Annotated in this window: 100 protein-coding genes (2 of these 100 cut by a window edge); 47 read left to right on the forward strand and 53 right to left on the reverse strand. The window is 67.6% G+C overall.

Going from position 1 to position 113383, the window contains the following annotated elements; translation table 11 throughout:
* The 5 genes from AC1RCS_RS06080 to AC1RCS_RS06100 form a co-directional block, all read right to left on the reverse strand.
* A protein-coding gene (locus AC1RCS_RS06080) for an NAD-dependent succinate-semialdehyde dehydrogenase (RefSeq protein WP_492244056.1) crosses the window boundary here: on the reverse strand, positions 1-31 show its start. 1406 nt of this gene lie to the left of the window's left edge; 31 of the gene's 1437 nt are visible here — the first part of the coding sequence; the start codon lies at positions 29-31; its stop codon lies off the left edge, out of view.
* Positions 32-239: 208 nt separating this feature from the next.
* Complete coding sequence (locus AC1RCS_RS06085; RefSeq protein ID WP_492244057.1) at positions 240-1736, reverse strand: efflux transporter outer membrane subunit; 1497 nt, start codon at positions 1734-1736, stop codon at positions 240-242.
* Between the two features lie 91 nt (positions 1737-1827).
* Positions 1828-5061 carry an efflux RND transporter permease subunit gene (locus AC1RCS_RS06090; protein ID WP_492244058.1) on the reverse strand — a complete coding sequence of 1078 codons (3234 nt, stop codon included), beginning with the start codon at positions 5059-5061 and terminating at the stop codon, positions 1828-1830.
* A 28-nt stretch (positions 5062-5089) separates the two neighbouring features.
* Entirely contained in the window at positions 5090-6346 is a 1257-nt protein-coding gene (locus tag AC1RCS_RS06095) for an efflux RND transporter periplasmic adaptor subunit (RefSeq protein WP_218295425.1), read from the reverse strand.
* 447 nt (positions 6347-6793) lie between these two features.
* On the reverse strand, positions 6794-7696 hold the full coding sequence (locus AC1RCS_RS06100) for an alpha/beta hydrolase (RefSeq protein ID WP_492244059.1): 903 nt from the start codon (positions 7694-7696) through the stop codon (positions 6794-6796).
* A gap of 186 nt (positions 7697-7882) precedes the next feature.
* On the opposite strand from AC1RCS_RS06100, the gene AC1RCS_RS06105 reads away from it, so the two are divergent.
* Together AC1RCS_RS06105 and AC1RCS_RS06110 are read left to right on the forward strand one after the other, a co-directional pair.
* The gene (locus AC1RCS_RS06105) at positions 7883-8800 is read left to right on the forward strand and encodes a LysR family transcriptional regulator (protein WP_218295427.1); all 918 of its coding nucleotides are present in this window, start codon (positions 7883-7885) and stop codon (positions 8798-8800) included.
* Positions 8801-8831: 31 nt separating this feature from the next.
* On the forward strand, positions 8832-9167 hold the full coding sequence (locus AC1RCS_RS06110) for a VF530 family protein (protein ID WP_218295428.1): 336 nt from the start codon (positions 8832-8834) through the stop codon (positions 9165-9167).
* Positions 9168-9192: 25 nt separating this feature from the next.
* On the opposite strand, the gene AC1RCS_RS06115 is transcribed toward AC1RCS_RS06110, so the two are convergent.
* A complete protein-coding gene (locus tag AC1RCS_RS06115) occupies positions 9193-10392 on the reverse strand; it encodes a trans-sulfuration enzyme family protein (protein ID WP_492244060.1) in 1200 nt (399 codons plus the stop codon).
* Between the two features lie 49 nt (positions 10393-10441).
* Positions 10442-11365 (reverse strand): carbon-nitrogen hydrolase family protein, encoded by a 924-nt coding sequence (locus AC1RCS_RS06120; RefSeq protein WP_492244061.1) that lies wholly within the window; start codon positions 11363-11365, stop codon positions 10442-10444.
* Between the two features lie 82 nt (positions 11366-11447).
* Here AC1RCS_RS06120 and AC1RCS_RS06125 point away from each other — a divergent pair, with 82 nt between their 5' ends.
* The gene (locus AC1RCS_RS06125) at positions 11448-12410 is read left to right on the forward strand and encodes a LysR family transcriptional regulator (RefSeq protein WP_492244062.1); all 963 of its coding nucleotides are present in this window, start codon (positions 11448-11450) and stop codon (positions 12408-12410) included.
* 54 nt (positions 12411-12464) lie between these two features.
* Here the strand turns inward: AC1RCS_RS06125 and AC1RCS_RS06130 are convergent, their stop codons facing one another.
* From AC1RCS_RS06130 to AC1RCS_RS06140, 3 genes are all read right to left on the reverse strand, one after another.
* The gene (locus tag AC1RCS_RS06130; RefSeq protein ID WP_492244063.1) at positions 12465-13424 is read right to left on the reverse strand and encodes an alpha-E domain-containing protein; all 960 of its coding nucleotides are present in this window, start codon (positions 13422-13424) and stop codon (positions 12465-12467) included.
* 1 nt (position 13425) lies between these two features.
* Complete coding sequence (locus tag AC1RCS_RS06135; RefSeq protein ID WP_218295433.1) at positions 13426-14937, reverse strand: circularly permuted type 2 ATP-grasp protein; 1512 nt, start codon at positions 14935-14937, stop codon at positions 13426-13428.
* A 116-nt stretch (positions 14938-15053) separates the two neighbouring features.
* Positions 15054-17603, reverse strand: coding sequence for a DNA internalization-related competence protein ComEC/Rec2 (locus AC1RCS_RS06140; RefSeq protein WP_492244064.1), 2550 nt, complete (start codon positions 17601-17603; stop codon positions 15054-15056).
* A gap of 156 nt (positions 17604-17759) precedes the next feature.
* Here AC1RCS_RS06140 and AC1RCS_RS06145 point away from each other — a divergent pair, with 156 nt between their 5' ends.
* On the forward strand, positions 17760-18224 hold the full coding sequence (locus tag AC1RCS_RS06145) for a RidA family protein (protein ID WP_218295435.1): 465 nt from the start codon (positions 17760-17762) through the stop codon (positions 18222-18224).
* Positions 18225-18273: 49 nt separating this feature from the next.
* On the opposite strand, the gene eno (AC1RCS_RS06150) is transcribed toward AC1RCS_RS06145, so the two are convergent.
* From eno (AC1RCS_RS06150) to AC1RCS_RS06165, 4 genes are all read right to left on the reverse strand, one after another.
* A complete protein-coding gene (gene eno / locus AC1RCS_RS06150) occupies positions 18274-19566 on the reverse strand; it encodes a phosphopyruvate hydratase (protein WP_218340208.1) in 1293 nt (430 codons plus the stop codon).
* Between the two features lie 5 nt (positions 19567-19571).
* Complete coding sequence (gene pyk, locus AC1RCS_RS06155) at positions 19572-21029, reverse strand: pyruvate kinase (protein ID WP_492244065.1); 1458 nt, start codon at positions 21027-21029, stop codon at positions 19572-19574.
* 79 nt (positions 21030-21108) lie between these two features.
* Positions 21109-22071, reverse strand: a complete 963-nt coding sequence (locus AC1RCS_RS06160; RefSeq protein ID WP_369642911.1) for a porin — start codon at positions 22069-22071, stop codon at positions 21109-21111.
* A gap of 149 nt (positions 22072-22220) precedes the next feature.
* Positions 22221-22925 (reverse strand): acid phosphatase, encoded by a 705-nt coding sequence (locus AC1RCS_RS06165; RefSeq protein ID WP_218340205.1) that lies wholly within the window; start codon positions 22923-22925, stop codon positions 22221-22223.
* Between the two features lie 376 nt (positions 22926-23301).
* Between AC1RCS_RS06165 and AC1RCS_RS06170 the strand changes: the two genes are divergently transcribed.
* From AC1RCS_RS06170 to AC1RCS_RS06190, 5 genes are all read left to right on the forward strand, one after another.
* A complete protein-coding gene (locus AC1RCS_RS06170) occupies positions 23302-24621 on the forward strand; it encodes an ABC transporter substrate-binding protein (RefSeq protein WP_218295808.1) in 1320 nt (439 codons plus the stop codon).
* A 10-nt stretch (positions 24622-24631) separates the two neighbouring features.
* Positions 24632-26383, forward strand: a complete 1752-nt coding sequence (locus AC1RCS_RS06175) for an ABC transporter permease (RefSeq protein WP_218295440.1) — start codon at positions 24632-24634, stop codon at positions 26381-26383.
* A 34-nt stretch (positions 26384-26417) separates the two neighbouring features.
* The gene (locus AC1RCS_RS06180) at positions 26418-27503 is read left to right on the forward strand and encodes an ABC transporter ATP-binding protein (RefSeq protein ID WP_218295441.1); all 1086 of its coding nucleotides are present in this window, start codon (positions 26418-26420) and stop codon (positions 27501-27503) included.
* 131 nt (positions 27504-27634) lie between these two features.
* Complete coding sequence (locus AC1RCS_RS06185; RefSeq protein ID WP_218295442.1) at positions 27635-28720, forward strand: ABC transporter ATP-binding protein; 1086 nt, start codon at positions 27635-27637, stop codon at positions 28718-28720.
* A gap of 21 nt (positions 28721-28741) precedes the next feature.
* Positions 28742-29623 (forward strand): LysR family transcriptional regulator, encoded by an 882-nt coding sequence (locus tag AC1RCS_RS06190; protein WP_218295443.1) that lies wholly within the window; start codon positions 28742-28744, stop codon positions 29621-29623.
* A 120-nt stretch (positions 29624-29743) separates the two neighbouring features.
* Here AC1RCS_RS06190 and AC1RCS_RS06195 read toward each other — a convergent pair whose 3' ends face one another.
* Complete coding sequence (locus tag AC1RCS_RS06195; RefSeq protein ID WP_492244066.1) at positions 29744-31522, reverse strand: methyl-accepting chemotaxis protein; 1779 nt, start codon at positions 31520-31522, stop codon at positions 29744-29746.
* Positions 31523-31939: 417 nt separating this feature from the next.
* On the opposite strand from AC1RCS_RS06195, the gene AC1RCS_RS06200 reads away from it, so the two are divergent.
* Positions 31940-32323, forward strand: a complete 384-nt coding sequence (locus AC1RCS_RS06200; RefSeq protein ID WP_492244067.1) for a hypothetical protein — start codon at positions 31940-31942, stop codon at positions 32321-32323.
* A 29-nt stretch (positions 32324-32352) separates the two neighbouring features.
* On the opposite strand, the gene AC1RCS_RS06205 is transcribed toward AC1RCS_RS06200, so the two are convergent.
* The 4 genes from AC1RCS_RS06205 to AC1RCS_RS06220 all read right to left on the reverse strand — a co-directional run bounded on the left by AC1RCS_RS06205 (position 32353) and on the right by AC1RCS_RS06220 (position 38789).
* Positions 32353-33456, reverse strand: a complete 1104-nt coding sequence (locus AC1RCS_RS06205; RefSeq protein ID WP_492244251.1) for a DNA glycosylase AlkZ-like family protein — start codon at positions 33454-33456, stop codon at positions 32353-32355.
* Between the two features lie 117 nt (positions 33457-33573).
* A complete protein-coding gene (gene parC, locus AC1RCS_RS06210) occupies positions 33574-35931 on the reverse strand; it encodes a DNA topoisomerase IV subunit A (RefSeq protein WP_492244068.1) in 2358 nt (785 codons plus the stop codon).
* Positions 35928-36713 (reverse strand): lytic transglycosylase domain-containing protein, encoded by a 786-nt coding sequence (locus AC1RCS_RS06215; RefSeq protein WP_369642916.1) that lies wholly within the window; start codon positions 36711-36713, stop codon positions 35928-35930. The genes parC and AC1RCS_RS06215 overlap by 4 nt, the downstream gene beginning before the upstream one ends.
* 90 nt (positions 36714-36803) lie before the next feature.
* A complete protein-coding gene (locus tag AC1RCS_RS06220) occupies positions 36804-38789 on the reverse strand; it encodes a DNA topoisomerase IV subunit B (RefSeq protein ID WP_492244069.1) in 1986 nt (661 codons plus the stop codon).
* Between the two features lie 240 nt (positions 38790-39029).
* Here AC1RCS_RS06220 and AC1RCS_RS06225 point away from each other — a divergent pair, with 240 nt between their 5' ends.
* The 6 genes from AC1RCS_RS06225 (at position 39030) to AC1RCS_RS06250 (ending at position 44043) form a co-directional block, all read left to right on the forward strand.
* Positions 39030-40247, forward strand: a complete 1218-nt coding sequence (locus tag AC1RCS_RS06225) for an MFS transporter (RefSeq protein WP_492244070.1) — start codon at positions 39030-39032, stop codon at positions 40245-40247.
* A gap of 27 nt (positions 40248-40274) precedes the next feature.
* A complete protein-coding gene (locus AC1RCS_RS06230; protein ID WP_492244071.1) occupies positions 40275-40445 on the forward strand; it encodes a hypothetical protein in 171 nt (56 codons plus the stop codon).
* An 80-nt stretch (positions 40446-40525) separates the two neighbouring features.
* The gene (locus AC1RCS_RS06235; protein WP_218340198.1) at positions 40526-41080 is read left to right on the forward strand and encodes a class I SAM-dependent methyltransferase; all 555 of its coding nucleotides are present in this window, start codon (positions 40526-40528) and stop codon (positions 41078-41080) included.
* A 30-nt stretch (positions 41081-41110) separates the two neighbouring features.
* The gene (dapA, locus tag AC1RCS_RS06240; protein WP_218295451.1) at positions 41111-42007 is read left to right on the forward strand and encodes a 4-hydroxy-tetrahydrodipicolinate synthase; all 897 of its coding nucleotides are present in this window, start codon (positions 41111-41113) and stop codon (positions 42005-42007) included.
* A gap of 45 nt (positions 42008-42052) precedes the next feature.
* Complete coding sequence (gene bamC / locus AC1RCS_RS06245) at positions 42053-43147, forward strand: NlpB/DapX family lipoprotein (protein ID WP_218295452.1); 1095 nt, start codon at positions 42053-42055, stop codon at positions 43145-43147.
* A gap of 104 nt (positions 43148-43251) precedes the next feature.
* Entirely contained in the window at positions 43252-44043 is a 792-nt protein-coding gene (locus tag AC1RCS_RS06250) for an MBL fold metallo-hydrolase (protein WP_492244072.1), read from the forward strand.
* Between the two features lie 152 nt (positions 44044-44195).
* Here AC1RCS_RS06250 and AC1RCS_RS06255 read toward each other — a convergent pair whose 3' ends face one another.
* The 3 genes from AC1RCS_RS06255 to AC1RCS_RS06265 all read right to left on the reverse strand — a co-directional run bounded on the left by AC1RCS_RS06255 (position 44196) and on the right by AC1RCS_RS06265 (position 46344).
* Complete coding sequence (locus tag AC1RCS_RS06255) at positions 44196-44459, reverse strand: hypothetical protein (RefSeq protein WP_218295454.1); 264 nt, start codon at positions 44457-44459, stop codon at positions 44196-44198.
* A gap of 201 nt (positions 44460-44660) precedes the next feature.
* Positions 44661-45182 (reverse strand): hypothetical protein, encoded by a 522-nt coding sequence (locus AC1RCS_RS06260; protein ID WP_218340195.1) that lies wholly within the window; start codon positions 45180-45182, stop codon positions 44661-44663.
* Positions 45183-45213: 31 nt separating this feature from the next.
* Positions 45214-46344, reverse strand: a complete 1131-nt coding sequence (locus AC1RCS_RS06265) for a JmjC domain-containing protein (RefSeq protein WP_492244073.1) — start codon at positions 46342-46344, stop codon at positions 45214-45216.
* Between the two features lie 53 nt (positions 46345-46397).
* On the opposite strand from AC1RCS_RS06265, the gene AC1RCS_RS06270 reads away from it, so the two are divergent.
* Positions 46398-46922 carry an FKBP-type peptidyl-prolyl cis-trans isomerase gene (locus AC1RCS_RS06270; RefSeq protein WP_218295457.1) on the forward strand — a complete coding sequence of 175 codons (525 nt, stop codon included), beginning with the start codon at positions 46398-46400 and terminating at the stop codon, positions 46920-46922.
* Between the two features lie 72 nt (positions 46923-46994).
* On the opposite strand, the gene AC1RCS_RS06275 is transcribed toward AC1RCS_RS06270, so the two are convergent.
* The 4 genes from AC1RCS_RS06275 to coaBC form a co-directional block, all read right to left on the reverse strand.
* Positions 46995-47501, reverse strand: coding sequence for an outer membrane lipoprotein (locus AC1RCS_RS06275; protein WP_492244074.1), 507 nt, complete (start codon positions 47499-47501; stop codon positions 46995-46997).
* 192 nt (positions 47502-47693) lie between these two features.
* Positions 47694-48140, reverse strand: a complete 447-nt coding sequence (gene dut / locus AC1RCS_RS06280) for a dUTP diphosphatase (RefSeq protein WP_218295459.1) — start codon at positions 48138-48140, stop codon at positions 47694-47696.
* The gene (locus AC1RCS_RS06285; protein ID WP_255594724.1) at positions 48140-48604 is read right to left on the reverse strand and encodes a hypothetical protein; all 465 of its coding nucleotides are present in this window, start codon (positions 48602-48604) and stop codon (positions 48140-48142) included. The genes dut and AC1RCS_RS06285 overlap by 1 nt, the downstream gene beginning before the upstream one ends.
* Before the next feature lie 22 nt (positions 48605-48626).
* Positions 48627-49850, reverse strand: a complete 1224-nt coding sequence (gene coaBC / locus AC1RCS_RS06290) for a bifunctional phosphopantothenoylcysteine decarboxylase/phosphopantothenate--cysteine ligase CoaBC (RefSeq protein ID WP_218340192.1) — start codon at positions 49848-49850, stop codon at positions 48627-48629.
* 91 nt (positions 49851-49941) lie between these two features.
* Between coaBC and pyrG the strand changes: the two genes are divergently transcribed.
* From pyrG to AC1RCS_RS06320, 6 genes are all read left to right on the forward strand, one after another.
* Positions 49942-51597: a CTP synthase gene (gene pyrG, locus AC1RCS_RS06295; protein ID WP_492244075.1), complete on the forward strand. Its 1656-nt coding sequence runs from the start codon at positions 49942-49944 to the stop codon at positions 51595-51597.
* Between the two features lie 16 nt (positions 51598-51613).
* Entirely contained in the window at positions 51614-52471 is an 858-nt protein-coding gene (gene kdsA / locus AC1RCS_RS06300) for a 3-deoxy-8-phosphooctulonate synthase (protein WP_492244076.1), read from the forward strand.
* Between the two features lie 3 nt (positions 52472-52474).
* Positions 52475-52765, forward strand: a complete 291-nt coding sequence (locus tag AC1RCS_RS06305) for a DUF1330 domain-containing protein (protein WP_218295463.1) — start codon at positions 52475-52477, stop codon at positions 52763-52765.
* A 183-nt stretch (positions 52766-52948) separates the two neighbouring features.
* Positions 52949-54235 carry a phosphopyruvate hydratase gene (eno, locus tag AC1RCS_RS06310; protein WP_492244077.1) on the forward strand — a complete coding sequence of 429 codons (1287 nt, stop codon included), beginning with the start codon at positions 52949-52951 and terminating at the stop codon, positions 54233-54235.
* Positions 54236-54339: 104 nt separating this feature from the next.
* The gene (locus tag AC1RCS_RS06315; protein ID WP_218295465.1) at positions 54340-54618 is read left to right on the forward strand and encodes a septum formation initiator family protein; all 279 of its coding nucleotides are present in this window, start codon (positions 54340-54342) and stop codon (positions 54616-54618) included.
* 85 nt (positions 54619-54703) lie between these two features.
* A complete protein-coding gene (locus AC1RCS_RS06320; RefSeq protein ID WP_492244078.1) occupies positions 54704-55213 on the forward strand; it encodes a hypothetical protein in 510 nt (169 codons plus the stop codon).
* A gap of 20 nt (positions 55214-55233) precedes the next feature.
* Here the strand turns inward: AC1RCS_RS06320 and AC1RCS_RS06325 are convergent, their stop codons facing one another.
* The 3 genes from AC1RCS_RS06325 to AC1RCS_RS06335 form a co-directional block, all read right to left on the reverse strand.
* Positions 55234-55722, reverse strand: a complete 489-nt coding sequence (locus tag AC1RCS_RS06325) for a CZB domain-containing protein (protein WP_492244079.1) — start codon at positions 55720-55722, stop codon at positions 55234-55236.
* Positions 55723-55886: 164 nt separating this feature from the next.
* Positions 55887-56882, reverse strand: a complete 996-nt coding sequence (hslO, locus tag AC1RCS_RS06330; protein WP_218295468.1) for an Hsp33 family molecular chaperone HslO — start codon at positions 56880-56882, stop codon at positions 55887-55889.
* A gap of 26 nt (positions 56883-56908) precedes the next feature.
* Entirely contained in the window at positions 56909-57433 is a 525-nt protein-coding gene (locus AC1RCS_RS06335) for a gamma carbonic anhydrase family protein (RefSeq protein WP_218340187.1), read from the reverse strand.
* 95 nt (positions 57434-57528) lie between these two features.
* On the opposite strand from AC1RCS_RS06335, the gene AC1RCS_RS06340 reads away from it, so the two are divergent.
* The 3 genes from AC1RCS_RS06340 to AC1RCS_RS06350 all read left to right on the forward strand — a co-directional run bounded on the left by AC1RCS_RS06340 (position 57529) and on the right by AC1RCS_RS06350 (position 61136).
* Complete coding sequence (locus AC1RCS_RS06340) at positions 57529-58332, forward strand: ferritin-like domain-containing protein (RefSeq protein ID WP_218295470.1); 804 nt, start codon at positions 57529-57531, stop codon at positions 58330-58332.
* A 91-nt stretch (positions 58333-58423) separates the two neighbouring features.
* Entirely contained in the window at positions 58424-59689 is a 1266-nt protein-coding gene (locus tag AC1RCS_RS06345; RefSeq protein ID WP_218340185.1) for an EAL and HDOD domain-containing protein, read from the forward strand.
* Positions 59690-59855: 166 nt separating this feature from the next.
* Positions 59856-61136 (forward strand): EAL and HDOD domain-containing protein, encoded by a 1281-nt coding sequence (locus AC1RCS_RS06350; RefSeq protein WP_218295472.1) that lies wholly within the window; start codon positions 59856-59858, stop codon positions 61134-61136.
* 320 nt (positions 61137-61456) lie between these two features.
* Here the strand turns inward: AC1RCS_RS06350 and AC1RCS_RS06355 are convergent, their stop codons facing one another.
* The 3 genes from AC1RCS_RS06355 to AC1RCS_RS06365 all read right to left on the reverse strand — a co-directional run bounded on the left by AC1RCS_RS06355 (position 61457) and on the right by AC1RCS_RS06365 (position 64405).
* Entirely contained in the window at positions 61457-62419 is a 963-nt protein-coding gene (locus tag AC1RCS_RS06355; RefSeq protein ID WP_218295473.1) for a Bug family tripartite tricarboxylate transporter substrate binding protein, read from the reverse strand.
* Between the two features lie 57 nt (positions 62420-62476).
* Positions 62477-63376 carry a site-specific tyrosine recombinase XerD gene (xerD, locus tag AC1RCS_RS06360; protein ID WP_218295474.1) on the reverse strand — a complete coding sequence of 300 codons (900 nt, stop codon included), beginning with the start codon at positions 63374-63376 and terminating at the stop codon, positions 62477-62479.
* Between the two features lie 63 nt (positions 63377-63439).
* Positions 63440-64405: a tripartite tricarboxylate transporter substrate binding protein BugE gene (locus AC1RCS_RS06365; RefSeq protein ID WP_218295475.1), complete on the reverse strand. Its 966-nt coding sequence runs from the start codon at positions 64403-64405 to the stop codon at positions 63440-63442.
* A 123-nt stretch (positions 64406-64528) separates the two neighbouring features.
* On the opposite strand from AC1RCS_RS06365, the gene AC1RCS_RS06370 reads away from it, so the two are divergent.
* Positions 64529-65434, forward strand: coding sequence for an AEC family transporter (locus AC1RCS_RS06370; RefSeq protein ID WP_218295476.1), 906 nt, complete (start codon positions 64529-64531; stop codon positions 65432-65434).
* Positions 65431-66117, forward strand: coding sequence for a GDSL-type esterase/lipase family protein (locus AC1RCS_RS06375; RefSeq protein ID WP_492244080.1), 687 nt, complete (start codon positions 65431-65433; stop codon positions 66115-66117). Before AC1RCS_RS06370 ends, AC1RCS_RS06375 begins: the two co-directional genes overlap by 4 nt.
* Positions 66118-66195: 78 nt before the next feature.
* On the opposite strand, the gene queG is transcribed toward AC1RCS_RS06375, so the two are convergent.
* A complete protein-coding gene (gene queG / locus AC1RCS_RS06380; RefSeq protein WP_492244081.1) occupies positions 66196-67245 on the reverse strand; it encodes a tRNA epoxyqueuosine(34) reductase QueG in 1050 nt (349 codons plus the stop codon).
* A 12-nt stretch (positions 67246-67257) separates the two neighbouring features.
* Between queG and tsaE the strand changes: the two genes are divergently transcribed.
* From tsaE to AC1RCS_RS06395, 3 genes are all read left to right on the forward strand, one after another.
* Positions 67258-67785, forward strand: a complete 528-nt coding sequence (tsaE, locus tag AC1RCS_RS06385; protein WP_218340180.1) for a tRNA (adenosine(37)-N6)-threonylcarbamoyltransferase complex ATPase subunit type 1 TsaE — start codon at positions 67258-67260, stop codon at positions 67783-67785.
* Positions 67786-67846: 61 nt separating this feature from the next.
* Positions 67847-69274 carry an N-acetylmuramoyl-L-alanine amidase gene (locus AC1RCS_RS06390; RefSeq protein WP_492244082.1) on the forward strand — a complete coding sequence of 476 codons (1428 nt, stop codon included), beginning with the start codon at positions 67847-67849 and terminating at the stop codon, positions 69272-69274.
* Between the two features lie 115 nt (positions 69275-69389).
* On the forward strand, positions 69390-69728 hold the full coding sequence (locus tag AC1RCS_RS06395; RefSeq protein WP_218295481.1) for a cupin domain-containing protein: 339 nt from the start codon (positions 69390-69392) through the stop codon (positions 69726-69728).
* A gap of 235 nt (positions 69729-69963) precedes the next feature.
* Here AC1RCS_RS06395 and AC1RCS_RS06400 read toward each other — a convergent pair whose 3' ends face one another.
* Positions 69964-71529, reverse strand: a complete 1566-nt coding sequence (locus AC1RCS_RS06400) for a methyl-accepting chemotaxis protein (protein WP_492244083.1) — start codon at positions 71527-71529, stop codon at positions 69964-69966.
* Between the two features lie 304 nt (positions 71530-71833).
* On the opposite strand from AC1RCS_RS06400, the gene AC1RCS_RS06405 reads away from it, so the two are divergent.
* On the forward strand, positions 71834-72073 hold the full coding sequence (locus tag AC1RCS_RS06405; RefSeq protein WP_218295483.1) for a YMGG-like glycine zipper-containing protein: 240 nt from the start codon (positions 71834-71836) through the stop codon (positions 72071-72073).
* A gap of 132 nt (positions 72074-72205) precedes the next feature.
* Here AC1RCS_RS06405 and AC1RCS_RS06410 read toward each other — a convergent pair whose 3' ends face one another.
* Positions 72206-72856 carry a DedA family protein gene (locus AC1RCS_RS06410; RefSeq protein WP_218295484.1) on the reverse strand — a complete coding sequence of 217 codons (651 nt, stop codon included), beginning with the start codon at positions 72854-72856 and terminating at the stop codon, positions 72206-72208.
* Positions 72857-72964: 108 nt separating this feature from the next.
* Here AC1RCS_RS06410 and mutL point away from each other — a divergent pair, with 108 nt between their 5' ends.
* From mutL to AC1RCS_RS06425, 3 genes are all read left to right on the forward strand, one after another.
* The gene (gene mutL / locus AC1RCS_RS06415; protein WP_492244084.1) at positions 72965-75010 is read left to right on the forward strand and encodes a DNA mismatch repair endonuclease MutL; all 2046 of its coding nucleotides are present in this window, start codon (positions 72965-72967) and stop codon (positions 75008-75010) included.
* A gap of 80 nt (positions 75011-75090) precedes the next feature.
* Positions 75091-75756 carry a PA4824 family protein gene (locus tag AC1RCS_RS06420; protein ID WP_492244085.1) on the forward strand — a complete coding sequence of 222 codons (666 nt, stop codon included), beginning with the start codon at positions 75091-75093 and terminating at the stop codon, positions 75754-75756.
* 122 nt (positions 75757-75878) lie between these two features.
* Positions 75879-76955, forward strand: coding sequence for a phosphotransferase enzyme family protein (locus tag AC1RCS_RS06425; RefSeq protein ID WP_492244086.1), 1077 nt, complete (start codon positions 75879-75881; stop codon positions 76953-76955).
* Between the two features lie 115 nt (positions 76956-77070).
* Here the strand turns inward: AC1RCS_RS06425 and AC1RCS_RS06430 are convergent, their stop codons facing one another.
* A complete protein-coding gene (locus AC1RCS_RS06430) occupies positions 77071-78234 on the reverse strand; it encodes a glycerophosphodiester phosphodiesterase (RefSeq protein WP_218295488.1) in 1164 nt (387 codons plus the stop codon).
* A 244-nt stretch (positions 78235-78478) separates the two neighbouring features.
* Here AC1RCS_RS06430 and gdhA point away from each other — a divergent pair, with 244 nt between their 5' ends.
* Together gdhA and AC1RCS_RS06440 are read left to right on the forward strand one after the other, a co-directional pair.
* Positions 78479-79822 carry an NADP-specific glutamate dehydrogenase gene (gene gdhA / locus AC1RCS_RS06435; RefSeq protein ID WP_492244087.1) on the forward strand — a complete coding sequence of 448 codons (1344 nt, stop codon included), beginning with the start codon at positions 78479-78481 and terminating at the stop codon, positions 79820-79822.
* Between the two features lie 138 nt (positions 79823-79960).
* The gene (locus AC1RCS_RS06440) at positions 79961-80794 is read left to right on the forward strand and encodes an alpha/beta hydrolase (protein WP_369642940.1); all 834 of its coding nucleotides are present in this window, start codon (positions 79961-79963) and stop codon (positions 80792-80794) included.
* A 21-nt stretch (positions 80795-80815) separates the two neighbouring features.
* On the opposite strand, the gene AC1RCS_RS06445 is transcribed toward AC1RCS_RS06440, so the two are convergent.
* Positions 80816-82111, reverse strand: a complete 1296-nt coding sequence (locus AC1RCS_RS06445) for a serine hydrolase domain-containing protein (RefSeq protein WP_492244252.1) — start codon at positions 82109-82111, stop codon at positions 80816-80818.
* A gap of 244 nt (positions 82112-82355) precedes the next feature.
* Here AC1RCS_RS06445 and AC1RCS_RS06450 point away from each other — a divergent pair, with 244 nt between their 5' ends.
* Genes AC1RCS_RS06450 through AC1RCS_RS06460 form a run of 3 tightly spaced genes read left to right on the forward strand, consistent with a single transcriptional unit; the run spans position 82356 to position 85254 of the window.
* Entirely contained in the window at positions 82356-83588 is a 1233-nt protein-coding gene (locus AC1RCS_RS06450) for a multidrug effflux MFS transporter (protein WP_218295491.1), read from the forward strand.
* 2 nt (positions 83589-83590) lie between these two features.
* Complete coding sequence (miaA, locus tag AC1RCS_RS06455) at positions 83591-84598, forward strand: tRNA (adenosine(37)-N6)-dimethylallyltransferase MiaA (protein ID WP_492244253.1); 1008 nt, start codon at positions 83591-83593, stop codon at positions 84596-84598.
* Positions 84595-85254 carry an ABC transporter ATP-binding protein gene (locus AC1RCS_RS06460; protein ID WP_492244088.1) on the forward strand — a complete coding sequence of 220 codons (660 nt, stop codon included), beginning with the start codon at positions 84595-84597 and terminating at the stop codon, positions 85252-85254. The genes miaA and AC1RCS_RS06460 overlap by 4 nt, the downstream gene beginning before the upstream one ends.
* A 104-nt stretch (positions 85255-85358) precedes the next feature.
* Here the strand turns inward: AC1RCS_RS06460 and AC1RCS_RS06465 are convergent, their stop codons facing one another.
* On the reverse strand, positions 85359-87152 hold the full coding sequence (locus tag AC1RCS_RS06465; protein WP_492244089.1) for a hypothetical protein: 1794 nt from the start codon (positions 87150-87152) through the stop codon (positions 85359-85361).
* 112 nt (positions 87153-87264) lie between these two features.
* On the opposite strand from AC1RCS_RS06465, the gene AC1RCS_RS06470 reads away from it, so the two are divergent.
* The 6 genes from AC1RCS_RS06470 to AC1RCS_RS06495 all read left to right on the forward strand — a co-directional run bounded on the left by AC1RCS_RS06470 (position 87265) and on the right by AC1RCS_RS06495 (position 95564).
* On the forward strand, positions 87265-88239 hold the full coding sequence (locus tag AC1RCS_RS06470) for a helix-turn-helix transcriptional regulator (RefSeq protein WP_492244090.1): 975 nt from the start codon (positions 87265-87267) through the stop codon (positions 88237-88239).
* Between the two features lie 200 nt (positions 88240-88439).
* The gene (locus tag AC1RCS_RS06475) at positions 88440-91106 is read left to right on the forward strand and encodes an ABC transporter permease (protein ID WP_492244091.1); all 2667 of its coding nucleotides are present in this window, start codon (positions 88440-88442) and stop codon (positions 91104-91106) included.
* Positions 91107-91315: 209 nt separating this feature from the next.
* The gene (locus AC1RCS_RS06480; RefSeq protein ID WP_492244092.1) at positions 91316-92035 is read left to right on the forward strand and encodes an IPTL-CTERM sorting domain-containing protein; all 720 of its coding nucleotides are present in this window, start codon (positions 91316-91318) and stop codon (positions 92033-92035) included.
* 157 nt (positions 92036-92192) lie between these two features.
* A complete protein-coding gene (locus AC1RCS_RS06485; RefSeq protein ID WP_369642951.1) occupies positions 92193-93263 on the forward strand; it encodes a tetratricopeptide repeat-containing glycosyltransferase in 1071 nt (356 codons plus the stop codon).
* Between the two features lie 43 nt (positions 93264-93306).
* A complete protein-coding gene (locus tag AC1RCS_RS06490; protein WP_492244093.1) occupies positions 93307-94371 on the forward strand; it encodes a PLP-dependent cysteine synthase family protein in 1065 nt (354 codons plus the stop codon).
* Positions 94372-94391: 20 nt separating this feature from the next.
* Positions 94392-95564, forward strand: coding sequence for a lipocalin-like domain-containing protein (locus AC1RCS_RS06495; RefSeq protein ID WP_492244094.1), 1173 nt, complete (start codon positions 94392-94394; stop codon positions 95562-95564).
* A 50-nt stretch (positions 95565-95614) separates the two neighbouring features.
* Here AC1RCS_RS06495 and AC1RCS_RS06500 read toward each other — a convergent pair whose 3' ends face one another.
* The 5 genes from AC1RCS_RS06500 to AC1RCS_RS06520 all read right to left on the reverse strand — a co-directional run bounded on the left by AC1RCS_RS06500 (position 95615) and on the right by AC1RCS_RS06520 (position 100393).
* Complete coding sequence (locus AC1RCS_RS06500; protein ID WP_218295498.1) at positions 95615-96616, reverse strand: branched-chain amino acid ABC transporter permease; 1002 nt, start codon at positions 96614-96616, stop codon at positions 95615-95617.
* A 12-nt stretch (positions 96617-96628) separates the two neighbouring features.
* Positions 96629-97513, reverse strand: a complete 885-nt coding sequence (locus AC1RCS_RS06505) for a branched-chain amino acid ABC transporter permease (RefSeq protein WP_218295499.1) — start codon at positions 97511-97513, stop codon at positions 96629-96631.
* A gap of 129 nt (positions 97514-97642) precedes the next feature.
* Positions 97643-98839: an ABC transporter substrate-binding protein gene (locus tag AC1RCS_RS06510; protein WP_218295500.1), complete on the reverse strand. Its 1197-nt coding sequence runs from the start codon at positions 98837-98839 to the stop codon at positions 97643-97645.
* 56 nt (positions 98840-98895) lie between these two features.
* Positions 98896-99621, reverse strand: coding sequence for an ABC transporter ATP-binding protein (locus AC1RCS_RS06515; protein WP_218340166.1), 726 nt, complete (start codon positions 99619-99621; stop codon positions 98896-98898).
* Between the two features lies 1 nt (position 99622).
* Positions 99623-100393, reverse strand: a complete 771-nt coding sequence (locus AC1RCS_RS06520; RefSeq protein WP_218295502.1) for an ABC transporter ATP-binding protein — start codon at positions 100391-100393, stop codon at positions 99623-99625.
* A gap of 436 nt (positions 100394-100829) precedes the next feature.
* On the opposite strand from AC1RCS_RS06520, the gene AC1RCS_RS06525 reads away from it, so the two are divergent.
* A complete protein-coding gene (locus tag AC1RCS_RS06525; protein WP_492244095.1) occupies positions 100830-102644 on the forward strand; it encodes an ABC transporter transmembrane domain-containing protein in 1815 nt (604 codons plus the stop codon).
* Positions 102645-102784: 140 nt separating this feature from the next.
* Here AC1RCS_RS06525 and AC1RCS_RS06530 read toward each other — a convergent pair whose 3' ends face one another.
* The 10 genes in view from AC1RCS_RS06530 to nuoG are tightly spaced (at most 50 nt apart) and all read right to left on the reverse strand, a layout consistent with a single transcriptional unit that may run on beyond the window.
* Positions 102785-103270, reverse strand: coding sequence for a DUF1178 family protein (locus AC1RCS_RS06530; RefSeq protein WP_492244096.1), 486 nt, complete (start codon positions 103268-103270; stop codon positions 102785-102787).
* A gap of 24 nt (positions 103271-103294) precedes the next feature.
* Positions 103295-103600, reverse strand: a complete 306-nt coding sequence (locus tag AC1RCS_RS06535) for a DUF2818 family protein (RefSeq protein WP_218295505.1) — start codon at positions 103598-103600, stop codon at positions 103295-103297.
* A 26-nt stretch (positions 103601-103626) separates the two neighbouring features.
* Positions 103627-105120 (reverse strand): NADH-quinone oxidoreductase subunit NuoN, encoded by a 1494-nt coding sequence (gene nuoN, locus AC1RCS_RS06540; protein WP_218295506.1) that lies wholly within the window; start codon positions 105118-105120, stop codon positions 103627-103629.
* A gap of 24 nt (positions 105121-105144) precedes the next feature.
* Positions 105145-106620, reverse strand: coding sequence for an NADH-quinone oxidoreductase subunit M (locus AC1RCS_RS06545; protein ID WP_218295507.1), 1476 nt, complete (start codon positions 106618-106620; stop codon positions 105145-105147).
* Between the two features lie 12 nt (positions 106621-106632).
* Positions 106633-108669 (reverse strand): NADH-quinone oxidoreductase subunit L, encoded by a 2037-nt coding sequence (gene nuoL, locus AC1RCS_RS06550; RefSeq protein ID WP_369642956.1) that lies wholly within the window; start codon positions 108667-108669, stop codon positions 106633-106635.
* Positions 108670-108700: 31 nt separating this feature from the next.
* Positions 108701-109009, reverse strand: a complete 309-nt coding sequence (gene nuoK / locus AC1RCS_RS06555; RefSeq protein WP_005793248.1) for an NADH-quinone oxidoreductase subunit NuoK — start codon at positions 109007-109009, stop codon at positions 108701-108703.
* Entirely contained in the window at positions 109006-109674 is a 669-nt protein-coding gene (locus tag AC1RCS_RS06560; protein WP_218340160.1) for an NADH-quinone oxidoreductase subunit J, read from the reverse strand. Before AC1RCS_RS06560 ends, nuoK begins: the two co-directional genes overlap by 4 nt.
* A gap of 50 nt (positions 109675-109724) precedes the next feature.
* Positions 109725-110237: an NADH-quinone oxidoreductase subunit NuoI gene (gene nuoI / locus AC1RCS_RS06565; RefSeq protein WP_218295510.1), complete on the reverse strand. Its 513-nt coding sequence runs from the start codon at positions 110235-110237 to the stop codon at positions 109725-109727.
* 12 nt (positions 110238-110249) lie between these two features.
* On the reverse strand, positions 110250-111326 hold the full coding sequence (gene nuoH / locus AC1RCS_RS06570; RefSeq protein ID WP_218295511.1) for an NADH-quinone oxidoreductase subunit NuoH: 1077 nt from the start codon (positions 111324-111326) through the stop codon (positions 110250-110252).
* Positions 111323-113383 carry the 3' portion of an NADH-quinone oxidoreductase subunit NuoG gene (nuoG, locus tag AC1RCS_RS06575; protein ID WP_492244097.1) on the reverse strand. The gene runs 75 nt beyond the window's last position, so only the last 2061 of its 2136 coding nucleotides appear in the window; its start codon lies off the right edge, out of view; it ends in the stop codon at positions 111323-111325. The genes nuoH and nuoG overlap by 4 nt, the downstream gene beginning before the upstream one ends.

A 113383-nucleotide genomic window follows, 5' to 3' on the forward strand; every position in this document is an offset into this window, starting at 1 on the left:
CCATGAAAAGTTGGGTGCTGGGGTAGCTCATGCAAAGGCTCCTGATGACAAAACGGTGGTACGGACAACCTCGGGCCCGGCGCGGGCCGGACCAGACGGAAAACCGGACACTATAGGCGCCCGCGCTCCGCCCCGCAGACAAGGCCGTGCAACCCCGCCCCGCGGAGCTGGCTATTGGCGGCCGTGGGCCACCCGTGCGGTGGCCACGCGCAGGGCGCGCCGCCGCCCCCCGCTTGCACCTACTGCGCGGCCGCGGCGGCCACCTGGGCGGTTGCCTCCCCACCCCAGCCCCCCCCCAGCGCCCGGATGAGGCCCACCGTGGCCACGTATTGCGCCGTGCGCACCTGCAATGCCTGGCGGCGGTTGCGCAACTCGCTGCGGCGGGCGTCCAGCAGTTCGAGCTGGCTCACCAGGCCGTTGCGGTACCGCGCGTCCGACAGTTGCGTCGCACGGCGCGCGGCGGTCACCGCTCGCGCCTGGGCCTCGGCCTGGCCGGACAACAGGCGCAGTGAGGTCAACTGGTCCTCCACGTCGCGGAAGGCATTGAGCACCTGGCCCCGGTGGTCGGCCAGCGCGGCTTCGAGCCGGGCCTTCGCACCCTCGATCTGCGCATCGCGCTGGCCGCCGTCAAAGATCGGCAGCGACAGCAGCGCACCCACACCCCAGGCGCGGGCGGACCACTTGAACAAATCACCCAGCTCCGGCGATGCATGCCCCGCGTTGCCCGTGAGCGTGACGGCCGGGAACCACGCCTTCTGCGCCACGCCCACGCGGGCCTGCGCGGCCAGCACGGCGGTCTGGGCGGCCGACACATCGGGGCGGCGGGCCAGCACGGTGCCGGGCACGCCGGGCGGGATCACCGGCAGCGCCGCGTCGCCCGTGGCGGGGGCCAGCACAAAGCCGCTGGCCACCTCGCCCGCCAGCACGGCCAGGGCGTTGGTCAGCAGGGCCTGCTGGCGCTGCAGGGCCAGGGCGTCGGACTCCGTGGCGGCCACTTCGGTCTGCACGCGGGCCACGTCCAGTTCAGCCACGTCGCCCGCCTGCAGGCGGCGCTGCGTGAGGCGCAGCGTGCCTTCGTAGGCGGCCAGGCTCTCCTGCACCAGCACCTGCTCGGCCTGCACGGCGCGCAATTGCAGATAGGTTTGCGCCACATCGGCCTGCACCATGAGGCGCGTGCTTTGCAGCAGGGCTTCGCGCGTGTCGGCGTCCAGGCGCGCGGCGTCGCTGGTTTGCGAGAGGCGGCCGAACAGGTCCAGCTCGTAGGAGGCGTTGAGCCCCGCCGTGCCCAGCGTGGCGGGTGCCGCGCTGCCGGTGGTGGCAGCGCCTGCCTGGCGCGCCACGCCGGCCGAGGCGCCCACCTGCACCGAGCGGGCGGCGTCGGCAGAGCGCAGCAGCGAGCGCGCCTCGGCCAGCCGCGCGGCGGCCTGCTGGATGCTGGTATTGGCCGTGCCCGCACGCTGCACCAGGTCGGCCAGCACCGGGTCTTGAAAGCCCAGCCACCATTCGCCGCGCGGCTGCGCCTCGGCGGGGGCGGCGACCGTCCAGGGTGCCGTGGGCAGCGTGTCGCCGCCGGCGGTGAAGCGGGTGGGCACGGGCACGCCCGCATGCGGCGCGGGGGCCACGGGCTGCGTCATGCAGCCGGCCAGCACCAGGGCGGCGGCCAGGGGCGCCAGCAGGCTGCGCTTGCGCACCGCCGGGGCGACGTCAGGGGAGTTCTTCAATAACGAATCGGTCATGCTTGGTCTCCGGCCCCATCGAATACACCCGCTGCATCCTGCAGCGTGGCGCGAGCGTCCAGGGCCACAAAGGTCGTTGTGGTCGTGTGCATCATTCGTGCTCCTTGCGGGGCGCGGCCAGCACGGGGTGGGAGATGCCGCCGCTGCCCGGGGTGTGCGAGATGGGCGCCACATGCGCGCCATGCTCCACCAGCGGGCGGTTGCCTGCCAGCTTGCGCAGCAGCACGTAGAACACGGGCGTGAGGAACAGGCCGAAGGCCGTCACACCAATCATCCCGGCGAACACCGCCACGCCCATGGCGCTGCGCATCTCGGCGCCCGCACCGGTGGACAGCACCAGGGGCAGCACCCCCATCACGAAGGCCAGCGAGGTCATCAGGATGGGGCGCAGCCGCAGGCGGCTGGCCTCGATGGCGGCCTGCACCGGTGTGCGGCCCGCAAACTCCAGCTCGCGCGCAAACTCCACGATCAGGATCGCGTTCTTGGCCGACAGCCCCACCAGCACGATGAGCCCGATCTGCGTGAACACGTTGTTGTCGCCCTTGCTGAGCCACACGCCCGTCATCGCCGCCAGCAGGCCCATGGGCACGATCAGGATGATGGCAATGGGCAGCGTCAGGCTTTCGTACTGCGCGGCCAGCACCAGGAACACCAGCAGGATGGCCAGCGGGAACACCAGCACGGCGGAGTTGCCGGCCAGGATTTCCTGGTAAGTCAGCTCGGTCCACTCGAACGTGATGCCCTGGGGCAGCGTCTCCTTGGCGATGCGCTCGATGGCCGCCTGGGCCTGGCCCGACGAGTAACCGGGCGCGGGGCCGCCATTGATGTCCGCCGCCAGATAACCGTTGTAGCGCATGGCACGCTCGGGGCCGAAGCTGGGCTCCATCTTCATCAGCGCCGACAGCGGCACCATCTCGCCGGTGGCGGAGCGCACCTTGAGAAGGCCCACGTCCTCGGCTCGCGCGCGGTAGGCCGCATCGGCCTGCACGCGCACGCTGTAGGTGCGTCCGAACTGGTTGAAGTCGTTGGCGTACAGGCTGCCCAGGTAGATCTGCAGCGTGTCGAACACGTCCGTCACGGGCACGCCCAGCTGGCGCGCCTTGGTGCGGTCGATGTTGGCGTACAGCTGCGGCACGTTGACCTGCCAGCTGGTGAACAGGCCGGCCAGCTCGGGCGTCTGGTAGGCCTTGGCCATGAAGGCCTTCACGGCGCCATCCATGGCTTCGTAGCCCAGCGAGGCGCGGTCTTCGATCTGCAGCTTGAAGCCACCCGTGGTGCCCAGCCCCGCCACCGGGGGCGGCGGGAACATGGCGATGAACGCATCCTGGATGCCGCCGAACGCCTGGTTCAGCTGCCCTGCCACGGCGCCGCCGCTCTGGTCGGCGCGGGTGCGCTCGGCAAAGGGCTTGAGCGTGGCGAACACGATGCCCGAGTTCGAGCTGTTGGTGAAGCCGTTGATCGACAGGCCCGGGAAGGCGATCGCGTCTTCGACGTTCGGGTTCTCCTTCATGATCTCGCCCATGCGGCGGATCACGTTCTCGGTGCGGTCCAGCGTGGCGCCGTCGGGCAGCTGGGCAAAGCCGATCAGGTACTGCTTGTCCTGCGCGGGCACGAAGCCGCCGGGCACGATCTTGAACAGCCCCACCGTGGCACCCACCAGTGCCAGGTAGATCACGAACATCAGTGCCTTGCGGCCAATGACGCGCTTGACGCCGCCGCTGTAGGCCTCGGAGCCGCGATGGAACAGGCGGTTGAAGCCCCGGAACAGGCCACCGAACACCTTGTCCATGCCGCGCGTGAGCGCATCCTTGGGCTCGTTGTGGCCCTTGAGCAGCAATGCACTGAGTGCGGGCGACAGGGTCAGCGAGTTGATCGCCGAGATCACCGTGGAGATCGCGATCGTGACCGCGAACTGGCGGTAGAACTGGCCCGTGAGCCCGCTGATGAAGGCCAGCGGCACGAACACCGCCACCAGCACCAGCGCGATGGCGATGATGGGGCCGGACACTTCACGCATGGCGCGGTAGGTGGCCTCGCGCGGGGTCAGGCCCGCCTCGATGTTGCGTTCCACGTTCTCCACCACCACGATGGCGTCATCCACCACGATGCCGATGGCCAGCACCAGGCCGAAGAGCGACAGCGCATTGATCGAGAATCCCAGCAGGTGCAGCACCGCGAACGTGCCCACCACCGACACCGGCACGGCCAGCAGCGGGATGATGGAGGCGCGCCAGGTCTGCAGGAACAGGATCACTACCAGCACCACGAGGGCGATGGCTTCGAGCAGCGTGTGGATCACGGACTTGATCGAGGCACGCACGAACTGCGTGGGGTCGTAGGCAATGCGGTACTCCACGCCTTCGGGCATGTTCTTCTGGATCTCGTCCATGGTCTTGCGCACGTTGGCCGAGATGTCGAGCGCGTTGGAGCCCGGCGCCTGGAACACGCCCATGCCCACGGCCGGGTCGTTGTTGAGCAGCGAACGCAGCGAGTAGTCGGCCGCACCCAGCTCCAGGCGGGCAATGTCGCGCAGGCGCGTCACCGCGCCGTCGGCACCGGTCTTGACGATGATGTCGCCGAACTCTTCCTCGGTCTGCAGGCGGCCCTGCGCGTTGATGGACAGTTGCAGGTCCACGCCCGGCAGGCCGGGCGATGCGCCCACCACGCCGGCGGCGGCCTGCACGTTCTGGCCGCGGATGGCGGTCACCACGTCGCTGGCCGAGAGGCCGCGCTGCGCGACCTTCTGCGGGTCGAGCCACACACGCATGGAGTAGTCGCCGCCGCCGAAGATCTGCACCTGGCCCACGCCGCCAATGCGGGCGAGCCGGTCCTTCACATTGAGCACCGCGTAGTTGCGCAGGTAGTCGATGTCATAGCGGTTGTTGGGCGAGACCAGGTGGACCACCATGGTCAGGTCCGGCGCGCTCTTCACGGTGGTGACGCCCAGGCGGCGCACTTCCTCGGGCAGGCGCGGCTCGGCCTGCGAGACGCGGTTTTGCACCAGCTGCTGTGCCTTGTCGGGGTCGGTGCCCAGCTGGAACGTCACCGTGAGCGTCATCACGCCGTCGGTGGTGGCCTGGCTGCCCATGTAGAGCATGCCTTCCACGCCGTTGATGGATTCCTCCAGCGGCGTGGCCACGGTCTCGGCGATCACCTTGGGGTTGGCGCCGGGGTACTGTGCGCGCACCACCACGGAGGGCGGCGCGACTTCAGGGTATTCGGAGATGGGCAGACCGCGCAATGCGATGAGCCCTCCGAGGAAGATGAGCACCGACAGCACCCCCGCAAAGATGGGGCGGTCGATGAAGAAGCGGGATAGATTCATGGATGCAAATTCCTTGCGTCGCTCCCGCTCAGGCGGCGGGCGACTTGCTGTTGTTCTTGGCTTCCTTGCGATCACCCGCAATCTCGGCCTTCGCGGTCATGGGCACGGGCTGGGGTGCCACCACGGCACCGGGGCGCACGCGCTGCAGGCCGTTGACGACGATGTTCTCGCCCGCCTTGAGGCCCGAGGTGACCACGCGCAGGCCGTCAATCGGCGCGCCCAGGGTGACCTCGCGGTACTCGGCCTTGTTGCCCTCGCCCACCACCATCACGAACTTCTTGTTCTGGTCGGTGCCCACGGCACGCTCGTTGATGAGCAGTGCCTGCGTGTTGCGGGCCTGGCCCATGCGGATGCGCGCGAACTGGCCGGGCATCAAGGCGCCGTCTTCGTTGTCGAACACCGCGCGCACACGCACCGTGCCGCTCTTGGCATCGACCTGGTTGTCGATGAGCTGCAGGCGGCCGGCATGCGGCGTGCCGCCCGTGGTGCCGGTGCCCATCTGCACGGGAATGCGCTCGATGAGCTGGCGCGCGCTGTGGCCGCGCTGGCCGCTTTGCAGGTCGGCCAGGGCCTTCACCACGATCTGCTCGTCGGTATCAAAGCTCGCGTAGATGGGGCTCACGGACACCAGCGTGGTCAGCACGGGGGCGCCCGCACCGGCGGCCACCAGGTTGCCCACGGTGACTTCGATGCGGCCCACGCGGCCCGCCACCGGGGCGCGCACCTGGGTGTAGCCGAGGTTCAGCCTGGCGGTCTGCAGCGCGGCCTGGGCGGCGCGCAGGTTGGCATCGGCCTCGCGCTGCGCGTTCAGGCGTTCGTCGTGCTCGCGCTGGGCAATGGCGCGCTCTTCGAGCAGGCGCGTGGCCCGCTCCATTTCGCTGCGGGTGTACGACACGCGGGCCTGCGCGGCCACCACCTGCGCCTCGGCGCGGTCCACCTCGGCGGCGTAGGGTGCCGGGTCCACGGTCACGAGCAGATCACCCTGCTTCACCAGCGAGCCTTCACGGAAGTGCACGGCCTGCACGGCACCCGAGACGCGCGGCCGCACGTCCACACGCTGCACGGCTTCGAGCCGGCCGGAGAACTCGTCCCACAGGGCGATGTCCTTTTGCAGCACGGCAGCCACCGACACGGGCATGGCCGGTGGCGCCGCAGGGGTGCCATCGGCCTGCGCCACGGGCGCCTGGAAAACAAGGATAGCGGCGGCCACGGCGGCCGTCACGGCGGTGGCCAGGGTGGCCAAGCCCAGCGGGCGGCTCTTGTGGGAGAGAGGATTGGAGTTCATGGTCACTTTCGGTCATAAGGGCGGCCTTCGCGGGCACGCCATGGAAGGTTTTCTGCCGCAGCAGGTGTCAGTGCACTGGTGCAGGCAGGTGTCAGTGCTGCGGCGCAGGTGCGAATCTGGGCAATGACACGGTGAGAAGGTCAAGCCCGGAACGCAGCGCGCGGGCCCATGGGCGCTTGCACGTCAACAGACGCTTTGGCGCTGGGTGGTGTGACAGCCGCCGCAGCCGGCGGGCAAAAGGATGGGTGTGCTCATGGTGTTTTCTTTCCTCCGTGTCGTTCAAATCAGTGGCGTCGGGCACAGGGGGGAGGCATGTGCGGGCAAAGCCTCTCCCTCCGGCACGCCAGGCCGGAAAATCAGTGCAAAGAATGCAAATGGATTGTTGAGAGGCCGAAGTATCGAACCTCAACTTAAGTTGAGGTCAATGACTTTCTGCGGCCAGGGTCTTCAGGAGGGCACCGGACATCGGGTGGCCTCAAAGAACATCCGGAACTGGTCCTGGGCGCCCGCGGCGCACGGACATTCGTGCTGGCCGGTCTGCAGCAGCGCATCGGGCCACTGGGCGGTCTTGGAGAACACATGGCGCGTGACCTGCAGGCCCGCAGCCTCCAGCCGCGCGGCGTAGGCCAGTGCCTCGTCGTGCATGGGGTCGGTGTCCCCCACCAGCACGAGCGTGGGCGGCAGGCCGGAGAGCCGGTGCGCGGACGCCGGCACGGCATAGGGGTGCTCGGCATCGCGGGGGCAGCGCAGGAAATTGCGCCAGCCTTCCGTCCACTTGCAGCCCGTGGCGTTGCCCGTGGCTTCGCGCAACGAGGCCGTGCCCACACAAGGGTCGAGCATGGGGGACAGGAGAATCTGCCCGGCCAGCGGCGGGTGCGACTGGTCCCGCGCCATCAGGCCCACGGCGGCAGCCAGGTTGCCGCCCGCTTCTTCCCCGGCCAGATAGACCAGCGCGCCCTGCCCGCCGAGCTTGACCCGGTTGCGGTGCACCCACTTGAGCACGTCATAGCCCGTGTCCACGGGCTGCGGAAACGGAGTGAGCGGGTAGGCCACGGAAACCACCACGGCCCCCACACCCTCCAGCAGAGACGCCACGGTGCAGCCGTTGTCGAGATCCCCCGACACGAAGGCCCCGCCATGAAAATGCACCACCACGGGCGAGGCCTGTCCGGCCTTCTTGCGGCCGTACATGCGCACCGCCACGTCCTGCCCCTTGGTCACCTCGATGGTGGCGTCGGAGCACACGGACACCGCCGCCTTGGAAGCGGCCCCAGGCGCCCGGGCTGCCTTGGCGGGCGCTGCGGCAGGCTGCGGTGTGGAGAATGGCGAAGACGGTTGGTCGGGCTGCATGGCATGTACCCAGTGGGTGAAGGTAGGTGAACGATGGGTCAAATGTAGTAGCTTGTGCCTTCAGGATAAACAGGCCAAACACCACCGCACTGTTTCCATAAGCTCAACAATCACGGGGTGGCGCGCGTGTGAGAATTCCTCAGCACCCACTGGTGGGTGCTGTAGTTCCAGATTCAAGGAGAAGCCATGGACCAGATACAGGCCATGCGCATATTCGTGCGGGTGGTGGAGGCCGGCACGTTTACCCGGGCGGCGGATTCGCTCTCGCTGCCCAAAGCCACCGTGACCAAGCATGTGCAGGCGCTGGAGGAACGCCTGCGCGTGAAGCTGCTCAACCGCACCACCCGGCGTGTGACGGTGACGCCGGACGGCGCCGCCTACTACGACCGCACGGTGCGCCTGCTGACCGATCTGGACGACATCGAGGCCAGCATGACCAACGCGCGCGCGAATCCACGCGGGCGCCTGCGCATCGACGTCGGAACGTCCATGGCGCAATTGCTCATCATCCCGCACCTGGCGGAGTTCCATGCCCGCTACCCCGACATCCAGCTGGACCTGGGGGTGAGCGACCGCATCGTGGACCTGATCGGCGACAACGTGGACTGCGTGATCCGCGGGGGCGAGCTCAGCGACCAGTCGCTGGTGGCCCGGCGCATCGGCAACCTGGAATTCATCACGGTGGCCTCGCCCGACTACGTGTCGCGCAAGGGCTCGCCCGCCCACCCGCTGGAGATCGAGGAAAAGCACGCCAGCGTGATCTACTTTTCCCCCCAGACCGGCCGGCACTACCCGCTGGAGTTCCGCAAAGGCGACGAGTCCATCGACATCACGGGCCCCTACCAGCTGAGCGTCAACGAGAGCAATGCCTACGTGACCTCCATCGTGGCGGGCCTCGGGATCGGCCAGATCACGAGCTACCAGGCCGAGCGGCACCTGCAAGACGGTACGCTGGTGCGGCTGCTGCCGGAGTGGACCCAGCCGCTGCTGCCCGTGTATGTGGTGTACCCCCCCAACCGGCACCTGAGCGCGAAGGTGCGGGCCTTCGTGGACTGGGCAGCAGAGCTGTGCCAGCGTGAAACCGGACTCCAGCGGGTTGCTTGACCCCGCCGCCCGCGGCCTTATGCTTGGGTCCATGAACGCCACCGAGCCCCGCCCAGACCCCGCGACCCAGGAAGCCCCCGCGCCCACAGCAGCACCCGCCGGCGCGCCGGCGTCCACACCCCAAGCCCCCGCCAGGCAGCCGCGCAACCCCCTGCACGGCGTGACCCTGGAAGCCATGGTGGTCGGGCTGGCCGACTACTTTGGCTGGGATGAACTCGGCCGGCAAATCCCCATCCGCTGTTTCCAGAGCGACCCCAGCGTGGGCTCCAGCCTGAAGTTCCTGCGCAAGACGCCGTGGGCGCGCGAGAAGGTCGAAAGCCTGTACCTCTTCATGCTGCGCGACCAAAAGCGCAACGCCCAGGAGTAGTAGCAGCAGGCAGCAGCCGCCGGCGTCAGCCCAGCGCCTGCACCACGTCGGCCTGGAGGTCCTGCACATCCTCGATGCCGATGCTCATGCGCACCAGCGCATCCGACACCCCGTTGGCGCGCCGCACGGCCTCGGGCATGCCGCGGTGGGTGGTGGATGCGGGGTGGCAGGCCAGCGAATCGGCATCGCCCACGGACACGGCCTGGGTCACGATGCACAAGCGGTCGAGGAAGTGCCGCGCGGCCTCGCGCCCGCCCCGCAGGTCGAACGCCAGAATGCTGCCGAAGTGGCGCATCTGGCGCGCCGCCACCGCGTGCCCGGGATGATCGCCCAGGCCGGGGTAATACACGCGCTCCACCGCGGGATGGCGGTCAAGGCCGTGGGCCAGCGCATGCGCCGATGCGCAGGCGGCCTGCACGCGCAGCGGCAGCGTCTTGAGCCCGCGCAGCAGCATCGCCGCCTCGTGCGGGCTGAGGCACCCGCCCAGCTGGCCCATGCCCGCCGAACGAATCGCATTCATCAGCTCCACTGAGCCCACGGCCGCTCCGCCGGTGGCGTCGCCGTGGCCACTGATGAACTTGGTCGCCGAATGCACCACCACATCGATGCCCAGCGCCCGTGGCCGGGTGAGGTAAGGCGTGGCAAAGGTGTTGTCGGCGATGCTGATCGCGCCCGCCCGCCGGGCCACCTGCGCCACCTGCTCCAGGTCGGTCACTTCCAGCGTCGGGTTGCTGGGCGTCTCCACGTAGACGATGCGCGTGCCCGTGGGGAGGCCCTCCTGCAAACCCTCCACGGTGGCGAAATGCCGCACGCCGATGCCCAGGCGCGGCAGCAGCGTGCGCATCACGCCATCGGTGCCGCCATAGAGCGTGCCGACGCAGGCGACGGTATCGCCCGCCGAGAGCAGGCCGATCAGGCTCGCGCTGATGGCCGCCATGCCGCTGGCGAACCCGACGGCGGCGGGGGCACCTTCCAGCAGGGCCATCTTGCGCTCGAAGGCGGCGACGGTCGGGTTGGCGAATCGGCTGTAGACGTAGCCAGGCGCATCGCCATTGAAGCGGCTCACGCCCGCATCAAAATCGTCATAGGCAAAGGCCGAGGTTGCGACGATGGGTGTCGCGATGGCCCCCGTGCCGGGATCGGGTGCCTGGCCCGCATGGACCGCAAGGGTGCGGAAACCCCAGGCGTGTGATGGATCGGGGGTGGGGGGAATCTGTGTGGTCATGGCGTATGCGGCTTTCCTGGCACTCTCACTGCGGGCCTTGGCCGCGCGCTCAGTCGGTGAACGCCACGGTGTGCCTGGCGCGGCGGTCGACCTGCAGATTGAAGATATCCGGCCGTGCATAGTGGCCGACCACATCGAAGTCATAGCGCGCGCGCACCAGCTCCTCCACATCGATCTGCGCGGTGAGCAAGCCTGTCCGGCCCTGCAGCGGACCCGCCAGCACGTCGCCCAGCGGCCCGACGATCACGCTGTTGCCGCGGATGAGCGGCCGATCCGGCTCCCACCCCGGCGCCTCCACCCCCAGCTCGCGCGGCGACGGCTGCACCTGGCAGGCGCTGATCACGAAGCAGCGCCCCTCGTGCGCGATGTGGCGCATGGAGCACTGCCAGATGTCGCGTTCGTCCACCGTGGGCGCGCACCAGATCTGCACACCCTGCGCGTACATGGCGGTGCGCAGCAGCGGCATGTGGTTCTCCCAGCAGATCACGCCGCCCACGCGGCCCGCGGCCGATTCGACGACCGGCAGGGTGGAGCCATCTCCCATGCCCCATATCAGCCGCTCGGTGCCGGTGGGCATCAGCTTGCGGTGCCTGGCCACCAGCCCCTCCACCGGGTCGAAGTACAGGGCAGTGCAGTACAGCGTGCTGCCCGCGCGCTCGATCACGCCGAGCACGAGCGTGGCGCCGGTGCGTGCCGACAGGCCGGCCAGTGCCTGCGTCTCGGGCCCTGGCACGTCGATGGCGCTGGCGTGGTACCGGGCGAAGGCCTCACGCCCTTCCGGCAGGCGATAGCCCAGGCGCGTGCCAAAGATCTCGCCCTTGGGGTAGCCGCCCAGCAGGGCCTCGGGCATGACCACCAGCCGCACGCCCGATGCCTGGATATCGGCCTCGTGGGCGAGCACATCGGCCAGCGTCTGCGCGGTACCCGCGGGGGAAGAGCCGATCTGCAGGGCGGCAACGGTCGTGAGGGGCATGGTGGAAGTCCTTGGGAGAAAGAGGTCCCCCAGTGTTGCCAAAGCCCTAAGATGAATCAATCCGCCACCGTTGCTTAGTGATATGAATAATATTGATATCGGATTTGATCTCAACGGCCTGCGCGTCTTCGAGGCCTTGCACGAGGAAGGTGGGGCCACGCGCGCGGCGCTGCGGCTGGGCGTGACCCAGTCGGCCGTGAGCGCGGCGCTGGCACGGCTGCGCCATGTATATGGCGACCCGCTGTTCACCCGCACTGGCCGTGGCCTGGCGCCCACGCTGCGCGCGCAGGAGCTCAAGCCCGTGATCAGCGAAGCGCTGAACAAATGCAGGGAGAGCCTCGCCCTGGGCTCCACGCCCCAGACGCGCTATCAGGTGCGGTCCGTGGTGATCGGCATGTCGGATGATTTCGAGATCGCGATGGGCCAGGCGCTGGTGAGGGCCGTGGCGCAGCACGCGCCCGGCCTGCGCCTGGCCTTTCGGCAGACGCACAGCCAGATCGTGGCCGAGATGCTCATGGCGCGCGAGATCGACCTGGCGATCACGGCCGGCGGATTCGCCACACGCTGGCTCAGCCACCAGGCGCTGGGCGAAGGGGGGTACGCCTGCCTCATCGACGCAGTGGCGCCGGGCCCCGTCGCCAGGGCGGGCAAGCGGCGCGGCGGCGCAGCCCCGCCCGGCCTGAGCGTGGAGGACTACGTGCACCGCGAGCATGTGCTCATCTCGTCGGGCGGCTTCATCGGCGTGGTGGACGAGGTGCTGGCCGCCACGGGCCACAAGCGCCGTGTGATTGCATCCACCACGCATTTCGCCGCCCTGCCCTACCTGCTGGCGGGAACCCGCGCGGTCGCCACGCTGCCCGCGCATGCGGCCCAGGCGATCGCGCGGATGACCGGCCTGCAGGTTCTGCCCTGCCCGATCGCCATGCCGCGCTATGCCATCGAGCTCGGCTGGCGCACCGATGCGCTCCGCGATTCGGCGGTGGCGCATGTCCGCACCATCGTGGCGCAGCAGTGGCCCCAGGGATCTGCTGCCACGGGGGCCTGAGCCCCCAGCCTGCGCCCGCCTGCCGTGCGGGGTTTCTTTCGGTACCGCGCCGGCTCAGTCGCCCGTGGTCACCAGGAAGTCGCGGCTGATGCCCCCTCCCAGGTCGTTGACCCGGTCAAGGAACTGCGTGAGGAACGCGTGCAGCCCTGTCGACAGGATTTCGTCGATGCGGCCATATTGCAGGTCGGCCAGCAGGCGGCCCGCGCGGCGCTGCGTTTCAGCCGACTGCTGATTGGCCACGACGCCCAGGTTGTCCACCACTTCGCGCAGGCAGGCGTGCAGCGAGCGGGGCATGTCGCGGCGCAGGATCAGCAGGTCGGCCACGCGGCCGGGGGTGATCACGTCGCGGTAGACCTTGCGGTAGACCTCGAAGGCCGAGACGCTGCGCAGGATGGCGCTCCAATGGTAGAAGTCGTTCTCCTGGTTGCGCTCGCTGGCCCGGCCGAAGAAGTCGTTCTTCACCGCATGGAACTTCACGTCCAGCAGGCGCGCGGTGTTGTCCGCCCGCTCCAGGAAGGTGCCCATGCGCAGGAAATGAAAAGCCTCGTCCTGCAGCATGGTGCCCAGCACCACGCCGCGCGACAGGTGCGAGCGGTACTTCACCCATTCGAAGAACTGCCCCGGATCCCGTTCGAAGGCGCTGCCTTCGAGCTGGCGGTGCAGTTCCAGCCAGGTCTGGTTCTGCGTCTCCCACACCTCGGTGGTGAGGGCGCCACGCACGGCCCGCGCATTTTCGCGGGCGGCACGCAGGCACGAGAGGATGGACGAGGGGTTGTCGCCGTCGCGCACCATGAACTCGAGCACGCACTGCGGCGTGACCTTGCCATGCTTGGCGGCATAGGCCGGGATCAGCTCGCTGATGGACAGCAGCCCTTCCCAGCCTTCCTGCGCCACGTCGGCGGACTGGGGCAGCAGCGAGGTTTCGTAGCTCACGTTGAGCATGCGGGCGGTGTTTTCCGCCCTTTCGGTGTACCTGGACATCCAGAACAGATGGTCGGCGGTGCGGCTCAGCATTTCAGAATCCTCCCTGTGATTGCGTCATGCCGCCCATGGATTGCGACTGCAGCGCCGGCGCGGCGGTGTGCTCCCCCAGCACCCAGGTGTCCTTTGTCCCGCCGCCCTGCGAGGAATTCACCACCAGCGAACCCTCCTGCAGCGCGACGCGCGTGAGCCCCCCCGCCACCATCTGCACCTCGCGGCCGCTGAGCACGAAGGGGCGCAGGTCGATGTGGCGCGGCGCGATGCCGCTCTCCACGTAGGTGGGGCAGCTGGACAGGCTAAGCGTGGGCTGCGCGATGTAGCCTGCCGGGTTGGCCAGCAGCGCGCGGCGGAAGTCCTCGATCTCGGCCTGCGTGGCCGCCGGGCCGATGAGCATGCCGTAGCCGCCCGCGCCGTGCACTTCCTTGACCACCAGGTCCTTCAGGTTCGCCAGCACGTGCTGCAGGTCGTCCTGCTTGCGGCACATCCAGGTGGGCACATTCTTCAGGATGGGCTCCTGGCCCAGGTAGAAGCGGATCATCTCGGGCACGTAGGGGTAGACCGACTTGTCGTCGGCCACGCCCGTGCCCACCGCATTGCAGATGCCGACATTGCCGGCGCGGTACGCCTCCATGAGGCCGTGGCAGCCCAGCGTGGAGTTGCGGCGGAACACCTGCGGGTCGAGGAAGTCGTCGTCCACGCGGCGGTAGATCACGTCCACCCGCTGCAGGCCGCGCGTGGTGCGCATGTAGACGAACTTGTCCTTGACCACGAGGTCCTGTCCTTCGACCAGCTCCACCCCCATCTGCTGGGCCAGGAAGGCATGCTCGAAGTACGCGCTGTTGTGCATGCCGGGTGTCAGGACCACCACCGTGGGCTCGTCGGCCGTGGCGGGCGCGCTGGCGCGCAGGGTCTCCAGCAGCATGTCGGGGTAATGCGCCACCGGCGCCACCTTGTGCAGGCTGAACAGCTCGGGGAAGAGCCGCATCATCATCTTGCGGTTCTCGAGCATGTAGCTCACGCCGCTGGGCACGCGCAGGTTGTCCTCCAGCACGTAGTACTCGCCCTCGCCCTGTGCATTGGGGGCGCGCACGATATCGATGCCGGCGATGTGCGCGTAGATGTTCTTGGGCACCTGCACGCCGGCCATCTCCGGCCGGTACTGGGCATTGTTGAGGATGAGATCGGCGGGCACGATGCCGGCGCGGATGATGTCCTGGCCGTGGTACACGTCGTGGATGAAGCGGTTGAGGGCCGTGACCCGCTGCACCAGCCCCTGCTGCATGCTGCTCCACTCGTGGGCCGGGATGATGCGGGGAATCAGGTCGAACGGGATCAGCCGCTCGTTGCCCGCCCCGCCCTCATCCTTGGCGCCGTAGACGGCAAAGGTGATGCCCACGCGCCGGAAGATCATCTCGGCCTCGGCCCGGCGGGCCTGCATCACGTCAGGGGGCTGTTTGTTCAACCACTGCGCATAGCGCTTGTAGTGTTCCCGCACATCGCTGCCATCGAAAGGCAGCATGGCGTACATCTCGTCAAATTTCTGCATGAACTGGCCTCCTGCTGTCAGGATAGCAAGTTGTACGCCCGCACTCCCCGAACCAGCTCAAAATCTTTCCGGGGCCCCGTGCATCGGCAGGCCGGCGGGCCCGCCGCGCCCGCAGATCACTCCGGCCACGGTGCCATGCGATGCTGCCAGTACCGCGCGCCGACGTCGCGTTCACACGCCACCCGCGCGGGTTGCGCCGACGACCACGCGGCAGCCCCGCAGCGGGACGACTCCACCACGCGGATCCCCCGCTCCCGGTAGCGCTGCAGCACCTCGGCCGCAGGGTGGCCAAAGCGGTTGCGGTAGCCCGCCTGCACCAAAGCAGTGCGCGGTGCCACGGCCTCCAGAAACGCCGGCGAGGACGAGGTCTTGCTCCCGTGGTGGGGCACGAGCAGCACGTCGGCCTGCACCGCGGCGCCCCGCGCCAGCAGGGCCTGCTCCTGGGCGGCCTCGATGTCACCGGCCAGCAGCGCGACGGAGCCCGTTTCCCCTTTTTCTGCGGCGGCCGCGATGCGCAGCGTGCAACTGAGCGCGTTGGGCCGGGCGGTGGGCGCGGCGGCGTCTTGTGCCCCCGGGTGCAGCACCTCGAAAGACACGCCATCCCATGTCCACCGCTGGCCCGCCACGCAGGGCCTGACGGGGCGCAGTGCCTGCAGCGTGTGCTCAGCCTCGATCGAACCAGTGAGTTCGGCCCCCGGCTGCTGGGCCAGCACCGCCGCCGCGCCGCCCGTGTGGTCGGCATCGCGGTGGCTGAGCATGAGCACGTTCACGCGCTCGCCCAGCGCCCGCAGCAGCGGCACCAGCACGCGGTGGCCCGCGTCGCTTTCGCGGCTGAAACGCGGCCCTGCGTCGTACAGCAGGGTGTGGGTCGCGGTGCGCACCAGCACCGCATTGCCCTGGCCGATGTCCGCCGCCAGCAATTCGAACTGTCCCGCCGCCGGCCGCGCGGGCTGCCAGCACAGCGCGGGCCACAGCAGCGGAAGGGCCAGCCACCGCAGACGCCAGGGCAACCTCGCGGCCACAAGCGCACCCCCGGCCACGGCCAGCACGCCGGCCCACAGCGGCGCCGCGGGCATGTGGAGCACGGCCCAGGGCCACTGCGCCAGCCATTGCAGCAGTACCGCCAGCGGCTGCAGGCCGAAGGCGGCCAGGCTCCAGAGCGGCGGCCACAGCACCCCGCCCAGTGCCAGCGGAGTGACCACCAGGGTGACCCAGGGAATCGCCACCAAATTGGCGGCAAAGCCCACCACGGACACCTGGCCGAACAGCAGCAGGGTCAGGGGCGTGAGGGCCAGCGTCACCACCCACTGCTCGCGCACCAAGGCATGAAAACGCTGCCTGGCGCTGGATGGATAAGCGCCATCAGCTACTGAATTAGTAGCAAACAAGATACCCACGGCGACAAAGCTGAGCCAGAAGCCTGCCTGCGCGAGCGCCCAGGGGTCCGCCACCACCACGGCCGCGCACGCCAGCAGCCACACCTGCGGCCACGGCCAGCGGCGGCCGCACAGCTGCAGCAGGGCGATGGCGCCCAGCATGGTCACCGTGCGTTGCGCAGGCACGCCCCAGCCGCTGAAAACGGCGTACGCCGCGGCCAGCGCCACCCCGGCGGCCAGCGCGGCGGACGGCGCGGGCACCGCCAGGCACAGCCGCGTGGACCTTCGCCACAACGCCCCCACCGCCAGCGCGGCCAGCCATGCGAACAGCGTGATGTGAAGGCCCGAAATGCTCATGAGGTGCGCGACGCCCGTGGCGCGGAACACGTCCCAGTCGGCACGGTCGATGGCACGCTGGTCACCCGTCACCAAAGCCGCCACCACGCCCGCGATGCGTGCGCGGGCGGGGTCGTCGCCGTGCACGTCGCGGGCCAGGCGGTCCAGGATCGCGTCGCGCACGGATTGCCGCAGCCGCTCCACGGGATGCCGCCAGGTCGATTGCAGATGCACCGGAGGCTCATCCCTGGGGCCCGCGCGCACATATCCCGTGGCCTGCACCCCCTGCTCCCACATCCACAGTTCGTAGTCAAACCCGTGCGGGTTGCGCAGCCCGTGCGGAGCCTTCAGCCGCACCGTCAGCGCCCAGCGGTCACCCGCCTTCAAGGCGGGCGGCTGGCGCTGCAGGTCCACCGCTCCGCCGGGATCAAGGAACGGCCCCCCGTACCAGGCCACTTCGATGCGCGTGGGCAGGGCCACGGGGGAGCCGTTCAGGCGCGCGGCCTGCACGTCCATGCGCAGCCGGGTTCCGGCCTCGTTGGCCTGCGGCATGGCGGCCACCACGCCGGTGACACGGATGTCCTGCCCTTCCAGCGCGGGCGCCAGGCCTTCTTCCATGTAGTCCACGGCCCGCAGCCCGGCCCCCGCGAACATCGCCAGCGCGCCGGCGCACAGCGCGAGCACGGTGGCCGCCGCGCGGGCCCCGCGCCCCGCCGCCGCACGAGGGCGCCCGTGGACCACGCGCGCGCACCACCCCAGCGCGCATGCCACCACCAGCAGCGCCGCATAGGCGGCCGCGGGCCACAGCGCGGGCTGCTGCAACTGCAGCGCAGCACCCGATACCGCCCCCAGCAACAATGCGGGCACCAGCCAGGGCACGGGGGCCGCGGCGCCCGCGCCAACCGTGCCCGCAGGGGCTGGCGCAATCGCATTAGTGGTGCTTATGGCGGGCATGGGCTGATGCTAATGCGGCGCCAGGGCCGCTGCCGCTGGATTCCGCGCACCGGGCTGTGTAACACTCGCGGCCACCCCCGGTGCCGCCAGCATGGCCGGCAGCGCCGCACCGGCCGTCCCACCATCCCTTTCACTGACTTCATACCGAGGAAGACCATGAGCGTTTACGACAAGCTGAAGGAACTCAACATCACCCTGCCCCCCGTGTCGGTGCCCGCGGCCGCCTACGTGCCCTACGTGCAGACGGGCAATCTCGTGTTCCTGAGCGGCCACATCGCGCGCAAGGACGGCAAGCCCTGGGTGGCGCAGTTCGGCCGCGACATCGGCACCGACGAAGGCAAGCAGGCTGCCCGCGCGGTGGCCATCGACCTGCTGGGCACCCTGCAGGCGGCCTGCGGCGGCGACCTCACCCGCGTGCGGCGCATCGTCAAGCTGATGAGCCTGGTGAACTCCACGGGCGACTACACCGAACAGCATCTGGTGACCAACGGCGCCAGCGAGCTGCTGGGCCAGGTCTTTGGCGAAAACGGCGTCCATGCACGCAGCGCCTTCGGCGTGGCGCAGATCCCCATGGGTGCCTGCGTGGAAATCGAGTTGATCGCCGAACTGGGACAGGGCTGAGCCCCGGCGGACAGTGGGCGAAGCGCCCCTGCGTGCAGGCGCTTCGCGGTCAAGGCCGAACCGGCACGGGGAAAGCCCCGGCGCCCGCATAGACACCCGCGCTGCCCAGCTCTTCCTCGATCGCCAGCAGGCGGTTGTACTTGGCGACGCGGTCGGAACGGCACAGCGAGCCGGTCTTGATCTGGCGCGCGCGGGTGGCAACGGCCAGGTCTGCGATCGTGACGTCTTCGGTTTCTCCCGAGCGGTGCGACACGACGGCCGAGAACCCGGCGCGCGCCGCCATGTCGATGGCGGCCAGCGTCTCGCTGAGGGTGCCGATCTGGTTGGGCTTGATGAGGATGGCGTTGGCCGCGCCGTCGGAAATGCCGCGCTCCAGGATCGCGGTGTTGGTGACGAACAGGTCGTCGCCCACCAGCTGAACATGCTGGCCGAGCCTGCGCGTGAGCAGCGCCCAGCCCTCCCAGTCGCTCTCGGCCAGGCCATCCTCGATGGACAGGATGGGGTAGTGCGCGACCAGTTGCGCCAGGTAGTCGACGAACTCGGCCGGCGTGTAGGCCTTGTGCTCCCCAGCCAGCTCGTAGCGGCCCTCGTGCAAAAGCTCGGAACTGGCGACGTCCAGGCCGAGCCAGATGTCCTTGCCCGCGCGCAGCCCGGTCGTTTCGATGGCCGCCAGGATCATGTCCAGCGCGGCGGCGTTGGAGGGCAGGTCGGGCGCGAAGCCGCCCTCGTCGCCCACCGCGGTGGTCCTGCCCTGTGCCTTGAGCAGGCTCCTGAGCGCATGGAACACCTCGGCGCCCTGGCGCAAGGCCTCCTTGAAGCTGGGCGCCTGCACGGGCAGGATCATGAACTCCTGGATGTCCACGTTGTTGTCGGCATGCGCCCCGCCATTGATGATGTTCATCATCGGCACCGGCAGCTGGGGCGCCACGCCGCCAGTGGCGAGCGCGCGGTACAGCGGCTGCTTGCGCTGCGCGGCCCGGGCCTTGGCGGCCGCCAGCGAAACCGCCAGGATCGCATTGGCACCCAGGCGTGATTTGTCCGCACTGCCATCCAGCGCGATCATGTGCCGGTCCAGCGCCCCCTGGTCGCTGGCGTCCATGCCACGCAACGCCTGGCGCAGTTCGCCATTGACATGCGACACCGCCAGGGCGACACCCCTTCCGCCATAGCGCCGCATGTCCCTGTCGCGCAGCTCGACCGCCTCGCGCGACCCGGTGGAGGCCCCGGAAGGCACGGCCGCAAAGCCGCTGCTGCCGTCCTGGAGCACGACCGTGGCCGCCACCGTGGGGTGGCCCCGGGAGTCCAGGATCTCGATGCCGTGAATGTCCTTGATGGCTGTCATGGTGCTCAAGCCTTTGCGATGTGGATGAAGTTGGTGCTGCCCACGACGCCGAAGGGCGTACCGGCGGCGATGCACAGCTGGTCACCGTCCCGGGCAATGCCCTCCTGGCGCGCCACGCGGCGGGCCTGCTCGACGAGCTCGGGCACGCCGCTGACCGGCGCATCGGCATGGACCGAGTGGATGCCCCAGGCCAGCGCCAGGCGGCGGGCGATGTGCATGTCCGGGGTGATGCTCAGCACGGCAGCGGCCGGCCGCTCCCGCGCCGCACGCAGCGCCGTCGCCCCTGAGCGCGAGTAGGTCACGATGGCGGCCATGGGCAGCAGTGCCGCCGCCGTGCGCAGGCATTGGCAAATGACATCGGCCACGCTGTCGCCCAGCGCGCGCGACGAGGCTTCCACGATCTCGCGGTAGTGCGGATCGGACTCCACCTCGCGGATGATGCGGCCCATCATCGCGACCGCCTCGCGCGGGTAGCGGCCAGAGGCCGACTCGGCCGACAGCATGACGGCATCGCTGCCCTCGTAGACGGCCGTCGCCACATCGGAGGCCTCGGCGCGTGTCGGCACCGGCGCATGGACCATGGAATCCAGCATCTGCGTGGCGACGATGACCGGCTTGCCGGCGGCACGGCAGGCGCCGACGATGCGCTTCTGGATGCGCGGCACCTGCTCTGCCGGCAGCTCCACCCCCATGTCGCCGCGCGCGACCATGATCGCGTCGGCCCGCGCGATGATCGCGTCCAGGGCGTCGATCCCCGCCGGTTTCTCCAGCTTGGCCAGCACACCGGCGCGCCCTTGCACGATGGCATGGACTTCGTCCAGGTCCTCGGGGCGCTGGACGAAGGACAGCGCCACCCAATCCACCCCCAGCGACAGGCCAAACGCCAGGTCGGCCCGGTCCTTGGGCGTGAGCGCCGAGATCGGCAGCAGCACCGAGGGCACGTTGACCCCCTTGCGCTCGGACAGGGTCCCGCCCGCCATGACCACGGTGTCCGCGAACCCGGGGCCGCAGGCCGTCACGCGCAGCCGCAGCTTGCCGTCGTCGAGCAGCAGGTCCGTACCGGCGACCAGGGCCGCGAAGATCTCGGGGTGCGGCAGTGGCGCCCGGCTGGCGTCCCCGGGGCGGTCTTCCAGGTCGAGCCTGAAGCGCGCACCGGCCCGCAGCTCGACCGGACCATCGGCAAAAGTGCCGATGCGCAGCTTGGGGCCCTGCAGATCCTGCAGGATGGCGATCGGCCGGCCACGCTCCTGTTCGATCCGCCGGATCATCTCCAGGCTGGCGCGGTGCTGGGCATGGCTTCCGTGGCTGAAGTTCAGGCGGAACACATCGGCCCCGGCGTCGAACAGGGCCCGGATCGTGGCGGCGTCGGAACTGGAGGGGCCCAGGGTGGCGACGATCTTGGCGCGGCGGTCGCGGCGCGAGGCGGCGGCCCCGCTCAAGGGGTAGACGGCAAGCGTGGTCATGGGTGAAGCTTCCTGGAAGGGTTGCGGAATGCGGCGGCTGGCCGGCAGCGCCCTTGCGGGCAGTGCCGGCCCTTGACGCTCAGAAGTTGTGCTGGAGACCGACGTCGTAGCCGAGCTTCTCCGTGGCCGCCTTGCTGTCGCGGGCCACGTTGGTGTAAAGGAAGGTCCGCCTGGACAGGTGGTGGAAGTAGCCGATGCCGAACTTGCGGGCTTCCGAACGCAGCGAACCATCCGGCTTGCGCGTCTTGGCAGTGACGAAGCCGGCCTTGATTTCACCCACCCCCACCCCGTAGGTCACGCCCAGCAGCATGGACTTGAAGTCGTCATTGCGGGTGGTCACGCCCCGGGCCAGGCCGAGGGCCAGCCGGGCCTGGCCGACCTTGTAGGCCGCGCCCAGGCTCAGCAGGTGGTCGTCCGCATGGGCGGGGTCTTCCCAGCCGATGGCCAGCAGCACCGGGCCGACGTGGGTGTTGGCCCCGACCGAGAACGGACGGCGGGGCCCCGCGTTGGAAGCCTCCTGCTGGGCCTCGGCGGACGAGACCGCGATGTGCAGGTCCTTGCGCCGCAAGTCATAGCGCACGGAGTCGGAGACACGGGTCTTCGAGATGCCGCCACGCCATGCGGTGCGCAGCTGGGCCACGGTGTCGCCGCCCCAGGGATCGATCACGTTCTGCACCGTGGAGTAGGCGGCGGTGTACTGGCGGCCCAGGTTGACCGTGCCCCAGGCGGCGTGCCCGATGCCCAGGGTCGAGTAGCCCTGCCAGAAGATGTTCGGATTGGCGGGTTGGCCCGTGTCCGGCGAGAAACGGTGCTCCAGCCCGAAGGCGGCGTGCCAGCCCCCGCCCAGGTCCTCCTGGCCGCGAAAGGCCAGGCGGCTGCCCGCCCCGTCCAGCATTTCACTGGACGTGGCGCCGATGTTCTTGCCGATCCCGAGGTCCAGCTTGCCGGACAGCGTGAGGTTGGAGGACTGGGCCTGCGCGGGCACGGCGGTGGCACCGAGCGCGGCGGCGAGGAGGAGCGACTTGTGGATGTTGCTGTGCATGGTGGAAATCCTTGGGGTCTTGTGAAGCCACGCCGGGCGCGCTGCGCCACTGCATGCGGTGTGCATGCAGATCGACGGCGGTGGTGGCGCGGTGTGGCGGGGGGGGACGCTGCGGGGATCGCAGCGGCGGCGATGTGGGCGGCCGGCGCTCAGGGCAGTTCGAGCACCCGGCGCAGTTCAGCCTTCGCGGCCTCGAAGTCGGCGCGGTAGCTGGGGTTTTGCGGCGCCAATGCGGCGATCAGCACGGCCAGTTGCCTGCCGGCCTCCACGTCGCTGGGGTAGTGCACCCCGCCCAGCACCCGGTTGTCGCCAAACTCCCTGGCGCGCGCCAGGATCTGCGGACGCCACTCGGGCACCATGTCCGCCAGCGCCATGCCGGTCAGGAAACCGAAGGCGGCATGGCCGCTCGGATACGAGCCGCTGTGCGAGTACTTGGCCACCGGTTGCAGGCGCTTGTCCACCACGGGCGGACGTTCGCGCTTCCAGAGCTCCTTGCCTTGCTTGTTGAAGCCGCTCTCGGTCTTGTACAGCCGCTTGAAGAAGGCAGCGACCAGGGGCAGGCCCTGCTCCGTGAACTTGGGGCCCATGACATCGGCAAACCGGAACACGCTCTGCTCCAGATCGGCCACCGACCTGGCCGCCTGTTCGGGTGTCCGCAATCGCTGCAGTTCGAGCATCAGCTCGATCTCCTTGCCCGCCACCTCCGCGGGTGGGGGCGGCGCCATGAAGCGGGTGGAATCGAGTTGCGCGGCATCGAGGTAGACAGCAGGCGCCTCGCCCTTGGCCAGGGCAGCGTTGCCAGTCAGTGCCAGCAGCGAAAAGCAGACGCTGAGCAATAGCTTGTTCATCTTCATGGATGTCTCCAGTGGTAGGTATGGATACGCCGATGCGGTGGCAGGCCGTGGGGCCCGTGCCATATCGAGCCGGGCGAAGCCTACGGAATGCGCTGGCGGGAATCCAATCACCATTTCTGATGCCCAGGATCAGCGTGGCCTCGCGGGAGGCAACGCGCCTGTGGCGCCCCCCCCGGCAGGGCGCGCCGGCCTGGGACTTTCCCGGATATCCCCCGGCAGGCCCGCCGCCCGGCACCACCAGGCGCATGCACGGCTTGATGATGCGCATCACAAAGTCTGATTGGACGCACTTGCCGGTTTTGGCGGAGCATTCACCCGACCCAAGAAGACCTGTCGGCACCCGCCGCGCATAACGTTGAAGGAGACATCCGTGACAATCCGCCCCATTCTCAAAACTGCCGCGTTGGCGGCATTCCTGCTCGCCGCCGGGGCCCAGGCCGGCACCGTCTCGGTGGTGACCTCCTTTCCCAAGGAACTGACCCAGGCCTACAAGACCGCCTTCGAAAAGGCCCATCCCGACATCAAGCTGGAAATCCTCAACAAGAGCACCACCGCCGGCGTGGCCTATGTGCGCGAACTCAGCGCGGGGCAGCGCCCCGAAGTGTTCTGGGCGTCGGCGCCCGATGCGTTCGAGGTGCTGGGCAAGGGCAAGCTGCTCGAGCGCATTCCGGACCTCGCCAATCCCGCGGTGCCCAAGGACATCGCCGGCTATCCCATCAACGATCCGGACGGCTTCTACCTGGGCCAGGCCCTGGGGGGCTATGGGCTGATGTGGAACACCCGCTACCTCGCGGCCAAGAAGCTTCCCACGCCCGCCGAGTGGGCGGACCTGACCAAGCCGGTCTACCACAGCCACGTGGCCCTGAGCTCGCCCTCCCGCTCGGGCACGACGCACTTGACGATCGAGGCCATCCTGCAGGGCGAGGGCTGGGACAAGGGCTGGAACCAGGTGCTGCAGATTGCCGGCAACTCGGCCGCGATCACCGAACGCAGCTTCGGCGTGCCCGACGGCGTCAACAACGGACAGTTCGGCATCGGCCTGGTGATCGACTTCTTCGGCCTGAGCGGCAAGTATTCGGGCTTTCCGGTGGAGTTCGCCTACCCGTCGGTCACCGCGGTGGTGCCAGCCAACATTGCGCTCATCAGCGGGGGCAAGAACCCGGCCGAGGCGCGGCGCTTCATCAGCTTCGCACTGTCCAGGGAAGGACAGGAACTGCTCACGCTCCCGCAGCTGGCGCGCCTGCCGGTGCTGCCGCCGGACAAGATGAAAATGCCCGCCGGCTACCCCAACGCCTTCGAGGTCGCCAAGCGCGCCAAGGTGAAGTTCGATCCCGAGCTGTCCGCCGCGCGCTACTACGTGGTGACCGCCCTGTTCGACCAGGTGATCACCTTCCGCCACAAGGAACTGCAGGCGGCCACGCTGGCCATCCACCAGGCCGAGGCAGCCCTGGCCGGAAAACCCAACACCGAGGCCGCCAACCGCGTCAGGCGGGCGCGCGAACTGGCCTTCACGCCCCCCGTGACCGAGGCCATGGCCAAGGACCCGGCGTTCCTGAACCTGTTCACGTCCAACAAGAAGAACGCGGACACCAACAGGGAGGTGACGGCCACCGAAGGCGGCTGGAACAGCAAGGCGCTCGACAACTACCGGATGGCGCGCCAGCTCGCCGAAGAAGCCCGGGCCCTTGCCAAGTAAAGGACCACTCATGTCGCGCATCTTCCATCTGGCCCGGCCGGGCGCCTGGCTGGCGGCCGGCCTGGTGCTGGCCTTCCTGCTGCTGTTCCTGGTGCTGCCCGTCGCCTGGGTGTTCTTCTCGGCCTTCGTCAACGCCGACGGCAGCCTGACCCTGGGCCATTTCGCGGCCTTCTTCCACCAGCCGCTGATGACCGAGGCTTTCTGGAACAGCCTCTACGTCGCCACCATGGCCACGATCGCGGCGGCGCTGATCGCCGTGCCGCTGGCCTATTTCACGGTGCGCTTCGAGTTCCGCGGCGCGCTGCTGATCCAGACCCTGGGGGTGCTGCCGCTGATCATGCCGCCCTTCGTCGGCGCGGTGGCGATGCAGCTGATCTTCGGCCGCTCGGGCACGGTGAACCTGCTGCTCGAGCAGCACCTGGGTTTCACGGTTCCGATCATGGACGGCCTCAACGGCGTGATCTTCGTCGAGGCGCTGCATTACTTCCCCTTCATCCTCATGAACCTGACGCTGGCGCTGCGGAACATCGATGGCGCCATGGAGGAGGCGGCGTTGAACCTGGGCTGCCGCGGCTGGCGCCTGTTCCGCCGGGTCATCTTCCCGCTGGCGATGCCCGGCTTCGTGGCGGGGGCGTCGCTGGTGTTCGTCAAGGTGTTCGACGACCTGGGCACGCCGCTGGTGCTGGGCACCACCAACATGCTGGCGCCGCAGGCCTACCTGCGCATCACCCAGGTGGGCATCGACGACCCGCTGGGCTACGTCATCAGCGTGCTGATGATTGCCTTCTCGATCGCGGCCATGGCGCTGTCGGCCCGCGTGCTCAAGGGCAAGGACTATGCGACCACGCAAAAGGGCGGCGGCGCCATCCAGCGCCGCAGGCTTTCCCCGCTGGGCACGGTGCTGGCTTACGCGTGGATCGGCTTCATCCTGCTGCTGACGCTGTCCCCCCACATCGGCGTGCTGCTGCTGTCGTTCGCCTCCGTGTGGAGCTTCGCCCCGCTGCCCGACGGCTTCACGGCGGCCCACTACGCCACCGTGTTCCAGGACGCTGGCGGCATGATCTCCAACACCCTGCTGTACTGCGGCATGGCGGCCGGCATCGACGTGCTGCTGGGCACGACCATCGCCTATCTGATCATGCGCACCCGGTTGCCGGCCCGCCAGTGGCTGGACTGGATCGCCACGGCGGCTCTGGCCGTGCCGGGGCTGGTGCTGGCGATCGGCTACCTGCGTTTCTTCAAGGGTGTCCTGGTGCCAGGCACCGACGTGCTGCTCACCAGCACCTGGGTGGTGATCATGATTGCCTATGCCGTGCGCCGGCTGCCCTATGCCCTGCGCTCGTGCGTCGCCGCGCTGCAGCAGGTGCACATTTCGCTGGAGGAGGCCGCCGAAAGCCTCGGCGCGACCAAGATGCGCACCATCCGGCGCGTCGTCGTGCCGCTGATGGCGGGCGGGATCCTGGCTGGCTTCGTCACCAGTTTCATCACGGCGGCGGTCGAGCTGTCGGCCACCATCCTGCTGACCTCCTCGCAGTCGCAGGCGCCCATGAGCTATGGCATCTACCTGTACATGCAGAGCATCGCGGGCCGTGGCCCTGGCGCGGCACTGGGCGTTCTGGCGATCGCGGTCGTCGCGATCGGCACCTATGCCTCCCACGTGATCGTGGAGCGCACCGGCAGCCGCCTGAAGCAGCGGCCGGTCGATGAAGACCTGCCTCCCCTGCCCATCCTCCCCGCAGAAGTTGCTCCGGTACGCACCTGAGCCCTGCCCTTCCCCCCGATTGGAGACAAGCACCATGAAAAAAATCAGTGTCCAATGCCGCGGCATCCGCCTGGCCTATGGCAGCAACGAAGTCCTGAAGGACATCCACATGGAGATCAGGCCGGGCGAGTTCTTTGCGCTGCTGGGGCCGTCCGGTTCCGGCAAGTCGACCCTGCTGCGCCTGATCGCCGGCTTCAACCAGCACCAGCACGGAGAGCTGCTGATCGACGGGCGCGACGTCACCGGGATGGCGCCCTGGCAACGCAACGTGGGCATGGTGTTCCAGAGCTATGCGCTGTGGCCGCACCTGAGCGTCTGGGACAACGTGGCCTTCGGCCTGGTGGAGCGCCGGGTCTCCAAGGCCGAGCAGGTCCGCAAGGTCGAGGCCGCGCTGGCCACCGTGGGCCTGGAGCGCTTTGCCCGGCGCCGGCCGGGCCAGCTGTCCGGCGGGCAGCAGCAGCGCGTGGCGCTGGCGCGCACCATCGTGATCGAGCCGCAGGTGCTGCTGCTGGACGAGCCCCTGTCCAACCTGGACAAGTCGCTGCGCGTACAGATGCGCCAGGAACTGCTGCAGCTGCAGCGCCGCCTGGGCATCACCACCATCTTCGTCACGCACGACCAGGAAGAGGCCATGACCACGGCCGACCGCATGGCGGTGCTCGACAAGGGCGTGGTGCAGCAGGTGGGCACGCCCCAGGACCTGTACGACCTGCCTGCGAACGAGTTCGTGGCCGGCTTCGTCGGCACCATGAACCTGCTGCAGGGCACGGTGCAAGCCCGCGACGGGCATGACGTCACCCTCGACATCGAGGGTGTGGGACGGCTGCAGGTGCCCGCGCACGGCCATGCCCCGGCCAGCGGACGGGCGGTACTCAGCTTCCGGCCGCATGCGCTGCAGATCGATGCCGCGGCGGCGCGCAGTGACATGCGCTACGTCTGGATGAACGGCATCGTCGAATCCAGCGAATTCCTGGGCGAGGCCACGCGCTACCAGGTCCGGGTGGGGACGCAGTCCGTGGCCGTGGACCAGCCGCACCACCTGGGCGCATCCAAGTTCGTGGCCGGCAGCCCCGTGGGCATTGGCCTGGAGCCGGCGCAGACACGGCTGCTGCCCGCCTGAATCGAGCCCCCGGCTCAACCCCCGGGGCTTTTCCCTACCGGGCATTAGTCCCGATGCGTAGAAGCGGCCATCGCAACGACACTCGTGGCAATGGCGTGTGCAACCGCCAGACATCAGGAACAGCAGCGCGCATGAACAGGGTCAGTGTCAGATGTGAGCAACTGCAGCTCTCCTACGGCAGCGTCGTGGTGCTGGACGGCGTGACGCTGGAGATCGAGCCGGGCGAGTTCTTCGCCCTGCTGGGGCCCTCCGGCTCCGGCAAGTCCACCCTGCTGCGCGTCATCGCGGGCTTTCTCCAGCACCAGGCCGGGCGGCTTGTCATCGACGGGCGAGAACTCACCACCGAGCCCGCATGGGAGCGGCGCGTGGGCGTGGTGTTCCAGAACTACGCCTTGTGGCCCCACTTGAACGTGCGGGAGAACGTCGCCTTCGGGCTGGTGGAGCGAAGGCTTCCCGGCAAGGTGATCGAGCAGCGCGTGTCGGAGGTGCTCGACCAGGTGGAACTGGGCGCCTTCGCCCACCGCAACCCGAGCCAGCTGTCGGGCGGCCAGCAGCAGCGGGTCGCGCTGGCGCGCACGCTGGTAACCCAGCCCCAGGTGCTGCTGCTCGACGAGCCCCTGTCCAACCTCGACCGTTCACTGCGCGTGCAGATGCGCCAGGAACTGCTCAAGCTGCAGCGGCGGCTGGGCATCACCACGATTTTTGTGACACACGACCAGGAAGAAGCAATGACCAGCGCCGACCGGATTGCCGTCCTGAACAACGGGCGTGTGCAGCAGATCGGCACCCCGATCGCGCTCTACGACTACCCCGCCACCCCGTTCGTCGCCGGCTTTGTCGGCACCATGAACATGCTGGAGGGAACCGTCCGCTGCAGCCGCGGAAACGCCGTTTCCCTTGACGTCCCGGGCTGGGGCGAGATCGTGATCAGCTCCGATGCGGTGCCCGAGGATGGCCGCCGCGTCATCGTGGCCATCCGGCCGCAGACCATCCGGCTCGACGTGGCGGACGCGCGGCTCGACGCGCGCTTCGTGTGGCTGCCAGGCATGGTCGAGACGGTCGAGTTCCACGGTGCATTTGCGCGCTACCAGGTGCAGGTCGGCCCGCATGCCGTGGTCATCGACCAGCCACACCACGCAGGCCTGTCGAAATTTCCGGCCGGCGGTGCGGTGTCGGTCGGCATCGATCCCTCCCTGGTCCGCCTGTACAGCAGATGAGCCGTGCGCAGCGTGTGAGCGATGGAACTCTATCAAGTCCGGGCCTTTGTCACCGTCGCGCGCATCGGCAACGTCACCAAGGCGGCCGAAGCACTGCACGTCACCCAGCCGGCGGTCACCGGACAACTCAAGAGCCTGGAGCAGAGCCTGGGCGTGACCCTGTTCGACCGCAGCGCCGGCCGGCTCACGCTCACGCGCACCGGTGAACTGCTGCTGCCCAAGGCAGAGGCGTTGCTGGCCGCGGGCAGCGAACTGAGTTCGGTGGCCCGGCAGCTGCGCGGCGAGCTGACGGGACGCATTGACTTCGGCCTGCCCAGCGAGCCTGCCGACTTCCTGCGGCTGGGCGAGATGGCCGCCAGCGTGCACCAGGCACTGCCCCTGGTGGAGTTGCGCACGCGCAGCTACTCATCGCTGCAATTGCTGGACCTCATCCGCGCCGGCACACTTTCCGCGGGCTACTTCATCGACGCCAATCCGCCGCGCGACCTGCAATGGGTCGCCTTGCGTTCGGTGACCTACCGGGTGGCGGTGCCTGTGCGGATGAGCGAGTCCGTGCAGCGGGGCGGGTGGCGCACGCTGGCCGAACTGCCCTGGGTCGACGGCCTGGCCGACTCCCACATCCACCAGTTGATGCGGGCACTGTTCGAGCGCCAGGGCCTGGCGCCGCGCATTGTCATGCAGGCAGAGGAAACCAGCGGGCTGGACGCCTATGTGCGCGCTGGGAGCGGGTGCGCGCTGCTGCGCGAAGAGGTCGCAGTCCGGGGCAGCGAGCGCCAGGACTGGATGATCTGGGGGCCTGCGCAGCTTGATGCAAAACTCTATCTCGTCACCTCGGCGGAAGGGGCCAGCGATCCGCTCACGGTGGCGCTGACGTCGATGATCCGCGGGGTCTGGAATCAATAGGCAATAGGCGGGCGGGAACGCCGCGCTGCCGGTGCCCGCAATGCTGGACGGCCAGATCGAGTGGCCCGGCCGCGCGGCATGCCCCGCGGCGGCCCAATCACCGCACACAGGCAGCAGGGGTCAAAAAGACTCCCACTCCTCTTCAGACCCTTGGGCCACCGCCGGCTTGCGGCTGGAAGGCCCGGACACGGCAGGCGCCGCCTGCGCCTTGGCCGCCGCCGGCCGGTGGGCCGCTTTGGCCGCCGGGGCTGCGGAGGGAGGCCGCGGTGCCGTGGCGGAAGCCGCGGGCAGGGGCGCCCGCTGGGCGGCCGCGGCACGGGCGGCGCCAATGGCCGCCTGCGCCGGTCCATGGCTGGCGGCATTCACCTTGAACATCGACACCACCTGCGCCAGCTGGTCCGCCTGCTCCCGCAGGCTCTGCGCGGCGGCGGCGCTCTCCTCCACCAGCGCCGCGTTCTGCTGGGTCATCTGGTCCAGGTTGCCAATCGCCTGGTTGACCTGCGAGACCCCGGCGCTCTGCTCCGAGGAGGCGGCGGTGATCTCGCCAATCATGTCCGTCACCCGCTGCACCGACTGCACGATGTCGGTCATGGTGGTGCCGGCATCGGTCACCAGCCGCGAGCCCGCCTCCACTTTTTCCACCGATGCGCTGATGAGCTGCTTGATTTCCTTGGCGGCCTCGGCACTGCGCTGCGCCAGGCTGCGCACCTCGCTGGCCACCACGGCGAAGCCACGCCCCTGCTCGCCCGCGCGCGCCGCCTCCACCGCCGCGTTCAACGCCAGGATGTTGGTCTGGAACGCGATGCCGTCGATCACGCCGATGATGTCGGCGATCTTCTTGCTGCTGTGGTTGATGTCCTGCATGGTGACCACCACCTGGGTCACGACCTCGCCGCCACGGCGCGCCACGCCCGTGGCGCCCGCCGCGAGGCTGCTGGCCTGCTGCGCGCTGCCCGCGCTTTGCTGGATGGTGCTCGTGAACTGCTCCATGGCCGCGGCTGTTTGCTGCAGGTTGCTGGAGGTCTGCTCCGTGCGGGACGACAGGTCATGGTTGCCGGTGGCGATCTCGGCGCTGGCGATGGCGATGCTGTCGGTGCTCTGGCGCACCTGGTGCACCATCCGGCCCAGGGCGCTGCTCATGGTGTAAAGCGAGCGCAGCAGGTCACCGAACTCATCGCCCCGGGTCACGGATTCCTGCATGCTCAGATCGCCACCCGCGATGCGCTCGGCCAGCCCGCTGGCCTGCTCCAGCGGCCGCTGGATGCTGCCGATCAGGTAGTAGGCGCCCACGACGATGGCCAGCAGCAGCAGGCCCACGGCCACGGCGGCGATCTTCACGGTGAGCATGCGCGACGCGGCCATCTCCCGCTGCCGGACCTCGGCGGTCTGTTGCTGCTGCTGCACGAAGTCCCGCAGTGTCTGCAGGTAGGCCGCCACGGCCGGGTTGTACGACTGCTTGACCAGCACCACCGCCTGGTCCTGCTGGCCATCGCCCTTGAGCTTGCGGGCCTGGCCGCGCAGGTCCGTCATCGTCTTGCGGGCGGCGGCGATCTTGGCCATCTGCGCCTTGTCGGCTTCGGACAGCGCCATGGATTCGAGCGATTTCTGCACCTCGCTGATCTGCGCGGAAGTCGCCGCGATCAGGTCCTTGAACTCGGCCTCGACGGCGGTGTCGCTGCTCACGATCAGCGCCTGCGTGCGCGCCGCATTGGTCTCGGTGAGGCCGGACCAGCGCAGCGCCGCCTGCACACGCGCCTCCATGTCCTTGGTCATCATGTCCGCCTCGGCCTGCACCTTGGCCGAGCGATAGCCGGAAAACCCCACCACCGCCGCCAGCAGCACCACGATCAGCAAGACCGCCATCCAGAGTTTATGGGCCATCCGGAATCGCTTGGGCATGGTGTTCTCCTGCAGCCTTGTGTTGGCGCGCAGATATTTGCACGCTGTTACACCATTGCACAAACCCGGGCCTGATGCATGAGGGTCATCCCCAGGGCCCGCGCTGCACGGCAAGACCCCGCATTGCAGCCCGAACCACGCTGTGCAAGGGCTCAGGGCAGCAGGGGCGCCAGGGCCCCCGCCTGGCCCTGCCACCCGGCCCTTCCAGGGCGGCGAATCGGGCAGTCTGCGAGATAGCTGGCAATGGGCGAGGCCCACGCACTGGGCTGCACGCACGGGTCGCTTTGCCGCCAAGCCGGCGGCAGGATCAACACCGGTCTTTCACGGACCGGCATGGCAACCCTACCGTGGTCGGGTTCACGCGCGGCGGCGCAGCCGTCAAACTGGCCCGAATCCATCTCCCAAGGCCACCATCACATGACAACCTCCCGCACGTTCCGCCGCGCGCAACTCGGCGCCCCCTTCCTGATCGCACTGGGCCTGTCCGGATGCGCCGCCACCATCAGCCAGGAAGGCCTGGAACAGCGCACCTCGGCGGCCATTGGCCGCCAGGTGGGCGCCTTCACCATCACCCACAAGAGCGAAGAAACCGGCGGACGCATCAACTACACCGCCAAGACCACCGACGGCGCCACCTACCAGTGCTACATGTACTCCGCCACGGGGTTCCAGAAAGCCATGTCGTTCGGACAGACGCCGAATTCGGATGCCATCTGCACGCCGATGGCGGGCAAGGCGGCGACACCTGCAGCCGCCCCGGCCTCCTGCAACGCGCTCAGCAAAGCCGCGGGCAAATGCTGAAGCGCTGATCCAGGCACGGCAGCAGGCCGTCAGGCCCCGGCGCCCAGGAAGGTTTCGAAGCGCGCCAGCTCTTCGTCCAGCGCGCGCCGAAAAACCGCGCCGCGGGGCGGGCGGCCCGCCACAAAACCCAGCGCGTGCCGCAGTTGCCCGCGCTCCATGCGCAGGTTGGCCCAGCCCACCATCTGTTCGCCCCACAGCACGGGCAACGCATAGTGGCCCATGGTGCGCCTGGAGGCGGGCACATACGCCTCGAACCGGTACGCCCAGCCCCACAGCATCTCGAAGCGGCGGCGGTCCCAGACCACGGGATCAAACGGTGCCAGCAGCCGCACCCCCGCGTCCGGCTGGTGGCGGCGCGATGCCGGGTTCTCCTGCGCGGGCCAGAACCAGGCCGTGCCGTCGACCACCGCATGGCCGTAGCGCGACTGCGCGGCCTTGGCCACCGCGCGCGCTTCGGCCGCCAGTTGTGGGGCGCCGTACCGCAGCAAAGTGACGAGGTAGCCCAGGCTGGGCGCGGGCAGCGGCGCATACAGCGCCACGATGCGGTCAACCAGGGCTTCGGCACGCGCCATGCGGGCGGCGGGGCTGGCATCCTGCCCGGGGTGCTCCACCGGCGCATACACCCGGGTGCCCGATTCGCGGCGGCACACCCGCAGCCAGCCGTGGTGGTGCATGGCATCCAGCAGGCGGGTGCTCGCGTTGAGCTCTCCGCCCCAATAGCCCGCCACGCGGCCATGGTGCGCAAACGCCTCGCTGACCTCGCGCGGGTGCACCACGCCCCGCTCCTGCACGAAGGCCAGCACCTCGTGCGCGCGCCCGGTGGTGGCCACATCCCAGGGCCGGCGCGGCGTGCGCGGGTGCAGCAGCGCCAGCATGTCGCGCGACACGAAGCCGTAGTTGACGAAGGCGTCTTCCTCGATGCCCAGCCGTTCGTAGCGGCGCTCTAGGTCACCCGCGCGGTAGCCGCGCACCCGCATGCGCAGGATCAGGTCCTGCGCCCGCGCGGGGGCCCGCATCGGGTCGGCCTGCACAAAACCAAGCTTGCGGATCGCGCCGGGCAGCGTCAGCGGCTTGAACAGGCTGCGTGCAATCGCGTAGCGGCGCAGATCATCCAGCGTGGGTGAGCGCACCATCGCTTGGAGCGTGTTCAACGTCTTTTTGGAGTCGCACAAGTACCTTGACCCAAGGGTTGGAGTGAAATCGGGCGATTGCACTCCAATGCAACCTCCCAGAAGGCATTGAACACGCTGTTACTCCACGCGCGCCACGGCCGCAGGCTTGAAGCCCAGGTCGGCCGCCTTGCCCTTGCGCCCGCGCGCGGCCCGGGCGTTGTTGAGCGAGCGGATCTCCAGGGTCTCCTCGCGCTCCTTGCCACCCCGGCCGATGCCCTCGATGCGGATGCTGCGCGTATAGGCCGCGGCACCGGCCAGCGTGTCCTTGGCCTCCAGGTCGATCAGCATCAGGCCACGGCCGCCATTGGCCATGGTCTTGAGCTCGGTGATCTCGAAGGTCAGGATGCGCCCGCCCGCCGAGGCGCAGGCCACGTGCGTGGCCGGCGCGAGCGGCTGGCCGCCGGTGCTGCCCGCCGCATGCGAAGGGGGGCACACGGTCTCGCCCTCGCCCAGCGTGAGGAAGGCCTTGCCGCCCTTCTGGCGCGAGACCATGTTCTCCACCGAGGCCAGGAAGCCATAGCCGCCCGAGTTGGACAGCAGCAGGCTGGCACTGGCCGGCCCGGCGAAGTAGTGCAGGAGCTGCGTGCCCGACTCGAGCTCGATCAGCGTGGTCACGGGCTGGCCGTCGCCGCGCGCGCCGGGCAGCACCGACACCGGCACCGAGTACACCCGGCCATTGCTGCCGAAGGCCAGCAGGGTATCCACCGTGCGGCACTCGAAGGTGCGGTACAGGCCGTCGCCGGCCTTGAAGGCAAAGCTCGCCGCCTCGTGGCCATGGCCGGTGCGCGCACGCACCCAGCCTTTTTGAGAGACCACCACGGTCACGGGCTCGTCCACCACCTTGACCTCGGCCACGGCCTTCTTCTCGGCCTGGATCAGCGTGCGGCGCGCATCGGCGAAGGTCTTGGCGTCGGCCTCGATCTCCTTGACCATCAGGCGGCGCAGCGAACCCGGGTTGTTCAGGATGTCCTCGAGCTTGCCCTGGCTTTCGCGCAGTTCCTTGAGCTCCTGCTCGATCTTGATGGCTTCGAGCCGCGCGAGCTGGCGCAGGCGGATTTCAAGGATGTCCTCGGCCTGGCGATCGCTGAGGCTGAAGCGCGCGATCAGCGCGGCCTTGGGATCCTCGGCCGCACGGATGATGGCGATCACCTCGTCGATGTTGAGCAGCACGGTCTGCCGCCCCTCGAGGATGTGGATGCGGTCCAGCACCTTGCCCAGGCGGTGCTGCGAGCGGCGGGTGATGGTGGCCTGGCGGAAGGCAATCCACTCTTCCAGCATCTGCCGCAGGGATTTTTGCGTGGGCTTGCCATCGAGCCCCACCATCGTGAGGTTGATGGGCGCCGACGATTCGAGGCTGGTGTGCGCCAGCAGCGTGGTGATGAGTTCTTGCTGCGGTGTCTTGCCGGTCTTGGGCTCGAACACCAGGCGCACGAACGCGTCTTTGTTGGACTCGTCACGTTGCGTGTCCAGAACCGCCAGCACACTGGCCTTAAGCTGGGTCTGCTCCTGCGTCAGAGCCTTCTTGCCGACCTTGACCTTGGGATTGGTGAGCTCTTCAATTTCTTCCAACACGAGCTTGCTGCTCACTCCGGGCGGCAACTCGGTAATGACGAGCTGCCATTGCCCACGCGCGAGTTCCTCGATCTTCCAGCGCGCGCGCACCTTGAGGCTGCCGCGGCCGGTGCGGTAGGCGTCTGCGATGTCGCTGGCACTGCTGATGATCTGGCCGCCACCGGGATAGTCGGGGCCGGGCACGAGCGCCAGCAGGTCTTCCTGGCTCAGTGCGGGCGTCTTGATGAGCGCGATGCACGCATCGGCGATCTCGCGCAGGTTGTGGCTGGGGATTTCGGTGGCCAGGCCCACGGCGATGCCGCTGGCGCCGTTGAGCAGCACGAACGGCAGGCGTGCAGGCAGCTGGCGCGGCTCCTGAACGCTGCCATCGTAGTTGGGCATGAAGTCGACCGTGCCTTCGTCGATCTCGTCGAGCAGCAGGCTGGTGATGCGCGACAGGCGCGCCTCGGTGTAGCGCATGGCCGCGGCGCCATCGCCGTCGCGGCTGCCGAAGTTGCCCTGGCCGTCGATCAGCGGATAGCGCTGGGCGAAGTCCTGCGCCATGCGCACCAGGGCGTCGTAGGCCGACTGGTCGCCGTGCGGATGGAAGCGGCCCAGCACGTCGCCCACCACGCGGGCGCTCTTGACCGGCTTGGCCGCCGTGTTGCGCGTGGGGCCGCTGTAGCCCAGGCCCATGCGGTCCATCGAATACAGAATGCGCCGCTGCACGGGCTTGAGGCCGTCGCACACGTCGGGCAGCGCACGGCCCTTGACGACCGACAGCGCGTATTCCAGATAGGCGCGCTGGGCATAGCCCGCCAGGCCCAGGGAGTCGCCTCCGTCATCGCCGGCGGTGGTGAAATCGAGAGTGGGTTGGTCGCTCATTCGTTGGGTACAGTTTCTGGGTTCACGTTCTGGGGGGCGCTTTGCGTCTGCGCCACGCGGGTGGGCGGCAGGTTGCCCCGGTTCTGCGCGCCCCCCGAAAGCTCCATGCGCACGCGGCCGGGCACGGCGCGCTGCGCCAGCACCGGGGCTGGCGGCTTGAGCTGGGCGTACAGGCCCAGCACGGTGCGCACATAGTTCTGCGTTTCCTTGAAGGCCGGAATCTGGTTGCCCGCCTTTTGCACCGCGCCTTCACCGGCGTTGTAGGCGGCCACGGCCAGGTCCATGCGGCCGGGGAACAGGTCCAGCAGGTGGCGCAGATAGCGCGTGCCGGTGGGCACGTTCACGGCCGGGTCGGCCAGCTTCTGCTCCACCGAGCGCCTGGCATCCGCGCTCACACCAAAACGGCTGGCCGTGGCGGGCATCACCTGCATGAGCCCGACGGCGCCCCTGGGCGACACGGCCGTGGCGTCGAAGCCGGATTCCGTGGCGATCACGGCCTGCAGCAATTCGTAGTCCACGCCGTGCTTGCTGGCGGCGGCGCGCAGGTGGTGCTTGACGCGCTTGTAGTCGGGCGCGATGTCAAAAAAGGCCAGCAAGCGCGCACCGGCCGCAGGCAGCGCGTAGGGCATGGGCGGTGCGTTGGCCGGGGCGTCGCGGGTCGAGTCGAAATCACTGCCACGAAAAAACAGCTGGTAGCGCGTGTCCACCTGCTCGGCGGCGAAATGCGTCACGCCCCGCTCGTCCACGTGCGCCCACAGGTCCGCCTGGGCCGATTGCTGCATAAAACATAGCAGCAAGCCCAATAAATACAAGCGCAAGAGCCTGTTTTTGTGTGGATTCTTCATCACAGACACCGTGGGTGGCGGGTCCGGTCAGATGTCGATCTCGACCGCATCGCCGTGCAGTTCCATCAGCTCGCGCCGCGAGGCCGCCTCGCCCTTGCCCATGAGCTTGGTGATCAGGCCTTCGGTGGCGGCGAAGTCCATGTCGCCCAGCTGCACCGGCAGCAGGCGGCGGGTGTCGGGGTTGAGCGTGGTTTCCCACAGCTGCTCGGCGTTCATCTCGCCCAGGCCCTTGAAGCGGCTGATCTGGCACTTCTCGCGGGCCACGCCGTCCTTGGCGCACTTGTCGAGGATGGCGGTGAGTTCGCCATCGTCCAGCGCATACATCTTGGCAGCGGGCTTCTTGCCACGGGCGGGCACGTCCACCCGGAACAGCGGCGGGCGCGCCACATAGATGTGCCCGGCCTCGATGAGCTTGGGGAAATGGCGGAAGAACAGCGTGAGCAGCAGCACCTGGATGTGCGAGCCGTCCACGTCCGCATCGGACAGGATGCAGACCTTGCCGTAGCGCAGGCCGCTCAAATCCGGCGTGTCGTTGGGGCCGTGAGGGTCCACGCCAATCGCCACCGAGATGTCGTGGATTTCGTTGTTGGCAAACAGGCGGTCGCGCTCCACCTCCCAGGTGTTGAGCACCTTGCCGCGCAGCGGCAGGATGGCCTGGCTTTCCTTGTCACGGCCCATCTTGGCGCTGCCGCCGGCGGAGTCGCCCTCGACCAGGAAGACTTCGTTGTGGGCGATGTCGCGGCTTTCGCAGTCGGTGAGCTTGCCGGGCAGCACGGCCACGCCCGAGCCCTTGCGCTTTTCGACCTTCTGGCCGGCCTTCTGGCGCGTCTGCGCGGCCTTGATGGCGAGTTCTGCCAGCTTCTTGCCGTAGTCCACGTGCTGGTTGAGCCAGAGCTCCAGCGCCGGGCGCACGAAGCCGCTGACCAGGCGCACCGCGTCGCGCGAGTTCAGCCGCTCCTTGATCTGGCCCTGGAACTGAGGATCGAGCACCTTGGCCGAGAGCACGTAGCTGGCACGGGCGAACACGTCTTCGGGCAGCAGCTTGACGCCCTTGGGCAGCAGGCTGTGCAGTTCGATGAAGCTCTTGACGGCGTTGAACAGGCCGTCGCGCAGGCCACTTTCGTGCGTGCCGCCAGCGCTGGTGGGAATCAGGTTGACGTAGCTCTCGCGCATGGGCTGGCCGTCTTCGGTGAAGGCCACGCACCAGGAGGCGCCCTCGCCCTCGGCAAAACTCTCGTTGTTGCGGTCGGCATAGCCTTCGCCCTCGAAGAGCGGGATCACCGGGTCGCCGCTGAGCGTCTGCATCAGGTAGTCGCGCAGGCCGCCCTTGTACTGCCAGGTCTGGGTGTCGCGCGTCTTCTCGTTGACCAGGGTCACGGACACGCCGGGCATCAGCACCGCCTTGCTGCGCAAGAGGTGGGTGAGCTCGCCCATGGGCAGCGCGCTCGACTCGAAATACTTGGCATCAGGCCAGGCGCGCACGGTCGTGCCCTGCTTGCGCTCGCCCGCTTCCAGCGCGCGGGTCACCAGGGGCTCGACCACGTCGCCGGCCGAAAACACCAGCCGGGCGACCTTGCCTTCGCGGTGGCTGCTCACTTCCAGGCGGGTGGCCAGCGCGTTGGTCACGCTCACGCCCACGCCGTGCAGGCCGCCCGAGAAGCTGTAGGCACCGCCCTTGCCCTTGTCGAACTTGCCGCCCGCGTGCAGGCGGGTGAAGACCAGCTCGATCACCGGCGCGTTTTCCTCGGGGTGCATGCCGAAGGGGATGCCGCGCCCGTCGTCCTCGATGCTCACCGAGCCGTCGGCGTGCAGCGTGACCTTGATCTTCTTGCCATGGCCGGCCAGCGCCTCGTCGGCGGCGTTGTCCAGCACCTCCTGGATGATGTGCAGGGGGTTGTCGGTGCGGGTGTACATGCCCGGGCGCTGCTTGACGGGCTCCAGGCCCTTGAGCACGCGGATCGACCCTTCGGAATAGTCACTACTGGTGGACACGGAAGACGGTTTGGCAGACATAGCGGCGGATTGTAGTGCGGCAGCAGCGCAATAGCTGGATGAAAAAACAGTCATGACAACACTGGCAGCGTGCTCCGGGCCCCCCAGGCCCGGGGGCGGCGGCGGCAGACAGAGTGGCTGGGGGCGGGTTGCAACACAAAGGACGGTCCCGCGCAGCAGGCCTGGCGGCGACCCCGCTGCCAACTGTATTGGTCCCCGGTGTATCAGCGCGTTTCGCCCAATCTCGCTACATTCCTGCGCATGCATATGAATCCTCCCAAACTGTCCATGTTCCAGGTGCTCGCGTGCGGCGCGGCCATCGTGACCCTGTCCATGGGCATCCGCCATGGGTTCGGGCTCTGGCTCCTGCCCATCACGCAGGAGATGGGCTGGACCCGCCAGTCGTTCGCGCTGGCCATCGCCATCCAGAACCTGTCCTGGGGCCTGATCGGCATCTTTGCGGGCATGGCGGCAGACCGGTTCGGGGCGTTCCGCGTGCTCATCGGCGGCGCGGTGCTCTATGGCCTGGGTTTGGCGGGCATGGCGCTGTCGCCCACGACCACCCTGTTTGCGTTGACGGCCGGCGTACTGATCGGCGCCGCGCAGGCGGGCACCACCTACGCCGTGATCTACGGTGTGCTGGGCCGCCAGATCGCGCCGGAGCGCAGATCCTGGGCCATGGGCGTGGCGGCGGCCGCAGGTTCGTTCGGCCAGTTCCTCATGGTGCCCGTGGAGGGCTGGCTGATCGCCGGACTGGGTTGGCAGCAGGCGCTGCTGGCCTTGTCGATGGCCGTGCTGCTCATCGTGCCGCTGGCCTTTGGCCTGCGGGAGCCGGGCTTCAAGGGCGCCGCGCCGCCCAAGCGCGAGCAGACCATCGTGCAGGCGCTGGGCGAGGCGTTCCGCTACCCGAGCTTCAACCTGCTGATGGCCGGTTATTTCGTGTGCGGCTTCCAGGTGGTGTTCATCGGGGTGCACATGCCCAGCTACCTGAAGGACCACGGCCTGTCGCCCCAGGTGGCCAGCTACGCGCTGGCGCTGATCGGCCTGTTCAACGTGCTGGGGACCTACGTGGCCGGCACCCTCGGCCAGCGCATGCCCAAGCGGTTCATCCTGGCCTTCATCTACTTTGCCCGCGCGACGGTGATCACCGTGTTCCTGCTCGTGCCGCTGTCGCCGCTGTCGGTGTATGTGTTCTCGGCCGTGATGGGCACGCTGTGGCTGTCCACCATCCCGCCCACCAACGCCACCATCGCGCAGATCTTTGGCGTGCAGCACCTGTCGATGCTGGGCGGCTTCGTGTTCTTCAGCCACCAGATCGGCAGCTTCCTGGGCGTGTGGCTGGGCGGCTATCTGTATGACGCCACGGGCAGCTACGATATCGTCTGGTACATCGCCATCGCGCTGGGGGTGTTTGCCGGGCTGGTGAACCTGCCGGTCCGGGAAAGCCCCATCCCGCGCGGCGCCGCCCAGCCCGCCTGAACACGGCCCTTGCATCCGAACATCCCCATGTCCACCGCCAGCAGCGCCCCCTCGACCTCGCCCGGCCACGGCATGCCACGGGCCTGGCGCTGGCTGGCCTGGACAGTTGCCGTGGTGCTGTGCCTGGCGGTGTTTGGCATGTACACGGTGCCGGACTTCATGGTGATGCTGGCCGACCAGATGTGGGCGTGTTTCTGAGCTCGCGCCATCCACTTTCAAGTCTTTTTGGCCGCCAGCGCTTGATGAATAAGCGCTGATAGCTATATTTTCAATAGCAAATGCACGGTAACGAAGCCGCTTCCGACTGGGTCCGCCGCTGGTCCCACCTGATCGCGCCGGGCAGCACGGTGCTCGACGTGGCCTGCGGCGCCGGGCGCCACCTGCGCTGGCTGCATGGCCTGGGCCACCCCGTGGTGGGGGTGGACCGCTCTGCCGAGGCCCTGGCCGCCTGCGAGGGGCTGGGGGAACTCGTCCTGGCCGACATCGAGAACGGCCCATGGCCGCTGGCGGGCCGCCGGTTTGGCGCCGTGGTCGTCACCAACTACCTGTGGCGGCCCCTGCTGGCCACCCTGGTGGAGAGCGTCGCACCGGGTGGCGTGCTGATCTACGAAACCTTTGCGCACGGCAACGGCACCGTGGGCCGCCCTGCGCGGCCGGAATTCCTGCTGGCGCCCGGGGAATTGCTGAGCGCCTGCGCCGGGCTGCGCACCGTGGCCTACGAGGACGGCTTCCTGCAAAACCCCGACCGTTTCGTGCAACGCATCACGGCCGTGCGGGAACTCCCGCACGCTGGCGGCCCCTCGCGGAATCTTTTGGCCATGCCGCCTAGTTAGAATGCCCTTTTACCGTTTACCACTGCGGACATGACCTCTTCCTCCGTCCCCCTTACCGGCAGCATCGTCGCCCTCGTCACCCCCATGCACGAGGACGGTAGCGTGGACTACCCGGCCCTGCGCAAACTGATCGACTGGCACATCGCCGAAGGCACCGACTGCATCGGTGTGGTGGGCACCACGGGCGAATCGCCCACCGTCAATGTCGAAGAACACTGCGAAATCATCCGCGTGGCCGTCGAGCAATCCGCCAAGCGCGTGCCCATCATGGCGGGCTGCGGCGCCAACTCCACCGCCGAAGCCATCGAACTGGCCAAGTTCGCGCGCGGCGTCGGGGCCGACAGCCAGCTGCAGGTCGTGCCCTACTACAACAAGCCCACGCAAGAGGGCCAGTTCCAGCATTTCAAGGCGATCGCCGAAGCCACGGGCGACCTGCCCATCGTGCTGTACAACGTGCCCGGCCGCTCGGTGGCCGATATGCAGCACGACACCGTGCTGCGCCTGGCCCAGGTGCCCGGCATCATCGGCATCAAGGAAGCCACCGGCAACATCGAGCGTGCGCAGTGGCTCATCCGCGATGTGCCCAAGGGCTTCGCCGTGTATTCGGGCGACGACCCGACCGCCGTGGCGCTCATGCTGTGCGGCGGCCACGGCAACATCAGCGTGACGGCCAACGTGGCGCCGCGCCTCATGCACGAGCTGTGCGTGGCAGCGCTGGCAGGCAATGTGCAGCGCGCGATGCAGATCCAGTTCCAGCTGATGCCCGTGCACAAGAACCTGTTTGTCGAAGCCAACCCCATCCCGGTCAAGTGGGCCGTGGCCCGCATGGGCCTGTGTGGTGGCACCATGCGCCTGCCCATGACACCGCTGGCCAGCAGCAACGAGGCTGTGGTCGAATCCGCGCTGCGCACCAGCGGCCTGATCTAATCCGGGCTGCGCCCGCTCCCCGAGACACTCTCCAAGGATTTCCGCGTGAAAGCTGCTACCACCCGCCTGAGCCTGCTGGCCCTTGCCATGGCCCTGTCCGCCTGCGCCGCCCTGGAGGGCGACAAGATCGACTACAAGAGCGCCGCCAAGGGCTCGACCCTGGAGGTTCCGCCCGACCTGACGCAGCTGTCGCGCGATTCGCGCTATGCCGTACCCGGCGGCCCCGTCTCGGCGGCCGCCATGCAGGCCGGCCAGGCCGCGCAGCCCTCGGGCACCGCCAACGCCGCCGCCGTGCAACTGGGCGACGTGCGCATCGAGCGCGATGGCAACCAGCGCTGGCTGGTGGTTAACCGCCCGGCGGACAAGCTCTGGGAGCCGGTGCGCGACTTCTGGCAGGAAAGCGGCTTCAACCTGGCCCAGGCCGAGCCCAACGTCGGCATCATGGAAACCGACTGGGCCGAGAACCGCGCCAAGCTGCCACAGGACTTCATCCGCTCCACCATCGGCAAGCTCCTGGATTCGCTGTATTCCACCGGCGAGCGCGACAAATTCCGCACCCGCCTGGAGCGCAATGCCAATGGCGGCACCGAGATCTACATCACCCACCGGGGCATGATCGAGGTGTATGGCACGCAGACCAAGGACAACACCGTCTGGCAGCCCCGCCCGTCGGACCCGGAGCTTGAAACCGAATTCCTGCGCCGCCTGATGGTCAAGCTGGGCGTGAGCCAGGAACAGTCCAAGGCCGTGGTGGCAGCCCCCGCCCTGCGCACGCAATCCGCCCGCATGGCCACCGTGGACAACAAGCCCGTGGTCCAGCTGGACGAAGGCTTTGACCGCGCATGGCGCCGCGTGGGCCTGGCGCTGGACCGCACCGGCTTCACGGTCGAAGACCGCAACCGCAATGAAGGCACCTACTTCGTCCGCTATGTGGCGCCCAACGCCGACAAGAAGGAACCAGGGTTCTTCGGCAAGCTGTTCAGCGGCTCTTCGTCGGCCACGCCCCCGCTCAAGTACCGCATCGTCGTGCGCAGCCAGGGCGAATCCACCACCGTGTCGGTACTCAACGAAGCAGGCGCCCCCGAGTCCTCGGCCAACGCCGAGCGCATCGTGCGCGTGATCGCGGACGACCTCAAGTAACCCGCCGCATCGCCGCGCGGCACGCGTCTGCGTGCGTGCTGCGCGGAGTCCGCGAGGACCGGCCCCGGTCCGCCCCGCGGCACGACGCAATATCCTCGCCCTCCATGCTGCGTTTCAAGAACCTGGGGAGCGGCAGCACCGGCAATGCCACCGTGGTGGAAGGCCGCTGCGACACGCAGGTGCGCCGCCTCCTGATCGACTGCGGCTTCGGCATCCGGCAACTGCAGGGCCGGCTGGCGCAGGCGCAGCTGCAGATCGAGGACCTGGACGCGGTTTTCATCACCCACGAACATTCCGACCACATCGGCTGCGCGCAGGCCGTGGCCCTGCGCTACGGCATTCCCGTCTGGATGAGCCAGGGCACCTACGCCGCCCTGGGCCAGCCGGACTTTGGCGACATGCTGCGCGTCGCGCACGACATGGCACCGATCGACCTGGGCACGTTCGAGGCCCGGCCCTTCACCGTGCCGCATGACGCCCGCGAGCCGCTGCAGCTGCGCTGCTCCGACGGCGCCGCCCACCTGGGGGTGCTGACCGACCTGGGCCATGCCAGCGAGCATGTACTGCGGCAGCTCGAGGGCTGCCACGCGCTGATGATCGAAGCCAATCACGACCCCGCGCTGCTGGCGGCATCGCGCTACCCCCTCTTTCTGAAGCGCCGCGTAGGCGGCCCCTTCGGCCACCTGGCCAACCGGGTCACGGCGGACATCCTTCGCGCCGTCCGCCATCCGGGCCTGCGGACGGTGGTGGCGGCCCACCTGAGCGCCAAGAACAATGCGCCCTCCATCGCACGTGAGGCGCTGGCCCCCGCCATGGACTGGCCCGTGGAGGCCATCGCCGTGGCCTGCCCGACGGCAGGCACGGCATGGCTGCCGGTGGCGCAGGCGCCGATCTGACACGAGCGCGCCCACCGGCCACCCCGCCCGCCCCCCCACGGACGGCGCACCACAAAAACACGTTCCGCGCCCGGAAAAAAAAAGCCCCGACCTTGCGGTGCGGGGCCTTCGGGCAGTGGCTGGTCTTGCAACCAACCAGGGCCTGCAGCAAATTACTTGGCTGCGGAAGCGCCAGCGGCAGCGGTGGCAGCAGCGTCGGCAGCAGCCTTGGCAGCGTCAGCAGCAGGTGCAGCGGCAGCCGAAGCGGCGTCGGAAGCAGCAGGAGCTGCGTCGGAGGCGGCAGGAGCAGGTGCGGGTGCAGGAGCTGGTGCTTCCACGGCAGCAGGTGCTGGTGCTGGAGCGGGTTCTTCCTTCTTGCCACAAGCGGCGAGTGCTGCAGCAGCGATCAGGGCGGCCAGAACGAGAGAGTTCTTCATTTCGATTTTCCTAGTTGGACAGACAGAATCTTGAAAAGCCGCGGCGTCGGGCTCCTGGAAGCCTCGGAACGCGTCGGCACAATGCGCTTTGGCTTGCACCTTTTCGGCGCAGCCGCTAATTATATTGGTATTTAGTCAATACTGACTAACACTGACGAAAGCTTTACACCCCATTGACACGGCGCAAAGCAGGTATTTCATCTACAGACCCAGGGTCGAGGCGGGAAAACCGGGTGAACTCTTGCCACGCACCCACTCGTTGAGATTCTCGCGCAGCAGCACCCGCCGATCGGGTTCGCTGCCCGTGACGCCCACGCACCGCTCGGGGTCCAGGCGCTGCAGCACCCACTGCGGGGACCACAACGCGCTGGGGATATCGAGCGGGTCCGCCGCGGGGCTGCGGCGGCACGTGATGATGTGGTCCCAGGTACCGCGCCAGCGCACAAAACGGGCGTGGCGGCGAACCACATCGTCATAGCTGCACGCCAGCATCGTCAAGCGCCGGCTCCCGTGCGCCCAGTGCTGAAGGGCTTCTGCCACGCTGCGCTCACCCAGCGGCCAGTCGTGGAAGTTCGCGTCGCTGATCACGATTTCCGGCCACCCGTCGCGTGCGGCCGTGGCCATCGCGTCGCGCACCAGTTGCTGAAACGCCTCACGGCCGCTGAACCGTCCGGACGGCAGTTCACGCAGCGGATCCGCGGGGGTGGAGGAAGCCTCGGTCATGGGAGCGTCTCCTTGGGATGCACCAGTCTTTTCAGCCTTCAGCCCATGCATGCGCCCAGCCGGCATCGCACCAGGACGACAGCAGCTCGAGCGCATCGTCGCTCGCGCGCGCGAGTTCGCGGGCAGTCAGTTGGCGTTCGTCCGCCAGGCGGCGCATCAGCGTCGCGTCGCGGCCCGCGGCACGGTAGCTTTCGCCGTTGATGAACACGTGGTGGGTGTCATACATCATGCGGCTGCGGCGATCCAGGCGCACGCCTTCCAGCATCACGCCCGCGTCCCCGGGCTCGAACCACACGCTGGGCTTGGGCTCGGTCAGATATTCCCCGAGCGCACGCTCCAGCACCAGGGGTTGCGCCAAGGCGCGGGCCAGAGCGGCCCGCGCGAAATCGTGCAGCCCCGCCGGAATGGCGGCGGGCTGGGCAACCGCCGCCTGCTGCGCATCGCGGTACAGCAAGGGACTGCCCTCTTCATCGCCTGCATCCTCCGCCAGACGCACCAGCAGCTCCTGCGCGAGCTCGGCACAGGCCGGCGCCCGAAAGCCTATCGAATAAGTCATGCATTCGCCTTCGGCGATGCCGTCGTGCGCATAGCGGGGCGGCAGGTAGAGCATGTCGCCAGGCTCGAGAACGAACTCCTCTTCCGGCTCGAAGTGGGCCAGCACCTTCAGCGGAATGTCATCGCGCAGCGACAAGTCCTTCTGGCGGCCAATGCGCCAGCGCCGCTTTCCGTGGGCCTGCAGCAGAAAGACGTCATAACTGTCGAAATGCGGACCCACGCCCCCGCCGTCGGCGGCATAGCTGATCATGAGATCGTCCAGGCGCGCCTCGGGCACAAAACGGAACTGCTGCATCAGCGCGTGCACCGCGTCGTTGTGCAGGTCCACCCCTTGCACGAGCAGGGTCCAGTCGGGCTGCTGCAGCGCCGGCAGGGCGCGGCGGTTGAACGGTCCGTGGCGCAGCTTCCAGGCGCCCTTGGCCAACTGCACCAGGCGGGACTCCACCCCCTCCTGGGAAGCCAGCGCAAAAAGCTCGGCACGCATTACAGGCGGCGAAAACTGCGCGATGGCCTGCCGCACCAGCAAGGGCTTCTTCTGCCAGTGGCGGCGCATGAATTGCGCGGGGGTCATGCCGCCGAGCAGGGAAAGGGGTTGCTGGATATCCATGGGAGAGTGGCGCCCCTTTGCGGAGGCATTGGTCAAACTGCGACAATTCTCCTATGGAAATTACCCAACAATGCGTGGTCGCACTGACCTGGACGCTCAAAGACACCCTTGGCGAAGAACTGGATGTTCTCGATGACCCCGTGGAGTTCCTGGTAGGGGGCGACGACCTGCTGCCGCGCATCGAGGAAGCCCTGCAAGGCCACGGCCCGGGGGCCACGCTGGCTCTGCACCTGGAACCCGAGGACGCTTTTGGCGACTTCAACGATCAACTGCTTTTTCTGGAACCCCGGTCCCTGTTTCCGGCGGAGCTGGAAGAAGGCATGACGTTTGATGGAATGGCCCTGCCGGAGGGCTGCAACCCCGATGCACCGCGCAGCGGGCTGTACACCGTGACGGAGATCTATCCAGAGCACGTGGTTCTGGACGGCAACCACCCGCTCGCGGGCATCGCCCTGCGGCTGCAGCTGACGGTGCAGGCCGTGCGCGAAGCCACGGAAGATGAGATTGGCCGGGGCACCGCGGGCACCGGCTTCTTTCGGGTACAGCCGCAGGCGCCCGGCGGCTCCCTGCTGCATTGATTGAACGGGTGAGCCAAGCCCGGGAATCCTGAACAGCTCAGGATTCCCGCGGTGGCGGCTGCGCGGTTCGGTTTACAGGCGCGAAATCTGGCCGTTGTAGAGGCGCACGCGGTCGCCGATGCGCAGATCGCCCGGGCTGCTCACGTCGTAGGCACGGTAGCCGCCCTGGTCCAGCTGGACAGAGAGCCGATAGCCCTGGGCATATTCCTGGCTGTTGTTGCGGCCTTCGATGGCATTGCCTGCCACGGCACCGCCCAGGATGCCCACGCCAGTGGCCGCCGCGCGGCCGGAACCCTTGCCGATCTGGTTGCCCAGGACCCCGCCCACGACCGCGCCCAGCACGGCGCCCGCGCCCGAGGTCTGCCCTTGCGAGCGGCCCTGCAGCACTTCGATGTTCGACACACGGCCATACTCGGTGCCCGCCGGGCTGTTCGGGTAGGCGGGCGCAGACTGGTATCCGCCCGAATAGCCTCCCGAATACTGGGGCTGGGGGGCCGACCGGTTGTGGCCGCAGGCCGCCAGGGATCCCGCGAGGACAACGGCGCCCACAATGGCAAACGAACGCTTAAATTGCAGCATTTTTCAATCTCCTAAAGTCAGGGGCTGGCGCATGGTCCGACAATCCGGTCCGGGTACGCATGCCTTGATTGGAACAACGCGCAAGGGTCTTGTCGCGTGGACAAGGGGCTGAGGCCCTGTCCGTAACAGACCCTTCGAAAAGTAAGCCGTGTCTGACAGGCGCCAGCTCCCAGGCCAGAGGGACCCGCCCCTTCAGGCCTTGCCGGTGGACCCGTAGCCGCCCTCTCCCCGCTGGGTCGCCGCGAACTCGGCCACCACGTTGAACTGCGCCTGCACCACCGGCACGATCACCAGTTGCGCCAGCCGCTCCATCGGCTCCAGCGTGAATGCCGTGCCGCTGCGGTTCCAGGCGCTCACCATGAGCTGGCCCTGGTAGTCGCTGTCGATCAATCCGACAAGGTTGCCCAGCACGATGCCGTGCTTGTGGCCAAGGCCCGAGCGCGGCAGGATGAGCGCGGCATATCCCGGGTCCTTGATGTACACGGAGATGCCCGTGGGTACCAGCTGCCATGCGTTCGGCTGCAGGGTCAGCGGCGCGTCCAGGCAGGCTCGCAGGTCCAGGCCCGCGCTGCCGGGCGTGGCATAGGAGGGGAGTTGATCCGCCATGCGCGGGTCCAGAATCTTGACATCGATCTTCACTACTTCTTCTTTCCTGTCTTGCGCTGCTGGGCCACTTGCCGCAGTCGCTCTTGCAATGGTTGCACGCCTGGCGCGGCGCCTGGGGATGAAATGGCCCTGGGCGCCGCGTCCATCAGCCAGCCCAGCGCCCACCAGATGGCCGCCATGGCGACCAGGCCGGCCAAGGACCCCTGGCTGAACAGGAACAGCGCGATCCCCTGCGCGGCGATGAGCAGCAACAGCACCACGCGCACGGTTCGCAGCACGCCCATCAGGGGCCCGAGCGCCTGCGCGAGATCGGGCGGACCGGCGCGGGGGGTCGACCGGGAGCCGCCCGCGGACACCGATGGCGCAGGGCCGGTGGCCCCCGGAGAGAGGACCTGCGCCGTCCTGGACGGGGCCGGCGCCGTCAGCCGCTCCACATAGCGCGCAAAGTCGCCGTCGGGCGGCGTGTCCCATTCAGGCTTGGTGGAGCCAGTTTTCATACAACCTCCGGGGAAACGAACGTCACGAATCCGATGGCGGCAACCGCGCCGCGATGTCCTCGATGAGCTGCCGCGCCAGCACCCGCTTGGACGCGCGGGGCAGCTCGCGGTGCCCATCGGCATCCACGAGCAGCAGGGCATTGTCGTCCTGTCCGAAGGTGGCGGGCCCGATATTGCCCACCAGCAGCGGCACCCCCTTGCGCGCACGCTTGGCCGTGGCATGGGCCAGGAGATCGTGGCTCTCGGCGGCAAATCCCACGCAGTACAGCTGGCCCGCCTGCGCACGCGGCGACCGCGCCACGCCCGCCAGGATGTCGGGGTTCTCCACAAAGCCCAGCGTGGGGGTCTGGCCGGAGCCGTCTTTCTTGATCTTCTGTGTGGACGGCGCAGCAGGCCGCCAGTCTGCCACCGCCGCCGTTGCTATGAAAATAGAAGCATCGTGCGCTTGCCCTTCAACCGCTGCCAGCATTTCCTGTGCAGACTGGACATTCAGGCGCTGCACCCCGCGCGGCGTGGGCAGATGCACGGGACCGGCCACGAGCGTGACATCGCCCCCCGCTTCGCGCGCCGCGCGGGCGATGGCAAAACCCATCTTGCCGCTGGAAAGGTTGGTGATGCCGCGCACCGGATCGATGGCTTCGAAGGTCGGTCCGGCGGTGACCAGCACCTTGCGCCCCGCCAGCACCTTGGGCGCGAAGAAGGCAACCAGCTCCTCGAGCAGCTCTGAAGGCTCCAGCATGCGGCCATCGCCGGTTTCTCCGCAGGCCTGGTCGCCATTGCCCACGCCCAGCACGCGGGCGCCGTCCCTGGCCACCTGGGCCAGGTTGCGCGCTGTGGCGGGGTGGGCCCACATCTCGCGGTTCATGGCCGGGGCCAGCAGCAGCGGCACGCGGTCGATGGGGCGTGCCAGGCACAGCAGGCTCAGCAACTCGTCGGCCCGGCCCTGCACCAGCCGCGCGATGAAATCGGCGCTGCAGGGCGCGATCAGGATCGCATCGGCCTCGCGGCTGAGGTTGATGTGCGGCATGTTGTTGGGCTCGCGCGCATCCCACTGCGAGCCGTAGACGGGCCGCCCCGACAGGGCCTGCATGGTCACCGGCGTGATGAATTGCGCGGCCGCCTCGGTCATCACCACCTGCACGGTGGCGCCCTCCTTGATGAGCTGGCGGCACAGATCGGCTGCCTTGTAGCAAGCCACGCCCCCGCTCAGACCCAGAACAATGTGTTTGCCAGCAAGCTCATTCATGCGGCGAATTTAGCAGACGGGGGTGTCCCTGCCGGCAGGGGTGTCGCCGGGGCGCCATCTATAATCCCAATTTCCCACCACCAAAAAAGACATGACCAAATTTGTCTTCGTCACCGGCGGTGTGGTGTCTTCCCTCGGTAAGGGAATCGCCTCAGCCTCCCTTGCCGCGATCCTCGAATCGCGGGGACTCAAAGTCACCCTCATCAAGCTTGACCCCTACATCAACGTAGATCCGGGCACCATGTCGCCGTTCCAGCACGGCGAGGTTTTCGTGACCGACGACGGCGCAGAAACCGACCTGGATCTGGGCCACTATGAGCGTTTCATCGAAACGCGCATGAAAAAAACCAACAACTTCACCACGGGCAAGATTTACCAGTCCGTGCTGGAGAAGGAACGCCGCGGCGACTACCTGGGCAAGACCGTGCAGGTCATCCCGCACGTCACCAACGAGATCCAGGAATTCATCAAGCGCGGCGCCGGCATCGGCACGCCCGATGCCGTGGACGTGGCCATCGTCGAGATCGGCGGCACGGTGGGCGACATCGAATCGCTGCCGTTTCTGGAAGCCGTGCGCCAGATGAGCTTGCGCATGGGCCCCAACAATGCGGCGTTCGTGCACCTGACCTACCTGCCCTGGATCGCAGCGGCCGGCGAGCTCAAGACCAAGCCCACCCAGCACACCGTGCAGAAGCTGCGCGAGATCGGCATCCAAGCCGATGCCCTGCTGTGCCGCGCCGACCGCCGCATTCCCGAGGAAGAGCGCGCCAAGATCTCGCTGTTCACCAACGTGCCCGAATGGGGCGTGATCAGCATGTGGGACGTGGACACCATCTACAAGGTGCCGCGCATGCTGCACGAGCAGGGCCTCGACGGCCTGATCTGCGACAAGCTGCGCCTGAACACGCCGCCCACCAGCCTCAAGCGCTGGGACGACCTGGTGCATGAAACCGAGCACCCGCAAGGCGAAGTCACCATCGCGATGGTGGGCAAGTACGTGGACCTGTCGGACAGCTACAAGTCCGTCAACGAGGCCCTGCGCCACGCCGGCATGCGCAACCATGTGCGCGTGAAGATCGACCACGTCGACTCGGAGACCATCGACGGCGCCGATGCCGCCGCCAAGCTCGCCAAGTACGACGCCATCCTGGTGCCCGGTGGGTTCGGCGTGCGGGGCGTGGAAGGCAAGATCGCCACCGCCCAGTTCGCCCGCGAGCACAAGGTGCCCTATCTGGGCATCTGCCTGGGCATGCAAGTGGCCACCATCGAGTACGCCCGGCACGTGGCGGGCCTGGCCAACGCCAACAGCACCGAGTTCGACGCCACCACCCCCCACCCCGTGATCGCCCTGATCACCGAGTGGAAGGACGCCGACGGCACCATCAAGAAGCGCGACGAGAACTCCGACCTGGGCGGCACCATGCGCCTGGGCGCACAAAGCTCCGACGTGTCGGCCAACACACTGGCCCACAGCATCTATGGCGACGTGGTGACCGAGCGCCACCGCCACCGCTACGAAGCCAACGTGAACTACCTGGACCAGCTGCGCAAGGCGGGCCTCGTGATCTCCGCGCTGACCCAGCGCGAGCAGCTCACCGAGATCGTGGAGCTGCCGAACAACGTACATCCCTGGTTCATCGGCGTGCAGTTCCACCCCGAGTTCAAATCGACGCCGTGGAACGGCCACCCGCTGTTCAACGCCTTCATCAAGGCCGCCGTCGAACACCAGCAGACCGCCAAGGCGTAACCAAAGGAACCGACCCATGAAACTCTGCGGCTTTGACGTCGGCCTGGACCAGCGCTTCTTCCTGATCGCGGGCACCTGCTCCATTGAAAGCCTGCAGATGTCGCTGGACGTCGCGGGCCAGCTCAAGGAGACCTGCACCGCCTTGGGCATCCCCTTGATCTACAAGGGCTCGTTCGACAAGGCCAACCGCTCGTCCGGCAGCAGCCAGCGCGGCCTGGGGCTGGACGCGGGCCTTGCGATCCTGGACGAGGTGCGCCGCCAGTTGCACCTGCCCATCCTGACCGACGTGCACGACGAATCCCAGGTGGCGCCCGCCGCCAGCGTCGTCGATGTGCTGCAGACCCCCGCCTTCCTGTGCCGCCAGACCGACTTCATCCGCGCCGTGGCGCAGTCGGGCAAGCCGGTGAACATCAAGAAGGGCCAGTTCCTCGCGCCCTGGGACATGAAGAACGTCATCGACAAGGCCCGCGCCGCCGCGCGCGAGGTCGGCCTGTCCGAAGACCGCTTCCTCGCCTGCGAGCGCGGCGTGAGCTTTGGCTACAACAACCTCGTGGCCGATATGACCAGCCTGGCCGAGATGCGCCAATCCGGCGCGCCCGTGGTGTTCGATGTGACGCACTCGGTACAGAAGCCCGGCGGCCTGGGCGCCGTGAGCGGCGGCGCGCGCGACATGGTGCCGGTGCTGGCCCGCGCTGGCGTGGCCGTGGGCGTGGCGGGCCTTTTCATGGAAACTCACCCCCGGCCCGCCGAGGCCTGGTCGGACGGCCCCAATGCTGTGCCTTTGAAGCACATGAAGGCGCTGCTGGAGACCTTGGTGGCGCTGGACGACATCACCAAGAAAAATGGATTCCTCGAAAACAACTTTGGAGCCTGAGACATGAGCAGTGGTTACGTCATCGCATCCGTCACCGTCACCAACCCTGAGCAGTACGAAGAGTACAAAAAGTGGAGCACCGTGGCCATGCAAGCGCATGGCGCCGAGGTGTGCATTCGCGGCGGCAAGGTGGAAGTGCTGGAGGGCGACTGGAACCCCGGCCGCACCGTGCTGCTCAAGTTCCCCAGCTTCGAGGCCGCGCGCGCCTTCTACGACACACCCGAATACCAGAAAGCCAAGGCCGCCCGCGAAGGCGCCGCCATCATGCGCATGGTGTGCGTCGAGGGCGTCTGATACGCGGCGGCCAGCTCACGCCGGTCGGGTTGTACCCGGTTCGTACCTGCAGGCTGATTCACTATCAAATCAGTAGCATAAAATGACTACAGACGCGCCCAAGCGGCCATTTTGCCATTTGGCCTGAACAAGCAAAGCCCGTCCCGCCCGTCTGAATGAATTTCAAAAACCTCAAGGAAAATCATGAGTGCCATTGTTGACATCGTAGGCCGCGAAGTGCTGGACAGCCGCGGCAACCCCACCGTCGAATGCGACGTGCTGCTGGAATCGGGCGTGATGGGCCGTGCCGCCGTGCCTTCCGGTGCGTCCACCGGCAGCCGCGAAGCCATTGAAATGCGCGATGGCGACAAGAGCCGCTACCTGGGCAAGGGCGTGCTCAAGGCCGTGGAGCACATCAACACCGAGATCAGCGAAGCCGTGCTGGGCCTGGATGCCTCCGAACAGGCCTTCCTGGACAAGACCCTGATCGACCTCGACGGCACCGAGAACAAGAGCCGCCTGGGCGCCAATGCCATGCTGGCGGTCTCCATGGCCGTGGCCCGCGCCGCCGCCGAAGAGTCCGGCCTGCCGCTGTACCGCTACCTGGGCGGCATGGGCAGCGTGCAGTTGCCTGTGCCCATGATGAACGTGATCAACGGCGGCGCGCACGCCAACAACAGCCTGGACCTGCAGGAGTTCATGATCATCCCCGTGGGCGCACCGACCTTCCGCGAAGCCGTGCGCTGGGGCGCCGAGGTGTTCCACGCGCTCAAGAAGATCATCCACGACAAGGGCATGAGCACCGCCGTGGGCGACGAAGGCGGCTTTGCCCCCAGCGTCGAGAACCACGAAGCGGCCATCCGCCTCATCCTGCAAGCCATCGAAGCCGCGGGCTACACGGCGGGCGAGCAGATCGCCCTGGGCCTGGACTGCGCCGCGAGCGAGTTCTACAAGGACGGCCACTACGTGCTGGAAGGCGAAGGCGGCCTCAAGCTCACCGCCCAACAATGGACCGACATGCTGGCTGCCTGGGTGGACAAGTACCCCATCATCAGCATCGAAGACGGCATGCACGAAGGCGACTGGGATGGCTGGAAGCACCTGACCGAACGCCTGGGCGACAAGGTGCAACTGGTGGGCGACGACCTGTTCGTGACCAACACCAAGATCCTGAAGGAAGGCATCGACAAGCGCATCGCCAACTCGATCCTGATCAAGATCAACCAGATCGGCACGCTGACCGAAACCTTCGCCGCCATCGAGATGGCCAAGCGCGCCGGCTACACCGCCGTGATCTCGCACCGCTCGGGCGAAACCGAAGACAGCACCATCGCCGACATCGCCGTGGGCACGAATGCGGGCCAGATCAAGACCGGCTCGCTGTCGCGCTCGGACCGCATCGCCAAGTACAACCAGCTGCTGCGCATCGAGGAAGACCTGGGCGAGATCGCGCACTACCCCGGCCGCGCTGCGTTCTATAACCTGAAGTAATGGCCCCCACGGTCGCCCACTGCCTGTGGCTCCCTGCCTCCCCAGGGGGCCGCGTGTTGCCTTGGGGCGGCCCGGCGGCAAAACCCCACGCCAAGGGGTAAGCCATGGTCTCCCGCATTGTTCCCGTCATCCTGCTGGCCTTGCTGGCAGCACTGCACGCCCAGCTCTGGCTCGGGCGGGGCAGCGTGCCGCGCGTCAACGAGATGCAGCGGCAGATCGACGTGCAGAAGGCGGCCAACGACCAGGCCCGGCAGGCCAACGAACGCTTGTCCTCCGAGGTGCATGACCTCAAGGAAGGGCTCGACATGGTGGAAGAAAAGGCGCGCAGCGAGCTGGGCATGGTCAAGCCCAACGAGGTCTACGTGCAGTTCACGCCGCGCTGAGCCGCGGCCACCGCGGCGCTATCCCGCCCCCGGCCTTGGAAAAGGGCGTGCCCCCTCCTTCTCCACCTCTCGCCCTCCTGCCATCGTGCCGTCCCAGCCCACTCTCGTTGTCCTGCTCGGCGCGCCCGGCACCGGCGCGCAGGCGCTGGCCGCCGCGCTGCAGGAACGCCTGCCCTCCGGGGCGGTGCGCATTCTGTGGAGCCGCGACCTGGGCGGCCTGCATTCCCCGGGCCAGGCCGATGCCACCCGACACGTGCTGCTGATGGGGCTCGATCTGCCCTGCCCCGCGCGCGACCGGCCCGAACAGGAAGCCGCCGATGCGCGCCTGCGCACGGACCTCGCCCAGCGGGAGATGGGCTATCAGGTGGTGTATGGACATGGCGATCAGCGGCTCGCCAATGCGCTGAACGCCATCAAAAACATGGCTCCGGACGCCAGTCTGTGGAGCACCGGCAGCACTTCTGCACCCACACCGGCTGCTCGGCCCGCGCGCACGGCACGCCTGCGCGCCTGGAACTGCGAGAAGTGCAGCGATCCGGAGTGCGAGCACCGCCTGTTCACCGCCCTGACCGGCCGGAGCGCCCGCGGCGCCTGACCCGCCATCCGGCCATTCCGTCAGGGCAGTGGCTGCTGCACCAGGCCGCGCTTGAGTTCCTTGAGGAGCAGCACGACCTGGCTGGAGCCGTAGCGGTATCCGCCGTTGAGCACCTGCACGGCCTTGTCCCATTCGCCCTGCTGGGCCAGTGCCACCAGCATTGCGGCCTGTTCGTGAAAATACTGGTGGCGCGCCATCAGCACGGCATAGGCGGGCTGGTCGCCCAGCAGTTCACCGCCCACGCCATGGAGCCACCGCCCCAGCGCGCCACGGTCGCCGCGCCGCACCTCCGAAGGGTCGAGGCCCTGGGTCGTGCGCCCTTCGAGGTAGTCCATGAGGTGCGCCTTCCAGCGTTCGTGGGCATTGATGGCTGCGTCGATGTCGAGGGCCGCGAGCACGGTGTCCGCGCGTTGCGAATCCTGTGCCCCTGCGCTGCCGCTGCCGCACAGCTCCAGCGACGGCCCGGCCTCCCGCCCGCGGGCGCCAAATACACGACGAAAAAAATCCATAACCCCTCTTGCTGCGCCACACGGACAGGCGGCGCACGCGCACCCCAAGTGCGCGGCGACCGGCGGACATCGCGGGCGGCAACGCCCGGGGCCGTGTGGAGAGCGCCGATCTTAGGCGCGATGGCGGCGGGCGATTGTCAACGATGGTCAGCCGGCGCGGCGGGCTACTGCAGGATCCCGCTCGGTCCGGGTGGCTGGCTGGAGGACGGCGGCACGAAGATCTGCGCGGCGTCCACGGCGTCGAAACGGTACTGCTGGCCGCAGAATTCGCAGCCGACCTCGATGTCGTCGCGCTCGGACAGGATGCTCTCGGCCTCTTCGCTGCCCAGGTTGCGCAGCATGTTGCTCACGCGCTCACGGCTGCAGGTGCAGGCAAAACGCGGGCCGCTGGCACCCTGCTGGGGTTCGAAGCGCAGCAGCTTTTCCTCCCAGAACAGGCGGCGCAGGATGGTGTCCACGTCCAGGGTCAGCAGCTCCTCGCGCGTCAGGCTGGCAGCCAGGTGCGCGATGCGGTTGTAGTCCTCGTTGTGGCCGATCTGGTCTTCGTTCTCGCGGTGGGTGAGGCCCTCGGCCAGGTTGCCCTCGCCCTTGATCGGCATGCGCTGGATCAGCAGGCCCGCGGCCACCTGTTCATTGGCGCCCAGGACCAGGATGGTGTCCAACTGCTCGGACTGCAGCATGTAGTGCTGCAGCACATCCGACAGGCGTTCCAGCTTCTCGTGCCGGTCGCCATACAGCGGCACCACGCCCTGGTAGGGCTGCTGGCCGGGGTGGCGGTCCTTGGGGTCGAGCGTGATGGCGCAGCGGCCACCGCCGCCCACGTTCACCATCTGGCTCAGGGGCGCGCCCTCGGGCACCTCGCTGTTGACCGTGGCGGTGGCGCGCAGGCTCAGGTCCGACTGCACCTCGGCCACGGCCAGCTTCACGGGGCCGTCGCCAAACACCTGCAGCACCAGCGCGCCGTTGAACTTGATGTTGGACTGCATCAGCACGCCGGCGGCGGCCATCTCGCCCAGCAGCTCGCTCACCGGGGCGGGGTAGGCGCCGGTGCCGGTATTGCCCGCGCGGCGGCGCAGGATCTCGGTCCAGGCATCGGTCAGGCGCACGATCATGCCGCGCACTGGCAGGCCATCGAAGAGAAACTTGTGGAGTTCAGACACGCAAGGGTTCCAGAAAGGGTCGGCGTTCAGCCGATTTTGTGCAGGCCGCGCTGAAAGCGGCGCGCGTTGTCGATGTAGTGCTGGGCGCTCTGGCGCAGGCCCTCGATCTGCTCGGGCGTGAGTTCGCGCACGGCCTTGGCCGGGCTGCCGATGATCATGGAACCATCGGGAAACTCCTTGCCCTCGGTCACCAGGGCGCCCGCGCCCACCAGGCAGTGCCTGCCAATCTTGGCGCCGTTGAGCACGATGGCCCCGATGCCGATCAGCGACTCGTCGCCGATGGTGCAGCCGTGCAGCATGACCTGGTGGCCCACCGTCACGCGCTCGCCGATGACCAGCGGCTTGCCGATGTCGGCATGCAGCACGCTCGCGTCCTGGATGTTCGAGCCCGCGCCGATGGTGATGCTTTCGGTGTCGCCACGCACCACCGTCCCAAACCAGACACTGGCATCCTCGCCAAGAACGACGTTTCCCATGACCTGGGCGCCTTCCGCCACCCAGGCCGAAGCCGCCAGCTGCGGCGCCACGCCGTCGAGTTCGTAAATCGCCATGCAAACACTCCAGAAAAATGAAGGCCGGAACCGGGCCTGCCAATGGTTACAAAGCGTGTGCAGTGTTCCGGGTGGCAGGGCCTAGAATTGTAAGGATGGAGCTTCGCCACCGTGCATTGCAGGTTTTGTGCCTTGCAGACCCTGAACAAAAAGCGGCCGCAGCGCTTGATCTGCAATCGCAAGCAGCTATTCTTTCCATAGCAGACAAAGCCCCTGAGGCCCCGCTGGATCCCGCGGCCCTGCCCGGCCGGCCGGAGCGGCCCCTGCTGCTGCGCCACACGCAGGTGGCCCGCCGCTCGCCCGCGACGGCCGAGGGGCGCGCAGTCCTCATCCATGCCATCGCGCACATCGAATTCAATGCCATCAACCTGGCGCTGGACGCGGTCTGGCGTTTCGACGGCATGCCCCGCGCCTACTACACCGACTGGATGCGCGTGGCGGGCGAGGAGGCACAGCATTTCCGCCTGCTGCGCGACCACCTTCGCGGCCAGGGGCACGACTACGGCGACTTCCCGGCCCACCAAGGCCTGTGGACGATGTGCGAGAAGACGCGGCACGACATCCTGGCGCGCATGGCGCTGGTGCCACGCACGCTGGAGGCGCGCGGCCTGGACGCCACGCCGCAGATCCAGGCCAAGCTGCGTCAGGTGGGCACGCCCGATGCGCTGGCCGCCGTGGAGATTCTCGACACCATCCTGCGCGAGGAGGTCGGCCACGTGGCCATCGGCAACCACTGGTACCGCTGGCTGTGCGAGCGCCGGGGCGTGGACCCTGAAACCCACTATGGCGCCCTGGTCAGGCAATACGAGGCCCCCCGCCTGAAACCCCCGTTCAATGAAAAAGCGCGCCGCAGCGCCGGATTTACCGACGCCGAGCTGCGGTGGCTGCAACAGGTCTGATCCACCACCATGCGCCGACATGCGATGGCTCCTACAATCCGCGGCGCCTGCGGCCGCTGAAGCGGCAACACACTCACCCGAACCTCTGACCATGACTTCACTCTCCGCCCCTGGGGCCTCCCTCGCCCCGCCCCCCGGCACCCAGTCCTCGGTCGCGATGATCGCGCGGCAGGCCATCGTCAACGCGCAGCAGGTGGTGGTCGGCTACGAGCTGTTCAACCGCTCGCGCAGCGGCGCGGCGCACACGGCCGCCACCGACGTCATCCTGGTCTTCACCGCGCTCTCGCACGCGGGCACCGAAGAGCTGGTGGGCAAGAAACTCATCTTCGTCAACTGCACGCACGAGAGCCTCTCCGGCGGCCACCTCGAACTGGTGGACCCCGACAAGGTGGTGCTGGAGATTCCGCCCCTGGGCCACACCGCCGCCGAAGAGGTCGCCACGCGCATGCCCATCCTGGCCGAACTGCGCGAGCGCGGGTTCCACCTGGCGTTCAACCACACCGTGCTGCAGTCGGCCTATGCCCCCTGGCTGCCGCTGGCCGACTACATCAAGCTCGACCTGTCGGTGCTGGCGCCCGACCAGCTGGCCGTGCTCATCAGCTACGCGGGCCGCCACTGCCAGGCCGAACTGATCGCCGAGAAGGTGGAAACCGCCCAGCAGTACGACATGGTGTCCAGCCAGGGCGTGCAGATGTTCCAGGGCTACTGGTTCGCGCGCCCGGCCCTGGTCGAGGCCAAGCTGCTCACGCCCTCGCAGGCGAGCATCATCGAGCTCATCAACCAGGTGCGCAAGCAGGCCAGCACGGACGACATCGAGGAAGTGCTCAAGAAGGACGCGGGCCTGGCCTTCAACCTGATGCGCCTGATCAACTCCGCGGGATTCGGCCTGTCGCGCGAGATCACCTCCTTCCGCCAGGCCGTGATGCTCATGGGCCTCAAGAAACTGTTCCGCTGGGCGGCGCTGCTGCTCACCGCGTCGCGCACCAGTGGCACCCCCTCCTCCGTCGGCCAGACCGCCGTGGTGCGCGGCCGCCTGATGGAGCTGCTGGCCCTGGAAACCCTGCCCCCCGAGGAAGCCGACCAGGCCTTCGTGGTGGGCATCTTCTCGCTGCTCGACGTGATGCTGTCCATGCCCATGGAATCCGCGCTGGGGCTGCTCAACGTGCCCGAGCCCGTGGCGGCGGCGCTGCTGCGGCGCGAAGGCTTCCTCGGAGACCTGCTCACGCTGGCCGAAGCCTGCGAATCCAGCGACGACGTGGTATTCGACCGCACGGCCGGCTTGCTGCACCTCACCAGCCAGCAGATCAACTTCGCGCACCTGCAGGCCCTGGCCTGGGCGGACCAGCTCGCGGACTGAGCCCCGTTTGCGCGTCCCACGCCCCCGCCGCGCGGCCTGCGGGGCCGCACGGGGCACGCTGGCCGCAGCCGCCTTGGCCGCCATCTAAATCCGCGCGGCCAGTTCGCGAAGTGGCATGCCGGTCTAGAATCAGTGCAGACCCCAGCCCTTCACCACAGCGGACCCCATGTCGAGCACACCTGAACAAGACGCCCCGCAAGCTGATTCCCCCGCGGTTGAACCCGTGGATGAGAACATTGCCATCATTGCGCGACAGGCCATCGTGGACGAATCCCGCGCCGTCTATGGCTACGAGCTGTTCGACCGGTCCACGGCCTCGGACTCCCACACGGCGGCCAGCGATGCCGCGCTGCTCTTCAACGCCCTGTCGTACGCCGGCACCGAAGCCCTGGTCGGCAAGAAGACGGTGTTCATCAACTGCACCCACGACAGCCTTTCCGGCGGCCACCTGGAACTGATCCACCCCGAAAAGGTGGTGCTGGAAGTACCGCCGCTGCACGACACGGCCACCCCCGAGGAAATCGAAGGCCGGGTGCCCACCCTGGAGGCCCTGCGCACCCGCGGCTTTCGGCTGGCCTTCGACCAGCAGGCGCTGCGCCGCGCCTACACCAGCTGGCTGCCGCTGGCCGCTTTCATCAAGCTGGACATGATGGCCTTCAAGCCCGAACTGGCGGGGCCGCTGGTCAAGTTTTCCACCACCCACAGCAAGGCCACGCTGGTGGCTGAAAAAGTGGAGACCGCCGAACAGTACGAACTGATGCGGGGACTGGGTGTCAAGCTGTTCCAGGGCTTCTGGTTCGCCCAGCCGTCGCTCGTGAAGGCCACGACGATCCGCCCTTCGCAGGCCACCATCATCCAGCTCCTCAACCTGGTGCGCAAGCAGGCCACCACCGCCGAGATCGAGGACCTGCTCAAGAAGGACCCCACGCTGTCCTTCAACCTGCTGCGCTTCATCAACTCCTCGGGCTTCGGGCTCTCGTGCGAGATCACCTCGTTCCGCCACGCGGTGATGATCCTCGGCCTCAAGAAGCTGTTCCGCTGGGCGGCCCTCCTGATGACCACCTCGCGCGCGGGCGGCGTGCCGCCGGCGGTGGGCCAGACCGCCGTGGTGCGCGGCCGCCTGATGGAGCTGCTGGCCGCCGAACTGCTGCCGCCCGAAGAATGCGACAACGCCTTCGTGGTGGGCGTGTTCTCCCTGCTCGACACCATGCTGGGCGTGCCGCTCGATAAGGCGCTGGAATCCGTGGCCCTGCCCGAACCGGTGATGGACGCGCTGCTGCGCGGCAGCGGCGTGTTCGCGCCCTTCCTGGAGCTGACCAAGGCCTGCGAGAGCGGCGATGAGGTGGCCTTTGCCAAGGCGGCCGACGCGCTGCACCTGTCCAACCGCCAGGTCAACTGGGCCCACCTGCAGGCCCTGACCTGGGCCGAGAGCCTCAACGAAGACTGAGGCACGCCGTCGCGGGGCCCCTTGGCCCGGCGTTCGCACACCCGGGCCCTGGTCATCCAGGGCCCGCTGCGTTGTCATGCCGGTCAATTGTTTCCCCGGATGCCCGCCATGCGGAGGGTGCGCGCGTTGCCGGCGGCATCCAGCTTGCGGCGGATGTCCCCCAGGGCCAGGATCGCAGAAGGCGCCTGCGCGGGGACATGGATGCCAACCGGCGACGGCAGATCGGGCCGTGCGGGCGCTCCCACCGCCAGCGGCTGGAGCCTGCCCGCCTTGCCTTCAGGTGCTGAAAAGACCGCGCCCTCGGGCGGCAGGAGAATCCATCAATCGAGTTCGAGCTTGCGCTCGCGGATGAGCTTGGCCCATTTCTCGTTCTCGCCCTTCACGAAGCTGAAGAACTCCACAGGGCCCAGCGAATGCACTTCGGACCCCGTGGACGCGAACTTGGCTTTCACGTCGGCCTGCGCCAGCACCTTCGCCAGTTCGGCGGCCAGCCTGTCCACGGTGTCCCTGGGCATGCCAGCCGGCCCCACCAGGCCCTGGAAGCCCACGGACTCCATCGCCGCGAAGCCCAGCTCACCGACCGTGGGCACATCGGGCAGCTGTGGATCGCGCCGGGGGCCGGTCACGGCCAGCGCCTTGAGCTTGCCGCCCTTGATCTGGGGCAGCAGCACCGTACCCGCGTCGATGAGCAGTTGCGTCTGGCCGCCGATCAGATCCTGCACCGCGGGCGCACTGCCCTTGTATGGCACGTGCGTCACGTCCAGCCCGGTGGCCTGGTTCATGAGCTCGCCATTGAGGTGGGTGGACGTGCCCGCGCCGCCCGAGGCGAAGTTCACCTTGCCGGCGTTGGCCTTGGCCCAGGCCACCCACTCCTTGAGGTCCTTGGCCGGGTGGTCCAGCCGGGTCACCGCGATGTAGCTGCCCTGGCTGATCTGGCCGATGTAGCTGAACTGCTTGAGCGGGTCATAGGGCATCTTGCGCTGCAGGTAGGGCGCGATGGCGAAAGGGCCGGTATTGGCCAGCAGGATGGTGTAGCCGTCCGGCGCCGCGCGCGTGAGCTCCGTGGCGGCCAGCATGCCGCCCGCGCCCGGCTTGTAGTCCACCACGATCTGCTGCTTGAGCGCTTCCTGCAGCGGCACCTGCACGGTGCGCGCGGCAAAGTCGATGCCGCCCCCTGGCGGGTAGCCCACGATGAGCCGGATGGGCTTGGCCGCGGGCCAGGCCTGCGCCATGGACAGGGTGGCGGCGCCCAGCAGCAGCGCGCCGGCAATCATTTTTTTCATGCATGTCTCCTGGTTGGTATCGAGGGGGTCGGTCACGCGGCCTGTCTGCCTGCTGCGCTAGCCGCGTGGATGGTGCTGCGCGTGCAGCGACTTGAGCCGCTCCCGCGCCACGTGGGTGTAGATGGTGGTCGTGGAAATGTCCGCATGCCCCAGCAGCAGCTGCACCACGCGCAGGTCGGCGCCATGGTTGAGCAGGTGCGTGGCGAACGCGTGCCGCAGCGTGTGCGGCGAGAGCGGCGTGGTGATGCCGGCGACGGCCGCCCACTTCTTGACGATGACCCAGAACATCACGCGGGTCATGCCGCTGCCGCGCTGGGTCACGAACAGGTCGTCGGTCTGCTGGCCCGCAAGGATCTCGCCACGCGATTCCCGCAGGTAGCGTTCCAGCCACTGCCGCGCCTCTTCGCCAAACGGCACCAGCCGCTCCTTGCTGCCCTTGCCCATCACCCGCAGCACGCCTTCGTTCAGGCCCAGCTGGAAGGTCTTGAGCGTGACCAGTTCGGTCACGCGCAGGCCGCTGGCGTACATCAGCTCCAGCATGGTGCGGTCGCGCAGTCCCAGGGGGTTGCCCAGGTCCGGCGCCGCGAGCAGGGCCTCCACCTGCGCCTGCGACAAGGTCTTGGGCACGCGCAGGGGCTGGCGCGCGGCGGTGAGCCGCACCGTGGGGTCGGCGGCGATCCGCCGCTCGCGCAGCGCCCAGTGAAAGTAGCGCCTGAGCACGGTGAGGCGCCGGTTGGCCGACGTGGCGCGGGTCTCGGCGTGGCGCGCCGCGAAGTAGCCCTGCAGGTGGTGTTCGGCCGTGCCGTCCAGCGCCAGGGCGGGTTGCTGCGCGGCCAGCCACTGCGCGTACAGCGTCAGGTCGCGGCGGTAGGCCGCCAGCGTGTTGCGCGAAAGGCCGTCCTCCAGCCACAGGGCATCCACAAAGGCATCGATCGCGTTCAGGCTGGGGGCAAGCATCCAAAAACGATAGCACGTAAAAAAGCCGCCCGGGCGCGGGCGGCTTCTGGAGTGCGCACGGAATTATTCGAGCGCCAGTTTCTGCTTGACCACCACGTCCTTGTACACGGCGAATTCCGCCTTGATCTGCTCGGCGAACTGCTCGGGCGTGTTGCCCAGCACGATGGAGCCGGTGTCTTCGATGCGCTTCTTCACGGCCGGATCTTCCAGCGCCTTGCGCACGGCGGCGTTGACCTTGTCCACCACCTCCTTGGACAGGCCCTTGGGGCCCACGATGCCGTAGTACGCCATGCGGTTCACGGGCTCCAGGCCCATTTCCTTGAACGTGGGCACGTTGGGCAGGGCGGCAACGCGCTGCGGCGCGGCGACCACGATGGGCACCAGGCGGTTTTCCTTGATGAAGGGCAGCGCCGAGGGCAGGTTGTCGAAAATCATGGGCACCTGGCCGGCCACGGTGTCATTCAGGGCGGGGCCCGCGCCACGGTAGGGGATGTGCGTCACGAAGGTGCCCGAGAGGTTCTTGTACAGCTCCATCTGCAGGTGGCCGATGCCGCCCGTGCCGGACGAGGAGTACGAATACTTGCCGGGCGACTTCTTGATCTCGGCCACGAACGCCTTGTAGTCCTTGGCGGGGAAGCTGGGGTGCACCGCAATGATGTTGGGCGTGGCCGCGATGTTGATGATGGGCGTGAAGTCCGTCAGCGGGTTGTACGGCGTCTTGGGATTGATGGCGGGATTGGCCGCCGTGGTGGACACGGTGGCCACGCCCAGCGTGTAGCCATCCGGCGCCGAACGGGCGGTTTCGGCCGCGCCCACGATGCCGCCGCCACCGGCCTTGTTTTCCACGATCACGGATTGGCCCAGGGCCTTGCCCAGCGGGTCGGCGATCACGCGCGCAATGATGTCGGTGGTACCGCCGGGCGCGAAGGGCACCTGCAGCTTGATGACCTTGTTGGGGTAGCCCTGGGCGGCAGCGGACCCTGCGGCGGCAGCCAGTACGGTCAGCGCGAGCCATTGACGACGATGCATTGAGTTCTCCTTCATGGGTGACAGACAGCCTGGATGGTATGCGCAACCGGTGTCCTGGCAGCCTGCGGATTCCACATAAGGGCTAACCCGCAGAACACGGCACGGATCAAGTATTCTCCGTGCGTGAATTACGCCCAGCTCCTGCTTCCCGACTTCTCCCTCATCCTGTGCGGCTACCTCATCTGCCGCTACACCGCCCTGAACCGCTCGGTATGGCAGCCGGTGGAGAGCCTGGTGTACTACCTGCTGTTCCCCGTGCTGCTGTTCCAGTCCATCGTCAAGAGCCCGGTGGACATCGGCGCCGCATCGGGGCTGATCGCCGCCGGGCTGATCTCCGGCCTGATCGGGATCGCGCTGGCCTACAGCCTGCCGCACTGGCCCTGGCTGGGCCGGCGCATCGACGCGCGCGACCATGCCGCCAGTGCCCAGGTCGCGTTCCGCTTCAACTCGTTCATTGGCCTGGCCATTGCCGAGCGCCTGGCGGGCTCCGAGGGCCTGCTCATGATCGCCGTGCTGATCGGCGTGTGCGTGCCGCTGTTCAACGTGGCGGCCGTGTGGCCGATGGCGCGGCACGGCCAGCACAGCTTCGCGCGGGAGCTGGTGCGCAACCCGCTGATCGTCGCCACGGTATCGGGGCTGGTGGCCAACCTGCTGGGCTTCAGGATTCCCGACTGGGCCGCGCCCACGGTGGGCCGCATCAGCGCGGCATCGCTGGCGCTGGGGCTGATGGCCGCGGGCGCGGGCCTGCAGTTTGGCCTGCTCACGCGCGGCAAGGCGCTGAGCGTGGCGGTGTTGTCCATCCGGCACCTGCTGCAGCCGCTGCTCGCGTTCGGCATGGCGCGCCTCTTTGGGCTGAACCCGGTGCAGACCACCATGCTGCTCGCCTTCTCCGCGCTGCCCACCGCCTCCACCTGCTATGTGCTGGCGGCGCGCATGGGCTACAACGGACCGTACGTGGCGGGGCTGGTCACGCTATCGACCCTGCTGGGCATGGTCAGCCTGCCGTTTGCCCTGGGATTTCTGCGATGACCGATCCACACCCTGCCCTGCGTTCCGCCGCCCTGGTCCAAGCACGCCGCCGCGCGTTGATGGCGGGCGTGGCGGCCGTGGCGCTTGTGCCGCTGGCGGGCTGCGGGCGCAAGGCCCCGCGCGCGCAGGCGGTGCCCACCGGCGCCACGGTGCTGGCGCTGGGTGATTCGCTGACCTCCGGCGTGGGCGCATCGGCCGACACCGCCTACCCTGCCGTGCTGGCGCGCCTGACGGGCTGGAAAGTGGTCAACGCCGGCGTGTCGGGCGACACCTCGGCCCAGGCGCTCGAACGCCTGCCAGCGCTGCTGCAATCGCACCAGCCCGCGCTGGTGATCGTGGGCATCGGCGGCAACGACTTTCTGCGCCGCCAGAGCGCCAGCACCACCCGCGCCAACATCGTGCGCATCTGTACGGAGGCGCGCGCCAGCGGCGCCCAGGTGCTGCTGGTGGCCGTGCCCGAGCTGTCTCTCTTGGCGGCCTCCACCGGCCGGCTGGGCGATCACGCGCTGTACGAAGAAGTGGCGACCCAGCTGGAGATTCCACTGCACAGCAAAGGCTGGTCCGGCGTGCTGTCCGACGCCCGCCTGCGGTCCGACCAGATCCACGCCAATGCGGCCGGCTACGAGCGGTTTGCGCAAGGGCTGGTGGAAACGCTCAGGGACGCCGGGCTGCTGGCGCGGTAAAGCCACACAGAGCCTCGGCCTGAATACTCATTTTTTGATAGCTGCCAGCGCTTAATTATCAAGCGCTAGAGCCCACTTTCATTCAAAATCCAGCGCCCAGGCCACATGTTCGCGCACGAGTTCACTGGGCTCCTGGGCACGGGACTGCAGCGCCGCACGCACCGCGCCATCGCCCGTGGCCCGCAGCGCATTGCCCAGCGCCACGGCCACGTTGCGCAGCCAGCGCTCGTGGCCAATGCGGCGGATGGGGCCGCCTTCGGTCATGCGCAGGAAGGTGGCCTCGTCCCATGCGAACAGGTGTGCCAGCTGCTGGCCCGCCAGGCCCTTGCGCTCGTCGAAGTCGGGCAGCCGGCTGGCCTGCGCGAACTTGTTCCAGGGGCAGATGAGCTGGCAGTCGTCGCAGCCGTAGATGCGGTTGCCCATGAGCGGCCGCAGTTCCAGCGGGATGGGCCCCGCGTGCTCGATGGTCAGGTACGAGATGCAGCGCCGCGCATCGAGCCGGTGCGGCGCGATGATGGCCTGCGTGGGGCAGATGTCGATGCAGGCGCTGCAGCTGCCGCAGTGCGCGGTGACCGGGGCGCTTTCAGGCAACGCCATGTCCACGTAGATCTCGCCCAGGAAGAACATCGAGCCCGCCTCGCGGTTGAGCACCAGGGTGTGCTTGCCGCGCCAGCCCTGGCCGCTGCGCGAGGCCAGCTCGGCCTCCAGCACCGGCGCGGAATCGGTGAATACGCGGTGGCCGAAGGGGCCGATGGCCTCGGCGATGCGGTCGCTGAGTTTTTGCAGGCGGGCGCGCAGCACCTTGTGGTAGTCGCGCCCCCGGGCATAGACCGAGACGATCCCTTCCTGCGGGCGGGCCAGGCGCCCCAGTTCGAAAGCCTGCCAGCCGCCGGACGCACCCGTGCCCGTATCGCGCGGCAAATAATCCATGCGTGCCGTGATCACGCTCACGGTGCCGGGCACCAGTTCGGCCGGGCGCGCGCGCCTCATGCCGTGCGATGCCATGTAATGCATGTCACCATGGAAGCCCTGCGCCAGCCAGGCCGAAAGGCCGGGCTCTGCGGCGGACAAGTCCACCCCCGCCACGCCGATTTGGGAAAATCCCAGTTCGCGGGCCCACTCCTGCATTTGAGGAACGAGTTGACTGTTGCACCACATACCTGCCAGATTGTAGGAAGCGGCACGGCCGCCCCGGCGGAACCCGCCCACCCCTTCACCTGGCACAGCGAGGATGACACCGCCGCCTTCGCGCAGCGCCTGGCCGCGCAGCCGGGGCTGTCCAACGCCTTCGTCACGCTGCACGGCGACCTGGGCGCGGGCAAGACCACGCTGGTGCGCCACCTGCTGCGCGCCCTGGGCGTGCAGGGCCGGATCAAGAGCCCCACCTACGCCGTGGTGGAGCCACACGAGGCCCCGGGCCTGGCGATCTGGCACTTTGATTTCTATCGCTTCGACGATCCGCGCGAATGGGAGGACGCGGGCTTCAGGGACATTTTTGCCAACCCGGGGCTCAAGGTGGCAGAATGGCCGGAAAAGGCTGCAGCGCTTACGCCGCCTGCGGACCTTGCTATACACATTGAAGCAATTGACGACACCGAAAGGAAGATCACGGTGCACGCCCAAACCGCCAACGGCCGCCACATGCTGCAAGGGCTGCTGAACCCATGAGCCGCCCATCGGCCGCACCGACCCCGGCCTGCCCCCGCGCGCCCCGCACGGGAGGCCCGCGATGAGCCCCGGCAGCGCCAGCGGCACGCCCCCGGCCGCAGCCCGGGGCGTGGCTTCGCGCCGGGCCGTGCTGCAGGCGGGCAGCCTCGTGCTGCTGCTGGGCACGCAGCAGATCGCGCGCGGCGCCACCATCCTGGCCGTGCGCGTCTGGCCCGCGCCCGAATACTCGCGCGTGACCATCGAGTCCGACGGCGCGCTGGTGGCCAAGCAGTTCTTCGTGACCACGCCGCCGCGCCTGGCGGTGGACATCGAGGGCATCGACCTCAGCCCCGAGCTGCGCGAACTGGTCGCCAAGGTCAAGCCGGACGACCCCAACATCGCGGGCATCCGCGTGGGGCAGAACGCGCCCGGGGTGGTGCGCCTGGTGGTGGACCTCAAGCAGCCCGCCATGCCGCAGGTGTTCACGCTGCCCCCCGTGGCGGCGTACCGGCACCGCCTGGTGTTCGACCTTTACCCCGCCGCGCCGGTGGACCCGCTGGAGGCCCTCATCGCGGAGCGCCTGCGCGATGCCCCCGTGACCACGGCCGCCGCCACCCCCAAAGCGCCCACGCCGCCCGCCGAGCACGACCCGCTCGGCGACCTCATCGCGCAGCGCACCACCCGCCCCGTCCCGGCAGAGCACCCGCCCGTGGCGGCGCCCCCGGTGGCGGCCGCCCCGGCCGAAACCACGCGCCTGCCGGGCAACCGGGCCACGTCCACGCACACCGACCGCATCATCATCGTCGCGCTCGACCCCGGCCACGGCGGCGAGGACCCGGGCGCCATCGGCCCCTCGGGCACGCGCGAGAAGGACGTGGTGCTGCGCGTGGCCCACCTGCTGCGCGACCGCATCAACGCCACCACCGTGGGTGGCAATCCCATGCGCGCCTTCCTCACGCGCGACGGCGACTACTTCGTGCCCCTGGGCACGCGCGTGCAGAAGGCCCGGCGCGTGCAGGCCGACCTGTTCGTGAGCATCCACGCCGATGCCTTCACCACGCCGGCCGCGCGCGGCGCCAGCGTGTTCGCGCTGAGCCAGGGCGGCGCCTCCAGCACCGCCGCGCGCTGGCTGGCCAACAAGGAGAACCAGGCCGACCTGGTGGGGGGCATCAACGTGCAGTCCAAGGACCAGCACGTGCAGCGCGCGCTGCTCGACATGAGCACCACCGCGCAGATCAACGACAGCCTCAAGCTCGGCTCCGTGCTGCTGGGCGAGATCGGCGGCATGGCCAAGCTGCACAAGCCGCGCGTGGAGCAGGCGGGCTTCGCGGTGCTCAAGGCCCCCGACATCCCCAGCGTGCTGGTGGAAACCGCCTTCATCAGCAACCCCGACGAGGAAAAGCGCCTGCGCAGCAGCGCCTACCAGGAGCAGCTGGCCGACGCGCTGATGCGCGGCATCACGCGCTACTTCGCCAAGAACCCGCCACTGGCGCGCAGCCGTTCCGTCTAGCCTTGCGCGGACCGCCAAGTGCAGGCAAAGTAGCCTTCATCACCCACGCCCCGGCGTGCAGGCATGTGCTTCCTGCACACCGGCACGCACCGGGGAGGACGGAAGGAGAAACGCCATGGCACTGCCCCACGCCCAATCCGGCCAGATCGTCAGCGTGCGCCCCCTGGGCGACCGCCTGCCCGAGGCCATCACCACCGCCATCCTGAAGGCCGGCCAGCTCGAAGTCATGCGCGTCGTGCTCCCCGTGGGCAAATCCATGAAGGAACACCAGACCCCCGGCGAGGCCACGGTGCAGTGCATCGAGGGCGTGGTCGAGTTTGTCAGCGAGGACGGCATCCAGCAGCTGCATCCCGGCGACTTCGTGCACCTGGCGCCGCGCGCGCTGCATTCGCTCAAGGCGGTGGAGCACGCGTCCCTGCTGGTCACCCTGTGCCTGCTGGCGGGTGGGCGCTGAGGTTTTTTCAGATCCCTGTTTTGGCGCAGCCACTATTCATCGGGCCGTGCGCCACCGGCGACGAATGCAGCTGGCGCAGCCAGCGCGAGTGCGCCCCGCGCAAGGGCCGCCAGGCCGCGCATGCGGCGCTTCGCCTGCATGCGCTGGGAGCATCTCCCTCCCGGCTCGCACGGCGAGGCGAGGAGGGGCTGAGGGCTGAGGGCCGAGGCACGAATCGACTCAGAGGGAGTTCGCCTCACCGCTCCAGGCGGAACACGCTCACGACCTCCGCAAGCCGCGCCGCCTGGTGCTTGAGGCTGTCGGCGGCGGCGGCGCTCTGCTCCACCAGCGCGGCGTTCTGCTGCGTGACCTGGTCGAGCTGCGTCACCGCCTCGCCGACCTGGCTGATGCCGATGGTCTGCTCGCCCGTGGCGCTGGAGATCTCGCCAATCAGGTCGCTCACCCGCTGGACCTGCGCGACGATGTCTTCCATGCTGTGGCCGGCATCCCCCACCAGCTGGGTGCCGTTTTCCACCTTCTGCACGCTGTCGCTGATGAGCGCCTTGATCTCCTTGGCCGCGGAGGCCGAGCGCTGCGCCAGGCTGCGCACCTCGCTGGCCACCACGGCGAAGCCACGCCCCTGCTCGCCCGCGCGCGCCGCCTCCACCGCCGCGTTGAGCGCCAGGATGTTGGTCTGGAACGCGATGCCGTCGATCACCGCGATGATGTCGGTGATCTTGCGCGACGCGGCCGAGATGTCCTGCATGGTGGCCACCACCTGGCCCACCACCTCGCCCCCCTTCACCGCCGCGGCCGATGCCGCGCCCGCCAGCACGGCGGCGCGCTGCGCGGTGTCGGAGTTGTTCTTCACGGTGCTGGTGATCTGCTCCATGGACGCGGCCGTCTGCTCGAGGTTGCTGGCCTGCTCCTCGGTGCGCTGGCTCAGGTCGGCATTGCCCGAGGCGATCTCGCTGGAGCCGGTGGCGATGGAGTCGCTGCTGTGGCGCACGTCGCCCACGATGCGCACCAGCGATGCCTGCATGGTTTCCATGGCCTGCATCATCTGCGCCACCTCGCCGCGCCCCTGCGCGTGGATGGGCCGCGACAGGTCGCCCTCGCCGATGCGCCGGGCCACCGCGGCCACCTCGCCCAGCGAGCGGCGGATGCGCCGCACCACCACCCAGGACAGCAGCACCAGCAGCGCCAGCCCCGCGATGCCCGCCGCCAGCACGGCGGCGCGGTAGGAGCCGATCAGGCCCGCGGCCTCGGCGGCCTGGTCGGCCGACCGCTGGATCTGGTATTCCACCATCTTGTCCGCGACCGCGTTGTACTGGTTGACCACCGGCACGAAGGTGGACATGGCAAACGACTTGGCCTGTGCCATGTCGCCTGCCTTCTTGAGCGCCAGGGCCTTGTCGCGCGTGGCGAGATACGGCGTGCGCACCGCCGCCAGCTCCTCCTGGATGCGCAGGCCTTCGGGGCTGGTTTCCAGCTCGCTGTAGCGCTTTTGAACCTTGGACGTGTCGGCCGTGGTGGCGGCGATCAGGTCCTTGAAGAAGTTCTGCAGGTCGTCGCCTTCGGACTGCACCACCGAGAACACCCGCGTGGAGTTGACCGCGATGTTGCTGCGCCAGCGCAGGGCCAGCTGCAGGCGTTCGACCTGCTCATTGGCCAGACCGTCCACCGTCCTGCCCAGGTGCTGCACGCGCACCAGGCTCAACGCCAGGATGAGCACGAGCGCCAGGACGGCCACCCCCACGATCAGGCCGATTTGTTGCGCCACCGTCAGCTGCGGGCCCGTGTGGGATGTTTGAGGGTCCATGGTGTGTGTCCTTATACGAATGGATTGCATTAGAAATGATCTGCTGCCGCCCGCCGGTTGGCAACCACCGGCGATGCCACGTAACCCCGCCCCAGGGGGAACGTGATGCCCGCGCACCACGGGAACCGCCGGCACTTGGCAACGCGGCGGGCGTTTCCCATGAGGTCGCATGTCCTACAGCGGCATCCCACGGCTGCCTACGCGGGGGCCCCGCCGGGCGACGGATAGTGAAGCCACAGGTCCAGCCCGTCTGCAGCCGCAGCCGGACTCCCAGGCCTGATTCCATTCACAAAGGACTCTTGCCATGAAAATCCGTCACATCCTTCTTGCGACCACCTGTACCGCAGCCCTGGCACTGGGTGGTTGCGCTTCGAACCCCACCAGCGCACAGGTGGGCACCGGCGTGGGCGCCGTGGTCGGTGGTGTCGCCGGCAATGCCGTCTTCGGGGGCCCCGCAGGCACGATTGGCGGTGCCGCCGCCGGCGCCCTGATCGGCCATGAGATCGGCGAGGACCGCGATCAGCGCCGGCCTTATCGCCGCTGATCCCCCCGGCCGCCGGACAACCTCCCCTGCGGCCGAACCGGGCTGCCGGTGAGTTCTGCATAAAAGAAGCTGCCAGCGCTTGTCACACAAGCGCTGGCAGCTTTTTTTTTCATAGCACCCGTTGATTCAAGGTCAAGGTGCGGTCCTGGCCTGCCGCCCGGCGCGCCAGGCACCAAAGATGGCGATCAGGCCGGGGATGAAGATCATGGCCCAGATGATCTTGTCCAGGTTCTCCTTGACCCAGGCAAAGTTGCCAAAGAAATACCCCGCCGAGCAGATGCCCAGGACCCACAGGAGCGCGCCCCCCACGTTGAACGCGGTGAACTTGGCGCGGCCCATCTCCGCCACACCCGCCACGAACGGTGCGAAGGTGCGGATGAAGGGCATGAAGCGAGCGATCACGATGGTGATGCCGCCATAGCGCTCGTAAAAGTCATGCGCCTGGTTGAACGCACGGCGGTTGAACCAGCGCGAGTTTTCCCACTGGAACACCTTGGGCCCGAAGTAGCGGCCCAGCGAGTAGTTGCACTGGTCGCCCAGGATGGCCGCCGCCAGCAGCACCGCGCAGGCCAGCGGAAAGCTCATCATCCCCGCGCCGCACAGCGCGCCCACGATGAACAGCAGCGAATCGCCCGGCAGGAACGGCATCACCACCAGCCCTGTCTCGACGAACACGATGGCGAACAGCAGGGCGTACACCCACATGCCGTAGGCCTGTACGAAGGCCTCCAGGTACTTGTCCACGTGCAGGATGAAGTCGATGAGAAAAGTGACAAGTTCCATGGAAGGGCGGGTCCGGACACCGGGCAGCAAAAAGGTGGGCGCATTATCCCCATCGGGCCCCGCCCCGGCCCGATACCCCTGCGCGGCCCCCGCCCTAAAATCTCACGGGTGAACGACACCACCCCCCTCCTCGCGGCGGCGCAGCCCGCCACCACCCCCCTCGCCACGGCCCGGCGCCCCATCCGCGACCTGCCCGATGAACTCATCAGCCAGATCGCCGCCGGCGAGGTGGTCGAGCGCCCCGCTTCCGTGGTGCGCGAACTGGTGGACAACGCGCTGGACGCGGGCGCCACGCAGATCACCGTGCGCCTGTCGGCTGGCGGCGTGCGCCTGATCACCGTGGAAGACGACGGCGGGGGCATTCCACACGCAGAATTGCCCGTGGCGCTGCGCCGCCATGCCACCAGCAAGATCACCAGCCTGAACGACCTGGAGACCGTGGCCACCATGGGCTTTCGGGGCGAGGCGCTGGCCGCCATTGCCTCGGTGTCGGAGATGGCCCTGCTCTCGCGCCCGGCGGCGCAACCCAATGCCTTCCTGCTGGACGCACGCAGCGGCGAGCTGCGCCCGGCCGCGCGCAGCACCGGCACCACGGTGGAGGTGAAGGAGCTGTTCTTCTCCACCCCCGCGCGCCGCAAGTTCCTGAAGACCGACGCCACCGAACTCGCGCACTGCATCGAATCGGTGCGGCGCCATGCGCTCGCGCGGCCGGATGTGGGCTTTGCCATCTGGCACGAAGGCAAGCTGGTGGAGCAGTGGCGCGCCACCTTCGTGCCCGGACAGGGGGATGCCCAGGACGCGCTGGCCCGCCGCCTGTCCGACGTGCTGGGCGAGGACTTCGTCACGCAATCCGTGGCCGTGCAGCACCGCGTGGGCCCCGTCACCGTCACCGGCCGCGCGGGCCTGCCCGACGCCGCCCGCTCGCGCCCCGACCACCAGTACTGCTACGTGAACGGCCGCTTCGTGCGCGACAAGGTACTCACCCATGCCGCCCGCAGCGCGTACGAGGATGTGCTGCACGGCCACAAGCAGCCCATCTATGCGCTGTATGTCGAGATCGACCCGGCCCGCGTGGACGTGAACGTGCACCCCACCAAGATCGAGGTGCGCTTTCGGGACAGCCGCGAGGTGCACCAGGCCGTGCGCCATGCCGTGGAAAACGCGCTGGCCGCACCGCGCGCCGCCGCGCTCGCGGCCGTCGCTGCGGCTGCTGCGGGGACAGCCGCGCCAGACGCGGGCGCCACGGCGCAGGGCCCCACCGAGGACTTCAGGCCCAATCAGCCTCCAGCCCTTCACTGGCAAGCGCAGTCAGCTATCAAATTTGAAGAGCGTGGCCACCACGTGGCGGACCTGCAGGCGCTGTGGGGCCCCAGGAGGGAGACCGGGCCCATGGGCCATGACGCGCCAGCCGCCGTGTTGCCCACCGCGGCGCCATCGCAGCCCCTGCCGGGCACGGCCGATGCCCCGCACGGCAACGGCCCTGCGGCCGCCCCCGCCGGCGGCGCGGTGCCCGGCGCCCCTTCCGTGCCGCCAGCGACCGCCCGCGGCCCCGCCGGCAGCGAGACCACCTGGCCCCTGGGCCGCGCGGTGGCCCAGCTGCATGGCGTGTACATCCTGGCCGAGAACGCCCAGGGCATGGTCATCGTGGACATGCACGCCGCCCACGAGCGCATCGTCTACGAGCGCCTCAAGGCCCAGGTGGATGGCGACGCCCGCATCGCCAGCCAGCCGCTGCTGATCCCGGCCACCTTCGCCGCCACGCCCGAGGAAGTGGCCACGGCCGAGGCATCCGCCGAGGTGCTGGCCATGCTGGGCATGGAAGTGGTGCCCTTCTCGCCCAAGACGCTGGCCGTGCGCGCCGTGCCCACCACCCTGGCCCAGGGCGACCCGGTGGAACTGGCCCGCAGCGTGCTGGCCGAACTGGCCGCGCACGACGCCACCACCGTGGTGCAGCGCGCCCGCAACGAGATCCTGGGCACCATGGCCTGCCACGGTGCCGTGCGCGCCAACCGCAGGCTCACCATCGACGAGATGAACGCCCTGCTGCGGCAGATGGAAACCACGGACCGGTCGGACCAGTGCAACCACGGGCGGCCCACCTGGCGGCAGCTGAGCATGAAGGAACTGGACGCGCTGTTTCTGCGCGGGCGCTAGCCCCAGCGGCCGGCACCACCACCGCCTGCGACATCGCCCGAGCCCCGTCCTCCAGCCGTCGCCCAGTCACCGCGCCGCCCATGACCGACCCCACCGCCCCGCCCCTGCTGCTGGCCGCTGCCGCCCTGTGCCTGGTGGCTTTGCCTGCCCATGCGGGGCGCCCCCTGTCGGTGGACGACGCCGGCGTGGACGAGGCAGGCCACGGCCACATCGAAGTGTGGTGGGAAGGCCGGCGCGGCCAGCGTGGCACCGTCTACGCAGCCCCGGCATTCACCCCTGTCGAGGGATGGGAGCTGGGCGCGCTGCTGGCTCGCGACCGGGACGAGCGCCATACCCTGCAAGGCCTGCAGGCCAAATGGCTGTGGAGCCCGGCACAGGAACAGGGCTGCAACGCGGGCAGCAGCGCGGGCATCACCCACCGGCGCCAGAGCCCCGGACAAACCGCCGGCAGCCTGGTGGCGCTGAACCTCATCGGCACCTGCGCGGCGCCCTGGGGCGTGGTCAACGCCAACCTGGGCAGCCAGCGGGAACGCGGGCAATCCTGGCGGGCCACCTGGGGGGCATCGGTGGAGCACGGCTGGGGCGCAGTCACCCCCCATCTGGAAGCCTTTGGCACCCAGCATGGCGCGCCCACCTTCCAGACCGGTGCCCGGTGGGAATGGGCGCCCAGCCGGCAGCTGGACGCCACGATCGGCCGCCAGCAGGGGCGCACCTGGCTGAGCGTGGGATTCGCGCTGGGGTTCTAGGAGCCAGCCCGCGATCTCGCGCCCCCCGAGGTGGGCGCCGAAGTGCTTCTTTGGCTGGCCTCAAGGCACGGAGCGCGGCTTTGCCGGCAGAATCGGCCGCCCTGCCCCCAAGGACCCTGCCCATGATGGCCTTCGACGCCCAGTCCATCGCACAAACCACCCCCACGGGCGACGCCATTGCCCGGGCCGTGGCGGCCGGCTGGGCGCTCGGTCCCGTGGAGCACTGCGTGCTGCTGCGGCGCGGCTTCAACCAGGTGTACGAAGTGCGCTTTGCCAGCGGCCAGCACGCCATTGCACGCCTGTGCGCCGAGAGGCCGCGCGGCGCGCCGAACATCGCCTACGAGACCGCCCTGCTGACGCACCTGCGGCGCGAGGGTATCCCGGTCGCCGCCCCGCTGCCGGCGGCCGATGGAAGCTTCAGCGTGGCGCTCGCCCTGCCAGAGGGTGGCCGCGCGCTGCTCCTGTTCGACTTTCTGGCGGGAGATCCCCCCGGCGAGTCGCTGGTGGACATCGAGGCCACCGGCCGGGGGCTGGCCCGGATGCACAACGCAGCACAGGGCTACCACGGCCCGCCAAGCCGCTACACGCTGGACCTCTCCCTGCTGCTCGATGCATCGCTGGAACGCATGCTCGCCGCCCCCACGGTGGACGCGGCGCTGGGACGCGAGTTTGCCGCGCTGGCCGGCGGGCTGCGCCAGCGCTTTGCCGCATGGCCCGACCTCACCCGCGTGCACTGCCACGGCGACTGCCATGGCAGCAACAACTTCATGAGCGACGGACCCGGGCAGGGAGACGAAAGCAGCCGCGTGGCAGCCTTCTTCGACTTCGACGATGCGGGCCCGGGCCTGCTGGCCTACGAGCTGAGCGTGTTCCTGTGGGTGCTGCTGCCGCGCAGCCTGGAAACACCCCTGTCCGCCGCCCTGCGGGAACGCTGGCAGCGCTACCTGGCGGGCTACACCGGCGTGCGCCCCGTACCGCCGCAGGATCTGGCGGCCATTGCGCCCTGCCTGGCGGTGCGCCAGTTCTGGGTGATGGGCGAATACGCGGGCCGTATCCCCGTGTGGGGCACCCAGGCCATGCCCACCCACTGGCTGCGCAAGCAGATCCCGCTGATGCAGGCATGGATGGACCTGCCGACCGCCGAGGGGCTGGTGGCCGCGGCACCGGCCGTGGCCGCGCCCGCCGCACAGGCGCATTGAACGCTGGGGCCCGCCAGGGCGCCCTGGCCCTCCGCCCAGAACAAGGCCCGCGGCGGCGGGCCTTGTCGTGTGGTTTCAGCCTGGCACCGGGCCAGGGCCCGTGGCCGTTGGCGGATCAGTTGTCCCGCGCTGCCTTGGCGGTGTCCGGGAAGTCGCTGAACACGCCGTCCACACCCAGGTTGTAGAACAGCTTGTACTCGGCCTTGGGGTCGCCCTTGAAGTCCGAAGCCAGGCGCTTGGCCTCGCTGCGGAAGGTGTAGGGGTGCACCATCAGGCCCGCGGCGTGGGCATTCTTCACCACATCGGTGGGCGCCATCATCACGCGGTCGCGTTCGTCGATCTTGCCGTCGCCATTGAGGTCATCGGCCTTGCCGTCCTTGTTAGCGTCCACCTGCTTGGAGGGGATGAGGTACGGCTTCCAGGGGCCGATGCCGTCGGCATAGGTCTTGACCTCCTTGAGGCCCGCGGGGGTGAGCAGGCTGGCGAAGGTGCGCGCGTCGCCGGCCACGGCAAAGTCGTAGGGCTTGTCGTAGGGGGCGGTCAGGTCCATGCTGCCGTCGGGGTTCACGTCGTTCGCGTCCACCAGCTGCACCAGGCGGATCTGCGTCTTGGTGCGCAGGTACTTGAGGTTGGACACCTCGAACGACTGCACGATGACCGGCGAGCTCTTGGCGGTGTAGCCGTACTTGGCCAGCGTGGCGAGCAGGCGGTCTTCCAGCGGCAGGCCCAGCTTGGCATGGAAGGTGGGGTGCTTGGTCTCGGGGTACACGCCCACGGTGCGGCCGGCCTTGGCGCCTTCGTTCTTGGCGAGGTCCAGCACTTCTTCCAGGGTGGGGATCTGGTACTTGCCGTTGTGCGACTGGTCGCGGTCCGACAGGGGCTGGACGGCGCGCAGGGTCTTGATCTCGGCCAGGGTGAAATCCGACACGAACCAGCCCTCTTCCTCCACGCCGTCCACCATCTTCTTGGTCTTGCGGCCCGCGAACTCGGCGCGGGTGGACACATCGGTGGTGCCGGTGATGTTGGGTTCGTGGCGCGCCACCAGCACGCCGTCCTTGGTGGCCACCAGGTCGGGTTCGATGAAGTCGGCGCCCATGTCGATGGCCCGCTTGTAGCCCTCGAGCGTGTGGTCGGGCAGGTAACCGGCGGCCCCCCGGTGGCCGATCACGAGCGGCTTGTCGCCATTCAGCGTGGGATAGGGGTTGTCATCGTTGCCGCCGCAGGCCGCCAGCGTGGCCAGCAAGGCCAGCGCACCCAACTTCGCACCAGGAATGTGCATGCTCTTCTCCTCGTTGTGTTTAGAACCGCCGAACTGTGGCCGCCGCCTGTGACAAGGCGATGACTCCCGTTTTGCGCGCCGGTGACAGCCCACGCCAGCCCCCCGCCGCACCAACATATGGCAACTCACCCGCCACATTCCCCACCATTGTGCATAGGCATGCGCATAAACGTATAACTTTTGAACATAATTCGATGTTGCAGCGCGCCATTGCCTGCTTTTTGACGCAGAAAGCTTTTTGAACATGAAATACGAGTCCGCAGGCAGCTTCCTTTCCCACGTGGCCCACCGCAATCCGGGTCAGCCCGAATTCCTGCAGGCCGTCACTGAAGTCATGGAAAGCCTGTGGCCGTTCATCGCCCAGCACCCCCGCTATGCCGAGCATGGCCTGCTGGAGCGGCTCGTCGAGCCCGAGCGCATCGTGATGTTCCGCGTGTCGTGGGTGGACGACCATGGCACCGTGCAGGTCAACCGCGGCTACCGCATCCAGCACAGCATGGCGATCGGCCCCTACAAGGGCGGCCTGCGCTTTCACCCCTCGGTGAACCTGTCGGTGCTCAAGTTCCTGGCGTTCGAGCAGACCTTCAAGAACGCGCTGACCACGCTGCCCATGGGCGGCGGCAAGGGCGGCTCCGACTTCGACCCCAAGGGCAAGAGCCCCGGTGAAGTCATGCGTTTTTGCCAAGCCTTCGTCTCCGAGCTGTTCCGCCACGTGGGTGCCGACACCGACGTGCCGGCAGGCGACATCGGCGTGGGCGGCCGCGAGGTGGGCTTCATGGCGGGCATGATGAAGAAGCTCAGCAACCGGGCGGACTGCGTGTTCACCGGCAAGGGCCTGTCGTTCGGCGGATCGCTGATCCGCCCCGAGGCCACGGGCTATGGCACCGTGTATTTCGCGCAGGAGATGCTCAAATCCCGGGGCCGCTCGCTCGACGGCATGCGCGTCTCGGTCTCGGGATCGGGCAACGTGGCGCAGTACGCGGTCGAAAAGGCCCTGCAGCTGGGCGCCAAGGTGGTCACCGTGTCGGATTCGAGCGGCACCATCGTGGACGAGGACGGTTTCACCCCGCAGAAGCTGGCCGAGCTGATGGAGGTGAAGAACCATCTGTATGGCCGCGTGAGCGACTACGCAGCCCGCACGGGCTCCCGCTTCGAGGCCGGTGTGCGCCCCTGGCACGTGCCCGTAGACGTGGCTCTGCCCTGCGCCACGCAGAACGAGCTGGACGCCCAGGACGCCGCCACCCTGATCAGGAACGGCGTGGTCTGCGTGGCGGAAGGCGCCAACATGCCTTCCACCATCGATGCCGCCAAGGCCTTCGAGGCGGCAGGCGTGCTCTACGCCCCCGGCAAGGCCAGCAACGCCGGCGGCGTGGCGACCTCGGGCCTGGAAATGAGCCAGAACGCCGCCCGCCTGTCGTGGCCCCGCGAAGAGGTCGATGCGCGGCTGCTGCAGATCATGCAGGGCATCCATGCCGCGTGCCTGCACTATGGCAAGCGCAGCGACGGCAGCGTGAGCTACGTGGACGGCGCCAATATCGCGGGCTTCGTCAAGGTGGCCGACGCCATGCTGGCGCAGGGCGTGGTCTGACCTTTCTTCGGGAAACGTTTCAGAAGCGGTGAAAAGAAGGGCAGTTGCCGGGCAGTTGGCGGGCTCTGCGGGAAGATGGGCACAAACCCTGCTTTCCGTGCGAGAACTTTCCGGCACGATGGCGACTCTCTCCTTTCCATGAAACGCACCCCCCTTCTGATCTCCCTGGCGCTGGCCATCGCCGTCTCGGCGGGCTGCGCCACCCTCGACGCCAAGCAGCGCGAGTGGATCTTCCAGCCCAGCGACCGCAGCTGGGGCGGCCCCCAGTCCACCGAGGACATGCAGGACGTGTGGATCGATTTCCAGTCCGAGGCCACCGGCCAGCCTGGCCGGCTGCACGGCCTGTGGCTGGCCCATGCGCGCGCGGACGCCCCCGTGATGCTGTACCTGCACGGGGCGCGCTGGAACGTGGCGGGCTCGTCCGGCCGCATGCGCCGCATGCAGGAATTGGGGTTCTCGGTGCTCGCCATTGACTACCGGGGGTTCGGCCAGAGCAGCGCCGCGCTGCCTTCCGAGGTCACGGCCGGCGAGGACGCCCGCGCCGCCTGGGACTGGCTCGCCCGCCAGGCGCCGGGCACGCCGCGCTACATCTTCGGGCACTCGCTGGGCGGGGCCATCGCCATCGACCTGGCCCGCCAGGTCCCCGACGAGCAGGGCACCATCGTCGAAGGCACGTTCACGAGCATCCCCGAGGTGGTCAGCACCTTCAAATGGGGGTGGTTGCCGGTGTCGGCCCTCATCACCCAGCGTTTCGAATCCGTGCGCAAGGTCTCCGAAATCGGCTCGCCCCTGCTCGTGGTGCATGGCAGCGAAGACAGCCTCATCCTGCCCAGCCTGGGCCGCAAGCTGTACGAGGCGGCGGCCGAGCCCAAGCGGTTTGTGCTGGTGGAGGGTGGATCGCACCACACCACCAACGCCGTGGGCCAGGGCCTCTACCGCGAGGCCATGGTGGCTCTCTTCAAGCTGAAGTAATTTGGCCTGGAGGGCACGCCCTCAGCGCCGCACCGCCTGCGCCAGTGCCGCCCAGGCCTTGAGGGTGAGCGGGTGGGTGAAGCCCGCGCCCGCCACCGGGTGCGACGAGAGCTTGACCACCACCATCTCGGCAGCCGGGTTCACATGGATGAACTGGCCGTGGATGCCCGCGGCCTCCCAGGCGCCATCGGCGTTGTGCAGCACCCACCACTGGTTGCGGTAGCTGTAGCCGGGGCGAAACGCCATGCCGCCCATCTTGAACTTCTCGCGGTCGCCGCCTTTGGCGGTATCGTCGATCACGGCCTTGTCAAAAATCTTCTGGCCGTTGTAGCTGCCGCCCAGGCGCAGCATTTCGCCAAACCGCGCCAGGTCGCGCGCCGTGGCATTGAGCCCTGCGCCCTGCAGCGGCGTGCCCACGCTGTCCACCATCACGTGGGCGTCTTCTTCCATGCCCAGTTTCTGCCAGATGTTCTCGCTCATCAGTTCGGCCCAGTGCTTGCCGGTGGCGCGCGAAACAATCCAGCCCAGCACCTCGGAATGCACGGTGCGGTACACAAAACCCGCGCCGTGTTCGCCTTCCTTCTTGAGCGTCTTCAGGAAGTCATACACATTGGTCGGCCCCTGGTAGCCCGGCGGGCGTGGCAGCATGCCGCTGGACCAGCTGTAGCCAAAGATCTCGGTGGCGGGGTCGGTGTAGACCTCGCGGAAACGCACGGCACCCGTCATGTCCATCACCTCGCGCACCTTCATGTCGCCCCAGGCCGAGTCGGCCAGCTCGGGCACATATTTGGTGACCAGCGCGCTGGGGTCGATCTTGCCCTCGTGCGCCAGTTGCGCGGCCATGAGGCCGGTGAACGACTTGGTGACCGAGAACAGCAGGTGCGGCGTGTACGGCTTCATCTGGTTGTCGTAGCGCTCGTACACCACGCGGCCCTTGTGCACCACCACCAGCGCATCGGTGTAGGTGCGGGTGAGCCACTGGTCCACCGTGATGGGCTGCCCCTTGTCGTCATCAAACACCACGCCGCCCAGGGGCTTGGGGTCTGCAGGCAGGGCCGATGCAGCCGCCCCACCCCGGCGGATGTTGTGCGTGGGCTGCAGCTCGCGCAGGTGCTGCAGCGCCCAGCGCATTTGGGGGTACTTGAAGGAATTGCTCAGGTCCACACGCTGCGCGCCCTCGGGCGGGAAGGTGGTCATGTAGCCCAGCTTGTCCAGCGTCACGCTCTCTGGCGCGGGCAGGGCCGGAGCCTGGGCCTGGGCGGCCAGGGCTGTGCCCAGGGCGGCCAGCGCCAGCGCACTGCGCAGCCGGGTGGTCATGGCGGGGCGCCAGCCCTGGGACCCTCGGCGGGTTGTGATCTTGTGCATGGGATGTCTCCTGGCTTGTTGTGTTGTGTGTTGTTGTGCGGCGGCCTGGATCCGGCCAGCCGCACCACCATGGTGCTGCGCCACCGGCCTCGCGCCCTGTCACCCGCGCGACGCGCGTCACACACCAACTCTCACCATCTCTCACAAGCCCCGCCCGGCAAGGCGCCCATGCCCCATCTGGTACCCTCAGACAGATATGTCTGCCCCCTCCGCCACCGCCGTGCCCACGGCTGCTTCCGCCTCCATCCAGCCCGGCCTGGCCATCCTGGTGCTCGCGCTGCTGCTCTCCATCCAGCCCGTCACCACCGACCTGTACCTGCCCGCCCTGCCCGCCCTCACGCGCAGCCTGGGCGCACCCATGGCGGCCGCGCAGCTCACGCTCAGCGGCCTGCTGCTGGCGTTTGGCTGCTCGCAGATGGTATGGGGGCCGCTGTCGGACCGCTTCGGACGCAGGCCCATCCTGCTGGCGGGGCTCGGCATCTACACCCTGGCATCGCTGGGCAGCGCATTTGCACCCACCATGGCGCTGCTCATTGTGTGGCGCATCGCCCAGGGCGCCGCGATGGGCGCGGTGGTGATGTGCGCGCGGGCCATCGTGCGCGACCTGTACACGCCGCTCGACGGCGCGCGCGCCATGTCCAAGGCGCTCACGGGGCTGGGCATCGTGGCCTGCATCTGCGCGCCCATGGGCGGGCTGCTCAGCGAATGGCTGGGCTGGCGCGCGGCGCTGCTGGCGCTCACGGTGTATGCCGTCGTCACGCTGGCCCTGGTGGCGCTGCGCATGCCCGAGACCCTGGCGCGGCGCAACCCGCAGGCACTGCAGCCCCGTGTGCTGCTGGGCACCTGGATGCAGGTGCTGCGCCACCCCACCTTCTGGGCGTTCTCGCTGCAGACCACGGCCACCTACGGCGGCCTGTTCACCTTCCTGGCAGCCTCTTCGTTCGTCTATATCGACGTGCTGGGCCTCACCCGCACGCAGTACGGCTGGACCATGGCGTCTGCCTGCCTGGCCTACTTTGGCGGCACCTTCCTGTGCCGCAGCCTGCTGGCCCGCTTCGGCCTGCAGCGCACGGTGGCCATCGCGGGGGCACTGAGCATCAGCGGCGGCACGCTGATGGCGCTGGTGGCGCACCTGGGCTGGCACCAGCCCTGGGCGCTGACCTTGCCCTTCTATCTCTTCATGCTGGGCCACGGCATCCACCAGCCCTGCGGGCAAAGCGGCGCTGTCGGCCCGTTTCCGCAGGCGGCGGGCGTGGCGTCGGCGCTCAATGGTTTCATGATGATGCTGGCCGCCTTTGCCATCGGCGGCTGGCTGGGCGCGCGCCTGGACGGCACCGTGTGGCCCCTCGTCAACGGCATCTGGTTCTGGTCGGCCGCGCTGGCGCTCATCTCGTGGACGCTGGTGCAGAAGTTCGGAGCCCGCGCGTGACCCTGCCCGAGCCCCTGCTGCCCGCCATCGCCCTGGCAGGTCCCACGGCTTCCGGCAAGACGGCGGGCGCGCTCGCGCTGGCCGCCGTGCTGGGCAGCCAGGGCGTGCCGGTGGAGATCATCAGCGTCGATTCCGCCCTCGTCTACCGGGGCATGGACATCGGCACCGCCAAGCCCGCCCCCGAGGAACGCGCCGCCGCGCCGCACCACCTCATCGACATCCGCGACCCGCTGCAGGCCTACAGCGCGGCCGAGTTCGTGCAGGACGCGGCGCGGCTCATCGGCGAGATCCGCGCGCGCGGCGCGCTGCCCCTGCTGGTGGGCGGCACCATGCTGTACTTCAAGGCGCTGTTCGACGGCATCGACGACATGCCCGCCGCCGACCCCGCCGTGCGCGCGCGGATCGAAGCGCGGGCCACCGAACGGGGCTGGCCCGCGCTGCATGCGGAACTGGCGGCGGTAGACCCCGTGACCGCCGCCCGCCTGGCGCCTGCCGACAGCCAGCGCATCCAGCGCGCGCTGGAGGTGTGGCATGTCTCCGGCCAGCCCCTGTCGAGCTTTCACACTACAAAAAAGAGAGCTGCAGGCGCAGATCCAGCAAGCGCTACAGCCCTCTTTTCCTTGGAACCGGAGGACCGCACCTGGCTCCACGCCCGGATTGCCCAGCGCTTTGACGCCATGCTCGCTGGAGGTTTGCTCGACGAAGTGCGGACCTTGCGCGCACGCGGCGACCTGCATCCGGACCTGCCCTCCATGCGCTGCGTGGGCTACCGCCAGGCGTGGGAAGAGCTGGACTTCCAGGCCACCCGCGCACCCGGCACGCCCCTGAACCTGGCCCACCTGCGCGAGCGCGGCATTGCCGCCACGCGCCAGCTCGCCAAGCGCCAGATCACCTGGCTGCGCGGCATGCCGGGGCGCTACACCATTGCGTGCGACCAGCCCGACGCCACGGCCCGGCTCGTGCAGGCCGTGCTGCGGCGGCTCGCGCAGCGCGAGCAGGCCACGCCATGACGCTGCTGCGCGCCGAACAACTGGGCAAGCACTACGGCGACACGCCGGTCTTCGCCCAGGTGCAGTTCACCGTGGCGCCCGGCGAATTCGTGGCCATCGTGGGCGACTCGGGCGTGGGCAAGTCCACCCTGCTCAACTGCCTGGCCGGGCTGGACAGCTGGGACACCGGCCGCATCACCCACGGCACCACCGACCTGGGCGAGCTCGACGACACGGGGCGCGCCCTGTGGCGCCGCGCCCACGTGGGCTTTGTCTTCCAGGCCTTCCACGTGCTGCCGCACCTGGACGTGGCGCAGAACGTGGCCCTGCCGCTGATGCTGCTGGGCCGCAACGACCCGGCGCGTGTTCAGCAGATGCTGGACGCCGTCGACATGGGCGCACTGGGCGCGCGCCTGCCGCAACAACTGAGCGGCGGGCAGCTGCAGCGCGTGGCCATCGCCCGCGCGCTGGTCCATCGCCCCGCCCTGCTGCTGGCCGACGAACCCACCGGCAACCTCGACCCCACCACCGCCGCCCGCGTGATGGACCTGCTGCTCGCGCAGACACGCGGGCATGGGGCGTCGCTGGTGCTGGTCACGCATTCGGACGCCGCTGCGGCGCGGGCAGACCGGGTGCTGCGGTTGAAGGCGCAAGGGGTGCGAGAAAGCCGACCGTAACGCAGCTCTGCCGCCACGCCACGTAGGCGTAGCGTCCGTATCGACAGATACTTCGGCAGCCCAGTCCACACCATTCATCCGCAACAAGCGGCATGCCACACGCGTCATCGACCAAAGTAGTATTTCGGTGCTAGGTAGGTACCCCCCGTGCCACTTTCCCCGGCATACGCGGTATAGCTTTCCCCTTTCCTGTCTCCCTCTGTATACCGGTAGTACAGCTGCGCCGCCAAGATACCGGCATGCTGTTGGCTGAAGAACTGGTTGGCATAGGTGTTGTCGTCCCAGTCGCGGTATGACTTCACAACCAGGTTGCCACCGTCCGTGACCACGTAGCCCCATACAAAAATGCTACGTTGCTTCCCATCTTTATGCTCGCCCGTCCCTATCGCTCCCGAAGGGCATTTGAAAGTCATCTGCGTGTCGCCATTGGCCTCGCCAGCGTAGCTCAGTGTCTTGCCACAGAGCGATCTGAATTGTGGGTCGCCAGGCAACGTGGATTGGGTCGACACTTTTCGGGGCGTGTCAACGCCTTTAACCGCTACCAGAATGGTGCCCGTGGAACGGTTCCCCGGTGTACCCGTGTCGGTGCCTGGCGTAGGAACAGGCGCTGGAGACGATACGCGGCTGCCCGTGAAGTTGCCGCTGATGGCCTCGCCATCCGAGGTGCCCGTGAAGCTACCCGTGACACCGCCATTCGCCCCGATTTTGCCGTTCAGCGTCGCATGGGTGCCGTCCCCATCACTGCCTTTGAGGGTGAAATCGCCGCTGATGGCCACCTTGCCAGAGCACGTGATCAGCGTGCCCGCCGAGCATTGGCCGATATTGCCATTGCCATCCACCGGGAACGTTACGGCCACGCCACCACCGGAGACTTTGTAGGTGCCCGCATGCAGAAACGCAGGCGCCGGACTGGGAACGGGAGTGGGACTTGGTGCGGGGGTGGGAGCGGGGCTGGGGGCTGGTGATGGCGGGGGGCTCGGCGCGGGTGCGGTACCCGTGCCTGCAGGCTTGACCTGCGTCCAGTCCACCACACCGTTGGCAGATGGCGCCTTGGGATTCCTGCTCAGGTCGCCAATCGTCGCAGCTATCTGGTCGCGCGGCAGGTCAGCAGAATTTCCACCATTCGCCAGGATTGGGGTCTTGATGATCTGAGTGGATGTGCCCATTTCCTGGCGTGGCAGGGATACCAGACGTTCTGCAGCGTTTTGCAGCTCATTTGATGCAAAGAAGTCCTTTCCTTTCTGAACGAATGCAGCACCAGTTTCCCCCAATCTTTCGACAACCTTGGAACCTTTGCCGGCCAGGTATCCGAAAAACTCCGCTGCCGGAGTCGCTTCCGCCATGACCTCCGCCACCGAACACTTGAAATCGATCACTTTTCCCCAGATAGGTTTCTCTGACTCTTCCACGGGGTTGTTATCCAGGCACTTCTGGCCAAAAATCCCCCATTTCTGAAGAGACTTCTCTATGGGCAGGGAGCCAGTGACCACGCTGCCATCGCGGCCAACAATGGAGTAATACCGGAGTTGCCCACGGAGGTCCATGGCAATCGTCAGACCATCGAACTGCATGACCATCTCGTTCTCTTTAGGCCATGAAAAATGGTAAATGGTCTTGTCCTTTGCCAAATAGTCCACATGCGACACCACGCCAGCAGCGTTGCGGTAGCTCACGAACCCCGTTCCGTCCGGATTGCTCTCTATAAAGGCCACCATCGAGGCCTTGTCAGTGAAATAGACCGCTGAATACTGCGGCACGGCAGGCGACGGAGCCGCGGGGGAGTCGCTTCCGCCACCTCCGCCGCAGGCATGTAGGGACGCCACCAGCCCGACCAGCAGGGCCAACCGCTGCGCGCGGTGTGGGCCGTCCACCGCGGTGAATTTGGATGAAGTCTGCATGGGGTTGTTCCTCTCTTATTGAATAGACATCCAACAATATTCTTGGGATGCAAAAAACAAAATCATGCAAATGCAGTATTTTTGATACAAATTCGACTAGGCTCTATCCGCCATGCCCGCCCCTGACAGCTATAACAAACTGCTGCTGCACCTGTACCGCCTGTCTCACGAACTGCCGCTTGATCGCTTCCAGGACGCAGCGCTGGAACTGGTCAAACCGGTTTTGCCGTTCGATTCGTCGATGTGGGGTTCAGCCACACTGACCTCTGCGGGCATCGACGTGCACACACTCCACCTGCACTGCCAGCCGCCCGAGATGCTGCAGGCCTATGAGGAGATCAAGCACCTGGACACCGCCGCAGCGCTGGCCGCGCAGGAGCCCGCATCCGCGTTGGCGTTTCACACTGACTCGTGGTTTGGTGCTCCTGCACAGAAGCCCCTGCGCGCGCATGGCAAGCGCTTTGGACAGGCGCACTTTTTCATTGGCGCAGTCCTGCACTCCCAAACCCGCTTCACCCGCTGGCTGACGCTGTTCCGCGCCAATGACCGCGCCTACTGCACCGAGACGGAGCGCGCACTGCTTGCGAGCCTGATGCCGCACGTGCAGCAGGCGCTGGAGCTGAACCGGCTCACGCACCTGAGCCAGGCGGCGGGGGCGCCGGGCCAGGTCGCGCGCGGCGCTGCCATCGCCGACCTGCGCGGCGTGCTCTACCACGCGGACCCGGCGTTCGAGCAGGCCCTGTGCGCCGAGTGGGAGGGCTGGCGCGGCCATGCGCTTCCGGCAGGGGTGATGAAGTCTTTTCAGCAAGGAGCCGCCCGCTTCATGGGGCGCAGCCAGGTAGTGGCGCTGCGGGTGGAGCACCAATTGCTATTCCTGCAAAGCCGCCCGCGCTGCGCGGCCGATGCGCTGACGCCGCGGGAGTTCACGGTGGCGCAGCTAGCAGCCCGGGGAAACACGCACAAGGAGATCGCCGCCATGCTCAAGCGCTCGCCTGCCACGGTGCGCACTCAGATCCGGGCGGTCTATGACAAGCTCTGCGTGAGCAACGTGGCGGGGCTCATCGAAGCGCTGCGGCTCGCAGAATGATCGAGCCACCCAATTGCTACTAGACCAATAGCTTCCAGCGTAACAAGGACAGGCGCTGGAGCCCGTTTTATTCACTCCCTGTCCCGTCAGCTGGGCGTGCGCGAGGCGGCGGGCAAGCGGCGCTCAGCCTGATCCGCCACGACCTCTTTTAAAGTGTCCCAATGACAGGGCGCTTTTGCTAGGGGCCGCACAATCCCCTCATGCTCGCACTGCTTCGCACCTTCTCCTGGCAGGATCTGCGCCACCATCCCTGGCGCAGCGCCGCGGCCGTGACTGCGGTGATGCTGGGCGTGGCGCTGGCCTTTGCGGTGCATGTGATCAATGCGTCCGCGCTGGACGAGTTCTCGCAGGCGGTGCGGGCGGTCAACGGCCAGCCCGACCTGGAGCTGCGCGCCATGCAGGGCAGCCTGCCCGAGGCGTTGTACGGGCAGCTCGCCACCCATCCTCAGGTGGCGCGGGCCAGTCCGCTGCTGGAGCTGGCGGCGGTGGCACGGGCCGCCGTGCGGCAGGATGCCGAAGCGCCGCCAGCGCCCCCGCCGCCCGGCACGCCGCTGCGGGTGCTGGGCGCCGATGCGCTGCTGGTGCCCACGATGGCGCCCGCGCTGATGCCCCGGCCGTGGCCGGGCGCCGATCGCTTCGCGGTCTTCGCCCCCGCCACGGTGTTCCTCAACGCCGCCGCGCTCCAGGCGCTGGGGCTGCCAGCAATCCCCACCGGCCCTGCGCCGCGGCTGTTGCTGCAGGCCGGCCTGCGGCAGTGGACGGTGCACGTGGCCGGTACGGTGGCGGCCGGCGGCGCCCCCCTGGCGGTGATGGACATCGGCGCCGCGCAGGACCTGTTTGGCCGCACGGGGCAGTTGAGCCGCATCGACATCCAGCTGCAGCCCGGCACGGACCGCAGCGCCTGGGAGCAGGCCGTGCGCGCCCTGCCGGGCTGGCCCGCCGATGTGGTGTTCGCCCAGCCAGGCGACGCGGCCCAGCGCATCGGCAACCTCTCGCGCGCCTACCGGGTGAACCTCACCGTGCTGGCGCTGGTGGCGCTGTTCACGGGGGCGTTCCTGGTGTTCTCGGTGCTGGCGCTCAGCGTGGCGCAGCGCGCGCCGCAGTTCGCGCTGCTGGCCGTGCTGGGCGCAACGCCGCGCCAGCGCCTGTGGCTGGTCCTGGCCGAGTCGGCCACGCTGGGGCTGGTAGGCAGCGCCGCCGGCATCGCACTGGGCTCGGCCCTGGCCGCCGCCGCGCTGCGGCTGCTGGGCGGCGACCTGGGCGGCGGCTACTTCGCGGGCGTGCAGCCCGCGCTGCAATGGAGCGCCCCGGCGGCCCTGGCCTATGGCGCCCTGGGCGTGGTGGCCGCGCTGGTGGGCGGCTGGTGGCCCGCGCGTGCCGCGCAGGCGCTGCCGCCCGCGCAGACGCTCAAGGGCCTGGGCACGGCATCCCGGCAATCCGCCAATGGCGCGATGGGACTCATCTTGACCGCAACGGGTGCGTTGCTGGCCATGGCGCCACCTGTTTTTGGCATACCGCTGGCGGCCTATGCGGCCATCGGCCTGCTGCTCGTCGGCGGCATTGCCCTGCTGCCCTGGGGCATGGCCTGGCTGCTGCGCCGCCTGCAGCCGCTGGCCGCACGCCATGCCCTGCCACTGCTGGCGGTGGAGCGTGCGCGGCGCATGCGCGGCACGGCGGCCATCGCCGTGGGGGGCGTGGTGGCCAGCCTGAGCCTGGCGGTCGCACTGACGGTGATGGTGTCGAGCTTTCGCGGCTCGGTCACGCAGTGGCTGGACGCGGTGCTGCCCTCGCCCCTGTATGTGCGCCCGGCCATCAACGCCCCGGGCAGCGACGCCGCGCTGCTGCCCGCCGGCTTTGCGGAGGCGGTCGCCCAGCTGCCCGGGCTGGAGCGCGTTCAACCCCTGCGGGCCAGTCCGCTGCAGCTCGATGCCGCCCGTCCCGCGCTCATGGTCATCAGCCGCCCGCTGGGCAATGATCCCGCGCGCCAGCTGCCCCTGGTGGGCGATGCGCTGCCTGTGCCCGCGGGGCACACCGGGGTGTACGTGAGCGAGGCGGTGGTGGACCTGTATGGCATGCGCCCGGGCATGGAATGGCCAGCCCTCTCCAGGGCTTTCAGCCCTCCCGCCCTTGGTGATAAAGCGCAGGAAGCTATCTTTTATATAGCAGGCGTCTGGCGCGACTATGCCCGGCAATCGGGCGCAGTGGTGATGGACCGTGCGGTCTGGCTGCGCCTGACCGGTGATGCCCGCACCAGCGATCTGGCCCTGTGGCCCCGCGAAGGGGCCGATCTGCAGGCCCTGCAGGAATCCATCCAGGCCGTGGCCGCGGCGCATGCCGGCGAACCCCGGAGGGCGGGTGCGGCGGACGCCGCGCCCCTGGCTGACTTGCAGCCGGCGGCGCTGGTGGAGTTCGTCTCCTCCGGCACGATCCGCGCGCGCTCGCTGCGCATCTTCGACCGCAGCTTCGCGGTCACCTATTGGCTGCAGGCGGTGGCGATCGGCATCGGGCTCTTTGGCGTGGCCGCCAGCTTCAGCGCCCAGATCCTGGCGCGCCGCAAGGAGTTCGGCCTGCTCGCGCACCTGGGCCTCACGCGCCGCCAGATCCTGGCCGTGGTGGCCGGCGAAGGCGCCGCCTGGACGGGTGTGGGCGCGATCGCGGGCCTGCTGCTGGGCCTGGCCGTGTCGGTGGTCCTGGTGCACGTGGTCAACCCGCAGAGCTTTCACTGGACCATGGACCTGGCGGTTCCGGTGGGACGGCTGGGCGCCCTGTGCATGGCCGTGGCCGCATCCGGCACCCTCACGGCGTGGCTCGCTGGACGCGCCGCGGCGGGAAGGGATGCCGTTCTGGCGGTGAAGGAAGACTGGTAGACAACGGAAACCCAGCGCCTCCCACTAGGCTTGGAGCCCTTGAGAGAAAGCAACTTTTGCTCACTTGGGTTAAATTATGTTGCATCGGCCCTGGCGATTGGCGATGATCCAGCGCGTCCGGGCATGCGGGGTCAGCCCGCCGCAGACATCCAGACCAAACAAATACACTGTCAGGCCCCGCAGGGCCTGCTCGCAAAGGGAAAAATAGCATGGCGAATTTCGGAGGCCGCTGGCCTGCAGGCCTCGTTTTGGCAGCATCGATGCTGCTATCGTCCGCCTGGGGGCAAGTCAACATTCCTCCCGGGAGCTCGATTGACCTTTCCGCAGGGGACATCGACTTTTCCTGCCTGGCCACCACCAACCAGGGCGACCTGATTCTGGGCACCGGCACCCTGACCACCGGTAGCCTGACACTTGACATCGGCTCGACGGTGTCGGGCACAGGCAGCACTTTGAACGTGAGCGGCGATCTCGCCGCCACCGCTCCCACCAACCTTGGCACGAGCACGATCGTCGTGTCGGACATCTGCGCTCCAGGAACCCAGTTCCAGTTGAGCGGGAACATCGTGGTGCGGAATCTGGTGTTCATCAGCACCACGGGCGCCCCCGCCACCTTTGTGCTGCCCGTGGGTACCAACATCACCGTGACGGGCTCCGTCACACTCGGAACTCCGGGGTCTCCCGTCATATTGGCCCCCTCGGGCCCAGGCACGGCGGTGATCACGCTCGCCCCAGGCGCAACCTTGCAAAATCCCAGCGGAAGCGTCATTCCACCCACCGTGAGTTTTGGGCCCGTCGTCACCGGGGCGGCCAGCATCCCTACGCTGGACACCTATGGCCTCCTTCTGCTGTCCCTGCTGCTGGGGGGTTTCGCGCTGGGTGCACGCCGGCGCGGCCCTCAGCCCAGCGCGCGGCACTTGCGAAGCTAACGCGCTTTCACCGGGCCATCCGCCCTGGTGGACGCTACGCCCGAGCAGCCGATGACGTGCGCCCAGGCTGCAGCGTTGTCAACAACGGTCGCAGCCCCCGGCACACCCCGGTCTTGCACGACGCTGAAACCTGATTTGCATCCGGCGCCCTGAGCCCATGAGCCGCATCTGCCTGAACATGATCGTGAAGAACGAGGCCCCGGTCATCGCCCGGTGCCTCGGCTCGGTCAAGCCCTGGGTGGACCACTGGGTCATTGTGGACACGGGCTCCACCGACGGCACGCAGGACCTCATCCGCGCGTTCATGCAGGACGTGCCTGGCACGCTGCACGAACGGCCCTGGAAGAACTTCGCGCACAACCGCAACGAGGCGCTCGAACTGGCGCGCCCCCATGGGGCCTATCTGCTGTTCATCGATGCCGATGAGCAGCTGCGTGTACCGCCGCAGTTCACCTGGCCCGAACTCACGGCCGATGGATACACCCTGACCTGCCACATGGACGGCTGGGAATATCAGCGCAACAGCCTGGTGGCCACCCGCATCGGCTGGCGCTGGGAGGGTGTGCTGCACGAGTACCTGACCGCCGCGCAGCACGGCCCCTGGCAGACGCTGCAGGGACCGGTCATCCATGTGTCTCACGATGGCGCCCGCGCGCGCGACCCCGAGACCTATCTGCGTGACATGGCGCTGCTGGAACAGGCCGTGCGGGACGACCCCACGAACACGCGCAATGTGTTCTACCTTGCCCAGAGCTGCCGCGATGCCGGGAAGATCGAGCCCAGCCTGCTGTGGTACCAGCGCCGGGTCGACATGGGGGGATGGGACGAAGAGCGCTGGTATGCCCTGTTCCAGATCGCCGTGCTGCATGAGCGCAACCAGGCCCCACCCGCCACCGTGCGCGATGCTTATCTGGCGGCCTACGCGGCTCGCCCGCAGAGGGCTGAGCCCCTTTGCGAACTGGCCCGCTATCACCGCGAACGGGCCGAACATGCACTGGCCACCGTGTTTGCCCTGCAGGCGTCACAGATTCCGCAACCTGCGGACATTCTTTTTGTGGATACACAGGTGTACACATGGCGTGCACTGGATGAGCTGGCCGTCAGCGCCTTCTACACCCCCCACCGAGACCTGGGTCGTGCTGCGCTGCAGCGGCTGCTGGCCGAGCGCCGATACCCGGCGGACCAAGCCCAACGCATCGAAGCAAATCAGGTTTTCTACGGTCCGTGACCATCTCTGCGGCCCAGGCTGGAGGCGCTGCGACAATGCTCGCATGCAGACTCTCTCCCCTCCTTCCCGCTGGCTCCACGAAGCCATCGCCCGCATCGAAGCCGACTACCAGCGCAGCGCCGACACGCACCTGATCCCGCTGCGGCTGCCCGCGTTTGCCGCGCATGGCATTGACCTGTACCTCAAGGACGAATCCACCCACCCCACGGGCAGCCTGAAGCACCGGCTGGCGCGGTCGCTTTTCTTGTATGCACTGTGCAACGGCTGGGTGCGTGAAGGCTCGACCATCGTCGAGTCGTCCAGCGGCTCCACTGCGGTGAGCGAAGCCTACTTTGCGCGGCTGCTGGGGCTGCCGTTTGTGGCGGTGATGCCGCGCAGCACCTCGCCCGAGAAGGTCGCGCAGATCGAGTTCCATGGCGGGCGTTGCCATTTTGTGGACAGCGCGGGAGCGGTGTATGAGGCGGCCCATGCGATTGCCGAGGAGACGGGCGGCCACTACATGGACCAGTTCACCTATGCCGAGCGCGCGACAGACTGGCGCGGCAACAACAACATTGCCGAGAGCATGTTCACGCAGATGGAGCGCGAGCCGCACTCGGTACCGCGCTGGATTGTGGTGGGCGCGGGCACGGGCGGCACCAGCGCCACCATTGGCCGCTATGTACGCTACCAGCGCCATGCCACGCAGGTGTGCGTGGCCGACCCGGCGGGTTCGGTGTTCAGTGCCTACCACCGCACGGGCGATGCGCAGCTGACGGCGCCAGGATCCCGCATTGAAGGCATTGGGCGCCCACGGGTGGAGCCCAGTTTCATCCGCACGCTGGTGGACCGCATGGTCGATGTGACGGACTGCGAATCCATTGCCGCCATGCGCGCACTGTCGCAGCTACTGGGGCGGCGCGTGGGGCCCTCCACCGGCACCAACTTTGTGGCCATGCTCACGCTGGCCAGCGAGATGCGCGGGCGGGGCGAGCGCGGCTCCATCCTGTCGCTGCTGTGTGATGCGGGCGAGCGGTATTTACCCACGTATTTCGACACCGAATGGGTGGACCGCACGTTCGGCGATTGCTCGGCAGCGCAGCAGAAGGTAGATGGCCTGATCGGCTGATGCCAGCCACGCACTGCACCATGCCCTCCACCGCCCTGTCCCCGGGCCCTGCCGGGCCATCCACCGGCCCCGCTGCCACGCGCCGCCAGTGGCTGGCCAGGCAGCTGCCGCTGGGCATGGCGCTGGCGGGAGGGGCGGCGGGCTGGCTGCCCGGTCCGGCATCCGCCCTTCCGGCCCGCACGCTGGCCTTTCCGCGTGACCATGGCAGCCACCCGGAGCTGCGCACCGAGTGGTGGTACATCACGGGGTATGTGCAGGTGCGGGGCCAGCCCTGGGGATTTCAGCTCACGTTCTTTCGGTCACGCGTGGACGCCACGCAGCCACTGGAGTCCGCGTTTGCCGCCAAGCAGCTGCTGTTCGCGCATGCCGCCGTCACGGACGTGCAGGGCCAGCGTCTGGTGCACGACCAGCGCATCGCACGCACGGGTTTTGGCGTGGCGCAGGCCAGCGAGGCCGATACCCGCATCCGGCTGCAGGACTGGACGCTGGAGCGCAGCGACATGGCGCACGGCAAGCCCCACCTGGCGCTCAGCCGCTACACGGCGCGGATCGCAGGCAGTGAATTCGGCCTGGAGCTGCAGTTCGACAGCACCCAGCCCGTGCTGCTGCAGGGCCAGCAAGGCCTGTCGCGCAAGGGGCCTGACGCGGCGCAGGCCAGCTACTACTACAGCCAGCCGCAGCTGGCGGTCAGCGGCCACCTGACGGTGGGGGGCCGCCGCATGGATGTCACACCCGGCACCGGCCGCGCCTGGATGGACCACGAATGGAGCGAGGCCCTGCTGCACCCCGAAGCCCAGGGCTGGGACTGGATCGGGATGAACCTGCACGATGGCAGCGCGCTCACCGCGTTCCGCCTGCGGCGTGCCGATGGCTCGGCGCTGTGGGCGGGGGGATCGCTGCGCGCGCCAGGGCAGCCCGTGCAGGCATTCGACGCACGGTCCGTGGTGTTCACGCCGCAGCGGTGGTGGAGCAGCCCGCGCAGCGGCGCGCGCTATCCGGTGCAATGGCGGGTGCAAACACCCGCTGGCGCATTTGAAGTGCGCACCGTGCTGGACAACCAGGAGCTGGACAGCAGCGGATCGACGGGCGCGATCTACTGGGAAGGCTTGTCCGAGCTGGTGGACCACGCAGGCCTGCCCGTGGGCCGGGGCTACCTGGAGATGACCGGATATGCAAAACCGCTGCGCCTGTGACGGCGGCAGCGGCTGGGGATGGGAGGGCCGCCACAGGCGGCCGTATCGCCTCAGTGCTTGGCGGAGTTGCCCGAGCGGCGCTGCGCCAGCCACGCGATGATCTCGCCCATGATGCCGCGGCGGAAGGCGAGCACGCAGACGACGAAGATCAGCCCCGTGACCATGGTGACGGATTCGCCCAGGGTCTTGAACCACTCCACGCTGGTCAGCGCAGCGAGCAGGTTGCCGAATTCGCCGATCTTGTTCTCCAGCAACACCACCACGGCCGAGCCGATCAGCGGGCCCGACAGGGTGCCCAACCCCCCCACGAGCGTCATCAGGATGACCTGGCCCGAAGCCGTCCAGTGCACGTCGGACAGCGTGGCGAAACCCAGCACCAGCGTCTTGAGCGAACCGGCAAGGCCTGCCAGCGCCGCCGACAGCACGAAGGCCAGCAGCTTGAAGCGGTGCGTGTCGTAGCCCAGCGAGATGGCGCGAGGCTCGTTCTCCTTGATGCCCTTGAGCACCTGGCCGAACGGCGAATGGATGGTGCGCACGATGACGAGGAACGCCAGCACCACGATCACCAGCGCCACGTAGTACATGACCAGGTCGCTCTGCAGGCTGATGATGCCAAACAGCTTGCCGCGCGGCACGCCCTGCAGCCCGTCCTCGCCCCCGGTGAACGGCGCCTGCAGGCAGGCGAAGAACAACATCTGCGCCAATGCCAGCGTGATCATCGAGAAGTAGATGCCCTGGCGGCGGATGGCCAGCCAGCCGAACAGCAGGCCCAGCAGCGCACCACCGGCCGTGCCCAGCAGCAGGCCGATCTCGGGCGTGAGGCCCCAGACCTTGATGGCGTGGCCGGCCACGTAGGCGGCGCCCCCCAGGAAGGCGGCATGGCCGAATGACAGCAGGCCGGTGTAGCCCAGCAGCAGGTTGAACGCGGAAGCGAACAGCGCGAAGCACATCAGCTTCATCACGAAGACGGGATAGGCGCCAAGGAAGGGCGCGGCGATCAGGGCCAGCAGCAGCAGGCCGTAGCCGATGGAGGCAAGGTTCTTGGTATTCATGCGGACGGCCCCTTATTTTTCTTTGCCGAACAGGCCGGCGGGGCGGATGAGGAGAACGATGACCATGATGACGAACACCACAGTGGAAGACGCTTCGGGGTAGAACACCTTGGTGAAGCCCTCGATGACACCCAGGCCCAGCCCGGTGAGGATGGAGCCCATGATGGAGCCCATGCCGCCAATCACCACCACGGCGAAGACCACGATGATGAGGTTCTGCCCCATGAGCGGCGTGACCTGATAGACCGGCGCCGCCAGCACGCCGGCAAACGCGGCCAGCGCGGCACCGAAGGCATAGGTCAGCGTCACCATCACCGGCACGTTGATGCCGAAAGCCTCCACCAGGCGCGGGTTCTCGGTGCCGGCGCGCAGGTACGCGCCGAGCTTGGTCTTCTCGATCACGTACCAGGTGGCCAGGCACACGACCACCGAGGCCACCACCACCCAGGCGCGGTAGTTGGGCATGATCATGAAACCCAGGTTGGTCGCGCCCTCCAGCAGCTCGGGCGTGTCATACCCCAGTCCGGAGACGCCATAGATCGAGCGGAACACCCCCTCGATCAGCAGCGTGAGGCCCAGCGTGAGCAGCAGGCCGTACAGGTGATCGAGCTTGTAGATCCAGCGCAGCAGCAGGCGCTCGATCAGCACCCCGAACAACCCCACCGCCAGCGGCGCCAGCACCAGCATCCACCAGTAGTTGATGCCGAAGTAATTCATCGCCATCCAGGTCATCAGGGCTCCCGTCATGAACAGCGCCCCGTGGGCGAAGTTGATGACGTTGAGCAGGCCGAAGATCACGGCCAGCCCCAGGCTGAGAATGGCATAGAACGAGCCGTTGACCAGCCCCAGGAGGAGCTGGCTCAACAGGCCCGGCAATGAGACACCAAAGATTTCCATGGGAGGCAGCTGCAGGTGGGGGTGAACGGTTCAGGTCGGGAGGAAAGGAGGTGTCGGGCAGGCCCCTGCGGGCCACCGGACCGGCCCTGGGCGCGCGCACGCGCACCCGGGGCCTTCTTTCTCAGCGGTTTACTTCCAGAGCGCGCACTTGCTCTCTGCCTTGGTGGTGAACACCGTGTCGCCCGGCAGCTTCTTGATGAGCTTGTAGTAGTCCCATGGCTTGGTGGATTCGGCGGGCTTCTTCACTTCCATGAGGTACATGTCGTGCACGTAGCGGCCATCGGGACGCAGCTGGCCAGACGCGAAGAAGTCGTTCATCTTCATGCCGCGCCAGGCTGTCATGACCTTGTCGGCATCGATGCTCTTGGCCGCTTCCACGGCCTTGAGGTAGTTCATGGTGGCGGAGTAGTCGGCGGCCTGGATCTCGCCGGGCATGCGCTTGGTCTTTTCAAAGAAGCGTGCGGCGAACTTGCGCGTGTCGTCGTTCAGGTCCCAGTACCAGCTGGTGGTGAACTGCAGGCCTTCGGTGTTGCGCAGCCCCAGGCTGTGCACGTCGCTGATGAAGATCAGCAGGCCCGCGAGCTTCATGCTCTTGCCGATGCCGAATTCCTTGGCGGCCTTGATGGCGTTGATGGTGTCGCCACCGGCATTGGCCAGGCCCAGGATCTGCGCCTTGGAGTTCTGTGCCTGCAACAGGAACGACGAGAAGTCCGACGCGTTGAGCGGATGGCGCACGGTGCCCACCACGGTGCCGCCCTTGGCCTTGACCACCGTGCTGGTGTCGGCCTCCAGCGCATGGCCGAATGCATAGTCGGCGGTGAGGAAGTACCACGACTTGCCCCCGGTGTCCACGATGGCCGAACCCGTGCCCTTGGCCAGCGCCACGGTGTCGTAGGCGTAGTGCACCGTGTAGGGACTGCATTGCTCGTTGGTCAGTGCGGAGGATGCGGCGCCATTGTTGATGTACACGCGCTTCTTCTCGGCGGCCACCTTGGCGGACGCGAGGGCCGTGCCGGAATTGGTGCCGCCAAACAGCATGGTCAGGCCCTGGGTGTCGATCCACTCGCGCGCCTTGGACGCCGCGATGTCGGCCTTGTTCTGGTGGTCCGCGGTGAGCAGCTCGATGGGCATGCCCAGCACCTTGCCGCCGAAGTCGTCGATGGCCATCTGGATGGCCACAGCCCCGTTCTTGCCCTCCACGTCGGCGTACAGGCTGGACATGTCGGTGATGAAGCCGATCTTGACCTTGTCCTGCGCGTGCGCGGCCGAGGTGGCCAGGCCCGCTGCGCCCAGCATCAATGCCAGCACTTTGAGTTTGTTCTTCATGGATTGTCTCCTGTGGGTGTGGTGGAAGAAAACGGGAAAGAGGTCACCTGGACAGCTCAGACGCCCAGCAGTTCGGTGAGCACGGGCATCTTTGCCTCAAGCTCGGACGCACCGAACTTCTCGACGATGCGGCCGTGCTCCATGACGTAGAAGCGGTCGGCCAGCGGCGCGGCGAAGCGGAAGTTCTGCTCCACCATGACCACCGTGTAGCCCTTTTCGCGCAGCATGGTGATCATGCGGGCCAGCGCCTGCACGATGACAGGCGCCAGGCCTTCGGAAATCTCGTCCAGCAGCAGCAGGTTGGCCCCCGTGCGCAGGATGCGGGCCACGGCCAGCATCTGCTGCTCGCCGCCCGACAGGCGCGTGCCCTGGCTGTTCCTGCGTTCGGCCAGGTTGGGAAACATGGCGTAGATCTCCTGCACCGACATGCCGGGAGTGCCGGTCTTCAGCGCCGGCGGCAGCAGCAGGTTTTCCTCGCACGACAGGCTGGAGAAGATGCCGCGCTCTTCCGGGCAGTAGCCCACGCCCAGGTGGGCGATGCGGTGCGTGGGCATGTGGATCGTCTCGACGCCGTTGATCTTGACCGAGCCCTTGCGCGCGCCGGTCAGCCCCATGATCGCGCGCATGGTGGTGGTGCGGCCCGCGCCGTTGCGCCCCAGCAGCGTGACCACCTCGCCGGGTTGCACGACGATGTCCACGCCATGCAGCACGTGCGACTCGCCGTACCAGGCCTCGAGGTTGCTGATTTCAAGGGCAGGGGTCTTGGATGCGGTGGTCGCCATCTCAATGTGCTCCCTGCAGTTGGCCATCGGTGGTGCCCATGTAGGCTTCCATCACTTGCGGGTTGTTGGACACCTCGGCATACGGGCCTTCGGCCAGCACGGCGCCGCGCTGCAGCACCGTGATGCGGTCGGCGATGGTGGAGACCACCTTCATGTTGTGTTCCACCATCAGGATGGTGCGGCCGGCCGAGACTTTCTTGATGAGCTGGGTGACGCGGTCCACGTCCTCGTGGCCCATGCCCTGCGTGGGTTCGTCCAGCAGCATGAGTTCGGGCTCCATGGCCAGCGTGGTGGCGATCTCCAGCGCGCGCTTGCGGCCGTACGGCAGGTTCACGGTGACCTCGTCGGCCAGGTCCTCCAGGCCCACCTCGGTCAGCAGCTGCATGGCCCGGTCGTCCAGCTGGTGCAGGGTGCGCTCGCTGCGCCAGAAGTGAAATGAGGTGCCCAGCTTGCGCTGCAGGCCCAGGCGCACGTTCTCCATCAGCGTGAGGTGCGGGAACACGGCCGAGATCTGGAACGAGCGGATGACGCCGCGCCGGGCGATCTGCGCGGGCTGCTCACGGGTGATGTCGTGCCCGTTGAAGCGGATGGTGCCCGACGTGGGCGTGAGGAATTTTGTCAGCAGGTTGAAGCATGTGGTCTTGCCTGCGCCATTGGGACCGATCAGCGCATGGATGGAACCCCGGCGCACGGCCAGGTTCACATCGCTGACGGCGGTGAAGCCCTTGAACTCTTTGGTCAGGCTGTGGGTTTCAAGAATGACGTCGCTCATTGCGCCTGGGTCGCTCCGTTGGGTGCTGGGGGAAGAAGCCTTGCGGCAAGGACTTCATGCGTGCGTTTTTGTCGCAGTGCATCGTATGCCCCCCTACCCTGCGGTAGATACTGGGACTAATGCCTATGTATAAACGCCTATGCCTTCTGGCGCACCAGGCCAGCGCATGCGCGCCGCCTCCGTCCAGGGCGAGGCACCCGCCCTGCCGCCATCGCGCTTTTTGCCGCCCTGGCCGTCTCGGCAGGCCCCATGGCGAGGGTTCTGCCCGGCAGGTGCGGTCCGGCAAGACACTGACTTTTTACTTACAACCTGCAGCGTCGGGAGCCCCGCAGGGCTGCGGATGGGCAGCCCGGCGCGCTTCTGGCAAACATTCCCGTGGCCTGGGAGATTGCCCCGCCGCGTGCGGAGCCCGGGGATGGGCCCCTACACTGCATCCATGGCTTCCACCCCCTCCCAACCCGCCCGCGGGGCGCCCCGCTCCCTGACAGGCCTGCTTCCATTTTTGCGGCCGTACCGGGCCCGCATCGCGTTGTCGGTGGTGTTCCTGGTGCTCGCGGCCCTCGCCACCCTGGCGTTTCCACTGGCCTTGCGCAACCTGGTGGACGGCGGCCTTGTCAGCGCGGACAAGGGGACCCAGACCATGGCGCTGCGCAACCATTTCGAGGCCCTGTTCGCCGTGGCCGTGGCGCTGGGGGTGTTCTCCGCCGCGCGCTTCTACATGGTGAGCTGGCTGGGCGAGCGCGTGACCGCGGACCTGCGCGACGCCGTGTACAGCCATGTGCTGCGCCAAAGCCCCCAGTTTTTTGAAACCACGCAGACCGGGGAAGTGCTGTCGCGCCTGACCGCCGACACGACGCTCGTCCAGACCGTGGTCGGTTCGTCCTTGTCCATGGGCCTGCGCAATGCCGTCATGGGCGTGGGCGCGCTGGCCATGCTGGTGTGGACCAATCCCTATGTCATGTCGGTCGTGCTGCTGGCCGTGGTGCTGGTGGTGCTGCCCACCATGTGGATCGGGCGCAGGGTGCGGCGCCTGTCGCGCGACAGCCAGGACCGGGTGGCGGACTCGAGCGCCATCGCGGCGGAAGTGCTCAACGCCGTGCCGGTGGTGCAGAGCTACGCGGCCGAGCCCCGCGAGTCCGCCCGCTTCATGCAGGCCACCGAAAATGCGTTCCAGGTCGCCATCAAGCGCACCCGTGCCCGGGCCCTTCTGGTGGCCTTCATCATCATTGCCAACGCCGCGCTGCTGCTGTGGGGCCTGTACCGCGGCACGGAAGCCGTGCTGGCTGGCAAGATGACCGCCGGCCATCTGGGGCAGACCGTGGTGTACGTGATCCTGCTGGCCGGCGCCGTGGCAGTGCTGGGCGAGGTCTACGGCGACCTGCTGCGCGCCGCGGGCGCCACGGAGCGGCTGATGGAGCTGCTGGGGAGCCGCTCCCCCGTGGCGGACCCGGACGAGCCCCAGGAACTTCCGCTCTCCGAACGCGGCCTGGAGGTGGAGTTCGAGCAGGTGCAGTTCCACTACCCCTCGCGCCCCGATCAACCCGCCCTGCACGACTTTTCCCTGCGCCTGGCGCCCGGCGAAACGGTGGCGCTGGTGGGCGCCAGCGGCGCGGGCAAGACCACCGTGTTCCAGCTGCTGCAGCGCTTTTACGACGTGGACTCCGATGCCGACGGCGTCCCGCAGGGGCGCATCCGTCTCAATGGCGTGGACATCCGCACGCTGCGGCTCAAGGCCCTGCGCTCGCACACGGGCACCGTGCCACAGGACGCGGTGATTTTCTCGGCCTCCGCGATGGACAACATCCGCTATGGGCGCCCCGACGCGACGGACGAGGAGGTGGTGGCCGCCACGCGCGCCGCGTTCGCGCACGACTTCATCACCGCGCTGCCGCAAGGGTATGCCACCTTCCTGGGAGAGCGCGGCGTGCGCCTGTCAGGCGGCCAGCGCCAGCGCATTGCCATCGCCAGGGCCATGCTCAAGAACCCGCCACTGCTGCTGCTGGACGAGGCCACCAGCGCGCTGGACGCCGAGAGCGAGCGCATGGTCCAGGCGGCCCTGGACACCGCCATGCAGCGCCACACAGGCCGCCGCACCACGCTGGTCATTGCCCACCGGCTGGCCACCGTGCAGAACGCGGACCGCATCGTGGTACTGGACCATGGGCGCATCGTCGAGCAGGGCACCCACACGGCCCTGCTGGCGCAAGGCGGCGTCTATGCCCGCTTGGCGGCATTGCAGTTCACGGTGTAGCACCGGCTCCCCGGGGCACGGGCGGAGCTTCACAGGCTTCAGGAGATCGCTACAAATACAATAGCTTATTGCGCTTGCGCATCAAGCGTTTGCGACCAAAATGGTCATAACATATCGGCGGCCAGGCAGCGCCGGGAAGGCTATTGAAGGGTTTCCTTGGCCGCCGCGGGCAATGCCAGGGGCAGGACGGCAATGCCCTCCTCCAGCAACTCCAGGGCCTCGTCGGGGGTGGCATGACCACGAATCGCACGCTCCTGCACCTCGCCATGGTGCATGCGGCGGGCTTCCTGGGCAAAACGCCCTCCCACATCCTCGGTGCTGGCGACGATCTTGCGGGCCAGCTCCAGCCAGGCGGCCTGCAGCGCGGGCGCAAGCACGCCGGCATCGGCCGGCGCCCCTCCGGCTCCGGGCACGGGAGACGGCGTTGTCACGGTGGGTGTGGCGACCGCTGGATCTCGCGCGCCCAGATTCAAGCGCGGAGCGCTCAGGCGCTTTTCAATGTGGGCGTCTGCGCACAGGGGGCATTGCACCAGCCCGCGCTGTTTCTGGCCCTGGAAATCATCCTCCGATCCAAACCAGCCTTCAAAGACATGGCCGAGCCGGCATTGGAGATCAAGCACCTTCATGGCAACACCTGAACGCGCCGGCCGTCACCCGTGGCGGCGCAGCAGGTACCGGTAGACAAAACCTGGAAAGGCCAGCGTGAGAAACAGCGTCCCGGTGATGGCATAGAACTCCCAGCCTTGCGGCGCGATCTGCCCTGCGCGGCGCTCCAGCAAGAGCGCGAGGCCACCGACCAGGACATACAGCAGGAGGAGCTCAGCCAGCCGGCCGACGAGCGGCTTGCGCTGCCCGGCAACGGGCCCCACCACCAGCCAGCGGTGGTTCACAAACGGCAGGTTGGCGGCGATGAAGGCCGCCACGATGACCAGCCAGACGGACCCGGTAACAGACACAGGAACGAACGAGAGCGGCGAGGCGCTCAGGTCGCCAGCGCGCGCACGACAGCGTCCGCGCACAGCGCCATCAGACCGCCGGGCAGAAGGCCCAGCACCAGAAGAAGTGCACCGTTGAGCGTCAGTACCACGCGGACGTCCACGGGCGCCGATACGTTCGAAGCCGTCAGCGGGGCGTCGAAGTACATGACCTTCACCACCCGCAGGTAGTAGAAGGCGCCAATCAGCGACATCATCACGGCGAACACCGCCATCGCGATGTACAGGCCCTGGCCGGAGGCCACCAGCGCCTGCAGCACCGCCAGCTTGGCGTAGAAACCCACCAGCGGGGGAATGCCGGCCATGGAGAACAGGCAGACCGCCATCACGCCCGCATACAGGGGGCTGCGCTGGTTCAGGCCCGCAAAGTCCGAGATTTCTTCGCTCTCGAAGCCCTCGCGCGCCAGCAGCAGGATCACGCCGAACGCGGCCAGCGTGGTGAGCACATAGGTCACCACATAGAACATGGAGGCGCTGTAGGCGTTCTCGACGGCCGTGGCATCCACATTGCCATTCACCACACCCGACATCAGGCCCAGCAGCACGAAGCCCATCTGCGAGATCGTGGAGTAGGCCAGCATGCGCTTGAGGTTGGTCTGCGCGATGGCGGCCAGGTTGCCCACGAGCAGCGAGCCGATGGCCAGCACCGCGAGCATCTGCTGCCAGTCGATGGCCAGGGGCAGCAGGCCGTCCACCAGCAGGCGGATCGTGATCGCGAAGGCTGCCAGCTTGGGCGCACCACCGATCATGAGCGTGACGGCCGTGGGGGCACCCTGGTACACGTCGGGAATCCACATGTGGAACGGCACCACGCCCAGCTTGAAGGCCAGGCCAGCCACCACGAACACCAGGCCGAAGACCAGCACCTGATGGCGGATCTGGCCCGAATTGACCGCCTTGAACACCTGGCCGATGTCGAGCGAACCCGTGGCACCGTAGATCATGGACAGGCCGTACAGCAGGAAACCGCTGGCCATGGCGCCGAGCACGAAGTACTTCATCGCCGCTTCCGTCGCCGTGGCGTTGTCGCGGCGCAAGGCCACCAGGGCGTAGCTCGACAGGGTCAGGAGTTCCAGGCCCAGGTAGATCACGAGGAAGTTGTTGCCCGAGATCATGATGAACATGCCCAGCAGCGCAAACATCGACAGCGTGAACATCTCGCCGCCACGCATCATGCCGCGGTCCGCCGCATAGGGACGGCCGTAGACCAGCGTGATCATCATCGCCACGGTGGCGAAGCACTTGAGCCAGTTGCCCATGGCGTCGCTGACCACCATGTTGCCAAAGCCGTAGAAGGTGTTGCCGCTGCTGGCGTACATGGCCTGCAATGCCGCCACCACGGCCAGCGTGAGCAGGGTCAGCACATAGGTGCCCGTGCGGCGTGCGCTGTGCACGCCCAGATCGACCAGCGCGATCACGCAGGCCATGGTCAATAGCACGATTTCGGGGTAAATCGCGAGCCAGCTGATGTTGTCAATCATCTCGAATCTCTCAGTTCAGTCTGGTCAGTTCAGCTTGGACAGCGCGACATGCTTGAGCAGTTCGGCCACCGAGGTGTCCATCACATCGGTGAAGGGGCGCGGGTACAAGCCCATGGCCAGCACGGCGATGCCCAGCAGTGCAAGCACCAGGAACTCGCGGCTGTCGATATCGGTAAGGCCCTTGACGTTGTCGTTGCCGACAGGTCCCAGGTACACCCGCTTGAACATCCACAGCGTGTAGGCGGCGCCAAAAATCAACGCCGTGGCGGCTGCTAGGCCGATCCAGAAGTTGGCCTTGACGGCCCCCAGGATCACCATCCATTCGCCGACGAAACCGGCGGTGCCCGGAAGGCCGCAGTTGGCCATGGCGAACAGCAGCGCGAAGGCCGTGAAGTTGGGCATGGTGTTGACCACGCCGCCGTAGGCCGCGATTTCACGCGAGTGCACGCGGTCGTACAGCACGCCGATGGACAGGAACATGGCACCCGAGACGAAGCCGTGGGCAATCATCTGCACCAGGCCGCCGGAGACGCCCAGGTCGTTGAAGATGAAAAAACCCAGGGTCACGAAGCCCATGTGCGCCACCGACGAGTAGGCCACCAGCTTCTTCATGTCCTTCTGGACCATGGCCACCAGGCCCACATAGATCACCGCGATCAGCGACAGCGCGATCATCAGCCACGCCCATTCGCGCGAAGCGTCGGGAGCGATGGGCATCGAAAACCGCAGGAAACCGTAGGCACCGAGCTTGAGCATGATGGCGGCCAGCACCGCCGAGCCGCCGGTGGGGGCTTCCACGTGCACATCGGGCAGCCAGGTATGCACTGGCCACATGGGCACCTTCACGGCGAAGGCCGCGAAGAAGGCGAAGAACAGCAGCGTCTGCGCGCGGCCGCTCAATGGCAGCTGGTGCCACGTCGCGATGTCGAAGCTGCCACCCGACTGGTTGTACAGGAAGATCAGCGCGATCAGCATCAGCAGCGAGCCAAGCAGCGTGTACAGGAAGAACTTGAACGCCGCGTAGATCTTGTTGGGGCCGCCCCAGATCCCGATGATCAGGTACATGGGGATCAGCGTGGCTTCGAAGAACACGTAGAACAGCATGCCGTCCAGCGCCGTGAACACTCCGACCATGAGGCCTGACAGGATCAGGAACGCGCCCATGTACTGGTTCACGCGCTCGGTGATGGATTCCCAGGAAGCCACCACCACGATGACGGTGATGAAAGCCGTCAGCGGCACGAACCAGAACGAAATGCCATCCACGCCCAGGTGGTAGTGGACATTGAAGCGCTCGATCCAGGCGGCCTTCTCGACAAACTGCATCGCCGCCGTGCCCAGCTTGAAGCCATCGTACAGGGGCAAGGTCACCAGGAAGCCGATCACGGCCCCGACCAGCGCCAGCCACCGCACCGCGCGGGCATGCTCATCCCGCCCAATGGCCAGCAGCAGCACACCGAAGGCAATCGGTGTCCAGATTGCAAGACTCAACAGACCCATTTGTTGTTTTCCTTATTTGATGAGCTGCAAGAAAGCATCGCCCCAGACAAACCAGGTCATCAATGCGAAGACACCCAGAATCATCACCAGCGCATAGTGGAAGATGAAGCCCGACTGCATCCAGCGGACGATGCCGGAAACCCCGCGCACCAGCTTCCAGGAGCCATTCACGAGGGCCCCGTCGATGATGGCCTGATCGCCACCCTTCCACAGGCCGACGCCCAGGGCACGCGCGCCGCGGGCCAGGATGTTCTCGTTGATCCAGTCGAGGTAGTACTTGTTCTCCAGCAGCGTGTACAGGGGCTGCACGCGGGCCTTGATGCCGGCCGGCAGCGCGGGGTTGACCATGTACATGTAGTACGAAGCAACCACGCCAGCGAGCGCCAGCCAGAACGGCGCGGTCTGCAGTCCGTGCACCGCCATGGCCACCGGACCGTGGAAAATTTCAGCCAGTTTCGCCATAGCCGGATGCTTGACCGCATCGACAAAGATCACGTTCTTGAAGAAGTCGCCGAACAGCATGGGCTGGATGAACATGAAACCCACCACCACCGACGGAATGGCCAGCAGCACCAGAGGCACGGTCACCACCCAGGGCGATTCGTGGGGCTCGTGATGGTGATCGTCATGGCCATGGTGGTCATCATGGTGCGCATCAGGATTCTGGTCGTAGCGCTCCTTGCCATGGAAAACCAGGAAGTACATGCGGAACGAATAGAACGCCGTGATGAATACACCCGCCAGCACGGCGAAGTGCGCAAAACCGGCCGCGGGCAGATGGCTGAAATGGACCGCCTCGATGATGCTGTCCTTGGAATAGAAGCCCGCGAACAGCGGGGTGCCGATCAGCGCGAGCGAACCCAGCAGCGAGGTGATCCAGGTGATGGGCATGTACTTGCGCACGCCGCCCATCCAGCGGATGTCCTGGTTGTGGTGCATGCCCATGATGACCGAGCCGGCACCGAGGAACAGCAGCGCCTTGAAGAACGCGTGGGTCATCAGGTGGAACACGGCGACCGAATAGGCCGACGCACCCAGCGCCACGGTCATGTACCCGAGCTGCGACAGCGTGGAGTAGGCCACCACGCGCTTGATGTCGTTCTGGATGATGCCCAGGAAACCCATGAACAGCGCCGTGATGGCCCCGATCACCAGGATGAAGTTCAGGGCGGTATCCGACAGCTCGAACAGGGGCGACATGCGCGCCACCATGAAGATGCCGGCCGTCACCATGGTGGCCGCGTGGATCAGTGCCGAGATGGGGGTCGGGCCTTCCATCGAGTCGGGCAGCCAGACGTGCAGCGGGAACTGGGCGGACTTGCCCATCGCACCGATGAACAGGCAGATGCAGATCACGGTGATCAGCATCCAGTCGGTGCCGGGGAAAGCCAGGCCGCCGAGCTCACCCGACTTGGCAAACACTTCGCCGTAGTTCAGCGTGCCTGCGTAGGCCGCGATGAGGCCGATGCCCAGGATGAAGCCGAAGTCCCCCACGCGGTTGACCAGGAAGGCCTTCATGTTGGCGAAGATCGCGCTGGGCTTGTTGAACCAGAAACCGATCAGCAGGTAGGACACCAAGCCCACGGCTTCCCAGCCGAAGAACAGCTGCAGCAGGTTGTTGCTCATGACCAGCATGAGCATGGAGAACGTGAACAGGGAGATGTACGCGAAGAAGCGGTTGTAGCCGTCGTCCTCTTCCATGTAGCCGATCGTGTAGATGTGCACCATCAGCGACACGAAGGTCACCACCACCATCATCATGGCCGTGAGGCTGTCGATCAGGAAGCCGACTTCCATCTTGAGGCCGCCGACCACCATCCAGGTGTACAGCGTTTCGTTGAAACGGGCGCCATCCAGCGCAACACTCTTGAGCGTCATGGCCGACAGGACGAAGGCCACGAGCACGCCCAGGATGGTCAGGGTGTGGCTTAGGCGGCGGCCAATCCAGTTACCACCAAAGGTCGTACCGAAGATGCCGGCCAGCAAGGCGCCCGCCAGCGGAGCCAGCGGCACGGCCAGGAGCGTTGAAGCAGAGAGGGTTTGACTCATTCTTGAGAACCTTGGGAATACAGGTGGCTCATCAACCCTTGAGGGTGTTGAGGTCTTCCGCGTTGATGCTGGACTTGTTGCGGAACAACAGCACCAGGATGGCCAGGCCGATCGCCGATTCGGCCGCTGCCACGGTCAGGATGAAGAACACGAACACCTGTCCATGCATGTCGCCCAGGTAGTGGGAGAACGCCACGAAGTTCATGTTGACCGCGAGCAGCATCAACTCGATCGCCATCAGCAGCACAATCAGGTTCTTGCGATTGAGGAAGATGCCGATCACCGCCAGCGCGAACAGCATCGCACCCAGCGAGAGAAAGTGGCCCAATGTCAGCGTCATGCTTTTTTCTCCTCGGCGACAGCCTCTGCAGGCGCTGGCGCCTCAGCCTTCTGGGTGGCGACAACCTTGACCACTTCGAGGCGGTCGCTGGCGCGCACGCGGATCTGTACGGACGGATTGATCGCCTTGCTGTCCTTGCGCTGGCGCAGCGTCAGGGCAATGGCGGCAATCATCGCCACCAGCAGGATCACGGCCGCGATTTCCACGGGATAGAGATACTCGGTGTAGAGCAGCTTGCCCAGCGCCTTGGTGTTCGAATACTGGACGACCTGGCCCGCCGCATTCACCGCCGTGGCGACAGCCTTGGGCTCATCCATGCCCCGGAAGCCACCCATCAGCACCGCGGCCATTTCGAGCGCGATCAGTGCGCCCACCGTGGCGGCCAGGGGAAAGTGCTTCCAGAACCCCTTGCGCACCGTGTCGATGTGGATGTCCAGCATCATCACGACGAAGAGGAAAAGCACCATCACCGCGCCCAGGTACACCAGCACGAGCGCAATGGCCAGGAACTCGGCCTTGAGCAGCAGCCAGACGGCGGCGGCCTGCGAGAACGCGAGGATGAGGTAGAGCACCGCGTGCACGGGATTGCGCGCGGTGATCACCCGGAAGGCTGCGAACAGCAGCACGACCGAGAAGAGGTAGAAGAAACCTGTCTTGGCGTCCATGAATCGGGTCTTTATAGAAAGTCTGGCAAAGAGGCTGAACCCAGCACCGCTCAGCGGTACTTGGCGTCCGCAGCCTTGGCTGCCGCGATTTCACCTTCGTACCGGTCGCCCACGGCCAGGAGCATGTCCTTCGTGAAATACAGATCGCCACGCTTTTCGCCGTGGTACTCAAAAATGTGCGTCTCGACGATCGAGTCCACCGGGCAGCTTTCTTCGCAGAAGCCGCAGAAGATGCACTTGGTCAGGTCGATGTCGTAGCGCGTGGTGCGGCGGGAGCCATCGTCGCGCACGTCCGACTCAATGGTGATGGCCATGGCGGGGCACACGGCCTCGCACAGCTTGCAGGCGATGCAGCGCTCTTCGCCATTCTCATAACGGCGCAAGGCGTGCAGGCCACGAAAACGTGGCGACAAGGGGGTCTTCTCTTCTGGGAACTGCACGGTCACCTTGCGGCGAAAGGCGTAGCGCCCCGTGAGGGCCATGCCCTTGAGCAGTTCCACGAGCATGAAGCTCTTGAAGAAATCCTTGAACGAGAAAGGTGCAGCAGCAGCAACAGCAGTCATTTGTGTCCCCGCTTATTTCCAGATATTCCAAGGCGAGAGCAACCACCCGCCGACGATCAGCAGCCACACCAGCGTGACCGGAATGAAGATCTTCCAACCCAGACGCATGATCTGGTCATAACGGAAGCGGGGGAAAGTCGCCCGGATCCAGATGAACATGGACACCACAAGGAATGTCTTGATCCCGAGCCAGATCCAGCCGGGAATGAACGAGAGGAAATCCACCGGAGGCAGCCAGCCGCCCAGGAACATGAGGGCGGCCAGGATGGACACCAGCCACATGCTCGCGTATTCCGCCAGGAAGAAGATCGCGAAACCCATGCCGGAGTACTCCACCATGTGGCCCGCCACGATTTCGGCTTCGCCTTCCACCACGTCGAACGGATGGCGGTTCGTCTCAGCCACACCCGAGATCAGGTAGACCAGGAAGATGGGCAGCAATGGCAACCAGTTCCAGGACAGGAAGCCCAGGCCCATGTTAGAGGCCATGCCGCGGGACTGGGACATCACGATCTCGGTCAGGTTCATGCTGCCCGAAACCATGATCACCACCAGGAAGCAAAAACCCATGGCGATTTCATAGCTCACCATCTGCGCGGACGCCCGCAGTGCGCCCAGGAAGGCGTACTTGGAGTTCGATGCCCAGCCGGCAATGATCACGCCGTACACCTCGATGGAGGTAATGGCCATCACCAGCAGCAGGCCGGCGTTGACATTGGCCAATGCCACGTCCGGGCCGAACGGAATCGCCACCCAGGCAGCCAGCGCGGGCATGATCGCCATGACCGGCCCCAGCACGAAGAGCCCTTTGCTGGCGGCAGTAGGCTGAATGATTTCCTTGGTCAGCAGCTTCAAGGCGTCCGCGATGGGTTGCAGCAACCCGAGCGGGCCGACCCGGTTGGGGCCATGGCGCACCTGCATGAAGCCCAGGAGCTTGCGCTCCCACAGCGTGAGATAGGCCACCGCCCCCATCAGGGGCGCCAGAATGCAGACGATCTTGAGCAGGATCCAGAGCACCGGCCAGACCACTCCGGTCCACCAGCCAAAGGAAAGCAGGTTCAGGCCCGCGTTGTAGATCGCGTCGATCATGCTGCCACTCCTTCGCGTGCCAAGCGCGCGTCGGCGGTCAGCTGCAGCGACGTGGAACGGCGCACCAGGCCGTCCAGTTGATAGATCGAGGCCACCACGGGCTCGCCCACCACTGCGGTGGCGACAGGGACAGCAGCGCTCACGGCATTCGACAATTGAGCGGCCGGGACCTGCGCGAAGGTGCCAGCAGGCGCATTCGTGGCGCGGGCCAGCACATCCTGCGACGTCTCGAAATCAAAACCCGGCACGCCCAGCAGATTGGCCAGCACGCGCAGCACCTTCCAGGCCGGACGGGTATCGCCCAGAGGACGCACCACGGCATGGAAACCCTGCAGGCGGCCTTCCGCATTGATGAAGCTGCCCGAGGTTTCCGTGAACGGCGCCACCGGCAGCAGCACATCACTGAATTCCATATTGGCCTTGAACGGGCTCAAGGTCACCACCATCTCCGCCCCTCCCAGGGCCGTGGCGGCCTGCAGGCCGGCTGCAGAGTCATGGACAGGCTCGGTATTGAGCAGCAAGGCCGCCTTCAGTCCACCCGCCAGCATCTGGCCTGCATTCAGGCCTCCGTTCACGGGATGGGCGCCGGCGAATTGCGCACCCACGGTGTTGGCGGCTTCCGTCAGGTAGCCGACGGTTGCCCCGGTTTGTTCACCAATCCAGTTGGCAAGCGCCAGCAGCTGGGTTGCCTGGGCATGGTGCGCTGCGGCATTGCCCAGCAGTACGGCCTTGCGTTCGCCGCCCAGCAATGAGCGGGCGATGACCAGGGAGGCTTCGGTGGGATCACCGGAACCTGCGGGTGCGGCCGTGCCCTTTTCCTGTGCCACGGCAGCGGCGATGGTGCCCAGCGCCTGCAGCCACTGACCGGCGCCTTGCAGCAGGGAGTGCTTCACGGGCATGGCCCAATCGACCAGGGCCGAGTCGACCACGCTGACCTGGCAGCCTTGGCGCGCAGCCTGGCGGATGCGCTGCGCGAACAGCGGATGGTCCTTGCGCAGGTTGGAGCCCACCACCAGGACGCGCTGCAGCGTGGACAGCGTGGCGATGGACGTACCGAGCCAGCGAATGCCTTCGGGCGCGGCGAACTCGGCGTTGCGCAGGCGATAGTCGATGTTGTCGCTGCCCAGACCACGCACCAGCGCGCCAGCCAGGTACAGCTCTTCGACCGTGCTGTGCGGGCTCACCAGAGCACCGATGCTGTGGGCACCATGGTCGTTCTTGATGTTCTTCAAGCCGTTGGCCACGTATTCGAGCGCGGTCTGCCAGTCGACGGTCTTCCAGACACCGCCCTGCTTGAGCATGGGCTGGGTCAGCCGCTCGTCGCTGTTGAGCGATTCGTACGAGAAGCGATCACGGTCGGCGATCCAGCATTCGTTGACGGCTTCGTTCTCGAACGGAACGACACGCATGACCTTGTGGTTCTTGACCTGCACGATGAGGTTGGCACCGGTGGAGTCGTGCGGGCTGACGGAGCGGCGGCGCGACAGTTCCCAGGTGCGGGCGCTGTAGCGGAACGGCTTGCTCGTGAGCGCGCCCACGGGGCAGATGTCGATCATGTTGCCCGACAGCTCGGAATCCACGGTATCGCCCGCCACGGTGGTGATCTCGGAGTGCTCGCCGCGGTGGATCATCCCGAGTTCCATCACGCCGGCGACTTCCTGGCCGAAGCGCACGCAGCGAGTGCAGTGGATGCAGCGGCTCATCTCCTCCATGGAGATCAGCGGGCCCACATCCTTGTGGAAGACCACGCGCTTTTCTTCCTCGTAGCGCGAGGAGGAACCGCCGTAGCCCACGGCCAGATCCTGCAGCTGGCACTCGCCGCCCTGGTCGCAGATGGGGCAATCCAGCGGGTGGTTGATCAGCAGGAATTCCATGACCGACTGCTGGGCCTTGATGGCCTTGTCGCTCTTGGTGCGCACGATCATGCCCTGCGTGACCGGCGTGGCGCAGGCGGGCATGGGCTTGGGGGCCTTCTCCACGTCCACCAGGCACATGCGGCAATTGGCGGCGATGGAGAGCTTCTTGTGATAGCAGAAATGGGGAATGTAGGTGCCGGC

It is taken from the genome of Acidovorax sp. GW823-FHT01C06 (assembly GCF_058798375.1).

Excerpts from the sequence above, each read along its gene's own strand:
- AC1RCS_RS06085 (WP_492244057.1), bottom strand. The coding sequence starts at position 1,736 with ATGACCGATTCGTTATTGAAGAACTCCCCTGACGTCGCCCCGGCGGTG.
- AC1RCS_RS06090 (WP_492244058.1), bottom strand. The coding sequence starts at position 5,061 with ATGAATCTATCCCGCTTCTTCATCGACCGCCCCATCTTTGCGGGGGTG.
- AC1RCS_RS06095 (WP_218295425.1), bottom strand. The coding sequence starts at position 6,346 with ATGAACTCCAATCCTCTCTCCCACAAGAGCCGCCCGCTGGGCTTGGCC.
- AC1RCS_RS06100 (WP_492244059.1), bottom strand. The coding sequence starts at position 7,696 with ATGCAGCCCGACCAACCGTCTTCGCCATTCTCCACACCGCAGCCTGCC.
- AC1RCS_RS06105 (WP_218295427.1), top strand. The coding sequence starts at position 7,883 with ATGGACCAGATACAGGCCATGCGCATATTCGTGCGGGTGGTGGAGGCC.
- AC1RCS_RS06110 (WP_218295428.1), top strand. The coding sequence starts at position 8,832 with ATGAACGCCACCGAGCCCCGCCCAGACCCCGCGACCCAGGAAGCCCCC.
- AC1RCS_RS06115 (WP_492244060.1), bottom strand. The coding sequence starts at position 10,392 with ATGACCACACAGATTCCCCCCACCCCCGATCCATCACACGCCTGGGGT.
- AC1RCS_RS06120 (WP_492244061.1), bottom strand. The coding sequence starts at position 11,365 with ATGCCCCTCACGACCGTTGCCGCCCTGCAGATCGGCTCTTCCCCCGCG.
- AC1RCS_RS06125 (WP_492244062.1), top strand. The coding sequence starts at position 11,448 with ATGAATAATATTGATATCGGATTTGATCTCAACGGCCTGCGCGTCTTC.
- AC1RCS_RS06130 (WP_492244063.1), bottom strand. The coding sequence starts at position 13,424 with ATGCTGAGCCGCACCGCCGACCATCTGTTCTGGATGTCCAGGTACACC.
- AC1RCS_RS06135 (WP_218295433.1), bottom strand. The coding sequence starts at position 14,937 with ATGCAGAAATTTGACGAGATGTACGCCATGCTGCCTTTCGATGGCAGC.
- AC1RCS_RS06140 (WP_492244064.1), bottom strand. The coding sequence starts at position 17,603 with ATGCCCGCCATAAGCACCACTAATGCGATTGCGCCAGCCCCTGCGGGC.
- AC1RCS_RS06145 (WP_218295435.1), top strand. The coding sequence starts at position 17,760 with ATGAGCGTTTACGACAAGCTGAAGGAACTCAACATCACCCTGCCCCCC.
- eno (WP_218340208.1), bottom strand. The coding sequence starts at position 19,566 with ATGACAGCCATCAAGGACATTCACGGCATCGAGATCCTGGACTCCCGG.
- pyk (WP_492244065.1), bottom strand. The coding sequence starts at position 21,029 with ATGACCACGCTTGCCGTCTACCCCTTGAGCGGGGCCGCCGCCTCGCGC.
- AC1RCS_RS06160 (WP_369642911.1), bottom strand. The coding sequence starts at position 22,071 with ATGCACAGCAACATCCACAAGTCGCTCCTCCTCGCCGCCGCGCTCGGT.
- AC1RCS_RS06165 (WP_218340205.1), bottom strand. The coding sequence starts at position 22,925 with ATGAAGATGAACAAGCTATTGCTCAGCGTCTGCTTTTCGCTGCTGGCA.
- AC1RCS_RS06175 (WP_218295440.1), top strand. The coding sequence starts at position 24,632 with ATGTCGCGCATCTTCCATCTGGCCCGGCCGGGCGCCTGGCTGGCGGCC.
- AC1RCS_RS06180 (WP_218295441.1), top strand. The coding sequence starts at position 26,418 with ATGAAAAAAATCAGTGTCCAATGCCGCGGCATCCGCCTGGCCTATGGC.
- AC1RCS_RS06185 (WP_218295442.1), top strand. The coding sequence starts at position 27,635 with ATGAACAGGGTCAGTGTCAGATGTGAGCAACTGCAGCTCTCCTACGGC.
- AC1RCS_RS06190 (WP_218295443.1), top strand. The coding sequence starts at position 28,742 with ATGGAACTCTATCAAGTCCGGGCCTTTGTCACCGTCGCGCGCATCGGC.
- AC1RCS_RS06195 (WP_492244066.1), bottom strand. The coding sequence starts at position 31,522 with ATGCCCAAGCGATTCCGGATGGCCCATAAACTCTGGATGGCGGTCTTG.
- AC1RCS_RS06200 (WP_492244067.1), top strand. The coding sequence starts at position 31,940 with ATGACAACCTCCCGCACGTTCCGCCGCGCGCAACTCGGCGCCCCCTTC.
- AC1RCS_RS06205 (WP_492244251.1), bottom strand. The coding sequence starts at position 33,456 with ATGGTGCGCTCACCCACGCTGGATGATCTGCGCCGCTACGCGATTGCA.
- parC (WP_492244068.1), bottom strand. The coding sequence starts at position 35,931 with ATGAGCGACCAACCCACTCTCGATTTCACCACCGCCGGCGATGACGGA.
- AC1RCS_RS06215 (WP_369642916.1), bottom strand. The coding sequence starts at position 36,713 with ATGCAGCAATCGGCCCAGGCGGACCTGTGGGCGCACGTGGACGAGCGG.
- AC1RCS_RS06220 (WP_492244069.1), bottom strand. The coding sequence starts at position 38,789 with ATGTCTGCCAAACCGTCTTCCGTGTCCACCAGTAGTGACTATTCCGAA.
- AC1RCS_RS06225 (WP_492244070.1), top strand. The coding sequence starts at position 39,030 with ATGCATATGAATCCTCCCAAACTGTCCATGTTCCAGGTGCTCGCGTGC.
- AC1RCS_RS06230 (WP_492244071.1), top strand. The coding sequence starts at position 40,275 with ATGTCCACCGCCAGCAGCGCCCCCTCGACCTCGCCCGGCCACGGCATG.
- AC1RCS_RS06235 (WP_218340198.1), top strand. The coding sequence starts at position 40,526 with ATGCACGGTAACGAAGCCGCTTCCGACTGGGTCCGCCGCTGGTCCCAC.
- dapA (WP_218295451.1), top strand. The coding sequence starts at position 41,111 with ATGACCTCTTCCTCCGTCCCCCTTACCGGCAGCATCGTCGCCCTCGTC.
- AC1RCS_RS06250 (WP_492244072.1), top strand. The coding sequence starts at position 43,252 with ATGCTGCGTTTCAAGAACCTGGGGAGCGGCAGCACCGGCAATGCCACC.
- AC1RCS_RS06255 (WP_218295454.1), bottom strand. The coding sequence starts at position 44,459 with ATGAAGAACTCTCTCGTTCTGGCCGCCCTGATCGCTGCTGCAGCACTC.
- AC1RCS_RS06260 (WP_218340195.1), bottom strand. The coding sequence starts at position 45,182 with ATGACCGAGGCTTCCTCCACCCCCGCGGATCCGCTGCGTGAACTGCCG.
- AC1RCS_RS06265 (WP_492244073.1), bottom strand. The coding sequence starts at position 46,344 with ATGGATATCCAGCAACCCCTTTCCCTGCTCGGCGGCATGACCCCCGCG.
- AC1RCS_RS06270 (WP_218295457.1), top strand. The coding sequence starts at position 46,398 with ATGGAAATTACCCAACAATGCGTGGTCGCACTGACCTGGACGCTCAAA.
- AC1RCS_RS06275 (WP_492244074.1), bottom strand. The coding sequence starts at position 47,501 with ATGCTGCAATTTAAGCGTTCGTTTGCCATTGTGGGCGCCGTTGTCCTC.
- AC1RCS_RS06285 (WP_255594724.1), bottom strand. The coding sequence starts at position 48,604 with ATGAAAACTGGCTCCACCAAGCCTGAATGGGACACGCCGCCCGACGGC.
- coaBC (WP_218340192.1), bottom strand. The coding sequence starts at position 49,850 with ATGAATGAGCTTGCTGGCAAACACATTGTTCTGGGTCTGAGCGGGGGC.
- pyrG (WP_492244075.1), top strand. The coding sequence starts at position 49,942 with ATGACCAAATTTGTCTTCGTCACCGGCGGTGTGGTGTCTTCCCTCGGT.
- kdsA (WP_492244076.1), top strand. The coding sequence starts at position 51,614 with ATGAAACTCTGCGGCTTTGACGTCGGCCTGGACCAGCGCTTCTTCCTG.
- AC1RCS_RS06305 (WP_218295463.1), top strand. The coding sequence starts at position 52,475 with ATGAGCAGTGGTTACGTCATCGCATCCGTCACCGTCACCAACCCTGAG.
- eno (WP_492244077.1), top strand. The coding sequence starts at position 52,949 with ATGAGTGCCATTGTTGACATCGTAGGCCGCGAAGTGCTGGACAGCCGC.
- AC1RCS_RS06315 (WP_218295465.1), top strand. The coding sequence starts at position 54,340 with ATGGTCTCCCGCATTGTTCCCGTCATCCTGCTGGCCTTGCTGGCAGCA.
- AC1RCS_RS06325 (WP_492244079.1), bottom strand. The coding sequence starts at position 55,722 with ATGGATTTTTTTCGTCGTGTATTTGGCGCCCGCGGGCGGGAGGCCGGG.
- AC1RCS_RS06335 (WP_218340187.1), bottom strand. The coding sequence starts at position 57,433 with ATGGCGATTTACGAACTCGACGGCGTGGCGCCGCAGCTGGCGGCTTCG.
- AC1RCS_RS06340 (WP_218295470.1), top strand. The coding sequence starts at position 57,529 with ATGGAGCTTCGCCACCGTGCATTGCAGGTTTTGTGCCTTGCAGACCCT.
- AC1RCS_RS06345 (WP_218340185.1), top strand. The coding sequence starts at position 58,424 with ATGACTTCACTCTCCGCCCCTGGGGCCTCCCTCGCCCCGCCCCCCGGC.
- AC1RCS_RS06350 (WP_218295472.1), top strand. The coding sequence starts at position 59,856 with ATGTCGAGCACACCTGAACAAGACGCCCCGCAAGCTGATTCCCCCGCG.
- AC1RCS_RS06355 (WP_218295473.1), bottom strand. The coding sequence starts at position 62,419 with ATGAAAAAAATGATTGCCGGCGCGCTGCTGCTGGGCGCCGCCACCCTG.
- xerD (WP_218295474.1), bottom strand. The coding sequence starts at position 63,376 with ATGCTTGCCCCCAGCCTGAACGCGATCGATGCCTTTGTGGATGCCCTG.
- AC1RCS_RS06365 (WP_218295475.1), bottom strand. The coding sequence starts at position 64,405 with ATGCATCGTCGTCAATGGCTCGCGCTGACCGTACTGGCTGCCGCCGCA.
- AC1RCS_RS06375 (WP_492244080.1), top strand. The coding sequence starts at position 65,431 with ATGACCGATCCACACCCTGCCCTGCGTTCCGCCGCCCTGGTCCAAGCA.
- queG (WP_492244081.1), bottom strand. The coding sequence starts at position 67,245 with ATGCAGGAGTGGGCCCGCGAACTGGGATTTTCCCAAATCGGCGTGGCG.
- AC1RCS_RS06390 (WP_492244082.1), top strand. The coding sequence starts at position 67,847 with ATGAGCCCCGGCAGCGCCAGCGGCACGCCCCCGGCCGCAGCCCGGGGC.
- AC1RCS_RS06395 (WP_218295481.1), top strand. The coding sequence starts at position 69,390 with ATGGCACTGCCCCACGCCCAATCCGGCCAGATCGTCAGCGTGCGCCCC.
- AC1RCS_RS06400 (WP_492244083.1), bottom strand. The coding sequence starts at position 71,529 with ATGGACCCTCAAACATCCCACACGGGCCCGCAGCTGACGGTGGCGCAA.
- AC1RCS_RS06405 (WP_218295483.1), top strand. The coding sequence starts at position 71,834 with ATGAAAATCCGTCACATCCTTCTTGCGACCACCTGTACCGCAGCCCTG.
- AC1RCS_RS06410 (WP_218295484.1), bottom strand. The coding sequence starts at position 72,856 with ATGGAACTTGTCACTTTTCTCATCGACTTCATCCTGCACGTGGACAAG.
- AC1RCS_RS06420 (WP_492244085.1), top strand. The coding sequence starts at position 75,091 with ATGACCGACCCCACCGCCCCGCCCCTGCTGCTGGCCGCTGCCGCCCTG.
- AC1RCS_RS06425 (WP_492244086.1), top strand. The coding sequence starts at position 75,879 with ATGATGGCCTTCGACGCCCAGTCCATCGCACAAACCACCCCCACGGGC.
- AC1RCS_RS06430 (WP_218295488.1), bottom strand. The coding sequence starts at position 78,234 with ATGCACATTCCTGGTGCGAAGTTGGGTGCGCTGGCCTTGCTGGCCACG.
- gdhA (WP_492244087.1), top strand. The coding sequence starts at position 78,479 with ATGAAATACGAGTCCGCAGGCAGCTTCCTTTCCCACGTGGCCCACCGC.
- AC1RCS_RS06440 (WP_369642940.1), top strand. The coding sequence starts at position 79,961 with ATGAAACGCACCCCCCTTCTGATCTCCCTGGCGCTGGCCATCGCCGTC.
- AC1RCS_RS06445 (WP_492244252.1), bottom strand. The coding sequence starts at position 82,111 with ATGACCACCCGGCTGCGCAGTGCGCTGGCGCTGGCCGCCCTGGGCACA.
- AC1RCS_RS06450 (WP_218295491.1), top strand. The coding sequence starts at position 82,356 with ATGTCTGCCCCCTCCGCCACCGCCGTGCCCACGGCTGCTTCCGCCTCC.
- AC1RCS_RS06460 (WP_492244088.1), top strand. The coding sequence starts at position 84,595 with ATGACGCTGCTGCGCGCCGAACAACTGGGCAAGCACTACGGCGACACG.
- AC1RCS_RS06465 (WP_492244089.1), bottom strand. The coding sequence starts at position 87,152 with ATGCAGACTTCATCCAAATTCACCGCGGTGGACGGCCCACACCGCGCG.
- AC1RCS_RS06470 (WP_492244090.1), top strand. The coding sequence starts at position 87,265 with ATGCCCGCCCCTGACAGCTATAACAAACTGCTGCTGCACCTGTACCGC.
- AC1RCS_RS06475 (WP_492244091.1), top strand. The coding sequence starts at position 88,440 with ATGCTCGCACTGCTTCGCACCTTCTCCTGGCAGGATCTGCGCCACCAT.
- AC1RCS_RS06480 (WP_492244092.1), top strand. The coding sequence starts at position 91,316 with ATGGCGAATTTCGGAGGCCGCTGGCCTGCAGGCCTCGTTTTGGCAGCA.
- AC1RCS_RS06485 (WP_369642951.1), top strand. The coding sequence starts at position 92,193 with ATGAGCCGCATCTGCCTGAACATGATCGTGAAGAACGAGGCCCCGGTC.
- AC1RCS_RS06490 (WP_492244093.1), top strand. The coding sequence starts at position 93,307 with ATGCAGACTCTCTCCCCTCCTTCCCGCTGGCTCCACGAAGCCATCGCC.
- AC1RCS_RS06495 (WP_492244094.1), top strand. The coding sequence starts at position 94,392 with ATGCCCTCCACCGCCCTGTCCCCGGGCCCTGCCGGGCCATCCACCGGC.
- AC1RCS_RS06500 (WP_218295498.1), bottom strand. The coding sequence starts at position 96,616 with ATGAATACCAAGAACCTTGCCTCCATCGGCTACGGCCTGCTGCTGCTG.
- AC1RCS_RS06505 (WP_218295499.1), bottom strand. The coding sequence starts at position 97,513 with ATGGAAATCTTTGGTGTCTCATTGCCGGGCCTGTTGAGCCAGCTCCTC.
- AC1RCS_RS06510 (WP_218295500.1), bottom strand. The coding sequence starts at position 98,839 with ATGAAGAACAAACTCAAAGTGCTGGCATTGATGCTGGGCGCAGCGGGC.
- AC1RCS_RS06515 (WP_218340166.1), bottom strand. The coding sequence starts at position 99,621 with ATGGCGACCACCGCATCCAAGACCCCTGCCCTTGAAATCAGCAACCTC.
- AC1RCS_RS06520 (WP_218295502.1), bottom strand. The coding sequence starts at position 100,393 with ATGAGCGACGTCATTCTTGAAACCCACAGCCTGACCAAAGAGTTCAAG.
- AC1RCS_RS06525 (WP_492244095.1), top strand. The coding sequence starts at position 100,830 with ATGGCTTCCACCCCCTCCCAACCCGCCCGCGGGGCGCCCCGCTCCCTG.
- AC1RCS_RS06530 (WP_492244096.1), bottom strand. The coding sequence starts at position 103,270 with ATGAAGGTGCTTGATCTCCAATGCCGGCTCGGCCATGTCTTTGAAGGC.
- nuoN (WP_218295506.1), bottom strand. The coding sequence starts at position 105,120 with ATGATTGACAACATCAGCTGGCTCGCGATTTACCCCGAAATCGTGCTA.
- AC1RCS_RS06545 (WP_218295507.1), bottom strand. The coding sequence starts at position 106,620 with ATGGGTCTGTTGAGTCTTGCAATCTGGACACCGATTGCCTTCGGTGTG.
- nuoL (WP_369642956.1), bottom strand. The coding sequence starts at position 108,669 with ATGAGTCAAACCCTCTCTGCTTCAACGCTCCTGGCCGTGCCGCTGGCT.
- nuoK (WP_005793248.1), bottom strand. The coding sequence starts at position 109,009 with ATGACGCTGACATTGGGCCACTTTCTCTCGCTGGGTGCGATGCTGTTC.
- AC1RCS_RS06560 (WP_218340160.1), bottom strand. The coding sequence starts at position 109,674 with ATGGACGCCAAGACAGGTTTCTTCTACCTCTTCTCGGTCGTGCTGCTG.
- nuoI (WP_218295510.1), bottom strand. The coding sequence starts at position 110,237 with ATGACTGCTGTTGCTGCTGCTGCACCTTTCTCGTTCAAGGATTTCTTC.
- nuoH (WP_218295511.1), bottom strand. The coding sequence starts at position 111,326 with ATGATCGACGCGATCTACAACGCGGGCCTGAACCTGCTTTCCTTTGGC.